The organism is Mycobacterium sp. AZCC_0083, assembly GCF_014202335.1.
GTDB lineage: Bacteria > Actinomycetota > Actinomycetes > Mycobacteriales > Mycobacteriaceae > Mycobacterium.
In genome coordinates this window covers 113,848-227,274 of the sequence record NZ_JACHGP010000012.1, presented here as the reverse complement: position 1 = coordinate 227,274, position 113,427 = coordinate 113,848, and the positions used below count along the sequence as shown (strand labels likewise).

General features: G+C 66.8%; 112 protein-coding genes and 1 pseudogene (2 of these 113 cut by a window edge). 71 read left to right on the top strand and 42 right to left on the bottom strand.

Features of this window, described 5'->3' with window-relative positions; genetic code table 11:
• From HNP02_RS28440 to HNP02_RS28400, 9 genes are all read left to right on the top strand, one after another.
• Positions 1–318: the 3' portion of a lipase family protein gene (locus HNP02_RS28440; protein ID WP_184443962.1), read on the top strand. 957 nt of this gene lie to the left of the window's left edge; only the last 318 of its 1,275 coding nucleotides appear in the window; the start codon falls outside the window, past its left edge; its stop codon occupies positions 316–318.
• 28 nt (positions 319–346) lie between these two features.
• Positions 347–1,579: a lipase family protein gene (locus HNP02_RS28435; protein WP_309241724.1), complete on the top strand. Its 1,233-nt coding sequence runs from the start codon at positions 347–349 to the stop codon at positions 1,577–1,579.
• Positions 1,566–2,468, top strand: coding sequence for a sialate O-acetylesterase (locus HNP02_RS28430; protein WP_184443961.1), 903 nt, complete (start codon positions 1,566–1,568; stop codon positions 2,466–2,468). The genes HNP02_RS28435 and HNP02_RS28430 overlap by 14 nt, the downstream gene beginning before the upstream one ends.
• Positions 2,469–3,782: a lipase family protein gene (locus tag HNP02_RS28425; protein WP_184443960.1), complete on the top strand. Its 1,314-nt coding sequence runs from the start codon at positions 2,469–2,471 to the stop codon at positions 3,780–3,782.
• Positions 3,779–5,047 (top strand): acyltransferase, encoded by a 1,269-nt coding sequence (locus HNP02_RS28420; protein WP_184443959.1) that lies wholly within the window; start codon positions 3,779–3,781, stop codon positions 5,045–5,047. The genes HNP02_RS28425 and HNP02_RS28420 overlap by 4 nt, the downstream gene beginning before the upstream one ends.
• On the top strand, positions 5,047–6,285 hold the full coding sequence (locus HNP02_RS28415; RefSeq protein WP_184443958.1) for an alpha/beta fold hydrolase: 1,239 nt from the start codon (positions 5,047–5,049) through the stop codon (positions 6,283–6,285). Before HNP02_RS28420 ends, HNP02_RS28415 begins: the two co-directional genes overlap by 1 nt.
• 318 nt (positions 6,286–6,603) lie before the next feature.
• Positions 6,604–8,094 carry a sugar transferase gene (locus HNP02_RS28410; RefSeq protein ID WP_309241723.1) on the top strand — a complete coding sequence of 497 codons (1,491 nt, stop codon included), beginning with the start codon at positions 6,604–6,606 and terminating at the stop codon, positions 8,092–8,094.
• A gap of 237 nt (positions 8,095–8,331) precedes the next feature.
• The gene (locus HNP02_RS28405; protein ID WP_184443957.1) at positions 8,332–9,165 is read left to right on the top strand and encodes a biotin--[acetyl-CoA-carboxylase] ligase; all 834 of its coding nucleotides are present in this window, start codon (positions 8,332–8,334) and stop codon (positions 9,163–9,165) included.
• Between the two features lie 9 nt (positions 9,166–9,174).
• Complete coding sequence (locus HNP02_RS28400; RefSeq protein WP_184443956.1) at positions 9,175–9,693, top strand: PH domain-containing protein; 519 nt, start codon at positions 9,175–9,177, stop codon at positions 9,691–9,693.
• On the opposite strand, the gene HNP02_RS28395 is transcribed toward HNP02_RS28400, so the two are convergent.
• Positions 9,648–10,289 (bottom strand): GtrA family protein, encoded by a 642-nt coding sequence (locus HNP02_RS28395; protein ID WP_184443955.1) that lies wholly within the window; start codon positions 10,287–10,289, stop codon positions 9,648–9,650. The two genes, HNP02_RS28400 and HNP02_RS28395, sit on opposite strands and share 46 nt — an antisense overlap.
• 106 nt (positions 10,290–10,395) lie before the next feature.
• Here HNP02_RS28395 and HNP02_RS28390 point away from each other — a divergent pair, with 106 nt between their 5' ends.
• Genes HNP02_RS28390 through HNP02_RS28380 form a run of 3 tightly spaced genes read left to right on the top strand, consistent with a single transcriptional unit; the run spans position 10,396 to position 13,296 of the window.
• The gene (locus HNP02_RS28390; RefSeq protein ID WP_184444009.1) at positions 10,396–11,583 is read left to right on the top strand and encodes a 5-(carboxyamino)imidazole ribonucleotide synthase; all 1,188 of its coding nucleotides are present in this window, start codon (positions 10,396–10,398) and stop codon (positions 11,581–11,583) included.
• Positions 11,573–12,112, top strand: a complete 540-nt coding sequence (gene purE, locus HNP02_RS28385; RefSeq protein WP_184443954.1) for a 5-(carboxyamino)imidazole ribonucleotide mutase — start codon at positions 11,573–11,575, stop codon at positions 12,110–12,112. Before HNP02_RS28390 ends, purE begins: the two co-directional genes overlap by 11 nt.
• Before the next feature lie 14 nt (positions 12,113–12,126).
• Positions 12,127–13,296, top strand: a complete 1,170-nt coding sequence (locus HNP02_RS28380; RefSeq protein WP_184443953.1) for an acyl-CoA dehydrogenase — start codon at positions 12,127–12,129, stop codon at positions 13,294–13,296.
• 6 nt (positions 13,297–13,302) lie between these two features.
• Here HNP02_RS28380 and HNP02_RS28375 read toward each other — a convergent pair whose 3' ends face one another.
• Together HNP02_RS28375 and HNP02_RS28370 are read right to left on the bottom strand one after the other, a co-directional pair.
• Positions 13,303–14,052 (bottom strand): TIGR03089 family protein, encoded by a 750-nt coding sequence (locus HNP02_RS28375; RefSeq protein ID WP_309241721.1) that lies wholly within the window; start codon positions 14,050–14,052, stop codon positions 13,303–13,305.
• Entirely contained in the window at positions 14,040–15,518 is a 1,479-nt protein-coding gene (locus tag HNP02_RS28370; RefSeq protein WP_184443952.1) for an LCP family protein, read from the bottom strand. The genes HNP02_RS28375 and HNP02_RS28370 overlap by 13 nt, the downstream gene beginning before the upstream one ends.
• 67 nt (positions 15,519–15,585) lie before the next feature.
• Between HNP02_RS28370 and rfbD the strand changes: the two genes are divergently transcribed.
• The 4 genes from rfbD to HNP02_RS28350 all read left to right on the top strand — a co-directional run bounded on the left by rfbD (position 15,586) and on the right by HNP02_RS28350 (position 19,603).
• Positions 15,586–16,452: a dTDP-4-dehydrorhamnose reductase gene (rfbD, locus tag HNP02_RS28365; RefSeq protein WP_184443951.1), complete on the top strand. Its 867-nt coding sequence runs from the start codon at positions 15,586–15,588 to the stop codon at positions 16,450–16,452.
• A gap of 78 nt (positions 16,453–16,530) precedes the next feature.
• A complete protein-coding gene (locus HNP02_RS28360; RefSeq protein ID WP_184443950.1) occupies positions 16,531–17,571 on the top strand; it encodes a cellulase family glycosylhydrolase in 1,041 nt (346 codons plus the stop codon).
• A 22-nt stretch (positions 17,572–17,593) separates the two neighbouring features.
• Complete coding sequence (locus tag HNP02_RS28355) at positions 17,594–18,481, top strand: glycosyltransferase family 2 protein (RefSeq protein WP_184443949.1); 888 nt, start codon at positions 17,594–17,596, stop codon at positions 18,479–18,481.
• Positions 18,482–18,526: 45 nt separating this feature from the next.
• Positions 18,527–19,603: a sugar phosphate nucleotidyltransferase gene (locus HNP02_RS28350; protein WP_184444007.1), complete on the top strand. Its 1,077-nt coding sequence runs from the start codon at positions 18,527–18,529 to the stop codon at positions 19,601–19,603.
• Here the strand turns inward: HNP02_RS28350 and HNP02_RS28345 are convergent.
• Genes HNP02_RS28345 through cofD form a run of 3 tightly spaced genes read right to left on the bottom strand, consistent with a single transcriptional unit; the run spans position 19,585 to position 22,477 of the window.
• On the bottom strand, positions 19,585–20,127 hold the full coding sequence (locus HNP02_RS28345) for an NUDIX hydrolase (protein WP_184443948.1): 543 nt from the start codon (positions 20,125–20,127) through the stop codon (positions 19,585–19,587). The genes HNP02_RS28350 and HNP02_RS28345 overlap by 19 nt on opposite strands.
• Complete coding sequence (locus HNP02_RS28340) at positions 20,124–21,467, bottom strand: coenzyme F420-0:L-glutamate ligase (RefSeq protein WP_184443947.1); 1,344 nt, start codon at positions 21,465–21,467, stop codon at positions 20,124–20,126. Before HNP02_RS28340 ends, HNP02_RS28345 begins: the two co-directional genes overlap by 4 nt.
• Entirely contained in the window at positions 21,464–22,477 is a 1,014-nt protein-coding gene (cofD, locus tag HNP02_RS28335; RefSeq protein WP_184443946.1) for a 2-phospho-L-lactate transferase, read from the bottom strand. The genes HNP02_RS28340 and cofD overlap by 4 nt, the downstream gene beginning before the upstream one ends.
• 417 nt (positions 22,478–22,894) lie before the next feature.
• On the opposite strand from cofD, the gene HNP02_RS28330 reads away from it, so the two are divergent.
• Positions 22,895–23,164: a WhiB family transcriptional regulator gene (locus HNP02_RS28330; protein ID WP_255507048.1), complete on the top strand. Its 270-nt coding sequence runs from the start codon at positions 22,895–22,897 to the stop codon at positions 23,162–23,164.
• A gap of 21 nt (positions 23,165–23,185) precedes the next feature.
• On the opposite strand, the gene HNP02_RS28325 is transcribed toward HNP02_RS28330, so the two are convergent.
• Complete coding sequence (locus HNP02_RS28325; RefSeq protein ID WP_184444006.1) at positions 23,186–23,608, bottom strand: metallopeptidase family protein; 423 nt, start codon at positions 23,606–23,608, stop codon at positions 23,186–23,188.
• Between the two features lie 120 nt (positions 23,609–23,728).
• Here HNP02_RS28325 and HNP02_RS28320 point away from each other — a divergent pair, with 120 nt between their 5' ends.
• The 5 genes from HNP02_RS28320 to HNP02_RS28300 all read left to right on the top strand — a co-directional run bounded on the left by HNP02_RS28320 (position 23,729) and on the right by HNP02_RS28300 (position 28,922).
• Positions 23,729–24,148: a DUF3499 domain-containing protein gene (locus HNP02_RS28320; protein WP_184443944.1), complete on the top strand. Its 420-nt coding sequence runs from the start codon at positions 23,729–23,731 to the stop codon at positions 24,146–24,148.
• 138 nt (positions 24,149–24,286) lie between these two features.
• The gene (locus HNP02_RS28315) at positions 24,287–25,684 is read left to right on the top strand and encodes a phosphomannomutase/phosphoglucomutase (protein ID WP_184443943.1); all 1,398 of its coding nucleotides are present in this window, start codon (positions 24,287–24,289) and stop codon (positions 25,682–25,684) included.
• On the top strand, positions 25,681–26,763 hold the full coding sequence (locus HNP02_RS28310) for a TobH protein (protein ID WP_184443942.1): 1,083 nt from the start codon (positions 25,681–25,683) through the stop codon (positions 26,761–26,763). The genes HNP02_RS28315 and HNP02_RS28310 overlap by 4 nt, the downstream gene beginning before the upstream one ends.
• A 3-nt stretch (positions 26,764–26,766) precedes the next feature.
• Positions 26,767–27,993, top strand: a complete 1,227-nt coding sequence (gene manA, locus HNP02_RS28305; protein WP_184443941.1) for a mannose-6-phosphate isomerase, class I — start codon at positions 26,767–26,769, stop codon at positions 27,991–27,993.
• 8 nt (positions 27,994–28,001) lie between these two features.
• Positions 28,002–28,922: a cation diffusion facilitator family transporter gene (locus tag HNP02_RS28300; RefSeq protein ID WP_184443940.1), complete on the top strand. Its 921-nt coding sequence runs from the start codon at positions 28,002–28,004 to the stop codon at positions 28,920–28,922.
• Here HNP02_RS28300 and HNP02_RS28295 read toward each other — a convergent pair.
• Positions 28,879–30,258: an NAD(P)/FAD-dependent oxidoreductase gene (locus HNP02_RS28295; RefSeq protein WP_184443939.1), complete on the bottom strand. Its 1,380-nt coding sequence runs from the start codon at positions 30,256–30,258 to the stop codon at positions 28,879–28,881. The genes HNP02_RS28300 and HNP02_RS28295 overlap by 44 nt on opposite strands.
• 163 nt (positions 30,259–30,421) lie before the next feature.
• Between HNP02_RS28295 and HNP02_RS28290 the strand changes: the two genes are divergently transcribed.
• From HNP02_RS28290 to HNP02_RS28265, 6 genes are all read left to right on the top strand, one after another.
• Positions 30,422–31,651 (top strand): alkane 1-monooxygenase, encoded by a 1,230-nt coding sequence (locus HNP02_RS28290; RefSeq protein ID WP_184443938.1) that lies wholly within the window; start codon positions 30,422–30,424, stop codon positions 31,649–31,651.
• Positions 31,648–31,821, top strand: coding sequence for a rubredoxin (locus HNP02_RS28285; RefSeq protein WP_184443937.1), 174 nt, complete (start codon positions 31,648–31,650; stop codon positions 31,819–31,821). The genes HNP02_RS28290 and HNP02_RS28285 overlap by 4 nt, the downstream gene beginning before the upstream one ends.
• A complete protein-coding gene (locus HNP02_RS28280; RefSeq protein WP_184443936.1) occupies positions 31,818–32,003 on the top strand; it encodes a rubredoxin in 186 nt (61 codons plus the stop codon). The genes HNP02_RS28285 and HNP02_RS28280 overlap by 4 nt, the downstream gene beginning before the upstream one ends.
• A 17-nt stretch (positions 32,004–32,020) precedes the next feature.
• On the top strand, positions 32,021–32,668 hold the full coding sequence (locus tag HNP02_RS28275) for a TetR family transcriptional regulator (RefSeq protein ID WP_184443935.1): 648 nt from the start codon (positions 32,021–32,023) through the stop codon (positions 32,666–32,668).
• Positions 32,669–32,776: 108 nt separating this feature from the next.
• Positions 32,777–34,237 (top strand): adenosylhomocysteinase, encoded by a 1,461-nt coding sequence (ahcY, locus tag HNP02_RS28270; protein WP_184443934.1) that lies wholly within the window; start codon positions 32,777–32,779, stop codon positions 34,235–34,237.
• A 256-nt stretch (positions 34,238–34,493) separates the two neighbouring features.
• Positions 34,494–35,531 (top strand): tetratricopeptide repeat protein, encoded by a 1,038-nt coding sequence (locus HNP02_RS28265; protein WP_184443933.1) that lies wholly within the window; start codon positions 34,494–34,496, stop codon positions 35,529–35,531.
• Positions 35,532–35,996: 465 nt separating this feature from the next.
• On the opposite strand, the gene HNP02_RS28260 is transcribed toward HNP02_RS28265, so the two are convergent.
• Entirely contained in the window at positions 35,997–36,566 is a 570-nt protein-coding gene (locus tag HNP02_RS28260) for a hypothetical protein (protein ID WP_184443932.1), read from the bottom strand.
• 72 nt (positions 36,567–36,638) lie between these two features.
• Positions 36,639–36,932, bottom strand: coding sequence for a hypothetical protein (locus tag HNP02_RS28255; protein WP_184443931.1), 294 nt, complete (start codon positions 36,930–36,932; stop codon positions 36,639–36,641).
• Between the two features lie 252 nt (positions 36,933–37,184).
• On the opposite strand from HNP02_RS28255, the gene HNP02_RS28250 reads away from it, so the two are divergent.
• A complete protein-coding gene (locus tag HNP02_RS28250) occupies positions 37,185–37,568 on the top strand; it encodes a hypothetical protein (protein ID WP_184443930.1) in 384 nt (127 codons plus the stop codon).
• Positions 37,569–37,706: 138 nt separating this feature from the next.
• Here the strand turns inward: HNP02_RS28250 and HNP02_RS28245 are convergent, their stop codons facing one another.
• The 5 genes from HNP02_RS28245 to HNP02_RS28225 are packed head-to-tail and all read right to left on the bottom strand — an operon-like array spanning position 37,707 to position 43,211.
• Positions 37,707–38,792 (bottom strand): hypothetical protein, encoded by a 1,086-nt coding sequence (locus HNP02_RS28245; RefSeq protein WP_184443929.1) that lies wholly within the window; start codon positions 38,790–38,792, stop codon positions 37,707–37,709.
• A gap of 28 nt (positions 38,793–38,820) precedes the next feature.
• Entirely contained in the window at positions 38,821–39,150 is a 330-nt protein-coding gene (locus HNP02_RS28240; RefSeq protein WP_184443928.1) for a hypothetical protein, read from the bottom strand.
• A gap of 1 nt (position 39,151) precedes the next feature.
• Entirely contained in the window at positions 39,152–42,172 is a 3,021-nt protein-coding gene (locus HNP02_RS28235; RefSeq protein WP_184443927.1) for a PE domain-containing protein, read from the bottom strand.
• Complete coding sequence (locus tag HNP02_RS28230; RefSeq protein ID WP_184443926.1) at positions 42,160–42,450, bottom strand: WXG100 family type VII secretion target; 291 nt, start codon at positions 42,448–42,450, stop codon at positions 42,160–42,162. The genes HNP02_RS28235 and HNP02_RS28230 overlap by 13 nt, the downstream gene beginning before the upstream one ends.
• On the bottom strand, positions 42,447–43,211 hold the full coding sequence (locus tag HNP02_RS28225) for a WXG100 family type VII secretion target (protein ID WP_184443925.1): 765 nt from the start codon (positions 43,209–43,211) through the stop codon (positions 42,447–42,449). Before HNP02_RS28225 ends, HNP02_RS28230 begins: the two co-directional genes overlap by 4 nt.
• A gap of 88 nt (positions 43,212–43,299) precedes the next feature.
• On the opposite strand from HNP02_RS28225, the gene HNP02_RS28220 reads away from it, so the two are divergent.
• The 4 genes from HNP02_RS28220 (at position 43,300) to lpqB (ending at position 48,088) form a co-directional block, all read left to right on the top strand.
• Complete coding sequence (locus HNP02_RS28220; protein WP_184443924.1) at positions 43,300–43,929, top strand: dTMP kinase; 630 nt, start codon at positions 43,300–43,302, stop codon at positions 43,927–43,929.
• A gap of 63 nt (positions 43,930–43,992) precedes the next feature.
• Positions 43,993–44,679, top strand: coding sequence for a two-component system response regulator MtrA (mtrA, locus tag HNP02_RS28215; RefSeq protein ID WP_184443923.1), 687 nt, complete (start codon positions 43,993–43,995; stop codon positions 44,677–44,679).
• Positions 44,676–46,325: an MtrAB system histidine kinase MtrB gene (gene mtrB / locus HNP02_RS28210; RefSeq protein WP_184443922.1), complete on the top strand. Its 1,650-nt coding sequence runs from the start codon at positions 44,676–44,678 to the stop codon at positions 46,323–46,325. The genes mtrA and mtrB overlap by 4 nt, the downstream gene beginning before the upstream one ends.
• Positions 46,326–46,333: 8 nt before the next feature.
• On the top strand, positions 46,334–48,088 hold the full coding sequence (gene lpqB, locus HNP02_RS28205) for an MtrAB system accessory lipoprotein LpqB (protein WP_221318134.1): 1,755 nt from the start codon (positions 46,334–46,336) through the stop codon (positions 48,086–48,088).
• On the opposite strand, the gene HNP02_RS28200 is transcribed toward lpqB, so the two are convergent.
• On the bottom strand, positions 48,077–48,265 hold the full coding sequence (locus tag HNP02_RS28200; protein WP_184443920.1) for a hypothetical protein: 189 nt from the start codon (positions 48,263–48,265) through the stop codon (positions 48,077–48,079). The genes lpqB and HNP02_RS28200 overlap by 12 nt on opposite strands.
• A 237-nt stretch (positions 48,266–48,502) precedes the next feature.
• On the opposite strand from HNP02_RS28200, the gene HNP02_RS28195 reads away from it, so the two are divergent.
• The 3 genes from HNP02_RS28195 (at position 48,503) to HNP02_RS28185 (ending at position 51,297) form a co-directional block, all read left to right on the top strand.
• Positions 48,503–49,162, top strand: coding sequence for a TetR/AcrR family transcriptional regulator (locus tag HNP02_RS28195; protein ID WP_184443919.1), 660 nt, complete (start codon positions 48,503–48,505; stop codon positions 49,160–49,162).
• A 278-nt stretch (positions 49,163–49,440) separates the two neighbouring features.
• Positions 49,441–50,115, top strand: coding sequence for an acyltransferase (locus tag HNP02_RS28190; RefSeq protein WP_184443918.1), 675 nt, complete (start codon positions 49,441–49,443; stop codon positions 50,113–50,115).
• Positions 50,116–50,136: 21 nt separating this feature from the next.
• On the top strand, positions 50,137–51,297 hold the full coding sequence (locus HNP02_RS28185; RefSeq protein ID WP_309241720.1) for a hypothetical protein: 1,161 nt from the start codon (positions 50,137–50,139) through the stop codon (positions 51,295–51,297).
• Positions 51,298–51,303: 6 nt separating this feature from the next.
• Here the strand turns inward: HNP02_RS28185 and HNP02_RS28180 are convergent, their stop codons facing one another.
• Complete coding sequence (locus HNP02_RS28180) at positions 51,304–52,767, bottom strand: O-antigen ligase domain-containing protein (protein WP_375373716.1); 1,464 nt, start codon at positions 52,765–52,767, stop codon at positions 51,304–51,306.
• Between the two features lie 440 nt (positions 52,768–53,207).
• On the opposite strand from HNP02_RS28180, the gene HNP02_RS28175 reads away from it, so the two are divergent.
• On the top strand, positions 53,208–53,750 hold the full coding sequence (locus HNP02_RS28175) for a YdcF family protein (protein WP_309241719.1): 543 nt from the start codon (positions 53,208–53,210) through the stop codon (positions 53,748–53,750).
• Positions 53,751–53,762: 12 nt separating this feature from the next.
• Here HNP02_RS28175 and HNP02_RS28170 read toward each other — a convergent pair whose 3' ends face one another.
• Positions 53,763–54,503, bottom strand: coding sequence for a class I SAM-dependent methyltransferase (locus HNP02_RS28170; protein ID WP_309241718.1), 741 nt, complete (start codon positions 54,501–54,503; stop codon positions 53,763–53,765).
• 303 nt (positions 54,504–54,806) lie between these two features.
• Between HNP02_RS28170 and HNP02_RS28165 the strand changes: the two genes are divergently transcribed.
• The 3 genes from HNP02_RS28165 to secA all read left to right on the top strand — a co-directional run bounded on the left by HNP02_RS28165 (position 54,807) and on the right by secA (position 59,367).
• Positions 54,807–55,430 (top strand): ComF family protein, encoded by a 624-nt coding sequence (locus tag HNP02_RS28165; RefSeq protein WP_184444003.1) that lies wholly within the window; start codon positions 54,807–54,809, stop codon positions 55,428–55,430.
• Positions 55,431–55,779: 349 nt separating this feature from the next.
• The gene (gene hpf, locus HNP02_RS28160) at positions 55,780–56,418 is read left to right on the top strand and encodes a ribosome hibernation-promoting factor, HPF/YfiA family (protein WP_184444002.1); all 639 of its coding nucleotides are present in this window, start codon (positions 55,780–55,782) and stop codon (positions 56,416–56,418) included.
• Between the two features lie 120 nt (positions 56,419–56,538).
• Positions 56,539–59,367, top strand: coding sequence for a preprotein translocase subunit SecA (secA, locus tag HNP02_RS28155; RefSeq protein ID WP_184443915.1), 2,829 nt, complete (start codon positions 56,539–56,541; stop codon positions 59,365–59,367).
• Positions 59,368–59,403: 36 nt separating this feature from the next.
• Here secA and HNP02_RS28150 read toward each other — a convergent pair whose 3' ends face one another.
• Positions 59,404–59,937 carry an Rv3235 family protein gene (locus tag HNP02_RS28150; protein WP_309241717.1) on the bottom strand — a complete coding sequence of 178 codons (534 nt, stop codon included), beginning with the start codon at positions 59,935–59,937 and terminating at the stop codon, positions 59,404–59,406.
• Positions 59,938–60,108: 171 nt separating this feature from the next.
• On the opposite strand from HNP02_RS28150, the gene HNP02_RS28145 reads away from it, so the two are divergent.
• From HNP02_RS28145 to HNP02_RS28125, 5 genes are all read left to right on the top strand, one after another.
• Positions 60,109–61,518 (top strand): wax ester/triacylglycerol synthase family O-acyltransferase, encoded by a 1,410-nt coding sequence (locus HNP02_RS28145; RefSeq protein ID WP_184443914.1) that lies wholly within the window; start codon positions 60,109–60,111, stop codon positions 61,516–61,518.
• A 50-nt stretch (positions 61,519–61,568) separates the two neighbouring features.
• Entirely contained in the window at positions 61,569–62,423 is an 855-nt protein-coding gene (ppk2, locus tag HNP02_RS28140) for a polyphosphate kinase 2 (RefSeq protein WP_184443913.1), read from the top strand.
• Between the two features lie 15 nt (positions 62,424–62,438).
• Positions 62,439–62,939, top strand: a complete 501-nt coding sequence (locus tag HNP02_RS28135) for a DUF6912 family protein (protein WP_184444000.1) — start codon at positions 62,439–62,441, stop codon at positions 62,937–62,939.
• 102 nt (positions 62,940–63,041) lie between these two features.
• Positions 63,042–64,217 carry a ferredoxin reductase gene (locus HNP02_RS28130; RefSeq protein WP_184443912.1) on the top strand — a complete coding sequence of 392 codons (1,176 nt, stop codon included), beginning with the start codon at positions 63,042–63,044 and terminating at the stop codon, positions 64,215–64,217.
• Between the two features lie 69 nt (positions 64,218–64,286).
• Positions 64,287–65,552, top strand: coding sequence for a fatty acid desaturase (locus HNP02_RS28125; protein WP_184443911.1), 1,266 nt, complete (start codon positions 64,287–64,289; stop codon positions 65,550–65,552).
• Positions 65,553–65,561: 9 nt separating this feature from the next.
• Here HNP02_RS28125 and rsgA read toward each other — a convergent pair whose 3' ends face one another.
• Both rsgA and aroA read right to left on the bottom strand, forming a co-directional pair.
• On the bottom strand, positions 65,562–66,551 hold the full coding sequence (gene rsgA, locus HNP02_RS28120; protein WP_184443910.1) for a ribosome small subunit-dependent GTPase A: 990 nt from the start codon (positions 66,549–66,551) through the stop codon (positions 65,562–65,564).
• Complete coding sequence (aroA, locus tag HNP02_RS28115; protein ID WP_184443999.1) at positions 66,548–67,846, bottom strand: 3-phosphoshikimate 1-carboxyvinyltransferase; 1,299 nt, start codon at positions 67,844–67,846, stop codon at positions 66,548–66,550. The genes rsgA and aroA overlap by 4 nt, the downstream gene beginning before the upstream one ends.
• 45 nt (positions 67,847–67,891) lie before the next feature.
• Between aroA and HNP02_RS28110 the strand changes: the two genes are divergently transcribed.
• Complete coding sequence (locus tag HNP02_RS28110) at positions 67,892–68,674, top strand: SOS response-associated peptidase (RefSeq protein ID WP_184443909.1); 783 nt, start codon at positions 67,892–67,894, stop codon at positions 68,672–68,674.
• Here the strand turns inward: HNP02_RS28110 and HNP02_RS28105 are convergent.
• Together HNP02_RS28105 and HNP02_RS28100 are read right to left on the bottom strand one after the other, a co-directional pair.
• Positions 68,671–69,516: an NAD(P)-dependent oxidoreductase gene (locus tag HNP02_RS28105; RefSeq protein WP_184443908.1), complete on the bottom strand. Its 846-nt coding sequence runs from the start codon at positions 69,514–69,516 to the stop codon at positions 68,671–68,673. The two genes, HNP02_RS28110 and HNP02_RS28105, sit on opposite strands and share 4 nt — an antisense overlap.
• Positions 69,517–69,537: 21 nt before the next feature.
• The gene (locus tag HNP02_RS28100) at positions 69,538–70,029 is read right to left on the bottom strand and encodes an aminoacyl-tRNA deacylase (protein WP_184443907.1); all 492 of its coding nucleotides are present in this window, start codon (positions 70,027–70,029) and stop codon (positions 69,538–69,540) included.
• Positions 70,030–70,248: 219 nt separating this feature from the next.
• Here HNP02_RS28100 and HNP02_RS28095 point away from each other — a divergent pair, with 219 nt between their 5' ends.
• Together HNP02_RS28095 and rsrA are read left to right on the top strand one after the other, a co-directional pair.
• A complete protein-coding gene (locus HNP02_RS28095; protein ID WP_184443906.1) occupies positions 70,249–70,887 on the top strand; it encodes a sigma-70 family RNA polymerase sigma factor in 639 nt (212 codons plus the stop codon).
• Positions 70,884–71,195: a mycothiol system anti-sigma-R factor gene (gene rsrA, locus HNP02_RS28090; RefSeq protein ID WP_184443905.1), complete on the top strand. Its 312-nt coding sequence runs from the start codon at positions 70,884–70,886 to the stop codon at positions 71,193–71,195. Before HNP02_RS28095 ends, rsrA begins: the two co-directional genes overlap by 4 nt.
• A 7-nt stretch (positions 71,196–71,202) precedes the next feature.
• Here rsrA and HNP02_RS44140 read toward each other — a convergent pair whose 3' ends face one another.
• Positions 71,203–71,295: a 50S ribosomal protein bL37 gene (locus tag HNP02_RS44140; protein WP_369299093.1), complete on the bottom strand. Its 93-nt coding sequence runs from the start codon at positions 71,293–71,295 to the stop codon at positions 71,203–71,205.
• 160 nt (positions 71,296–71,455) lie between these two features.
• On the opposite strand from HNP02_RS44140, the gene HNP02_RS28085 reads away from it, so the two are divergent.
• Complete coding sequence (locus HNP02_RS28085) at positions 71,456–71,671, top strand: biotin/lipoyl-binding carrier protein (protein ID WP_149374188.1); 216 nt, start codon at positions 71,456–71,458, stop codon at positions 71,669–71,671.
• A 28-nt stretch (positions 71,672–71,699) separates the two neighbouring features.
• Positions 71,700–73,199, top strand: coding sequence for a sensor histidine kinase (locus tag HNP02_RS28080; protein ID WP_184443904.1), 1,500 nt, complete (start codon positions 71,700–71,702; stop codon positions 73,197–73,199).
• Positions 73,200–73,275: 76 nt separating this feature from the next.
• Here HNP02_RS28080 and HNP02_RS28075 read toward each other — a convergent pair whose 3' ends face one another.
• Together HNP02_RS28075 and HNP02_RS28070 are read right to left on the bottom strand one after the other, a co-directional pair.
• Positions 73,276–73,530, bottom strand: coding sequence for a WhiB family transcriptional regulator (locus HNP02_RS28075; RefSeq protein ID WP_149374186.1), 255 nt, complete (start codon positions 73,528–73,530; stop codon positions 73,276–73,278).
• A gap of 247 nt (positions 73,531–73,777) precedes the next feature.
• Positions 73,778–74,740 carry a diacylglycerol kinase family protein gene (locus HNP02_RS28070; RefSeq protein ID WP_184443903.1) on the bottom strand — a complete coding sequence of 321 codons (963 nt, stop codon included), beginning with the start codon at positions 74,738–74,740 and terminating at the stop codon, positions 73,778–73,780.
• A 52-nt stretch (positions 74,741–74,792) separates the two neighbouring features.
• Here HNP02_RS28070 and HNP02_RS28065 point away from each other — a divergent pair, with 52 nt between their 5' ends.
• Entirely contained in the window at positions 74,793–75,221 is a 429-nt protein-coding gene (locus HNP02_RS28065) for a hypothetical protein (protein ID WP_184443902.1), read from the top strand.
• On the opposite strand, the gene HNP02_RS28060 is transcribed toward HNP02_RS28065, so the two are convergent.
• From HNP02_RS28060 to HNP02_RS28050, 3 genes are read right to left on the bottom strand one after another with little or no spacing between them, the layout of a single operon-like run.
• Positions 75,176–75,655 carry a GNAT family N-acetyltransferase gene (locus tag HNP02_RS28060; protein WP_184443901.1) on the bottom strand — a complete coding sequence of 160 codons (480 nt, stop codon included), beginning with the start codon at positions 75,653–75,655 and terminating at the stop codon, positions 75,176–75,178. The two genes, HNP02_RS28065 and HNP02_RS28060, sit on opposite strands and share 46 nt — an antisense overlap.
• The gene (locus tag HNP02_RS28055; protein ID WP_184443900.1) at positions 75,652–76,746 is read right to left on the bottom strand and encodes an isochorismate synthase MenF; all 1,095 of its coding nucleotides are present in this window, start codon (positions 76,744–76,746) and stop codon (positions 75,652–75,654) included. The genes HNP02_RS28060 and HNP02_RS28055 overlap by 4 nt, the downstream gene beginning before the upstream one ends.
• Positions 76,743–77,387 carry an acid phosphatase gene (locus tag HNP02_RS28050; protein ID WP_309241716.1) on the bottom strand — a complete coding sequence of 215 codons (645 nt, stop codon included), beginning with the start codon at positions 77,385–77,387 and terminating at the stop codon, positions 76,743–76,745. Before HNP02_RS28050 ends, HNP02_RS28055 begins: the two co-directional genes overlap by 4 nt.
• A 111-nt stretch (positions 77,388–77,498) precedes the next feature.
• Between HNP02_RS28050 and HNP02_RS28045 the strand changes: the two genes are divergently transcribed.
• The gene (locus tag HNP02_RS28045) at positions 77,499–78,293 is read left to right on the top strand and encodes a ParA family protein (protein WP_184443899.1); all 795 of its coding nucleotides are present in this window, start codon (positions 77,499–77,501) and stop codon (positions 78,291–78,293) included.
• Here the strand turns inward: HNP02_RS28045 and HNP02_RS28040 are convergent, their stop codons facing one another.
• The gene (locus HNP02_RS28040; protein ID WP_184443898.1) at positions 78,294–79,508 is read right to left on the bottom strand and encodes a hypothetical protein; all 1,215 of its coding nucleotides are present in this window, start codon (positions 79,506–79,508) and stop codon (positions 78,294–78,296) included.
• Between the two features lie 19 nt (positions 79,509–79,527).
• Positions 79,528–81,087 carry a DEAD/DEAH box helicase gene (locus HNP02_RS28035; RefSeq protein ID WP_184443897.1) on the bottom strand — a complete coding sequence of 520 codons (1,560 nt, stop codon included), beginning with the start codon at positions 81,085–81,087 and terminating at the stop codon, positions 79,528–79,530.
• 232 nt (positions 81,088–81,319) lie between these two features.
• Here HNP02_RS28035 and HNP02_RS28030 point away from each other — a divergent pair, with 232 nt between their 5' ends.
• Complete coding sequence (locus HNP02_RS28030) at positions 81,320–82,012, top strand: ferritin-like fold-containing protein (protein WP_184443896.1); 693 nt, start codon at positions 81,320–81,322, stop codon at positions 82,010–82,012.
• A 39-nt stretch (positions 82,013–82,051) separates the two neighbouring features.
• On the opposite strand, the gene HNP02_RS28025 is transcribed toward HNP02_RS28030, so the two are convergent.
• Positions 82,052–82,885 (bottom strand): hypothetical protein, encoded by an 834-nt coding sequence (locus HNP02_RS28025; RefSeq protein WP_184443895.1) that lies wholly within the window; start codon positions 82,883–82,885, stop codon positions 82,052–82,054.
• A 259-nt stretch (positions 82,886–83,144) separates the two neighbouring features.
• Between HNP02_RS28025 and HNP02_RS28020 the strand changes: the two genes are divergently transcribed.
• Positions 83,145–83,393 carry a DUF3107 domain-containing protein gene (locus HNP02_RS28020; RefSeq protein WP_184443894.1) on the top strand — a complete coding sequence of 83 codons (249 nt, stop codon included), beginning with the start codon at positions 83,145–83,147 and terminating at the stop codon, positions 83,391–83,393.
• Positions 83,394–83,396: 3 nt separating this feature from the next.
• On the opposite strand, the gene HNP02_RS28015 is transcribed toward HNP02_RS28020, so the two are convergent.
• Positions 83,397–84,077, bottom strand: coding sequence for a TetR/AcrR family transcriptional regulator (locus HNP02_RS28015; RefSeq protein ID WP_184443893.1), 681 nt, complete (start codon positions 84,075–84,077; stop codon positions 83,397–83,399).
• 252 nt (positions 84,078–84,329) lie between these two features.
• Between HNP02_RS28015 and HNP02_RS28010 the strand changes: the two genes are divergently transcribed.
• From HNP02_RS28010 to HNP02_RS28000, 3 genes are all read left to right on the top strand, one after another.
• Positions 84,330–85,337, top strand: a complete 1,008-nt coding sequence (locus tag HNP02_RS28010; protein ID WP_184443997.1) for a DUF3152 domain-containing protein — start codon at positions 84,330–84,332, stop codon at positions 85,335–85,337.
• Between the two features lie 100 nt (positions 85,338–85,437).
• A complete protein-coding gene (gene moeZ / locus HNP02_RS28005; protein ID WP_184443892.1) occupies positions 85,438–86,613 on the top strand; it encodes an adenylyltransferase/sulfurtransferase MoeZ in 1,176 nt (391 codons plus the stop codon).
• A 37-nt stretch (positions 86,614–86,650) separates the two neighbouring features.
• Positions 86,651–87,505: a TIGR02569 family protein gene (locus tag HNP02_RS28000; protein WP_184443891.1), complete on the top strand. Its 855-nt coding sequence runs from the start codon at positions 86,651–86,653 to the stop codon at positions 87,503–87,505.
• Positions 87,506–87,511: 6 nt separating this feature from the next.
• Here HNP02_RS28000 and HNP02_RS27995 read toward each other — a convergent pair whose 3' ends face one another.
• Positions 87,512–87,808, bottom strand: a complete 297-nt coding sequence (locus HNP02_RS27995; protein ID WP_184443890.1) for an MGMT family protein — start codon at positions 87,806–87,808, stop codon at positions 87,512–87,514.
• 1 nt (position 87,809) lies between these two features.
• Positions 87,810–88,601, bottom strand: a complete 792-nt coding sequence (locus HNP02_RS27990; RefSeq protein WP_309241715.1) for an alpha/beta hydrolase — start codon at positions 88,599–88,601, stop codon at positions 87,810–87,812.
• A 64-nt stretch (positions 88,602–88,665) separates the two neighbouring features.
• Here HNP02_RS27990 and HNP02_RS27985 point away from each other — a divergent pair, with 64 nt between their 5' ends.
• Both HNP02_RS27985 and HNP02_RS27980 read left to right on the top strand, forming a co-directional pair.
• Complete coding sequence (locus HNP02_RS27985) at positions 88,666–91,815, top strand: ATP-dependent DNA helicase (RefSeq protein WP_184443888.1); 3,150 nt, start codon at positions 88,666–88,668, stop codon at positions 91,813–91,815.
• Entirely contained in the window at positions 91,812–95,126 is a 3,315-nt protein-coding gene (locus tag HNP02_RS27980; RefSeq protein WP_184443887.1) for an ATP-dependent DNA helicase, read from the top strand. Before HNP02_RS27985 ends, HNP02_RS27980 begins: the two co-directional genes overlap by 4 nt.
• On the opposite strand, the gene HNP02_RS27975 is transcribed toward HNP02_RS27980, so the two are convergent.
• A complete protein-coding gene (locus HNP02_RS27975; RefSeq protein ID WP_184443886.1) occupies positions 95,123–95,524 on the bottom strand; it encodes a hypothetical protein in 402 nt (133 codons plus the stop codon). The genes HNP02_RS27980 and HNP02_RS27975 overlap by 4 nt on opposite strands.
• A 45-nt stretch (positions 95,525–95,569) precedes the next feature.
• Between HNP02_RS27975 and HNP02_RS27970 the strand changes: the two genes are divergently transcribed.
• Complete coding sequence (locus HNP02_RS27970) at positions 95,570–96,649, top strand: TrkA family potassium uptake protein (protein ID WP_184443885.1); 1,080 nt, start codon at positions 95,570–95,572, stop codon at positions 96,647–96,649.
• Positions 96,650–96,692: 43 nt separating this feature from the next.
• Positions 96,693–97,619 (top strand): NAD(+) diphosphatase, encoded by a 927-nt coding sequence (nudC, locus tag HNP02_RS27965; protein WP_184443884.1) that lies wholly within the window; start codon positions 96,693–96,695, stop codon positions 97,617–97,619.
• 69 nt (positions 97,620–97,688) lie between these two features.
• On the opposite strand, the pseudogene HNP02_RS27960 reads toward nudC, so the two are convergent.
• From HNP02_RS27960 to HNP02_RS43825, 4 genes and pseudogenes are all read right to left on the bottom strand, one after another.
• A pseudogene (locus HNP02_RS27960) lies at positions 97,689–98,306 on the bottom strand (adenylate/guanylate cyclase domain-containing protein); the annotation flags it as partial.
• A gap of 244 nt (positions 98,307–98,550) precedes the next feature.
• A complete protein-coding gene (locus HNP02_RS27955) occupies positions 98,551–99,834 on the bottom strand; it encodes a sensor histidine kinase (protein WP_255507015.1) in 1,284 nt (427 codons plus the stop codon).
• A complete protein-coding gene (locus HNP02_RS27950; protein WP_184443996.1) occupies positions 99,831–100,241 on the bottom strand; it encodes a response regulator transcription factor in 411 nt (136 codons plus the stop codon). The genes HNP02_RS27955 and HNP02_RS27950 overlap by 4 nt, the downstream gene beginning before the upstream one ends.
• 40 nt (positions 100,242–100,281) lie before the next feature.
• Positions 100,282–100,953, bottom strand: coding sequence for a response regulator transcription factor (locus HNP02_RS43825; protein WP_184443881.1), 672 nt, complete (start codon positions 100,951–100,953; stop codon positions 100,282–100,284).
• Positions 100,954–101,389: 436 nt separating this feature from the next.
• Here HNP02_RS43825 and HNP02_RS27940 point away from each other — a divergent pair, with 436 nt between their 5' ends.
• Genes HNP02_RS27940 through HNP02_RS27905 form a run of 8 tightly spaced genes read left to right on the top strand, consistent with a single transcriptional unit; the run spans position 101,390 to position 109,014 of the window.
• On the top strand, positions 101,390–102,289 hold the full coding sequence (locus HNP02_RS27940) for an ABC transporter permease (protein WP_184443880.1): 900 nt from the start codon (positions 101,390–101,392) through the stop codon (positions 102,287–102,289).
• Complete coding sequence (locus tag HNP02_RS27935; protein ID WP_184443879.1) at positions 102,286–103,017, top strand: ABC transporter ATP-binding protein; 732 nt, start codon at positions 102,286–102,288, stop codon at positions 103,015–103,017. The genes HNP02_RS27940 and HNP02_RS27935 overlap by 4 nt, the downstream gene beginning before the upstream one ends.
• A gap of 37 nt (positions 103,018–103,054) precedes the next feature.
• Complete coding sequence (locus HNP02_RS27930; protein WP_184443878.1) at positions 103,055–104,107, top strand: ABC transporter substrate-binding protein; 1,053 nt, start codon at positions 103,055–103,057, stop codon at positions 104,105–104,107.
• Positions 104,108–104,138: 31 nt separating this feature from the next.
• The gene (locus HNP02_RS27925) at positions 104,139–105,485 is read left to right on the top strand and encodes an LLM class flavin-dependent oxidoreductase (protein ID WP_184443877.1); all 1,347 of its coding nucleotides are present in this window, start codon (positions 104,139–104,141) and stop codon (positions 105,483–105,485) included.
• Complete coding sequence (locus tag HNP02_RS27920) at positions 105,482–106,267, top strand: ABC transporter ATP-binding protein (RefSeq protein ID WP_309241714.1); 786 nt, start codon at positions 105,482–105,484, stop codon at positions 106,265–106,267. The genes HNP02_RS27925 and HNP02_RS27920 overlap by 4 nt, the downstream gene beginning before the upstream one ends.
• Entirely contained in the window at positions 106,264–107,073 is an 810-nt protein-coding gene (locus HNP02_RS27915) for an ABC transporter permease (RefSeq protein WP_184443876.1), read from the top strand. The genes HNP02_RS27920 and HNP02_RS27915 overlap by 4 nt, the downstream gene beginning before the upstream one ends.
• A gap of 13 nt (positions 107,074–107,086) precedes the next feature.
• A complete protein-coding gene (locus HNP02_RS27910; RefSeq protein ID WP_309241713.1) occupies positions 107,087–108,685 on the top strand; it encodes an FAD-binding protein in 1,599 nt (532 codons plus the stop codon).
• Positions 108,682–109,014 (top strand): ferredoxin family protein, encoded by a 333-nt coding sequence (locus tag HNP02_RS27905; RefSeq protein WP_184443875.1) that lies wholly within the window; start codon positions 108,682–108,684, stop codon positions 109,012–109,014. The genes HNP02_RS27910 and HNP02_RS27905 overlap by 4 nt, the downstream gene beginning before the upstream one ends.
• An 18-nt stretch (positions 109,015–109,032) precedes the next feature.
• Here HNP02_RS27905 and HNP02_RS27900 read toward each other — a convergent pair whose 3' ends face one another.
• Complete coding sequence (locus HNP02_RS27900; protein WP_184443874.1) at positions 109,033–109,287, bottom strand: mycoredoxin; 255 nt, start codon at positions 109,285–109,287, stop codon at positions 109,033–109,035.
• Between the two features lie 119 nt (positions 109,288–109,406).
• Between HNP02_RS27900 and HNP02_RS27895 the strand changes: the two genes are divergently transcribed.
• Complete coding sequence (locus HNP02_RS27895) at positions 109,407–111,512, top strand: ATP-dependent DNA helicase UvrD2 (RefSeq protein WP_255507013.1); 2,106 nt, start codon at positions 109,407–109,409, stop codon at positions 111,510–111,512.
• Positions 111,513–111,997: 485 nt separating this feature from the next.
• Positions 111,998–112,273 carry a WhiB family transcriptional regulator gene (locus HNP02_RS27890; protein ID WP_184443873.1) on the top strand — a complete coding sequence of 92 codons (276 nt, stop codon included), beginning with the start codon at positions 111,998–112,000 and terminating at the stop codon, positions 112,271–112,273.
• Positions 112,274–112,299: 26 nt separating this feature from the next.
• On the opposite strand, the gene HNP02_RS27885 is transcribed toward HNP02_RS27890, so the two are convergent.
• On the bottom strand, positions 112,300–113,427 hold the 3' portion of the coding sequence (locus HNP02_RS27885) for an AarF/ABC1/UbiB kinase family protein (RefSeq protein ID WP_184443992.1). Its footprint extends 213 nt past the window's final position; only the last 1,128 of its 1,341 coding nucleotides appear in the window; its start codon lies beyond the right edge, outside the window — the gene reads right to left on this strand; the stop codon is at positions 112,300–112,302.

Below are 113,427 nucleotides of genomic sequence, written 5' to 3'. Positions count from 1 at the left end.
GACCGCTTGCGCGACTATCTGGCGGACATGAGCCTGCCGAAGGGGCGGACGTCGGCGCCGATGCTGATCCTGTTCGGCGAGCTCGACAAGGTGGTGGCACCGCAGTGGACCGAGGCCGCCATCGCTCGAGCGTGCTCGATGGGCGACGTCATCGAGGCGTATTCGGTGCCGGGCCGGGGGCACGACGACATCGACGGATCCGTCGCACTCGGGTGGATCAAGCAGCGGTTCGCCGGTGGTATCGATGCGCACAACTCGTGCGACGTCCCCGATGGGCCCGTGCTGACGCTGAGTCCCAAGCCCTGGTATCAGGAATGAGGGCGGAACCCAACGGGTCTGGTGGCGGGTGACACGCCGCAGGGTCCTCCTGATCGCAGTCCCGGTGCTGATCGTCGTCGTTGTCCTCGTTGTGGTTTCGTTGACGGTCGGTCGCCCGGCTCTGGAACGGCTGGTATCGGGTTCTCGATCCGATTCCAGCGAGCCGAAACCGATTGAATCCGCGGATCTGAGCGGAACGGGGCCTGGCTCGCTGGTGAGCGCCGTCACCATGGAAGCCCTGTCGCGCACCAACTTCGGGCGATCCGTCCGCTCGGCCCGGGTACTCTACCGCTCGACGTCGGGAGATGACGGTGCGCCGACGGTGGTCTCCGGCACCGTGTTCACACCGGTAGGGGACCCGCCGTCAGGTGGATGGCCGGTGGTCTCCTACGGGCACGGCACCACCGGCTGGCAGGAGGACTGCGGCCCGTCGCTGTCTGCGTCGTTGTTGGGCCAGGACCTCGTCGTCGACGGTTTCACCAAGCGCGGCTATGCAGTGGCGATGGCCGATTACCAGGGTTTGGGCTCTCCGGGCATACATCCCTACAGCGACGCGCGCACAGCAGGTTTCAACATGATCGACGCGGTCAGGGCGCTGCGGGCCACGTTCCCCGGCGTTTCGGAACGCTGGGCTGCGCTCGGCGGGTCCCAGGGTGGCGGAGCGGCATGGTCGGCCGACGAGCAAGCCTCGACCTACGCACCCGAACTCAACCTGGTTGGCGCCGTGGGTCTGTCACCGGCCGCGGACGTGAAGGGACTGGTGGACAAGGCCGTTTCGGGAACGCTGACCGATGATCAAGGTCCGGTGCTCCAGGCGATCCTGTTCTCGCTTGCGCGACTGCATCAGGACTTCAACCTCGATGACTACCGGCACGGTGCGGCAAAACAGTACTGGGACGTGTTGGCCTCATGCAGCGGACCCGACGTGCACGCGCGCACGGCGGCGGGGAAGGCACTGGGTCCTCGGGACTTGGCGCCGAGCTCTCAGGAGGCGGCGGACCGACTCCGGAGTTTTCTGGCCAAATGGGCGCTGCCACAACGCAAGCTGTCCGCACCGTTGTACGTCGCCTTCGGCGCACGGGACACCTACATCGACCCGGCATGGACCATCGCCGCGATCAAGCGCGCCTGCACGCTCGGCGGAAACGTGTCGTGGAGCGAAGACCCCAAGGCCGGCCACGGGGACATCGACTGGGCGGGCGCGCTCGACTGGCTCAACGATCGATTCGAGGGCAGGCCGGCGGTCAATGAATGCTCGTAGAAATCCCGATGGCGACGGGCCGCTCTGGCGGCAGTTGATCGTCGAAGCCAAGTGCATCGTCAAGCGTCGAATCGCGAAGCCGGGCATCCCGGTGGACGCGCCCGACCAGCCCTACCTCGTGGTGCCGATTCTCGGGCAGTCCAACGCGTTCGGGATGGGGCTCGGGCTGGACCCCACCGGGCTCGACCGCGAGCACCCGTTGGTCCACCAGTGGGCCATGTGCGGGCCGTCGAAGGGGACCGTGGTCCTTGGCGTGGATCCACTGCTGCACGAAATTCCCTGTAAGAGAGTCGGATTCGGTCCCGCATTCGCCAAGCGGCTGGCCGATGCGACGGGCAGGGCGGTGCTGCTCATCCCCGGCGCCCGCGGCGACACGTCCTTCACCCCGAAGAACGGTTACACCTGGGACGGGAACGACCGCTCGACGAGGGTGAACCTCTACCGGCGAGGGGTCGCCGCGATCGACGCCGCGCTCGCTCGCTACCCGGGCAGCCACGTCGCAGCCATCCTGTGGCACCAGGGCGAGACCGACGTACCGCTGATGTCGCCAAGCGCCTACCAGGACAAGCTCGACTCCCTGATCGACGACCTGCGCGCACGGTACGGCGCCGACGTTCCGTTCGTCCTCGGCCAGATGGTGCCCGAGGAGATGGAGCTCAGCGGAAAGCCATACGCCGGAATCGACGCGGTGCACCAGGACACTCCGAATCGGCGCCACCGCACCGCATTCGCGCCAGGGCCGCGGTCGTCGTTCAACAGTGACGTCGATCGGCACTACAGCGGCGCGGGCCTACGGGAGCTGGCCGAACGGATGTGGTCGGCATACAGCGCGATGTGTCCCGACGAGCTCGACGGATACCGGTCCGACGGCCAACGAAGGGGACGGTAGATGCGCGGTCGCGTGCTGCTCGCATGCCTGCTGTCGGCGGTCTTGATCGCAACCGGCTGCACCCGGCATGGCCCCGCTGAAGCATCCCAACCTCCTGCGGCAGCGGGAGTGTCGCTGCCCGGCGAGTACGGCGGCCAGGAGCCCGGCTCGCTGATCTCGGCCAACAGCATGCCGACGCTCGATCGGCGGCTCAACGTGGCGACGTCGGTTGCGGCGCGCATCACCTATCTGTCGACGTCTGGCATCGACGGCAGCCAACAAGAGGTGTCGGGAACGGTCTTTGCGCCCAAGGGTGACCCTCCAGACGGCGGCTGGCCGATCATCGCCTACGGGCACCCGACCACCGGCATCGGTTCGGAGTGCGCACCGTCGCTTGACCCGATGCTCCTCGGGCTTTCGACGACGGTCACGGGATTGGTCAAGGCGGGCTTCGTGGTCGCGGTATCCGACTACCAGGGATTGGGACTGGACCGTACCTATCACCCCTACCTCGATGCCACGACCGAGGGCCACAACCTGATCGACTCGGTGCGGGCTGCGCGCAAGCTGATCCCAGGCACATCCGACCGTTGGGCAGCCTTTGGTGGCTCCGAAGGCGGTCAGGCGGCGTGGGCCGCCAACGAGCTGGCAGCCGAATATGGCGGGGGCCTCAACCTGGTCGGGTCGGCGAGCTACTCCGCACCGCTGGCGATCGACGGTTTCGCCGATGCCGCCGTCGACGGAACCCTCACGTCAGAGCAAAGACTTGCCCTGTTGCAGATATTGACGTCACTGGCAAAGGAGTCTGCAGACTTCAGGCTCGATGACTACCGCAGGGGTGTCGCGAGCGCCAAACAGGAAGCGCTGCTCGCGTGCAAGGGTCCTGAAATTACCGAACGTGAAGATTTAGCGAATCAGGTGTCGGCTGATGACATGCGGCCGATAGATCAACAAGCTGCGGATTCTCTCCGAACTCGCTTCCAGGAGATGTCCCTACCCCGCCTTCCAGCAACGGCCCCGATGTTGATCGTCTATGGTGGACAGGACCAAATCGTCCCGCCGACTTGGACAGATCGAGCGTTGGACGCGGCCTGTAGGAAGGGCGACATCATTCAAATCGAGCTGCAACCAGACAAGGGACATGCCGACGTCGACGGCGGAACAGCGTTTCCGTGGGTCAATGATCGGTTTGCCGGAGTACCACCCCGCAACGATTGTCCGGAGTTCATCGGGCCGCCAGAACCCCCAGTGGCGCCCGAGGCGACCGACGGAACGCAGTCGTCAGACACGACCGACTCCGCCGCGGCGCCTGCGCCGTCCGAGGCGTCTGAGTGACGGCTAATGTCGAGCCCCGAACGGTCGTTGCAGCCGTCGGGGTGTCGACGAGACCGCGGATCATCGGGCTCGACGGGGCGCGCGGTCTGTCCTGCCTTGGCGTGGCGGTCATGCACATCTGCTGCCACTACTCGCCGAACACGGCCTCGACCTACCGGACCAACCTGTTCGGGACCGGCCTGATCTTCTTCTACGTCCTGAGCGGCTTCCTGTTGTTCCTGCCCTACGTGCGGAACCTGGTGGCTGATCGCGAGTCCGCCAAATTGCCAAGCACGAAGAACTTCGCGATCCACCGGTTCGCGCGGATCATGCCGGGCTATCTGGCCATCTTCCTACTGTGCAACTACGTCTTCAGCGTGGCGTACGTCCAGAACGCGGCGATACAACCTCCGCGAACCGAAGACGGCACGGGGACCATCACCAACATCTGGCAACTGCTTGCCAACCTGACGCTGGTGCAGTCCTACGTGCCGCAGTACTTCCAGACCGGCCTGAATCCGTCCTGGTCGTTGACCCTGGAGCTCGCGTTCTACGCGTCGTTGCCCGTGCTCGGCGCGCTACTGTTCATGCTCCGCAAACGAACGCCGCTGCGGCCCTTTGGCATTGCGCTCGTCGCCCCTGCCTTGATGTTGGTCATCGGCTTCGTCGGCAAGATGATGTTGCCCTTGCTGATCGCGCACTTCGGTGTCACCGATCCGCTGATGGTCGAGTGGGGACCCAACTGGGTCGCAGTCTTCCTGCGCAGCTTCATCGCCAGCGCGGACAACTTCGCGTTCGGAATGTTGGCGGCGGTCGTCGTGGTCGCGATCGAGCGGCGCGTGCTGCGCGAGTCGGTCAGCCGCCGGGTGCGGATGGTGTCCGCCGTCGCGGCGCTTCCGGTGGCACTTCTGTGCGCCGTTCTGCTCGCCTCCGGGGGAGTGATGGCGCTGTTCGGTGTCAGTGCGGTGGCGCTGCTGGCGGGACTGGCGATACTCGTGATCGTGGTACCGCTGATGCGGGGCGAGACGTCGGCCATCGCAAACCTGTTGGAAATGGCGCCGTTTCGATTCATCGGCAAGATCTCGCTGTCTGCATACCTATGGCATTTCCCGGTGATGCTGCTGCTCGGTCGCGCCGGGCTGATGGCGAGTGACACACTTGGTGGGATGGTGTGGAACGTGGCGCTGGGTCTCACCGCGGCGGTGCTGATCTCCGTGGTCACCTACTACGCCGTGGAACGGCCCGCGGTGAACTGGGCCAAGAGATACCGGTACGGGACGGCTTGATGGGCAAGACGCTGCGCAGGGTCGCGTTGACGCTGACCACCGCGCTCGGCGTCGTCCTGGTAGTGGCATCGCTTCCCGTGTCGTGGAACCTGGCCACCGGTCTACTCGGATCGATTACCCGATCCGCGTCGCAACCCGTTCCGATCCAAGCCGCAGATCTCACCGGCACCGGGCCGGGATCGCTAGTCAGCGCGATGACGATGCCGGGCCTTGCGGCGAGCTCCGTGGGCCTTCACATGCAGTCGGCGCGGGTGGTCTACCGGTCCACGTCCGGTGACAGCGGTGCGTCCACGGTGGTCTCGGGCAGTGTCTTCGTGCCGCTGGGGGCGCCGCCCGCCGGGGGTTGGCCGGTCGTCGCCTTCGGGCACGGCACCACCGGTATCGACGAGGAATGCGCACCGTCGCACTCTGATTCGCTGATGGGCATGGCTGGCGTGCTGGCCGGGCTGACCGCCAAGGGGTTCGCCGCGGTCATGCCGGACTACGAAGGTCTCGGTGCGCCAGGCGTGCACCCGTACACCGACGCGCGGACCGCGGGCCTGAACATGATCGACGCGGTCCGTGCGCTGCGGTCCACCTTCAAGAACGTCTCGACGCGGTGGGCGGCGATCGGGCACTCGCAAGGTGGTGCCGCCGCATGGGCGGCCGACGAACGCGCCCACCAATATGCGCCAGAGCTCGACCTCGTCGGCGCGGTCGCGCTTTCGCCCGCCGCCGACGTCTCCAAGCTCGTCGACAAGGCGCAAGCGAGCACGCTGACGTCTGACCAGGTGCTGGCGTTCGTGTTGGTAGTCGAATCGCTCGCGCGTCGGTTCCCCGATCTGAACCGCGACGACTACCGCCACGGGCTGGCACGGCAGTCCTGGGATGCGCTCACCGCGTGTGCGGGGCCACTGGTGGCTCGGCGGGCCGAAGTGGCCGTCGGCCTCAAGCCGGCAGACGTTGCGCCGAGCTCGCCGGCCGTCGCGACGCGGATGCGCCAGATACTTCAACGATGGGCGCTACCCCAGCAGGCTCTTTCGGCCCCGCTGTTCGTGGTGTACGGAACCAACGACACCCTCATCGACCCGCAGTGGACCACTGACGCCATCGCACGGGCGTGTTCGCTGGGTGGCTCGATCGCCTGGGACTTGCAGCCGGGCAAGGGGCACGGCGACATCGACTTCGCGCCCGCGTTGGCGTGGATCGTGGACCGCTTCGCCGGCACGCCTTCGACGAACGAGTGCCCGTCCCAATAGGCCTCCGAACGGCCATCGGGTGGCGAAGATCACCCGCTGCAGACCTTGCTCACAGTGCTGCGATGTTGCTGTGGACGACGGCACTCGGCCGTACCGCTGGCCGTTCCGCGACGCTACCGTTCCTCGCCGCCGCAACGAGACCTGTTAGCCGCCTGCCAATTTAGCCGCCTCGCGAAAGCCGCCAAGCAGGGCGAATCATCGTGACCTGCGTATTTCCTGAATGTGTGGCGTCGGCTGGCAAACAGTGTCATAGTGTTACCGAACACGGGGGCAAACCAAATCGCGCAAGCTGCCAGCAAACAGGAGGTGTGGCGATCAGTGTCGGTAACGGAACAGGTTTTCGCTCCCGCCCGGACGCCCCTTAGGGCGGTCAACCCCTCGGACGGCCCACGGTGGCAGCGCCGCTACGTACGCGCCCTGATTCTCACCGATGTCATCGTCGTCGGGGGCGCCATGGCCTGCGCTCAGATGATCAAGCTTGGTCGCCCGATCACGGCGCTCGATCCGGCCTCGATCTACTTCTCGGTCCTCTCGGTCTTCGTGGCCGCGATCTGGTTGGCGCTTCTCGCGGCGTACCGCACCCGCTCGCCGCGCATCGTCGGCGCGGGCGTCGAGGAGTATCGCCGCGTGGTGGCCGCGACGCTCGCCACCATCGGCGTCGTCGCGGTCGCACTGATGATCTTCCGGCCGGAGTACGCCCGCGGTTATCTCGCCGTCGCGTTCCCGCTCGGGCTGGCCGGCCTCGTCGTCGGCCGCAACATCTGCCGGGGGTACCTGGCCAGGCAGCGCCGTCGCGGACACTGCGTGGTGACGGTGCTCGCCGTCGGTGATGCACGGGCCGTCCGCAGCCTGGTTCAGTCGCTGACCCGCGGTTGGGGATACGGATACTCCGTCATCGGCGTGTGCCTGACCGGCCGCAGTTCGGGCGGAACCATCGACATCCCAGGTGTCGGCACGCTGCCGGTACTTGGCGACGAGGGCAAGGTCCACGACGCGATCCTCAAGACAAACGCCGACACCGTCGCGCTGACCACCACCGATCACCTCGGCCCAGAAGGTGTCAGGGAATTGTCGTGGGACTTGCACACGCTGGGCGTTGACCTGGTGGTCACGCCCGGTGTCGTCGACGTCGCAGGCCCACGGCTGACCATGCGCCCTGTCGCCGGACTCCCGCTGATCCACGTGGAGAAGCCGCAGTACAGCGGCACCAAGAAGGTGCAGAAGCTCGCGTTCGACTACTTCGTGTCGGTGTCGGTGCTCCTCGGCGCGCTGCCGGTGATGATCGCCGCTGCCATCGCCATCAAGCTGACCAGCAGAGGTCCGGTGTTCTACCGCTCGGAGCGCATCGGTCTCGAGGGCACGCCGTTCCAGATGGTCAAGTTCCGCACCATGGTGGACGGCGCCGACAAGCAGGTCGCGAGCCTTGCCAACACCAACGAGAGCGTCGGCGGGGTGCTCTTCAAGATCAAGGACGACCCGCGCATCACCGGCATCGGCCACCTGCTGCGGAAGTACAGCATCGACGAGCTGCCCCAGTTCTTCAACGTGCTGAGACGCGACATGAGCGTCGTCGGCCCGCGGCCGCCGTTGCGCCGCGAGGTGGACACCTACAACGACCAGGTTCGCCGTCGGCTGCTGGTGCTGCCGGGCATCACCGGGCTGTGGCAGGTGAGCGGCCGCTCCGACCTGTCGTGGGAGGACTCGGTCCGCCTTGACCTGTCATACGTCGAGAACTGGTCGATCACCAACGACGTGCTGATCGCGGTGAAGACCATTCGCACGGTCGCGACGGGCAACGGCGCGTACTGAGAGCGGGGCCCGGCACATCGGCCCAGCAACCATCGACACGCGACCCGTCCAGGTCAAGGGCAACACGTTACTCGGAGCCACCCGCAAAATGTGAAGATGCGTCATTTTTCGGTGACGCGCCAATTCCACGACTGTTCAAGATCGCCATGGTGCGGCTAGCGTATCCGTCCGCGACGTTGCTCTCCTGCCGAGACCGGCCCTTCGTGATCGGAAACACACCGCAATAGGCTGACCGCCATGACTACCGACGACTGGCGCAACGCCCTGGACGCGACTGCACTTCGCGACGGTCTGGTCCGCTCACCGTGGCAGCGGATCGACGTGGTTGCCGAGACCGGTTCCACCAATGTCGACCTGATCGCCCGGGCGGCGGCAGGGGAGGACATCGAGGGCGTGGTACTCGTCGCCGAAAATCAGACGGCGGGCCGCGGTCGCAACGGCCGCAGCTGGTCGGCGGTACCCGGCGCGCAGATCTCGATGTCGGTCGGGGTGAGCGCCGACGGCATCCCCACCACGGCGTGGGGGTGGATACCGCTGGTTGCCGGCTTGGCGGTGCTCGACGCCGTCGGCCCGGTGTCGGGCGTGGAGGCCGGCCTCAAGTGGCCCAACGACGTGTTGGCCCGCCCGCCCGCGCAGGGCAAGCTGGCAGGCATCCTCGTCGAGGTGGCGGCGCCCGCACCCGCCGTCGTGATCGGCATCGGGCTCAACGTGTCGCTGGTCGCCGATGAACTGCCCGATCCCGGCGCCACGTCGCTGGCGATGCTTGGCGGGCGTCCCACCGACCGCCGTGACCTGATCGTCGCCCTCCTGGAGGGCCTGGAGCGGCGCATCGCGGGTCTGCGGGCTGCGCAGGGGGCTGACGCCGCGCTGATCGCCGAGTACACCTCGCGCAGCCTCACCATCGGCGCGCGGGTCCGCGCCACGATGCCCGGTGATCGAGAGATCGTCGGCGACGCCAAGAACATCGACGAACAGGGCCGGCTGTGCATCGACACGGGCGCCGAGACCGTCGTCGTATCGGCGGGAGACATCGTGCATCTTCGGCCCTTGGGTGACGCCGACTCTGGGTAGAGTCGCACCGTGGGGTACCCGGATAACGTGCTGGCCGCCGACGAGCGCGTCGTGCTGCACCGGCATCCGCACTGGAAGCGGTTGATCGGACCCGTCCTCGTCCTGCTGCTGGCGACGGCACTCGCGGCGTTCGGCGCCGCGGTGGTCAACCACATGACGTGGGATCACACGGCCAAGAACATCGTGATGATCGTCATCGGGGTGGTCTGGCTGGTGGTCGTCGGGTGGCTGGTGGTGTGGCCGTTCCTGAACTGGCGCACAACACATTTCGTCATCACCGACCGCCGCGTGATGTTCCGGCACGGCCTGCTCACCCGGTCGGGCATCGACATCCCGCTTGCGCGGATCAACAGCGTGGAGTTCCGGCACGGTTTGATCGACAGGATGGTGCGCACGGGCACGCTGATCATCGAGTCGGCGAGCCAGGACCCTCTAGAGTTCCACGACATTCCGCGCGTCGAGCAGGTGCACTCCCTGCTCTATCACGAAGTCTTCGACACCCTCGGCTCGGAGGAGTCGCCAAGCTGAGCCGTCCTGCGGGCTCGCCTGCCAATGTGGCCGTCCTCGTACTGATCCTCGATCGCTTCCGCGATGCCGCCGGCGGTCATCGACGCCTCGACGACCTTGTCGGGATGGCGGGCGAACTCGTCGGGGAAGACCCAGCGGCGGAACGCCCAGAACCGGAACGCCATCTGCAGCAGGTTGCCGATGACGTACGCCGAGATGAAGTCGGCGATGTTCTCCATGGTCAGCGAGACGTCGGGGACGCGAAACTGCAACACGTAGCTGGAGAAGTACAGCGGGGCCATGCTCAGAAGCACGCCGACGCCGCTGACGCCGAAGAACAGCAGTGCCTCGTGGTGCCGTTCCCGGCCGCCGCGGTCCCGGAAGCTCCATTCCCGATTCAGGATGTAGGACGCGATGACCGCGACGATGCCGGAGATGATCTTGGCGGTGACCGGCTTGGGCTCGAGGATCGTCAGCTTCAGCGTGTAGAAGATCGCCGAGTCGATGATGAACGTCGTGCCGCCGACGATCGCAAACTTGATGAGCTCGTGATGCCGTTCGGCGTAGGGCCGCATTACGCGGGGTAGCCGCGCAATGGTGGCATCGGTAAAAGACACAAGAGGGCAGTCTACGGAAATCTCACACCCGACGTGTACCCGCGCAGGTCGCAGCCGGTTCCTGGCGTGACAACATAGCACCGTGAGCGCACCCCCAGTAGTGGTCATGATCGGCGGCGGCCAGCTGGCCAGGATGACCCACCAGGCCGCAATCGCGCTCGGTCAGACCCTGCGGGTGCTCGCGGCGAGCCCCGACGATCCCGCCGCGCAGGTGACCCCCGACGTGGTGCTCGGGGCCCACACCGACATCGACGCGCTGCGCAAGGCGGCCGCGGGGGTGGACGCGCTGACCTTCGACCACGAGCACGTGCCGACCGACCTGCTCGACGAGCTGGTCGCCGACGGCGTCAACGTGGCCCCGCCGCCACAGGCGCTCATCCACGCCCAGGACAAGCTGGTGATGCGACGGCGGCTGGAGGAGCTTGGCGCGCCGGTGCCGCGGTTCGCGGAGGTGACGACGGTCGATGACGTCGACGAGTTCGCCGCGCGCATCGGTGGGCCGATCGTGGTGAAGACGATCCGGGGCGGGTACGACGGCCGCGGTGTCACGCTGGCCCGCGACGCCGCCGAGGCACGCGAGGCCGCCGGCCGATATCTCGCGGACGGCGTTGCGGTTCTCGTCGAGGAACGCGTCGACATGCGCCGTGAGCTGTCCGCGTTGGTGGCGCGGTCGCCGTTCGGGCAGGGCGCGGCGTGGCCGGTGGTCGAAACCGTGCAGCGCGACGGCATCTGCGTCGAGGTCATTGCTCCCGCCCCCAAGCTGAACTCGGAACTGGGCGGCGCCGCAGAGGCACTGGCGCTTCGACTGGCCAACGAACTCGGGGTGGTCGGGGTGCTGGCCGTCGAACTGTTCGAGACGGTCGACGGTGGGCTGCTCGTCAACGAGTTGGCGATGCGCCCGCACAACTCCGGCCACTGGAGCATGGACGGCGCAAGGACCAGTCAGTTCGAACAACACCTGCGTGCGGTGCTGGACTATCCGCTCGGGGACACCCGGCCGATTGCCCCGGTGACGGTGATGGCCAACGTGCTTGGCGCGCCGGTCGCGCCCGCGATCGGCATGGACGAGCGTCTGCACCATCTGTTCGCGCGGATCCCCGATGCCAAGGTGCACCTGTACGGCAAGGCCGAACGGGCGGGGCGCAAGATCGGGCACGTAAACGTGCTCGGTGCGGCCGACGGTTCGCCTTCCGACGACGAATACGTCGCGTACGTCCGGGAGCGGGCGACGCGGGCCGCGCACTACTTGTCACATGGCGAGTGGACGGATGGATGGGACGGACATGCCAAGTAGTAGCCCTCGGGTCGGCGTCATCATGGGCAGTGACAGCGACTGGTCGGTGATGGAGGACGCGGTGACCGCGCTGGCCGAGTTCGAGGTGCCGTTCGAAGTGGGAGTGGTGTCGGCGCACCGCACACCCGGCCGGATGCTCGACTACGCGCGCAGCGCCGCGGGCCGTGGCATCGAGGTCGTCATCGCGGGCGCAGGCGGAGCCGCGCACCTGCCAGGCATGGTCGCCGCCGCGACGCCGCTGCCGGTGATCGGCGTTCCGGTGCCACTGGCGCGGCTCGACGGCCTGGATTCGCTGCTGTCGATCGTGCAGATGCCTGCCGGGGTCCCGGTCGCCACGGTGTCGATCGGCGGTGCCCGCAATGCGGGCCTGCTGGCCGTGCGCATCCTCGGTTCGTCGGATCCCGCGCTGCGCGCGCGCATGGAGCGGTTTCAGACCGACCTTGAGGAAGTGGTGCTGCAAAAGGACGCAGCGCTGCGGGATCGGCTGATGGGCCGAGATTCTGCACAAGGTAAAGTTACCGGCGAGTAGCAAGGAGACTTTTCATGGCTGACCGACTGGGTAATCCCGCGTTCGACGTGTTCCGGCTTGCCGATGAACACAACGAGCTGCGCACGGTTTTACGGGACCTGTGTGAGAAGGAAATCGCGCCGTACGCAGCGGATGTCGATGAGAAGGCCCGCTACACCACTGAAGCTCTAGCGGCGCTCTCCGCCAGTGGTTTCTCGGCGATTCACATTCCCGAGGAGTACGGCGGACAGGGCGGCGACTCGATCGCTGCGTGCATCGTGATCGAAGAGGTCGCGCGGGTGTGTGCGTCGTCGTCGTTGATCCCGATCTGCAACAAGCTCGGCACCATGGGCATGTTGATGCGCGGTTCCGAAGAGCTCAAGAAGCAGGTGCTGCCCTCCATCGGAGCGGGGGAGGCGACGGCTTCGTATGCGTTGTCGGAGCGGGAGGCGGGCAGCGACGCGGCGGCGATGCGGACTCGCGCCAAGGCCGACGGCGACGACTGGATTCTCAACGGATCGAAGTGCTGGATCTCCAACGGCGGCCACTCCACCTGGTACACGGTGATGGCGGTGACCGACCCCGACAAGGGCGCCAACGGCATCTCGGCGTTCGTGGTGCACAAGGACGACGAGGGCTTCTCGGTCGGGCCGAAGGAACGCAAGCTCGGCATCAAGGGCTCGCCGACCACGGAGTTGTACTTCGAGGAATGCCGCATTCCAGGAGACCGCATCATCGGCGACCCTGGCACCGGGTTCAAGACCGCATTGGCGACGCTGGATCACACCCGCCCGACGATCGGTGCGCAGGCCGTCGGCATTGCCCAGGGGGCGCTCGAGGCTGCGATCGCCTACAGCAAGGAACGCAAGCAGTTCAAGAAGGCGATCAGCGACTTCCAGTCGATCCAGTTCATGCTCGCCGACATGGCGATGAAGATCGAGGCCGCGCGCCTGATGGTCTACAGTGCCGCGGCGCGGGCCGAGCGTGGCGAGCCGAATCTGGGGTTCATCTCCTCTGCGGCAAAGTGTTTCGCTTCCGATGTCGCGATGGAGGTCACCACCGACGCGGTCCAGATCTTCGGCGGCTACGGCTACACCGTGGACTTCCCGGTCGAGCGGTTCATGCGCGACGCGAAGATCACCCAGATCTACGAGGGCACCAATCAGATTCAGCGCGTGGTGATGTCACGCGCTCTGCTGAAGTGAGCGCACCTAACCGCGGGTGACCTTCTCGGTTGTTCGGCGCCGCTCCTGGGCGTCCTGGTCGGGGTTGGTCACCTGTACGAGTGACGCGCCCGCGGCGAACACTGCGAGCAGATGGTCGACCATGGCCTCTGCGGTATCCCATCCGGCGGTCGACAAGACCCGGTCGGTCGAAGTCAAACCCATTGCCGCGCCAGCTGTTTCGGCCGCCGCAAGGACTTCGGCCGGCGATTGCTCGGCCAGAGCGGGGCCTGGCTGAGGCGCTGGGGAGATCTGGTCACCGTGCACCCGCACCGATGTGGCGTAGTCGGTGATGCCGAACGGCAGGTCGGCGATCGGCTTGCCGAACGGGTCCAACGACAGGGCGACCACCTCGCCGCCGGGTACGACGGCGGCGTCGGCCTCGTCCAGCCGGTCCGCGGTGCAGCAGGCGATGTCACAATCCCCTTGCCCGAGTACGACTTCCGCACCGATGTACCAAACCCCGAGCAGGACACCCGCCGTCTGCCAGTGCGCGGGAAGCAGGATTGCCACCCTGCTGCCGGGGCCTGCGCCGAGCTCGTCGCGCAGCAGGTTCGCCGACTTGGCCGCCCAGTTGTGCAGTGTTGCGGTGGACAGCTCGATGCGTTCGCCGGTCGCGTCGTCGTAGTAGGTGATGCGGGGCCCGGCCGGGTTGATGCGCAGCAGCGGATCGAGCACGGAGGCGCTGAGAGTGCTTCCGGGCGAGCGAAGCGACGGGGGGGTGCTCAGTTCACGCACTCCGGATCGTTGGAACCCGCGGTGATGATCGGCGACGGTGGAGGCGGGGCGTCGGTGGAGGCGTCGGCCGCAACGGGGTCGGCGGTCTGGGTGTTGCCCGCCGACGAATCCTCGGAGCCGAGGCCGGAGCCGGGCCCGGTGTAGTCCGAGGAGAGCACGACCTTCACCGACCCAGGAGCCACCGATGCGTCCTCGACGACCGGAAGACTGCCAAGCTCCTTCGCGACGGCCTCGGCGCCGAGATCATCGGACTTGGCGGCCCGGACCTGGCTGCGCGAGACGTGCTCGGTGTCGTTGTTGCCGATCGCACCGGCGGTGAAACCCTTGCCGGTCAACACCTCCGAGACCGAGGCGGCGAGCCCGCCGATGTCGGTGTCGTTGACCACGTCGGCGGTGGTCTTGCTCGGCGAATAGGCGAGCTGCTCGGTCTTGCCCGCGTCCTGGTCCTGCAACAGGCCTGACACCCAGGTCTGGACCTGGCTCGGATCCACTCGCACCACGCTCTGCATGCCGTCGTCGCTCCAGCCGTCCTCCTGAAGGACCGGAATCGTGGCGAATGCGACGTTGCCTCCGGCCAGCTTCTGCAGCTGTGTGATGAAGTCCATGATGTCCCAGCCGTCGGAGATCACCACCGAGCGCTGCACGGCGTCCTGCAATCGGTTGAGCGTCGCCGGACTGGACAGCGTCTTGCCCGAGATGACCTGGTGGGCGAGCGACGCCATCACTACCTGCTGGCGCACCACCCGGTCGAGGTCGCCCCGCGGAAGGTCGTGGCGCTGCCGGACGAAGCTCAAGGCCTGCGGGCCGTCCAGCTTCTGCCAGCCGGCCGGGAAGTCGGCACCCGAAAGTGGTTCGTAGACGGCATCTTTCAGGCAGACGTCGACGCCGCCGAGGGCATCGGTGATGAGGGCGAAGCCGAGCAGGCCGATCTCCGCGTAGTGGTCGACGGTGACCCCGGTCAGCTTGGCGACCGTCGCGATCAGCGCCTCGCGGGCCGCCGCCGTCGCTTGCGGCTCGGCCTTCGCGGGATCCATGCCTTCCTGTTCGACGAGCTCCTTCATCCTGTCCAGCTTGACCTCGCCGAAGACGCCGTTGATCTTCATCTTGCCAAGCCCTGGCGCATCGACGTAGGAGTCGCGAGGGATGGAGATTGCGGTGGCCGACTTCCCGTTGTTCGGGATGCGCACCAGGATGATCGTGTCGGTGTTGGTCGACACGTCGTCGCCTGCGCGCAACATGGCCAGTTCGTCGGCGGACAGCGGGTTGCCGTGCGCGTCGGTCCGGCTGTCCAGCCCGACCAGCAGGATGTCGATGGCACCGTCCTCGCCGCCACCCCCGAGGGATGCGGCGCTGATGTGGTTGATACCGGACTCGAACGAGCGGATCTTTCCCCACGCGACGCCTGTGCCGACGACGACCACCAGTGCCGCGATCACGGCAATGGCGCGGGTGAGGCGACCTGGCATCAGCCCAGGCTACTTGCGACGAGGCCACAGACCGGGTAGCTGGAGTCGGCGTGCCAGACTCGGGGGCATGTCGCAGAGGATCGTCATCATCGGGGCCGGAGGTCTCGTCGGTACCGTCTTGGCAGCTCAGGCCACCCAACGCGGGCACGAGGTGCTGGCGTTGACGTCGGCGCAGTGCGATGTCACCGACGCAACGGCCATTGAGCGTCACGTCGACGCGGATGACGCGGTGATCAACTGTGCCGCGTACACCAAGGTCGACGAGGCCGAGCGCGACGAGGAGAGGGCGTTCGCCGTCAACGCGACGGGAGCGGAGAACGTGGCGCACGCGTGCGCCCGCGCAGGCGCAGGCCTAGTGCACGTCTCCACCGACTACGTGTTCAGTGGCGACTTCGGTGGCGCCGAACGCCGCCCCTACGAGATCGACGACCAGACCGGTCCACTGAGCGTCTACGGACGGAGCAAGTTGGCAGGTGAGTTCGCCGTGCTGGCCGCCATGCCAGACGCACACGTGGTGCGCACGGCGTGGATCTTCTCTGGAGGCGACGGCGGTGACTTCGTCGCGACCATGCGCCGGCTGGCCGCCGGTGACGGGACGGTGGACGTCGTGGCCGACCAGATCGGATCGCCGACCTACGTTGGCGATCTGGTCGGCGCGCTGCTCGAGGCGGCAGCAGGGACGATCAGCGAACCCGTGCTGCACGCGGCGAACGACGGCGAGACCAGTCGCTTCGAGCAGGCTCGGGCGGTGTTCGAATTCGTCGGGGCCGACCCGGCCAGGGTGCGTCCCGTCGACACGGGCCGCCATCCCCGGCCTGCGTCCCGACCGCAGTACTCGGCGCTGTCCGGCGCCAGGTCCGCGGACGCCGGTCTGACGCCCCTGCGGCCGTGGCGTGATGCGCTGGAATCGGCGCTGGCGAGCGTTCCGGGGTGACGTTTGGAGGCTGATCCTGCCGGGTGGCAGTCGTTGCTGCAGGGCGGCTCTGCGTGGTGGTGCGGTAGTTTTCTGGGCATGGCGAAACGGGCGGGGCGTTATTTTGCGCGGGCAGTGGCGGCGTCGCTGGCGATCGTCGTCGGCCTTGCCGTGCCCGCCCCGGCCCAAGCGGCGCTGCTGTTCCCGGCGGCAGGGTACGGCTTTGGTGACGGCGCCCAGATGACGTGGCTCGGCGCCGACGACGTCAATCGCGAGCTCGACGCCGTAGCCAAGACCAGCGCTACGTGGCTCCGGGTGCTCATCCCGTGGACCCAGATCGAGACGGCAAAGGGTCAGTACGACTGGCGCCAGACGGACGTCGTGATCAACGCGGCGGCGGCGCGCAACTTGAGGGTGCTCGGCGTCATCGCCTACTCGCCGACCTGGGCGCGTCCGGCGGGCACCTCCTTCAGCGCCCCGCCGGACAACGCGTCCGACTACGCCGGCTTCTCCACCGCAGTGGTGAGTCGGTACGGGTCGCGAGTGTCCAACTGGCAGCTCTGGAACGAGCCGAACCTTCCACTTTTCTTCGGGGGCACGCCCCGCAACGCCCCGCGGTACACCGACTTGGTCAAGGCCGCCTATCCGGCGATCAAGGCCGCGCAGCCAGGCAGCACCGTGGTGCTCGCCGGTTTCAGCCGACTGCCGGGAGAGGAGTCCCCGCCTGCGTTCCTCACCCAGATGTACGCCTTGGGCGCCAAGGGCAACTTCGACGCCGCTGCGGCTCACCCCTACGTCTTTCCCACTGGGTTCGCCGCCAACCCGGAGAACGGCTGGTCGGACGTCCCTGCGCTGCACGACGTCATGGCCGCCAACGGCGACGGTGGCAAGAAGATCTGGATGACCGAGTTGGGCGCGCCGACGAGCGAAGACTCCGACGGAGTCAGCCAGGAGGAGCAGGCCAAGCAGATCACCGACGTGCTGGCGGCCGCGGCGGCCACCGGCTACAGCGGTCCTGCGTTCATCTACAGCATCCGCGACACCGACACGGCCAATCGCGGGGACAGGGAGTCCAACGTCGGCGCCCTCCTCACATCGGACTGGCAGCCCAAGTACAGCGCCGGGGTGTTTGCGCGCTGAACGCCATGAAACCCTCTACGCCGTGAGCGACGAACTGGTCGTAGTGACCGTGACGTACTCGCCGGGGCGCCATCTCGACCGGTTCCTGGCCACGCTGTCGCACGCAACCGAGCGCCCAGTCACCGTCGTGATGGCGGACAACGGTTCGACCGACGGTGCCCCCGAGGAAGCCTTGGAGCGCCATCCCAACGCCCGACTGCTGCGCACCGGGGGCAACCTCGGCTACGGCGCCGCCGTCAACCGCGCCGTCGCGGACTACCTGGCCGATCCCGCGACCGATTCCGAGTTCTTCATCGTCGCCAACCCCGACGTGCTGTGGGGCCCGCGCAGCATCGACGCCCTGTTGGAGGCGGCAGCCCGGTGGCCACGGGCCGGGGCGCTCGGCCCGTTGATTCGCGACCCCGACGGTTCGGTGTACCCATCGGCGCGCCACCAGCCCAGCCTGATCCGCGGTGGCATGCACGCGGTGGTCGGACTGGTTTGGAAATCCAACCCCTGGACCGCCGCGTACCGCCAGGAGCGCGTCGAGCCCAGCGAACGCCCCGTCGGCTGGCTGTCCGGATCTTGTCTGTTGCTACGTCGGGCCGCCTTCGATGAGGTCCGGGGCTTCGATGAGCGGTATTTCATGTACATGGAGGACGTGGACCTGGGAGACCGCCTCCACGAGGCCGGTTGGCTGAACGTGTACGTGCCGACGGCGGAGATTTTGCACGACAAGGGCCATTCCACTGGTCGCGATCCGGCCCGCAACTTGGCGGCGCATCACGCCAGCACCTACACTTTCCTCGCTGATCGACATCGCGGGCGGTGGCAAGCGCCGCTGCGATGGGCCTTCAAGTCCGCTCTCGCCGCGCGCTCGCGGCTGGTTGTGGGTAAAGCTAGGCGTAATGCGGCGAAAGGAGAGCGATGAGCGCTCGCGCGAATTGCAGAGGAGGCCGCTGACGTGGCGACCCCAGTGGATCCCGCGCACGTCGACGCGGTCGTGTTGGTCGGCGGGCAAGGCACACGCCTGCGTCCGCTGACGTTGTCGGCACCCAAGCCGATGCTGCCGACGGCAGGTCTTCCGTTCCTGACTCACATGCTGTCGCGGATCGCCGACGCTGGCATTCGGCACGTCGTGCTCGGCACGTCGTACAAGGCCGGTGTCTTCGAGGCGGAGTTCGGGGACGGCTCGAAGCTCGGTCTGGAGATCGAGTACGTCGTCGAGGACGAGCCACTCGGCACGGGCGGCGGCATCGCCAACGTGGCATCGAAGCTGCGGTACGACACCGCGATGGTGTTCAACGGCGACGTGCTCTCCGGCTGCGACTTGAGGGCGCTACTCGCGAGCCACTCCGAACGCGAGGCCGACCTCACCCTGCATTTGGTCCGAGTCGGCGACCCGCGGGCATTCGGTTGTGTGCCAACCGATTCCGACGGTGGGGTCCTGGCGTTCCTTGAGAAGACCCAGGATCCGCCCAGTGATCAGATCAACGCTGGCTGTTACGTCTTCCAGCGCGACGTCATCGAGCGGATCCCGAAGGGCCGCGCCGTGTCGGTCGAGCGCGAGGTGTTCCCGTCGCTGCTCTCCGACGGCTTGAAGGTGTGCGGTTACGTCGACGCCACCTACTGGCGCGACATGGGCACGCCGGACGACTTCGTGCGTGGCTCGGCCGATCTCGTCCGCGGCATCGCGCCGTCGCCCGCATTGAAGGGGCACCGCGGCGAGGAGTTGGTGCACGAAGGCGCAGCGGTCGCACCGGGTGCGCTACTGATAGGCGGAACGGTCGTCGGCCGCGGCGCGGAGATCGGGCCTGGCGTGCGACTGGACGGTGCGGTGATCTTCGACGGTGCGCGCATCGAGGCCGGGTCGGTCATCGAACGCTCCATCATCGGCTTCGGGGCCCGCATCGGCCCGCGGGCACTGATCCGCGACGGCGTCATCGGCGACGGCGCGCACATCGGTGCGCGGTGTGAGCTTCTGCGTGGCGCCCGGGTGTGGCCAGGGGTGCACATCCCCGACGGAGGCATCCGCTACTCGACGGACGTCTGAGCGGCCCGCACCAACTGCCGAACGCCGTAGTCGGCACCGTCCGGCAAGCCGTCGAGCGGCCACCACCGCAGATCCAGTGATTCGTCGCTGCAGGTGATCTGAGCACCCTCGGGAGCGTGCGCGACGAACTGGACGTCGAGGTGGCGGGTCGGCACGCCCAAGGAACACGTGACGGGGTGCACGTGCAACGCGACGGGCGTGGCGGTGACGGTCAGCCCGTCGATTCCCGATTCCTCGGTTGCCTCGCGCAGTGCCGCGGCCGCGATGTCGGCGTCGGTGTCCTCGCAGTGCCCGCCGAGCTGCACCCAGCGGCCCAGTCGCGGGTGCAGGGTGAGCAGTGTCTGAGTGCCGGTGTGGTCGAGCACCAGCGCCGACGCGGTGATGTGACCAGGCACGCATGCCCGCTGGCACGCATCGGGGCGGCCGAGGACGAAGCTCAGCACCGCGTTGCGCAACGAGTCCTGCGCGGGATCGGCTGGTTCCCAGCCGGTGAGCGTGGCGACGACCGACTCGTGCAGGGTCATCGCTCTATCAGGAGGCCGGCCGTCGGGACGGGATCACGGGGGCCGGTCACCTCGGCGGGATGGCCGATCGCGATGGCGCCCAGCGGTTCCCAATCGGGCGGAAGATCGAGTTCGGTGCGCACCAGATCCTGAGCGAAGATCGTCGAGCCGATCCAGCAGCTGCCGACGTCCCGAACCGCAAGTGCCACCAGCAGCGCCTGCACCGCAGCGCCGACCGCGACGGTGAACATCGTCTTCTCGGCGGCGGTCCTCGCGGCGTCGGGGTAGGCGTGCGCCCCGTCGGGCACCATCACGGGGATGACGAGTTCCGGTGCGTCGTACAGGATCTGGCCGCGATTGAGGCGACGTTCGACGGAGTCGGCTTGACGTCCGTCACCGGTCAGGTCGGCGCGCCACTGCTCCTTCATGCCGTCCAGCAGTCGGATGCGAGTGGCGTGGTCGCGGATCCAGACGAAACGCACGGGCCGGGTGTGGTGCGGTGCCGGCGCCGTCAGCGCCTCGCTCACGGCGTCTTCGATGGCGGCGGCGTCGACGGGTTCGGAGCTGAACTGCCGGACCGATCGCCGCGTCAACTGCGCTTGGCGTCTGCCAAGTTCCAATGCTTCTTCGGTGCCCAGCCAGAAGAGGTCCTCCTCGCCGGCACGAACCAGCGTGCGCCCGTTGGAGCCGTCGTCGTGCGGCCGCAGCCCGCGCACGACGGCGACCGGGACGCCGGTGAGTTTGCCCTTCACCAGATCGGCCGCGCCGGCGATCTCATCGGCGACGGCCACTTCGGTCACCAATAGTTCGTTGCCGTGCGGATCGTGGGCTCCCGCGTAACCGTGAAGGACTGCCAGGCCCGCGGCACCGATGGCGGCGTCCGTCTGGCCGTTGCGCCACGCCCGCCCCATCGTGTCGGTGATCACCACGCCGACGGTGATGCCGAGGAGTTCCAGCAGCCGACTGCGAAGTGCGCGTGCGCTGCCGTCGGGATCGACGGGCAGCAGGGCCAATTCGGCGGCGTCGACGTTCGAGCCGTCCACTCCCGCCGCGGCCTGGATCAGGCCGATGGCGTTCTCCGTGATCAGCGTGCGGCCCTTGCGTGCCAGGACGCGCACCGCCTCGTCGTCGATCAGCCTGCGGCGCAGGGCGTCCCTCTCCTCGGGATCGGTAGGGGCCGCGACGATGCGGCCCTCGCTCTTGGAGAGCACCTTGCTGGTGACCACCAGGACGTCGTCGTCGCGCAGCCATGGTGCCGCGGCTACGATCGCCGCCGCCACGTCGTCACCCGGGCGGAACTCGGGCAGCCCTGGCACGGGCAGGATCTCGACGGCGCCGCCGGAGCCATGATCGGTGCTCACGCCGGGATACCCACCAGTTCCAGTCCGCTCCGCACCATTTCGGCGGTGGCCTTCGGATCGGTCATCAACAGCGGAATCGATCGCACCTCGACGCCCTCGACGGTCGCCTCGTCACCTTCGTCGATCAGCCAGCCATCGAGGATGCCGACGCCCGAGCGGGCCCCGAAGTGGGCGCCGACGGCTTGCGACGTAGTCTCGACGCCGATTGTCGACAGGCACTCATCGGCCATCCCGCGCAACGCCTTTCCTGCCACGATGGGGGAGTAACCGACCACGGGCGCGGTCGTCGAGCGCAACGCGCCCCGAATGCCGGGAACCGCGAGGATGGTGCCGATGCTCACCACCGGGTTCGACGGCGCCAGCAGCACGACGTCAGCGTCGGCGATCGCCTCGGTGACGCCGGGCCCCGCGGCCGCCGTGTCGGCGCCAATGAAAGCGAAGCCATGCGTGGGGATCTGGGCGCGATAGCGCACCCACCACTCCTGGAAGTGGATCGCTCGCTGAGCGTCCGGCTGGCCACCGGAATCCGACACTCCGCCCGATACGACGACATGCGTCTCGCTGCGATCGTCGGTGACGGGCAACAGGCGCGCGCCGGGCTGCCATCTCTTGCACAGGGCTTCGGTCACCTGCGAGAGCGGGTAGCCCGCCCGTAGCATCTGGGTGCGGACCAAGTGCGTCGCCAGATCCCGGTCGCCGAGGCCGAACCAGTCGGGCTGCACGCCGTAGGCCGCGAGTTCTTCCTTCGCGTGCCAGGTTTCGTTGGCGTGGCCCCAACCCCGTTCGGGGTCAATCCCTCCACCTAAGGTGTACATACAGGTATCGAGGTCGGGGCAGATCCGGACGCCGTGCATCCAGGCGTCGTCGCCCACGTTCACGATCGCGGTGAGTTCGTGGTCGCCCGCCGCGCCGGTGCCCGAGCCCGCGAATTGCCCGAGGCCCAGCAACTGTTGGACTCCAAGCAAGAACTTTGCGCCGCCGACACCGCCGACCAAAACCGAGACCTTCACAGCGACCGAGAGTAGGCCCTTGCGCCGCCGCGGGGGCGTCCGCGGGGGCCGTTTGACGACACGCCGGGTAACCGACGCGCCGAATTTCGGTAACGGGATGGTATGAAATTCGGTCCTAGCGCTTGACCCGTGCAGCTAACCCGTGTCTAATCACATCAGTGTCATTCCCGGTTGGACGGCCGGTTCCGGTGTCGCAGACCGAGATTCGATCACCTGTTCGAATGAAGGTGTTGTACATCGCAACATTGGGGCTCCACTAGGGATCTACGAAACCAGATGAGGAGGCGGAAGATGTCTTATGAGCGCGTTGATTTCGATCGTGTCATCCACTTCGACAGTCGGATGCTCGGCTCAGTAGGCAGTACCCCGCACACCAATACTGGACCGGCACAGAGCGCGGCGACGGGGCGACCTCAACTGAGCGTGGTACCCGAGCAGATCGAACTCGAGCCGGCAACCGACGACGAAGACGAGCAGTGGCAGGAACGCGCGCTGTGCGCGCAGACCGACCCCGAGGCGTTCTTCCCCGAGAAGGGCGGCTCGACGCGTGAGGCCAAGCGCATCTGCTTGGGCTGCGACGTGAAGGACAGGTGCCTGGATTACGCCTTGGCGCACGACGAGCGCTTCGGCATCTGGGGAGGCCTCTCCGAGCGTGAACGCCGTCGCCTCAAGCGCGGCATCATCTGAGCTGACCGACCGCGTCGGAGTTCAGTCGTCGTCGATCGTCGGGTCGATGACGGAGGGTTCGACGCCCAAATAGGTGGCCACCTGGGCCACCAGCACTTCATGCAGCAGGTCCGCGAGCTCGGCGGTGTCCTTCGCCCGTCGCTCGATTGGCTTGCGGAACAACATAATTCGTGCGCGTGTGGCATTGCCCCGCACATCCACCCCTGCCGGGATCAGTCGGGCCAGCGCGATGGGCCCGTCGGCGATCACCTCAGGCGGCCACTGCACGCTGTCGGGATCCTTCGGTGCGATCCTCGGAATCTCGTCGACCGCGACGTCGAGCGTCGAGAGACGGTCCTGCCACCGCCGCTCAATGGGCTCGTAGGCTTCGAGGACCGCCATGTCGAACAGTTCGGCCCTGCTGCGCCATCCCGGCACGGTGGGTGGGAGCAGCGGACCGCGCATGTCCCGGCCACGGCGTGATCTCGGGTCGGCCATCGGCAGATCGTAACGGTTGGAGATCGGCCGACGTCCGGCTGCGCGTGTCGTGCTCGCGCGACGTCGCCAGCAGATAGCCTCGCTTGCGTGAACGTTCCCCGTCGCTGCTGCCGGCCCGGGTGCCCGCACTACGCCGTGGCGACGCTGACCTTCGTGTACCGAGACTCGACGGCGGTCGTCGGGCCGCTGGCCACCGTGTCGGAACCGCACTCGTGGGATCTGTGCGTCAAGCACGCCGGCCGGATCACCGCCCCGCGCGGCTGGGAGCTGGTGCGGCACGCAGGCCCACTTCCCTCGCACAGCGAGGATGACGATCTGGTGGCTTTGGCCGATGCGGTCCGTGAGGGACGCGACGGCGTTTCGGCCATGGGCGGCGTAGTCGCCGGGTTCACCGACCCATCGACGGGCGTGCACGGCGGCGCGTTGATGGCGCCGGCCGCCCCCCGCTCTGAGCACAACGGTCGGCGGCGCGGACATTTGCGCGTTCTGCCCGATCCCGGTGACTAGACACCTACCGTTTCACCTACCGTTTCGGGGCTCGGCCGGACTTTGCGGTGGCGCCGCGGTGCGAGCCTCGGCGTGAGAATTCGCGAGCCGATAGGCTGGCGCCACGACCATTTCCGGCTAGGGGATCCAAGGAGATTTATGTCTCGGCCCGCTGCGGCTGTCAACCGCGTCATCAAGGCGTATGACGTGCGGGGTCTGGTCGGTGAAGAGATCGACGAGGCCTTCGTCTCCGACGTCGGTGGCGCATTCGCGCGGCTGGTGCGCGACGAAGGGTCGCCCGGCGCCACGCAGGTCGTGATCGGCTACGACATGCGGTCCAGCTCGCCCTCACTTGCCGACGCGTTCGCCGAGGGCGTCGTGGCACAGGGCCTCGACGTCATCCGGATCGGCCTGGCGTCAACCGATCAGCTCTACTTCGCCTCAGGCCTTATGGACTGTCCCGGCGCCATGTTCACCGCAAGCCACAACCCAGCCGCCTACAACGGCATCAAGCTGTGCCGTGCCGGTGCCAAGCCGGTGGGCAAGGAGAGCGGTCTCGCCACCATCAGCGGTGAGGTGATCGACGGCGTCCCCACGCACGACGGACCGGTCGGCGTGATCCGTGATCGAGACGTGCTTGACGACTACGGGCAGTTCCTACGATCGCTCGTCGACGTGTCCGGCGGCAGGCCGCTGCGGGTGGCCGTCGACGCGGGCAACGGCATGGCCGGCCACACCACCCCTGGAGTCCTTGATCCCATCCCTGGGATCACGTTGCTGCCGTTGTTCTTCGAACTCGACGGCACGTTCCCGAACCACGAGGCCAACCCGCTGGACCCGGCGAACCTGGTCGATCTGCAGGCCCACGTGCTGGACACCGGCGCCGACATCGGACTGGCCTTCGACGGCGACGCCGACCGCTGCTTCGTCGTCGACGAACTCGGTCGACCCATCTCGCCGTCGGCGGTGACCGCACTGGTGGCGGGCCGAGAACTCAGCCGTGAGATCGGCGCGACCGTCATTCACAATCTGATCACCTCGCGGGCGGTGCCGGAGCTGATCGTCGAACGGGGCGGCACGGCCGTGCGCGCCCGCGTCGGTCACTCCTACATCAAGGGCCTGATGGCCGAGACCGGCGCGATCTTCGGCGGCGAGCACTCGGCGCATTACTACTTCCGCGACTTCTGGGGTGCCGACTCCGGCATGCTGGCCGCGCTGCACGTCCTGGCGGCGCTCGGCGAGCAGGATCGGCCGCTATCGCAGATCATGGCCGACTACCAACGGTACGAGGCCTCCGGCGAGATCAACTTCACCGTCGCCGACGCGCCGACTTGCGTGGACTCGGTGCTGAAGTCGTTTGGCAGCCGCATCCACTCCATCGACCATCTCGACGGCGTGACCGTCGATCTCGGCGACGGAACGTGGTTCAACCTGCGCACGTCCAACACCGAGCCGTTGCTGCGCCTGAACGTCGAGGCGCGCTCCACCGACGGCGTCAACGAGGTCGTCGAGCACGTCGCCGAGCTGATCGCCACGCACACCGGGGCTGCCACGTGAGCGCGGACCCCCGCGCACAATCGGCGACCGTCGACCTCGACGACGCCGAGGGTTTGCTCGCTGCCGATCGCGAGGGCCTGCTGCGGGCGGCGTCGATGGCGGGTGCCCAGGTTCGCGCGATGGCCGCCGCGCTGGACGAAGGCGTTCTCGAGCCGCTGCGGTCAGACCTGCCGCCGCGCACCGTGATCTGGGTGGCCAATCGCGGCGCGGCCGAGGCGGCCGGACTGATGCTGGCTGCCGCCCTCGGTGGGTCGACGGCGGCGCCGATCGTCGTTGCACCAGAGGTGCCGCCCTGGATCGGCGCGCTGGATGTTCTGGTCGTGTCCGGAGACGATCCCGTCGATCCGGTGCTGGTGTCGGCCGCGGCGACGGGGACGCGGCGGGGCGCGCGCGTGGTCGTGGTGGCCCCGCACGAGGGTCCCCTTCAAGAAGTCGCCGCCGGGCGCGCGGTGGTGCTCGAACCGCGCCTGAGGGTGCCCGACGACTTCGGGCTCGCCCGCTACTTCTCCGCGGGCCTGGCCATCCTGAGCGTGGTGGATCCAGGGATGCAGATCGACATCGCCGGTCTGGCCGACGAACTGGACGCCGAGGCGCTGCGCAACAGCGCTGGCCGCGAGCTGTTCACCAACCCCGCCAAGACGCTCGCAGACCGCATGTCCGGGCGCGACGTCGTGCTGGCCGGCGACAAACCGGCGACGTTGGCGCTCGCCAGGCATGCTGGGGCGGTGCTGCTGCGGGTTGGCCACAAACCCGTGGCGGCCGTCGGGCTCGCCGACCTCGTGGTCGCCCTGCACGGCGGAATCGCCAGGACCGCAACCTATTACGAGACGTCGATCTTCCACGACGAGGAACTCGACGGTCCACTGCCCGCGGCGATTCGTTCCGTCGTCCTCGCAGCGGACGACGAACGTCCTGCGATCGCGGCGAGGTTGGCGGGCTACGACGGCCTCGACGTGGTCAGCGCCAAGGACGTCCCCGACGTCGCGACTCCGGAGGGCGGCCGCCTCGAGCAGCAGTTGGCGACGTTGGCGGTGCGGTTGGACATGACAGCGGTTTACCTGCGACTGGTTCGAGGTTAACGAGTGGACCTGCTACACGGTGCGGTGCGGACCTACGCATGGGGGTCGCGCACTGCGATTGCCGAATTCACTGGACGACCAAGTCCGACAGCGCATCCCGAAGCGGAGCTGTGGTTCGGTGCCCACCCAGGCGGTCCGGCTCGGCTCGAGACGGACAGCGGTGAGCAATCGCTGCTCGACGTCATCAAGGCTGATCCCGAGGGGCAGTTGGGCGCGGCCACCAGGGAGCGCTTCGGCGACGCATTGCCCTTCCTGGCCAAGGTGCTGGCAGCCGACGAACCGCTCTCGCTGCAGGCGCATCCGAGCGCGGAGCAGGCGCTCGAGGGCTTCACCCGCGAGGACCGTCTCAAGATCCCGGTGACGGCGCCGACGCGCAACTACCGCGACCGCAGCCACAAACCCGAGCTCATCGTGGCGCTCGGCCCGTTCGAGGCCCTTGCCGGATTCCGGCCGGCAGCACGCAGCGTCGAGTTGATGCGCGCGCTGGCCGTGTCCGACCTCGACTCGTTCATCGACCTGCTGTCCGGACAGTCCGAGGCCGACGGACTGCGGGCGCTGTTCACCACCTGGATCACCGCACCCCAGCCCGACCTCGACGTGCTGGTGCCCGCCGTGCTCGACGGTGCGGTGAACTACCTCCGTTCGGGCGAAACGCGATTCGCAGCCGAAGCCAAGACCGTGCTGGAGCTCGGTGAGCGCTATCCAGGCGATGCGGGCGTACTCGCCGCCTTGCTGCTCAACCGCATCACCTTGAAGCCCGGCGAGGGCATCTACCTGCCCGCCGGAAATCTGCACGCCTACCTGCACGGGGTTGGCTTCGAGGTAATGGCCAACTCCGACAACGTATTGCGTGGCGGGTTGACGCCCAAGCACGTCGACGTGCCCGAGTTGCTGCGGGTGCTGGACTTCACCCCGACGGATGAGTCCCACATTCGCCCCGAGGCCGTCGGAGACGGAATCGAACTCGTCTACCGCACGCCTGCACCGGAGTTCGCGGTATCGGTACTGCATCTGGATAGCGACCACTTGGGCCACGAGGTCGACGCGCCCGCGCGCCACGACGGACCGCAGATCCTGCTGTGCACCGAGGGCGCCGTGACGGTGCACGCCAAGTCCAGCGTGTTGCGGATCGAGAAGGGTGCGGCCGCCTGGGTTGCGGCCGACGACGGGCCCATCCGGCTCGTCGCCGAACAGCCGACGAAGCTGTTCCGCGCCACGGTGGGTATCTAGGGGGCACGATGTCGACGGCCGGCAGTACCAGGGCAATCATTGCCGCACTGCTGGCGAACGCCGGCATCGCCGTCGCGAAGTTCGTCGGCTTCATCATCACGGGCAGTTCCTCGATGTTGGCCGAGTCGGTGCACTCCGTTGCCGACACCTCCAACCAGGGCCTGTTGCTGTTCGGGCAGCGGCAAGCGCGAAAGGAGGCAGACGACCTGCATCCGTTCGGCTACGGCCGCAGCCGGTACTTCTACTCGTTCGTCGTGGCGCTGGTGCTGTTCACGCTCGGTTCGGTGTTCGCGCTCTACGAGGGCTACCACAAGATCAGCCACCCGGAGGAGTTGACGTCACCAGTGGTGGCGATGGCCATCCTGCTGGTCGCAATCTGCTTGGAGTCCTACAGCTTTCGCACCGCAGCGGTGGAGTCACGACCGCTCAAGGGGTCGGCCAGCTGGTGGCACTTCATCCGGACGTCGCGCAATCCCGAGTTACCGGTGGTGCTGCTGGAGGATACCGGCGCGTTGATCGGGCTGGCGCTCGCGCTGGGCGGCGTTGGGCTGTCGATGCTGACCGGCGACCCGGTGTGGGACGGCATCGGCACCATGGCGATCGGTGTTCTGCTCGGCATCATCGCCGTCATCCTGATGATCGAGATGCACAGCCTGCTCATCGGTGAAGGCGCAACCAGCCAGGAGGACAAGGCGATTCGAGCGGCGCTGGAGCAGACCCCGAACGTCGACCGCCTGATTCACATCCGCACGCAGTACCTCGGACCCGACGAGCTGTTGGTTGGCGCAAAGATCGCACTGGCTGCCGACACCGATCTGGCCACGGTCGCCGCCACCATCGACGCCGCCGAGTCGGCCGTGCGTGCCGCGGTACCCGCGGCGCGGGTCATCTACTTGGAACCCGATCTCGATCGCGCCTTGACCGGCTAGCAGCGCGCTTCTCGGTCCACCAGAGTCGCGCGTTGTGCCGGATGGTGCGCCCGATCAACCGTCCCGACGGAACCATCCAGAGGCTGTCCAGCAGGCTGAAGCGACGTAGAAACCATTCGGCGAGAACGGGATCGGTCTCTGCGGCCCCGAGGAACTGGTCGAAGAGGTCACCGACGGGCCGGAACCACCACCGAGCCTCACCCGTGGCGTTGTGCAGGCTCAGGTCGCCGATGGCGGTCATCATCCACACCGGCCAGGTGGTCTTCGCCGTCGCCTGCGCCAGCCTGCCCGCAATGTCGGGATCGCCGGATCGAAGCACCTCGCCGAGGTTGCCCGCCTGGATCGACGACATCGTCATGCCCTGTCCGAACGTCGGGTTGAAGCTCACCACGGCGTCGCCGAACGGGATGATGCCGGTCGGGAAGCGGTTCATCTTGTCGTAGCGTCGCCATCGACTGGTCGGGTACTTGTGGAACGCCACGTCCCCGATCGGTTCGCCCTTGCGCACCGCCGCGCTGATGTGGGCGGGCAGGATCTGTTCCGCCAGCGCGCACATCTGCGGGAAGTTCTGCGGTGGTTCGACTTTCGCGGTGCCGTACGTCGTCAGGCCCCAGTTGCCGTCCTCGTAGAACAGCATGCCGAGGCCGAGCGGCTGGTCGTGGCAGGCTCCTGCGACGATCACCTTCTCCTCGATCAGGCCGTCGGGGATGCGGATCTGATGGGTGGCGTAACCGATGCCGACCTCGACGGTGTCCTCGGTCGGCCTGTCGAATCCCCACTGCTCCAACCACACTGGCAGGCGGGTGCCACGTCCGGTCGCGTCGACGACCAGATCGGCTTCGATCGCATTCGTGTCGTCTGCATCGAGCAGCACGCCCGTCACGCGTTCCTCGGCCGGGTCGTACTGGGGTTGGGCGATGCCGCGCCGCACCAACTCGACGTTCGGGAGTGCCAACGCGCGGCGCCTGATCTGCCATTCCAGGTGCGGCCGACTCGGCACGTAGGCGGTGAACTCGTCACGCAGCGTGGCCTGGGTGCCAAGGACGTGGCCTGCCGCGCCGAAGTGGATGCAGTCGGGCCGGTTCTCCAGGACGGGCACCCCCGCGGCCACCATGTCGTCGAGCAGACCGGGAAACAACCCCTCGAACTCGGCGGCGCCGCGCGCCATCAACAGGTGGACGTGCTTGCCCTGTGGCACCGCGGGCCGGTTGGCCGGCTGGTCGGGAAGGTCGTCGCGTTCGAAGACCGTCACCTTGGCGTAGTGGTCCGACAGCACGCGAGCCGCGCACATGCCCGCGATGCTCGCGCCGATGACGACAGCGTGTTCCCGCACCATCGGCTGGACGCTACCGGGCGGCCTTCGCCGCACGCCCACTTCTGCAGGAGGGTCATGAAACCGTCCTATTTTACAAAAGGTGGATCTGTGTATAGACAGCGGACAAAACAGTCGCTATCGTCAAACGGGACAGTGACGCAGCTCTCGTAGGAGGTGGCCAGAGATGGCATCAGATCTTTCGGAGGTATCGGGGTCCGTGGCCCCGGTCGACCAATGGCGCGACAAGAAGCGGTACCTGTGGCTGATGGGCCTGATCGCGCCGACGGCGCTGTTCGTGGTGCTGCCGCTGGTGTGGGCGTTCAACCAGTGGGGCTGGCACGCCGCCGCGCAGGTGCCGTTCTGGATCGGCCCGATCCTGCTCTATGTGCTGCTGCCCGTCCTGGACCTGCGGTTCGGTCCCGACGGCCAGAACCCGCCCGATGAGGTGATGGAGCGGCTGGAGAACGACGAGTACTACCGGTACTGCACCTACATCTACATCCCGTTCCAGTACGCGAGCGTGATCTTCGGCGCCTACCTGTTCACGGCGTCGGATCTGAGCTGGCTGGGCTTCGACGGGGGCCTGAACTGGGTCGCCAAGATCGGTCTTGCGCTGTCGGTGGGCATGCTCGGCGGGGTGGGCATCAACACCGCGCACGAGATGGGCCACAAGAAGGACGAGCTGGAACGCTGGCTGGCCAAGATCACCCTGGCCCAGACCCTGTACGGCCACTTCTACATCGAGCACAACCGCGGCCACCACGTGCGCGTTGCCACCCCGGAGGATCCCGCGTCGGCCCGCTTCGGCGAAACGTTCTGGGAATTCCTGCCGCGCAGCGTCTGGGGCAGCCTGAAGTCGTCGTGGGAACTCGAGGCAGCGCGGCTGCGCAGGCTCGACAAGAGTCCGTGGCACTGGTCCAACGACGTGCTCAACGCGTGGGCGATGTCGGCGGTGCTGTACGGCGCGCTCATCGCGATCTTCGGCGTCGCGCTGATCCCGTACGTGGTGATCTCGGCCGTCTTCGGGTTCACGCTCCTGGAGACCGTCAACTACCTCGAGCACTACGGACTTCTCCGGCAGAAGACCCCCAGCGGACGCTACGAGCGATGCGCGCCCGAACACAGCTGGAACTCCGACCACATCGTGACCAACCTGTTCCTCTACCACCTGCAGCGGCACAGCGATCACCACGCCAACCCGACGCGTCGCTACCAGACGCTGCGGAGCATGGACACCGCGCCGTGCCTGCCCAGCGGGTATGCGTCGATGATCGGGCTCACCTACTTCCCGCCGCTGTGGCGCAAGGTGATGGACCACCGCGTCGTCGCGCACTACGAGGGCGACATCACGCGGGTCAACATCCACCCAAGGATGCGCGACAAAGTGCTCGCCAAGTATGGAGTGCAAGCATGAGCGCCTTCAAGTGCCCCGGCTGTGACTATGTCTACGACGAGGCGAAGGGTGCACCACGCGAAGGATTTCCGGCAGGGACCAAGTGGGACGACGTGCCCGACGACTGGTGCTGCCCTGACTGTGCAGTACGCGAGAAGATCGACTTCGACGAGATGGGAGTGAAGAAATGAGTGAGGCATACAAGCTGTTCGTGTGCGTGCAATGTGGATTCGAGTACGACGAGGAGAAGGGATGGCCCGAGGACGGCATTGCACCCGGCACCCGTTGGGACGACATCCCGGAAGGCTGGAGCTGCCCGGACTGCGGCGCGGCCAAGTCGGACTTCGAGATGGTCGAGGTTGCCCGGCCGTGACGATTAGTGTCGCCCGTATGCCGGAGCCAATCAGAGGCGCCCCGACCGGGGGCGGGTCGGCGCAACGGGTCCCGTTCGCCGAGGCGTCGCGGGTCCTGCTGCGTCACTCGATCCTCGATGGCATGCGGGACATGCTGGTGACCCGGGACTGGTCGTCGATCACGCTGTCGGACGTCGCAAGGGCGGCAGGCATCAGCAGGCAGACCATCTACAACGAGTTCGGATCGCGCCAGGGCCTCGCCGAGGGGTACGCGCTGCGATTGGCCGACCGGCTGGTCGACGCCGTCGCCGAGGCCATCGAGGGCAACGTCGGCAACATCTACCAGGCCTTCCTGGACGGGTTCCGCGCCTTCTTCGTGGAGTCGGCGTCCGATCCGCTCGTCATCTCGCTGCTGACCGGCGGTGCCAAGCCCGACCTGCTGCAGATCATCACCACGGACAGTGCGCCGATCATCTCCAGGTGCTCGCAGCGCCTGACGACGACGCTGACGTCGAGCTGGGTGCGCGCCAGCGAAGAGGACGCCGGAGTGCTGGCCAGGGCCATCGTGCGGCTGGCGATGAGTTATGTCTCCATGCCGCCAGAAGCCGACCACGACGTAGCCCGAGATCTGGCCCGATTGATGACGCCGTTCGCCGAACGCTACGGTGTTGTGGATACCCCCTAGCTGTCAGAGCGCCTGAGCGCCTGTCCCGCGAGCCCGCAGGCTGAGGGTGTCGCCGGCGCAAACCTGTGCGCTCACGGGCAACAAATTACGAATGAATAGGGGCTCTACATGACTGAGCTGAAGGCGGATGTCCGCAACGGCATCGACTTCAAGGTTGCGGATCTGTCGCTGGCCGAGTTCGGCCGCAAGGAGATCCGGCTGGCCGAGCACGAGATGCCAGGTCTGATGACGCTGCGTCGCGAGTACGCCGACGTGCTGCCGCTCAAGGGCGCGCGCGTCTCCGGGTCGCTGCACATGACCATCCAGACCGCGGTGCTCATCGAGACGCTCGTTTCACTCGGTGCCGAGGTGCGCTGGGCGTCGTGCAACATCTTCTCCACCCAGGACCACGCCGCCGCCGCGACGGTCGTCGGCCCGCACGGCACAGTCGAGGAGCCCAAGGGCGTCCCGGTGTTCGCGTGGAAGGGCGAAAGCCTCGAGGACTACTGGTGGGCCGCCGAGCAGATGCTCACCTGGCCGGGTGAGCCGGCGAACATGATCCTCGACGATGGCGGTGACGCCACCATGCTGGTGTTGCGTGGCGCGCAGTACGAGAAGGCCGGCGTCGTGCCTCCCACCGAGGACGACGACTCCGACGAGTGGAAGGTGTTCCTGGCGCTGGTCCGGGCGCGCTTCGAGACCGACAAGACCAAGTGGACCAAGATCGCCGAGTCCGTCCAGGGCGTCACCGAAGAGACCACCACCGGTGTGCTGCGGCTCTACCAGTTCGCCGCTGCCGGCGAGCTGGCGTTCCCCGCGATCAACGTCAACGACTCGGTGACCAAGAGCAAGTTCGACAACAAGTACGGCACCCGGCACTCGCTGATCGACGGCATCAACCGCGGCACCGATGTCCTGATCGGCGGCAAGGCCGCTCTGGTCTGCGGCTACGGCGACGTCGGCAAGGGCTGCGCCGAGGCGCTCAAGGCGCAGGGTGCGCGTGTCGCGGTGACCGAGATCGATCCGATCAACGCGCTGCAGGCGCTGATGGACGGTTTCGAGGTCAAGACGGTCGAGCAGGCCATCGGCTGGGCCGACATCGTCATCACCGCGACCGGCAACCAGGGCATCATCACCCTCGAGCACATGAAGGCGATGAAGCACCAGGCGATCCTGGGCAACATCGGGCACTTCGACGACGAGATCGAGATGGCGCGTTTGGAGAAGGATCCCAAGATTCGTCGGATCAACATCAAGCCGCAGGTCGACGAATTCGTCTTCGAGGACGGACATTCCATCATCGTGTTGTCCGAGGGGCGTCTGCTGAACCTCGGCAACGCGACCGGGCACCCGTCGTTCGTGATGAGCAACAGCTTCTCCAACCAGGTGATCGCGCAGATCGAGCTGTGGACCAAGAACGACGAGTACGACAACGAGGTCTACCGCCTGGCCAAGCACCTCGACGAGAAGGTCGCCAAGATCCACGTCGAGGCCCTCGGTGGATCGCTGACGCGGCTCACCAAGGAGCAGGCCGAGTACATCAACGTCGACGTCGACGGCCCGTACAAGCCCGAGCACTACCGCTACTGAGGACCACCCAGCACCGCATCGAGACTGCGGGCAGATCGCCACAACGCCGAAAGGTGCGATCTGTCCGCAGTTTCGGCGTTTGCGGTGAGCTGCTCACAACGGAGCGAGGCGGTGGGGCTCCCTGGATAATTACGCACGATTCGTGCCCGGTACCCGTGTTGGCCCGGTTTAGGATCGAACCGGGGGAGTTCGAGATGGAGAGGCCGATTCGGGAAATGTCGGACGATCGAGATCAACACCGACGCACGCAGTATCGATGATCGCGGCGTTCGACGATATCGACGCGGTCGTCCGCGCCGCTGAAAGCTACATGGCAGCAGGCGATTTCCGGGGTGCCGAGTCAGTCGTCGGGACGGCGCTGGGCGCCCACCCGAACCACCCGCGTCTGCTGACGGTCTACGCCCGCGTGAAGCTGGGGCAGTCCGACTATGTGGCGGCCGCGAGCAGCGCGCACGCGGCGCTCTCGGTTGCGCCGGAGGACGAGTACGCGATGCGCGTTTACAGTCATGCGCTCGAACTGCAGGGCCGGATTCCCGAAGCGCTCACGATGGCGTGGCAGACGGCAACGGCGCATCCTCAGAGTAATTTGGCCCACCACACCTACGCGCGCATGCTTTCTGACGCGGGCCGCCCGGTCGAGGCGATGACGGCCATCAACGAGGCGCTTCGGCTGAACCCAAACGACGCCGATGCCTTTAACCTCCGGGGCGACATCCGGGTCGCCCTCGGTGAGGTCGATGCGGCCGAGGCCGATTATCGGCATGCGCTGCAGCTGAATCCCATGGACGCCAGCGTCGTTCACAACCTGGCGACGCTCGAGTACCAGCGCCGCAGGCGATGGAGCGCAGTCCGCGGCTTCGTCGTTGCCGAACGGCTCGACCCGAGGTTCGGCGATGTGGTGCGTCGGAACGTCGGGGTGGTGCTCACCGGCGTGCTGCGGCGCTCGGCGTGGCTGGTGTTGATCGTGACGATCGCGGTGGTCGCGACGTACAACATGCGTGACGACGGAGCGACGGTCATCCCGCGGGTGGTCGCCGGTGTGGGGGCGGTACTGCTGGTGGCGATGTCGATCCCGGTGCTGCGCAATGTGCCAGGTCCGATGCTCACATCCGTTCTGCGGCAACGACAGATCCTCGCCGTCAGGATCCTGCAGTTGCTCGCCGCCGTGGTGTTGGGTGCGCTGACGGCCGTCGCCGGGGCGTTGACGGTGCCGGGGGTGGCGGCGTCGTTCCTGCTGCTCTCGGTACCCGTCGTCGCGATGGTCGGCGCGATTACCGGCGAGCGGCTGTGGTGATCTGCAGCGACGACCGCTGCCTGGTCCACCCGCCGTAGTTAGCGGTGCGGTGGTGTGAATCGCTCAGAGGAGTGAATCGGTGCGGGCGGCTCGCCCAGTGCCTGGGTGATTCGCTCGATAACTGCCTGCTTCAACTGCCCGCTGTTCTCTGGCAATCCCGGTACCCAGCCTGTTTCAGCAAGCAGCACAACTGGATTGGTGAGTTCTGCGACAGCTACCGAACCAGCCGGTATTAGGAGTGTTCCTGGGAGATTGCAACTTCCAACTCGTCAGGGTGACGCGACAGCGGTGCGATGGATCGGCCCCTGATCGTGACTAATGCTGCAACGCGTTCCGCCGTGAAGTTCTCGCTGGCGATTCGCGGATCGGTTGATGTGGAAAGAACAGCCGAGGCGGCGAACGACCCATTTGGCGGAGGGCCGGACATGCCGCGGTATGTGATTCCCGGCGCGGTGCGCGATTGCGTCAGCCACGGTGTCCGGCATCTCGCTCCTTCTTCGCTTCGATCGCAGTCAGTGTCGCGTTCGCGGCACGTCGCACGAACTCATCATCAGTTGCTTCGCCATGCACCCCCCACTGCCAGCTTCCAACGTAGGTTTTCGTGGTGTTCTCCAGGCCGGGAAACCCGACTTGAAGGCCGGCCACAGCCGGTAGTGCTGGCGCGGCTTCCGGCATTCCGCGCACGATCTGGATCACGATCTCTGCGGTATCACCGACGTATCGCGCGTTTTGGTCCCCACCCGTCCCGACGAGGTAGCCGTCCGGAGGTCCGTCACCACGCATGCTCCGGTTGGCCGCCACCCATATCGTTTCCAGGCCACCGTCGATGACCAACCCGTCGGGGTAAGCAACCACCGCGTGACGCAGTTCCGACAGACCCGTGCCGAGCAACAGCAGGCCGTCGTAGGGGTAACTCCTCAAACTTTGGATCGGTTCGCAACCGCCGACCGCCCATTTGCGGGCGTAGGGAACCGACAGTCCTTGTCCTTTGCGCATCCGAGCGCGGAGCACATCGGCGATGTCAGAAGGGAGCACTAGTTCGTCCCATCGGCGACATCTGCGCTAGAAATGCCGGCGCCTGTTCCGTGGTTTCCATTTCCGGGCGGATCAGCGCCAGTTCCAGCCGACGCATCGGCCGATCTCGCGGAGTGCATCCACCGTCAGACCGGGATGCAGTGTGCGAAACCGCGCCATGATGTCGTTCACGCCCTGCACCAACGTCATGTCGCCCCACTCGATCGGCATGGCATTCGCCTCCCGCACGAGCGCGACAACCTCGGCGGCCACTTGTGCACCAGGCCCAGGTCCGTAGATGTCAAGGAGCCGCTGTTCGTCTACATGGGGCATGGCGGTATGACCGATCGCCTCGACGACCGCCCTACTGAGTTCAGAATCGTCCACGCCGAAGCCCCGTCATCACTCGAGAATATCGCGCGCTCGACGAGGGCTCTGCGCCAATTTGAGGCCATGTTGGAGGTTCCAGGCTGGACGCCCAAATCGATTCTGCGACAACGGCAAATACTCAACATCAGAACTCTGCGGCTCTTCGCAGGAGTGGTGTTGGTGCGCAGACTACTTGCTCTCACCCGATAGGATCCTGAAGCAACAGGCTGGCCATGGCTGAGGCGATACCGACCCGGGGGCTGCAATCCAATGAAGACGATCACCATCGCTTTCGACATTGATGGAACGCTTCGTGACAACACCATCACCGATTCTTACGTCGCGAATGAGCGAATCCGAACGCTGTTGATCACCCTGTCGAGTATGAAGAACACCCGCATCATGGTCTGGTCAGGTGGTGGCGAAGGCTATGCGCGCAAGGTGGTCAACGCTCTGGGCATCGAGAAGTACGTGGATGAGTACGGCGACAAGGGCTATGGCGGGTACGACGTGGATGGGCACCCCATCTTCCATACCGATCTGAAGCCGGACATCGCGTTCGACGACATCGAGGAATTCAGCCTCGGCACCCTGAATCTCGTTGTGCAAGAGAAGGGATTCACGCCGGGCTACGTGCCACCCGAGAGCCGGTGACACGGACTTGGCGTTCGGCGCATTTGGCCGGGGAGAAGGTGGCGCGGCAGCCTCCACAATCGGCAGCCGCGAATCGGCCCAGCGGTCAGAGTCGTACGTCAGGCTTTGTCGATCGTCGGTGCATTCGCACGATCCATGCTATTCCGATGCGGCGAAGTCGAATAGCACGTCCGTCGTTACTCCTTGATGCTGTAGTTCGTCGATGAGAATCCGATTACTCGAGTGGGTCGGTGGGTAGTGGCCGCTGTGGTCGGTGAGCCCCAACAAGTGCCCATCGCGAACACGGAGCTCGCCTGCGGCCGCTACTGGGCCGCCTCCCGACAGCGTGGAATGGTGGATTCGCGAGACTACCCGTCGCAGGGACACATAGAAGTTGCCGTGCGGGTCCAAGATGAACAGAGCGAGCTCGGCATTCGGACGCCACGATGCCGTTGCCATCCGGGTGTCCAACCGGCCTCCATCAATTGTTCTGAATCGTCCCTCTTCGTCGATCACAGCGCGATGCCGTGCTAGCTGATCAGGTGACCACCGTTCGACGCCAGACGCTTGAGATGTTAGGTCTGGCATGAGGCTTCGTTGTTGGGACCGCAGCGGATGCTTCGCGAGGCCCGGTCGGTCGCTAGGCGGAGCGAACAATGTCAGATCAGTTTGGTCCAGTGCGGTAACGCGGTGAATCTCTTCGACGACGCGTGATGTTCCAAAATTGCCGCCGGCGAACACCACGATTCCTGAGTCGCTGAGGTTGAGCGGTGCCGACAATCCTATGGCTATTCCGGAATCCAAATGGAGAAGTAGTCTACGTTGGTGCGTTCCCGGGGCTTCGCCGAACTCGAATCCGAGGCGCTGACTGACTTCGAGCTGTCGCAACTCGATTCTGCCGATGGGCTGGGTAACTCCCACCAGTTGATCCCAGTCGCCCAATTTCAGTTCAACTATAGGTGGCGGTGGCCAGGGATTAATTTTGCGCAGTTCTGCGGCTAGCGCGTATAAAAACAATCGAAAGTCGTTTTCGGCATGCGGGGTTGGGATTGTGCGGACGGATCCGCCTTGAGCAAGTGCGGCCTCAATAGCCTCAAGATAGGCTTCCGGACCGCTCTCGAGGCATCGATGCGCAACGATCGCTCGAGACATTTCGAATGCCGCTCGACCATCCAGAATCGAGACGTACTGCAAACAATAGAGTATCTGGCTGACTGTGCCGCGCCACCACATCGTGATGGTCACCGCCTTCCTACTGGCAAAGGTTTGGTCTTCAGCGCCCGGTGTCAGGTTTAGGCGGCCATGGTTGGCGCCTCCGCAAATTCTCGGCTATCAATGCTAGGAATCTGCGCATGTCATCTTCGGAGTGTCGAAGTTCGTCCATGCCATGCGGGGGCTCTGCCCATTCATCAGTCATGATGAGAGTGTTGGTGACAAGTGCACCCTGAATCGCATCCAGAAAAAATTTGGGCCCCTGACCAAAAGAGCGATATTCGATGATGGCATCGGCAGTGATCGCGGCATTGGCCTCATCGAGGTCCTTTTTGAATAGCATCCCGTACAGGATCATATTTATCCCGCCTCGCCACGCTTCTGTGGTCATCTCATGTTCCTTCCGGTGCGATCCATTCGACGTTAATCGAATGAATATCTATTCCCTGCCTAGCAAGTTCATCAAGAATATTCTGGGTATTGGTACGGCCTGGCATATAGTGGCCGGAATTTCCCGTTACTTCGACGAGTCGTCCATTGACTACGGATAGTTCTCCGGCGCCGGTCACGGGATTTCCACTTGAAAGAGTTGAATGATGAAGTCGGCCGCGTTCTTGTTCAAGAGATGCGTAGATGTTCCCATGCGGGTCCATGATGAATATGGCCCGACCACCATCTGGCGTCCAGTGCGATGTCGCGCCAGTGGTATCGAAGAGAGTGCCGTCGGTATCGCGCATGTGTCCGTGTTCGTCAACGACGACACGGTGCTGTTCGAGTTTTTCCGGGGACCAGCGCTCGACACTCTGTCCAGGGAACGGATTGTGTGGATGGTTGGGGTCGGTTTCATGTGCAAAACGGGCAGGCATGTGCTTCTCCGGAAGGGGATTGTCCCGATGCAGGGGCGGATGGGACTCTGCGAAATCCGCTGGCGCCCCTGAATCCGGGGATCCTGGTGCGCTCTGAGACGGCGAATCGACAGGCGCCTCATGTGTCGTGGGTGCCTGCGGTTCGTTTGGTCCGTGGCTCGCCGGTCGCGGAGTGGACGGCTCTGGTCCGTGACCTCTTGGTTCGCCCGGCGCGCCGTGGGCGGCTTTCATGGGTGGGTCGACCAGTGCCGATGGCGTGTTTCCCGCACCCGGTCCGGCGCTGGCAGGCGTCTGCGTGCGCGGACTCTCCGGTGAACCACCTTGCGGCGCCTTGGATTCGGGCGTACGTGCTGAGGGCTCTGGGGTCTGTGCCCTAGCCGGGCCACCATCCGACGGACTGTGAACTGGGCCAGGGGCGTGCGGCGCCATCGGCATACCGCCTCCGGCCATCGGGGCGGGCGCCGTTGCTGCCGGCTCATGAGGCCGGGCGTCGGCGTCACCCGGTGCGTGCGATGGTTCGCGCGGCTGGCCGCCATCCGTAGACGGTCGTTCGTGCGCGCCGGGAGATTCGGCAGCAGGCGTGTGAGCAGGCTGCTGGTCGGCCGGCGCGTGCGGCCCTTCGTCGGGTCGTCCGGCGTAGCCCTCGGAAGCCGGCTGATGACTCTCGTTCGGCGCGTAGTTCCCGTCACCCCGTGCCTCGGTGATGCCATTCCCAGGCGACGAGTGATCGACAGGAGACGGCCCGGGTTCCGATGGCGATTGGCCGGTGTCGTGAGGGCTTGCAGGACTTGGTGATTCGGGTGCGTGCTGGGTTGCAGGTGCGGGCGCATCGCCAGCGGAAGGCGTCGGGCTGGGGGCCGACGGCTCCGAAACACGCGGCGGCTCACCAGCACCCGACGACGGCGACTGCGGAGCGGGCCCGTCGACACGACCCGGCCCGGAGTCGGGCGGACCGACGGGCCGTCCACCCGGAGGATCCGGCGGACCCCCGCCGGGTGGCCCGCCGGAGCCGCCGAGGCCCTGCGGGGTGTGCGGTGCCTCGGGGGCGTGCGGAGTAGAAGGGTTGACGAGCGAGTCGGGGACTCGCGGTGGCGTGAACTCCGGAACCCCTGGGTGGCCCGGCCCGGCCCCTGGCAGGTTGTCCAAGCTGGGAAGGGATTTGCCGCCGCCCAAACCGGGCAGATCCGAGATTCGGGGGAGGCGTCCCTCCTCGAGCAGCTTGCTGCCGTACCTCAGGCCCTTCGCAATCGAGCCCGTCTTGGTCGCCGCGCCGCCGGGGACGAAGAGCGAGCCGATGTTGAACGCGGCCTCGCCGACGCCCCTGCCTGGGTGGTCACCGGTCAACTGGTCGTAGGCGATGAATTGCTTGCCCATGTTCAGCAGCACGTCGTCCAACTTCGTTGGATCTTCAGCCACCGACATGGCCATCTCGGCCATGCCCTTCCAAGTGTCGGCATCGGCCAGCAACACCAGACCCGACACGGTGCCAATCAGGCCATTGACCACACCGAGCTGGAAGTCGGTGTAGACGATGACGGCATCGGCGAGGGTGTTTCCCAGTTCATCGCCGAACGCGGCGATCAGAACCGGCCGTGCCCACTTCTGGAAGTCATCCAGCAACTCACCGAGGGCCTTGGTGAGGTCAGAGAGTAGCCCGACGACTCCCTTGACTTCGTTCTGGAAGTTCTCCAGGACCGTGCCGACGTCGTTGGCGACTTGGCGCAGGATGTCGTCACCCTCGCCGGTAAGGATCCCCGTTACCGTGTCCCATAGACCGTCGAGGGAAATCCGGTCCAAGAGGCGGCGGATGGCGTCTTGGGCCTTCTGTACTCCGTTGGCGAAATCGTCGGTGTTGGTCGCGATGGTCGTCGCATGTTCCGACAGCGACGGCAAGTACTCACCGATCTCCCCGAGACACTCCTGGATTTTTCGCTGCTCGGGGATGTGCTGTTGTGACAGCGCGGTTTTCAATGCCGGTATGTCGTCGTTGAACGCAGACAACCCGGTGGCGAAGTTCTTCCATTGGGCTGCGGTGAGACGCATCAAAGACGGATTGCCCGTGGGCCACGTCATGACCGCGCCCGCAAATGGCCCGATGCCCGGGAACGCGTTGAGCAACCCTTGGATCAGACCCCACTTGGCCGGCGGGGGAACGATCGCCCCGCTCGGCCCCGTGGGTGCGTCCACGGCCTTCGTCTCACTGGGCTCAGGACCGACGGAGCCCTTGGGTCCGCCTCCGCCGATGGTCGACGCGGCGTCGGCGTTCTTGTAGTTGTAGCCCGTCGCCTCCAAGCAGCGGCCGGTGCCCTTGAAGCGATTGGCCGCCTCGGCCAGTGTGTTGGCGAACGCCTGCGCCTCGTCCCCGTAGGTCAACCCGAAGTGGGCCCCAGCTGGATCCCAGCCCGAAGCGATTCCACTGCCCAACGCCGCGCCGAGGGCACCGGACAGCGCGTCAAGCTGCGCGCCGATCGAACTCATCTTCTGGCCCGCCCGCAGCAGAACCTCGGGATCGACCTCGATCCGGCCATCCGCGGTTACTGCCCCCACATCTCCCCGTTCTTCTTGACCGCGTCCGTGTAGTTCTTCTCCGCTGCCTGCGCGATCTTCTTCAACTGGTCGAGTGACGTCTTCATCTGCTCGGCGCCCGTATCCCACTGCTGCTGCGCCTGCGCCTGTTGGTCTGACGCGTCCCCGTGCCACGTCGCCCGCAATGTGGCCATGGCGTGGTCAACGTCGGAGAGGACCTCCGTGACGTCCTTTTCGAACTTCTGCATGCGATCGATGGCCGCCAGCATTTGAGCGAAATCGACCACCAGTTCACTCATCGCGTCCTCTTGATTGCCTGGTCGCTCGGCGGTGGTGTCGTTTCACCGCGATCGACCGGCGCGGTTCCTACCGACTGTTCACCGGAAGGTGCTGCGGCCCCGTCCCGTTCGCCGTCACGCTTCTCGGACTCGTCGCGATGTTCCTCGGAGCCCTCGCGCTTCTCGTCCTTCTCGGCTTCGTCACCCTTGTCTGGGTGCGCCTGCCCGGCCTGCTGAGCGAGCCCCATCGCCAGCTGCGCGGCCTGCTGGGCAAGCCCGGTCACCGCTTGCGCGGACTGCTGTGCCATCCCGGCGGCCGCTTGACCGAGCTGCGAAACCGACGACATCGCCTGTTGCCCGGCACCTGCGGACTGTCCGCCCGCGCTCCCGCCGCCGGTACCGCTGCCCAACCCCATGTCGGGAGCGCCCTGGCCACCCGAAGCGACGCTGCCACCACTGCCCGTCGCCCCGCCCGAACTCTGAACCGTCGAGCCGAGTGCGTCGGCGCCCGCCTCGTCGGTCTTGGCGTACTCCTTGCCTGCGAACGTCAACAGCTCCGACATCCGCTGCAAGGCCTGAACGACCTGGTCTGCGCCCTTGTGCCAGCCCTCCCACGCCGGGCCGTAGGCCGACGCGGCCCCGCCCTTCCATCCGGAGCCCAGCAACTGCGTGGTCTCGTCGTCGACGCTCGCCAACCCGTCCTTCAGACGTTGTGCGGCGCCCTCCAGACGGGCGGATGCGGAGTGCAACTCCGATACGACGACTTCAACCGACTGTCCCACCGGACAGACCTCCAGCCACTAGACGGACAGCTCACAAAAGCCTATCGGCGCTCGAGGGGGGCTGGACGCACCAGTTACGCTGCGGCTCGTGCTCATTGCGATCGAGGGCGTCGACGGCGCGGGCAAGCACACCTTGACGCAGGGTCTGCGCTCGGCGTTCGAATCCGCGGGCAAGTCGGTCGCCACCCTTGCCTTCCCCCGGTACGGCGCCTCGGTGCACGCGGACCTGGCCGCCGAGGCGTTGCACGGCGGCCACGGCGACCTGTCGTCGTCGGTGTACGCCATGGCAGTGCTGTTCGCGTTGGACCGCGCCGGTGCGCACGCCGAGATCGCGAGCCGCAGCGCCGACCACGACGTCGTCATCCTCGACCGCTACGTCGCGTCCAACGCCGCCTACAGCGCCGCAAGGCTGCATCAGAGCGTCGACGGCGAGGTCGTGGCGTGGGTGCGCGAGCTGGAGTTCGACCGCCTTGGCAACCCCGCCCCGGACTGGCAGGTGCTGCTGGCGGTGCCGACCGAACTCGCCGCGCAACGTGCGCAGCGTCGCGCCGAGGCCGACGCCGAGCGGGCGCGCGACGCCTACGAACGCGACGACGGTCTCCAGCGCCGCACCAACGAGGCGTACGCCGCTTTGGCCGCTGCGCAGTGGGGTGGACGCTGGGTGGTGGCCGGGCCGGACGTCGACGCGGCCGATCTCGCGTCGACGCTGGCCCCCTGAACTGGGCACAGCGGGCAAAACACCCGGTGTGGTATCCCGGGTTTATCGCGATTCGGTGACACCATGGACACCATGAGGCAAAGGATCCTAGTCGTCGATGACGACCCATCGCTCGCCGAGATGCTGACGATCGTGCTGCGTGGGGAAGGTTTCGACACCGCAGTCATCGGTGACGGCACCCAGGCCCTGACCGCGGTCCGCGAACTGCGGCCCGACCTGGTGCTGTTGGATCTGATGTTGCCCGGCATGAATGGCATCGACGTCTGCCGCGTGCTGCGCGCCGACTCGGGTGTGCCCATCGTCATGCTGACCGCCAAGACGGACACCGTTGACGTCGTGTTGGGTCTGGAATCGGGCGCCGACGACTACGTCATGAAGCCGTTCAAGCAGAAGGAGCTCATCGCGCGGGTGCGGGCACGACTGCGTCGCAACGACGACGGCCCCGCCGAGATGCTCTCGATCGCCGACATCGACATCGACGTGCCCGCCCACAAGGTCACCCGGATGGACGAGCAGATCTCGCTGACGCCGCTGGAGTTCGACCTCTTGGTGGCGTTGGCGCGCAAACCGCGGCAGGTGTTTACTCGGGATGTGCTGCTCGAACAGGTCTGGGGATACCGACACCCAGCCGACACCCGTTTGGTGAATGTGCACGTCCAGCGGCTGCGGGCCAAGGTTGAGAAGGATCCGGAGAACCCGCAGGTGGTGCTCACCGTTCGAGGAGTGGGATACAAGGCCGGACCTCCGTGATCTGGAGCTCGAGACGGCGCATCCGCAGCCGCTCAGCGCCGATGTTGCGCGGGCTCGGAGCGTTGGGTCGAGCGCTGGGCTTCGCATGGCGTCGATCACTGCAACTGCGCGTCGTGACGTTGACCCTCGGGCTGTCCATGGCCGTGATCCTCGTCCTGGGCTTCGTGCTGACGAGTCAGATCACCGACCGCACGCTCGAGGTCAAGGTCCGTGCGGCGACCGAGGAGATCGAGCGTGCCCGCAACACGGTGAGCGGGATCGTCGGCGGTGAGGAGACCCGCTCGCTGGACAGCAGTCTGCAGTTGGCCCGCAACACCCTGATCGACCGCAAGGCGGATTCCGGTGCCGGGCTGGCAGGCGCATTCGACGCCGTGCTGGTGGTACCTGGCGACGGCCCGCGGGCCGCGACCGCGGCGGGCCCCGTCGACCAGGTGCCCAACACCTTGCGGGACTTCGTCAAGGCCGGGCAGGTCAGTTACCAGTACGCGACGGTGCGGACCGACGGCTTCTCCGGGCCCGCGCTGATCGTCGGCAGCCCGACGTCGTCGTCGGTGACCAACCTCGAGCTGTACCTGATCTTCCCGTTGCACAACGAGCAGAGCACCATCGCGCTGATGCGCGGCACCATCCTCACCGGCGGTTTGGTGTTGCTCGGCCTGCTGGCCGCCATCGCCCTGTTGGTGGCACGCCAGATCGTGCTCCCGGTGCGGTCGGCGTCGCGGATCGCCGAACGGTTCGCCGAAGGCCACCTCACCGAGCGGATGCCGGTGCGCGGCGAGGACGACATGGCGCGCCTTGCGGTGTCGTTCAACGACATGGCCGAGAGCTTGTCGCGGCAGATCACCCAACTCGAGGAGTTCGGAAATCTGCAGCGCCGCTTCACTTCCGACGTCAGCCACGAGCTGCGCACCCCATTGACGACGGTCCGGATGGCCGCCGACCTGATCTATGACCACAGCGAGGACCTCGAGCCTGCACTGCGGCGGTCCACCGAGTTGATGGTCAGCGAACTGGACCGGTTCGAGACGCTGCTCAACGACCTGCTGGAGATCTCCCGCCACGACGCAGGCGTCGCCGAATTGTCGGTCGAGTCGGAGGATCTGCGGACCGTGGTGGAGAGTGCACTCGACAACGTCGGTCATCTCGCGAACGACGCCGCAGTGGACTTGATCGTCGACATGCCTGCGACGGAGGTGATCGCCGAGGTCGATCAGCGTCGGGTGGAACGGATTCTGCGCAACCTCATCGCCAACGCCATCGACCACGCCGAGGGCAAACCGGTGCGGATCCGGATGGTGGCCGACGAGGACACCGTCGCGGTCACGGTGCGCGACTACGGCGTCGGTCTGCGTCCCGGTGAAGAGAAGCTCGTCTTCAGCCGGTTCTGGCGGTCCGACCCGTCGCGCGTGCGGCGCTCCGGCGGCACCGGTCTCGGCCTGGCGATCAGCATCGAGGACGCCCGGCTGCACCAGGGTCGGCTGGAGGCTTGGGGTGAGCCGGGCAAGGGCGCGTCCTTCCGGCTCACCCTTCCGCTGGTGCGTGGCCACAAGGTGACGACCAGTCCGTTGCCCCTCAAGCCCATTGGGCCGGACCGGCCGCCGCGCCGCGCGCCGCAGAATCGTGAACCGGCGGGGGATCGGGCGTGAGACGCGTCCTGGCGGTGGTGTCGCTGCTGCTGTTGGTCTTCACCGTGGCGGGGTGTGCCGGCGTGCCGAGTTCGTCGGCACCGCAGGCCATCGGCACCGTGGACCGGCCTGCTCCGCCCAGCCTGCCAACTCCGACACCTGCCATGGATCCCGACGTGCTGCTGCGCGAATTCCTCAAGGCCACGGCCGATCCCGCAAACCGGCACCTCGCCGCGCGGCAGTTCCTCACCGAATCGGCGTCGAGTTCCTGGGACGACGCGGGCAGCGCGCTGCTGATCGACCGCGTGGTGTTCGTGGAAACACGTGGTCCGCAGCGGGTTTCGGTGAACATGCGGGCCGACATCCTGGGCTCGCTTTCCGACATGGGCGTGTTCGAGACGGGTGAGGGAGCCTTGCCCGATCCCGGTTCGATCGAGCTCGTCAAGACCGCAGGCGGGTGGCGCATCGACCGGCTGCCCAACGGGGTCTTCCTCGACTGGCAACAGTTCCAGCAGACCTACAAGCGCAACACCCTGTACTTCGTCGACCCCACCGGCAAGACCGTCGTGCCCGACCCGCGCTACGTCGCAGTCTCCGATCCCGACCTGCTGGCCACCGAACTGACCACCAAACTGGTCTCGGGCCCTCGCCCCGAGATGGACAAGACGGTCCGCAACCTCCTCGGCCCGCCGCTGCGCCTGCGCGGTCCGGTCACGCGATCCGACGGGGGAAAGACCGGAGTGGGCCGCGGATACGGCGGCGCCCGCATCGACCTGGAGAACCTGTCGACCACCGACCCGCACAGCAGGCAATTGCTTGCCGCCCAAATCATCTGGACCCTGTCGCGGGCGGGCATCAACGGCCCGTACGTGATCAACGCCGACGGCGCCGCGCTCGACGACCGGTTCGCCGAGGGGTGGAGCACCTCCGACGTGGCAGCCACCGACCCGGGCGCCGACCCGGGCGCCGCAGCCGGATTGCACGCCCTGGTGGGTGGATCGATGGTGTCGATGGACGGCCAGAAGGCGCCGCGCCTGCCCGGTTCGTTCGGGCAGATCCCCAACCAGACCGCGGCGGCGTTGTCGCGCAGCGGTCAGGAGGCGGCGTCGGTGGTGACGCTGCGGCCCGGCGCGCCCGACATGGCGTCGTCGCTGTGGGTCGGCCCGGTGAGCGGCGATGCGTCGCAGGCACTGGACGGGCGCACGTTGTCGCGGCCCACCTGGTCGCTCGACGACGCGATCTGGGTCGTCGTCGACGGCAACAACGTGGTGCGGGTCATCCAAGAGGCGGCGTCCGGGCAGCCCGCGCGAATTCCCATCGACGCCACCGCCGTATCGACGCGTTTCCCAGGGCCGGTCAACGAACTTCAGCTGTCGCGGGACGGGACACGCGCCGCGATGGTGATCGAGGGCCAGGTCGTCTTGGCCGGTGTGGAGCAGACGCAGGGCGGGCAGTATGCACTGACCTATCCGCGGCGCCTTGGCTTCGGGCTTGGCGACACCGCGGTGTCGTTGTCCTGGCGCACCGGCGACGACATCGTGGTCAGCAGAACCGATCCCCAGCATCCGGTGTCCTACGTCAACCTCGACGGCGTCAACTCCGATGGCCCGAGCCGCAACCTGCTGGCTCCGGTGACGGCAGTGGCCGCCAACCCGTCGACGGTGTACGTCGCCGATCAGCGTGGTGTGCTTCAGCTTTCGGGGTCGGCGGCCGAGGACGACCCGGCGTGGGCAGAGGTCCGGCCCCTGATGAATCCCGGCACGGTGCCGGTGCTATCGGGCTGAGACGCCTCGTACTCGCCCGATGATTGCCTCGGCGTCGCTGACTGTGTTGCCACTCCAGGCGATGTGCAGGTCGGGCCGGACCAGCACCAGCCGGTTCTGGTAGAGCGAGCGACAGTGCGGGTCTTCGACGATGAAGTGATGTAGCGGCATGCCGACGTGTGCTGCCTCGTCGATCAAACGTTTGGGCTTCGGGGTGCCTGCCCGCGTCGACCAGCGGCAGCCGCGACGTCTGGGACACCGATCGTGACTGACGAAAGCCGGTGTAACGACACTGTGAAACTCCTAGGCAGGCACTGAGTTTGGGAGTGGAACGGCATCGTCGAACTGCATGGACGGGGGCGTTCGGCAAGTCTACGTCAAATAATGGATAATTGACAATATAAATATGGTGAACCGTTGTGGAAGAATCGCGTGATGGCGAAGACCCAGGCGAAGGAGCGGCCGCGCGGACGCCCCAAGGCCGCCGACAGCCTGTCCGTCGACGTGATCCTCGCCGTCGCGCTCAAGCAGTTCGCGACCCTGGGCTATGACGGGGCGTCGCTACGGACCATCAACCGCGAACTCGGAGTCAGTCACAACCTGATCTATCAGCGATTCGGCACCAAGGAAGACTTGTGGCGGGCCGCAGTCGATTATGGGTTCGGTGGCCTGGTCAACGAACTGCACGCCGTGTTCGACCCCACCATCAGCGAACCTCTCGAGCAGTTGCGCCTGTCGATCCGGCAGTTCCTCATCTACTCCGCCGCCCACCCCGAGCTCCTCTCGCTGATGAACAATGAAGGTCACCAGGACACCGAGCGGCTGCGGTACATCTACGAGACCTATGTCGAGCCGTCGCAGCGCCCGATCGTTCGGCTGCTGAACCACCTCGCCGAGGACGGCACGATCCGGCCGATCTCCCATCGTGCCTTCTTCTTCCTGGTGACCCATGGGGGCGCCGCGCCGTTCAGCCTCACGTCACTGGGGACGCTGCTGGATGCCGCGCCCTCGAACGACCCGGCTGCCATCGAGCAGCAGGCCGACCTCGTGTCGACTGTGATCATCGAAGGGCTGCGTCTCGCTCCCGCGCCGTAGCTGAAACGCGCAAACGTCTCGACACCGACTGCGGGTGTTCTTGCGCCGATCGGAAGCGGTTTGCCAGCGCAGGGGCCAGAAGCGCGTCAATCGCCGCGTTACCGGCGGCGAGGCCCATCTGGTTAGCGACTAGAACGACGTTGCCACATCGGACCGGCAGCTCAGCGTGGTGGGCGGCACGGCCAGGTCAGAGCAATCCTCGACTCGCGACCACCGGGTGGTTGCATGACGTCAATTACCGCTATGGTTTATCCGGATCGACGAGAGGAACGAGACACGTGTACCCCGAACCCGCCGCCGCTGATCCCGCTGACGTCGCGAGGAAGCTCGCGGCCGCCCCGGATCTCAAGATGCCGAATCTGGAATACGTGCTGGATTCCGACAACCGGGTAGTGGAGATGAAGCTGGAGGGGATGACGTTCCTCCGCCAGCTGCGCAACTACCTCGGAATGGTCGCGTTCAACACGGTCGTCACCTACATTCCATCGCACACGATCCGGCAAGGGTTCCTGCGTTTTCTCGGAGCCACGATCGGCAAGGGCTCGACGATCTTTCGCGGTACCACGGTCTTCGATGCGGAGTTCCTGACGATCGGACGAGACACCACCATTGGTTTCCGGTGTTTCCTGGACTCGCGTGCCGGGCTCTGGATCGGCGACAACGTCACGATCGCCAGCGACACCCACATGCTCGGCGGTGGCCACGACATCAACCACCCGGACTTCACGATCATCCCGAATCCGACGGTCATCGAGGACTACGTCTGGATCGCCAGTCGCGCGATGATCCTGCCTTCGTTCATCCACCGCGGTGCGGTGGTGGCTGCGCAGTCATTGGTGAACAAGGACGTCGGTGAACTCGAAGTAGTGGGCGGCGTGCCTGCAAAGGTCATCGCGAAGCGGAACCCCGACGCTCTGCAGTACAGCGCCCACTACCGACCGCTCTTCTTCTGATGTGGGACCGATAGCCGAATAGTGTCCGAATCGACCGCGTCGAAAGGCGCACCGACCAACAACGTCAAGACGCTGATGGCCGTGCTGTGGATGTACGGCGGCCGCGGCGTCGGCATGCTGTGGACGCTGGCGCTCGTTGCGCGTCTCGGAGTCGCCAACTACGGCCTGTACGGCATGGGCTTCGCGCTGTCGGCGGTGGTCGGCCCTCCGCTGGACAACTCGTTCCAGATCCGCGCGATGCGCGAGTCCGAAGAGCGCTTCCTCGCCGAGCGCACCACGCGATACCTGCTCGGTGCGGCGTTGTCGGCAACCGGCGTCGCCCTCACCGGGGTGCACTACATCGCCTGGTTCGGGCTGGTCGTCGCCGGCGGTGAAATGGCTTGCAACGCATGGCTGAGCCAGTCCGTGCGCGACGGCCATCCCCAGCTCTACTGGCGCGTCGGCACGATCCGGCAGACGGTCAGCGTCGCCCTCGCATGCGCGTACATGTTCGGCACGGCCCATCCAACGCTGACCATCGCGACCATGCTCTATTGCTCGCAATACGTGGTGATCTTCGCGATCGGCGCCGTGCGAATCTTCGGGCACCGCCCCGGAATACCCGGGTCGCCAAAACTGATCGCAGCACTCACCGGCGAAATGCTCGGCATGTGCCTCTACCTTCAGGGCGACGTCCTGCTCCTGGGATTTCTCACCAACCACACCACCGTCGGCTACTACACGCTCACCGTCACCGTCACCGTTGGACTCGCCGCGGTCGGCCAGGCATTCGGGATGACCTACCACGAACCGCTGCGGGCCAGCGGCGGTGATCTGTCCACTGGCCCACCGCTGCGCAGCACGCTGCTCATCGGTGGCGGCACCGGCCTGCTGGTGCTCATCACCGGAATCGTGCTGCTGATCTCGCCCGCGCCAACCGAACTCGCCGTCGCCATGCTGCTGATGGCCGTGTTCTGCGCCATGCGCACGATCAGTTCGATTCTGCAGGTGATCCTCTACGCGCAGCGGCGTGACGTGGTCCGGCTGGTCGCCAACCTTGGGCTGGTGCCGGTCAAGCTAGGCCTGGTCGCCGCGTTGGCCGTCTTCGGCGCCGTCGGCGCTGCGATTGCCACCGTCATCACCGACGCGATACTCCTGACCATCTATGCGACGGCGATCTACCGCCGAAAGGCCAAGGCGTAACTCTCGTTAGTGCAACGCGTACCGGTACGCGGGGCCGGACGCCATCTGGCCGGTATCCGCCAGCACGGGCTGTAGCGGATCGGGCTTTTCACGTGATCGATCCACGTAGACCAGGAAGGTCAACAGGATCCCGAACGCCGCCGTCATCTGGGGGATGTCCACGACGGGGTGGTCGAGTTGCAGTGCCACGACACAGAATCCGATGAAGACGCCACCGTATAGAGCAGCTGGCAGGGAATCGGAACGCAACGCCCGATAACTCATGATGCAGCCGATGACCAGCACCGCGACGAAGATCAAGCCGGCAATCATCCCTGCGCGATAGGCGGCGATCAATGGGGCATTGGAGACGAAGTTCAAGTTGAAGGCAAAGCTACCGTCGACGAATTCCCTTCGGCCCCAGCCGAGCCCGAAGAGCCAGTGGCCCGACATGTTGTGCGGCCATGCGGCCAACGATGCCCAGCGATCCAGGGCCCCCTGGTCCTGGCTGCCGAAGGAGGTAAGGATGCGGGTGCGGATGGCGGGCACCAGTAGCGCGCACACGCTGCCGAAGGCGATCGTTCCCAGTATGGCCAGGCGATGGCGAGAACGCATGGCGTGGAAGAGCAGTACGAGGACGACGCCCGCCAGCACGCTGAAGATCGCCGCTCGGCTCAGCGTCAGGACGATGGCGACGGAGACGATGGCCGTCACGGCGATCCGCATCCGGCCCTTGAGCAGGACGATTCCCATCACCAGCGCGGGCACCAATCCGATTCCAGCCATGTTCGGGTCGACCCATGTTCCACCGAGTCGGGTGAACCTGCTCTGCCCCTCATCGGTGAACACGAACCGGGCAGTGGCCTCACGGTCGTAGTCGAAGATGGCGAGAATCTTGATGAACCTGTGCTGCGGGTCCGCCAGCACGATCGCGATGCCGAAGAGTGCGTTGAGCGTCGCGGCATAGACGTAGATGCGCCCGAAACGTGCCAGATTCTCTCGAGACAGGCGCAGCAACGCGATCATCACCAGCGTCGCGATGATCCACCTGACGAACACCGTCACGTCGACGATGCTGCCGCCAGTGAAGACCAGTGACAGCGCCGACGCGAGGATCAGCAACACCACGGCCTTTTCCAGCGGATGAAGGGGCCGCCGCTCGGACGGCTGAGCGATCGCCTGGCCGCCCGCGTGCACGACCGCGGCGAGCACCATCCCCGCAGCGAACGGCAAATACAGCGGGACGTGCACGCCGGGGAAGTATCCGAACGGCAGCGCTCCCAGTACGAAGGCCAAACCCCAGAACAGCCACAGGGGATGGCGCAGGCCGATGTAGAAGCTGACGATCAGCGCGAGCACCCCCGCCAGGGCGAGCTTCGCGATCAGCCCACCCGCGACTGCCAGAACTGCGACGACGGGGCAAAGCACGACGATAGCGATGCCAGCAACCTTCTCGGCCCGCGAGCTCATACCAAGTGTCACGGCTTCCATCCTCGCATTGACTTCGCTGAATGCAATAATCGGCGCGACTGCGGCGTGGTGCCGTCGCTACGACTGCCAGCTATTGTATTTGGTAGCGCTGAGGACCGCGCGAGCGAACGATGTTCCGTCGCTCGCCGCAGCAGCATCTGAGCTTACTTCGACAGTTCTGACGGGTCGTGCTGGTGGCGATCGCGATGGACGCCGCGATTTGGAGGCGCCGATTTGGGAGGGCAGGGCGCCGTGGGTCCGCACCGTAAACGCGCTGGCGCGCAACCCCGCACCGCGCTCGGTGCCAGTCCGCACTCCTCGGTCGATGACGAATCAGACCGGCATGACGAACCGGCAGGCAGCGGGAGCTGATGCGGGGGACTAGGGTCGAAACATTGAACTCACGCGCGCCGACGAGCTGGCGGAGTAAGCGGCTGGCTAACGTTCGTCAGGCGATCCTGGTGGCAGTCGCGGTGGTCGTTGCGCTCATGCTGCTGATCGGGATCAGTGGGTATTTCGTGTTCACCAATGCGTCGGCGGACCCGTTGCAGCGGGCGGACGCCGTCGTGGTGCTCGGTGGCGAACACGACGGGCGGGAGGAATACGGGATCAGCTTGGCCCGCTATGGGTGGGCGCCAACGGTGGTGTTGTCCAACCCCTACGGCGCCTCGGACCCCGTCATGCAGCGGGTGTGCACCGAGGCGACCGGCGGCATCGAGGTTCTGTGTGAACGCCCGCTGTCGTTGACGACCCGCGGTGAGGCGGAGATGATGCACCGTCTTGCCACCGAGCGATCCTGGCGCAAGATCATCGTCGTGTCGTGGAAGTACCACATCCCACGTGCCAGATTGGTTTTCCGGCAGTGCTTTTCGCCTGATCCCAGCAATGTGGTGATGGAGGCGGTCCCGCGCAAGTACGACTTCTCAGCGGCGCATTGGGAGTTCGTCTACGCCTACCAGTACTTCGCTCTGGCGAAGGCGTTCGCCCAAGGTGACTGCGACTGACGCTGGCCGCGCTTAGGCCGGCTTGCGCAGGATGACCGTCGCGAAGCTGGTGAGTGGGCGCACCGGATGCTCGAGCAGGAAGTTGGTCTTGGCGCGCTCCAACGAATTCAGTAGCGGAATCCGTTGGTAGTAAAGGTGTCCGAAGGCTGCGTCCCACCGCTCGACTTCGAATCCCGCGCTCTCGTAGCGCTTGATGGCCCGCCGGGTGGGGCCGGTGCACCAACGGTAGTACGCAGGAAACTTCTGGTGCTTCGGGTCTTCGAGCCGACCGGGCTGGACCTTGCGGAGTATCGACCGAGTCAGATCCTCGGGGACGAGCCGGTTGATCACGAAGGGCAGGGTGTAGAGCGTCGGGAAGAAGTGCACCGACAATCCTCCTGGCCGGAGGAGTTTGAAGCAGTTCTCGTGAAAGACGCGAGCGTTGGGTAGGTGCTCGCACAGCATCTTCGAGAACACCAGGTCGTAGGAGCCCTCTTCACCCGGGATCGGCTGGCAGAGATCGGCCACGCGCGTCTCTACGTCACCGTCGGCCTTCGCGAGCTCGTCGGCCGAGATGTCGAGGACGACGCGGTGCTGAATGAAACCCCACTTGTCCGCATCACCAACGATCGGATTGGCACCGCCTCCGAGCTCTGCCACGGTGGTAGCACCTTCACGCTTCGCTAGGTCCAGCACCAGCTGGTCATAGGCCTGCCAAAGCTCATCCAAACCCGTGTAGGAGATCTTGGCTTCGCTCCCGGTGTCCACACTCACGTCCACTCTCCAAGTTGTAGGCTGCAGCAAAGCATACATCGACGATGCCACTGCGGCAGATCGGTAGCCGGAAGCGGCGCGATGTCGTCGAATCGGCACGTGAAAGATCGAATTCAGCGGGAAATGGGGAGGGCTCTGAGCACCCTCTTGGTTGCGCACAGGAGCTGTTCAGCCGAAACCCGCTAGCTCGCCCGGCGAATACGGGCCAATCGACTCGAGGCGGTCGGCGTTCACTAGCTGGCAAACAAGGTGGCCAGGCGGTCCCAGCTATCTGTCAGACCGCGACGACACACTGCGGGGGTGCTGCTCGACCTCGTGCTGCCCGTGGAGTGCGGCGGCTGCGGTGCGCCGTCGACCCGCTGGTGCGACTCCTGCGCAGGTGCGCTGACCGTCAGGGCCGACGAACCGATCCTGGTGACGCCGCGGCTCGACCCCGGCGTCCCCGTCTTCTCCCTTGGCCGCTACGCCGGTGTCCGCCGCGAGGCGATCGTCGCCGTCAAGGAACGTGGCCGCACCGACCTCGTCGCCCCGCTGTCCGCGGCACTGCACGTCGGGCTGACCCATCTGCTGGCGTGGGGCATCGTCGACGAACCACTGACGCTGGTGCCCGCCCCCACTCGCCGGTCGGCCGCCCGGCGCCGCGGCGGAGACCCGGTCACCCGGATGGCGTTGGCCGCAGGATCGCCTGGCACGACGGTCTCGCAGGCGCTGCGGATGCGGGCGTTCACCCGCGACTCGGTTGGCCTCTCGGCAAGCGACCGACAGCACAACATCGCAGGGCGGATCGTGCTGCGAAAGCCGGTCGGGGGCGACGTGCTGTTGGTCGACGACGTCGTCACCACCGGTGCTACCGCGGATGAGTCGGTGAGGGTCCTGCAAACTGCCGGCGCCAGGGTCACGGCCGTGCTGACCGTCGCGCACGCCTGAGGGCGCACCGTCGACGGGTGTGGCAATTACTGCGAGGTCAAACCAACGTGAAGACTTCAAAACAGGTGTGCGAATTTAGTGGCACTGGTAGGTGAACACGGACTACCGTCGGGGCCTACCACCCGTGAGTGCCTCACGGCGGCGCCGGCGACAAGCGGCGCCACTACGCCTGACAGCGGTAGGAGGTGAGTTTTCGACACCTTGCGCCGATGGTCGGCGGGATTCAGGCCCCTTCGGCGCGTTTCCATGAAAAGCCAAGCAAGCACTTTGCGTGCTTGAAAGAGGCAAGCCGAAGAGAAACGAGTTGCCAAGTATGTCAACCCAATCCGTGGACACCGACCATTCGACGATGGTCGCGGTCGATGACGAACCCGTAGTCGCGCTTCGCGCCGAGGTCGTCGTCAAGGGCCGAAACGTCGAGATCCCCGATCACTTCCGCACATACGTCTCCGAAAAGCTGTCGCGCCTCGAGCGCTTCGATCGCACCATCTACCTCTTCGACGTCGAGCTCGATCACGAGAAGAACCGGCGTCAACGCAAGAACTGCCAACACGTCGAGGTCACTGCCCGCGGACGGGGTCCAGTCGTCCGCGGCGAAGCCTGCGCCGACAGTTTCTACGCCGCGCTTGAGTCGGCGGTCTGCAAACTCGAGAACCGGCTCCGTCGTAGCAAGGACCGTCGCAAGATCCACTACGGCGACAAGACGCCGGTATCACTGGCCGAGGCCACCGCCGTCGCCCTCCCACCTCAGGCTCCAGCACGCGAACAGGTCGCGACGGTCGCCGACGGTTTGGCCGACGATCACGAACCAGGCCGGATCGTGCGCACCAAGGAGCACGAGGCCAAGCCGATGACCGTCGACGACGCCCTGTACGAGATGGAACTGGTGGGACACGACTTCTTCCTGTTCCACGACAAGCAGAGCGACAAGCCGACCGTCGTGTACCGACGCCACGCCTACGACTACGGCTTGATTCGGCTGGCCTAGTTCCGGCGGGGCTCGTCCGGGCCGACCATCCGGCCTGCTTACGCAGGCCGGTTAGGTCGGTCACCTACCATGGAACTTTGACAATCCACGAGTTCCATCGAGCCCACAGGGGAAGTTAGCGTGCTGTCGAAGTTGCTCCGTCTCGGTGAAGGCCGCATGGTCAAGCGCCTCAAGAGGATCGCGGACCATGTGAACGGCCTGTCCGACGACATCGAGAAGCTGTCCGACGCCGAGCTGCGCGCCAAGACCGACGAGTTCAAGAAGCGTTACGAAGCCGGCGAAAGCCTCGACGACCTGCTGCCCGAGGCGTTCGCCGTGGCCCGCGAAGCGGCCTGGCGGGTGCTCGACCAGCGGCCGTTCGACGTGCAGTTGATGGGCGGCGCCGCCCTGCACTTCGGCAACGTCGCCGAGATGAAGACCGGCGAGGGCAAGACGCTGACCTGCGTTCTGCCCGCGTATCTCAACGCGCTCTCCGGCAAGGGCGTGCACGTCATCACCGTCAACGACTACCTGGCCAAACGCGATAGCGAGTGGATGGGCCGCGTGCACCGGTTCCTCGGTCTCGACGTCGGCGTCATCCTGGCGCAGATGACCCCCGACGAGCGTCGCGCCGCCTACGCCGCCGACATCACCTACGGCACCAACAACGAGTTCGGCTTCGACTACCTGCGCGACAACATGGCGCATTCGGTCGAGGACATGGTGCAGCGCGGACACAACTACGGAATCGTCGACGAGGTCGACTCCATCCTGATCGACGAGGCCCGCACCCCGCTGATCATCTCCGGCCCCGCCGACGGTGCGTCCAACTGGTACGTGGAGTTCGCGCGGATCGCCCCGCTGATGGAGAAGGACGTCCACTACGAGGTGGATCTGCGCAAGCGCACCATCGGCGTGCTCGAGGTCGGCGTCGAATTCGTCGAGGACCAGCTCGGCATCGAGAACCTCTACGAGGCCGCGAACTCGCCGCTGGTCAGTTACCTCAACAACGCGGTCAAGGTCAAGGAACTGTTCCAGCGCGACAAGGACTACATCGTCCGCGACGGCGAGGTCCTGATCGTCGACGAGTTCACCGGCCGCGTGCTGATCGGCCGCCGCTACAACGAGGGCATGCACCAGGCCATCGAGGCCAAGGAGCACGTCGAGATCAAGGCAGAGAACCAGACGCTGGCCACGATCACGTTGCAGAACTACTTCCGCCTCTACGACAAGCTCGCAGGCATGACGGGTACCGCCCAGACCGAGGCCGCTGAGCTGCACGAGATCTACGGCCTCGGCGTGGTGTCGATCCCGACCAACCGGGAGATGATCCGCACCGATCAGTCCGACCTCATCTACAAGACCGAAGAGGCCAAGTACATCGCTGTCGTCGACGACGTCGTCGAGCGCTACGAGAAGGGCCAACCGGTCCTGATCGGCACCACCAGCGTGGAGCGCTCGGAGTACCTGTCGAAGCAGTTCACCAAGCGGCGGGTTCCGCACAACGTGCTGAACGCGAAGTTCCACGAGCAGGAGGCCAACATCGTCGCCGAGGCAGGGCGACGCGGTGCCATCACGGTCGCCACCAACATGGCGGGACGTGGCACCGACATCGTGCTCGGCGGCAACGTCGACTTCCTCGCAGACAAGCGGCTGCGCGACCGCGGCCTGGATCCCGTCGAGACGCCGGAGGACTACGAGGCCGCGTGGGACGAGGTGCTCCCACAGGTGAAGGCGGAGGTGGAGGACGAGGCCGAGGAGGTCCGCGAGGCCGGTGGCCTGTACGTGCTCGGCACCGAGCGCCACGAATCGCGACGCATCGACAACCAGTTGCGCGGCCGCTCCGGGCGCCAGGGTGATCCCGGCGAGTCGCGGTTCTACCTGTCGCTCGGCGACGAGTTGATGCGGCGCTTCAACGGCGCCACGCTGGAGTCGCTGCTCACCCGGCTGAACCTGCCCGACGACGTGCCCATCGAGGCCAACATGGTCACCCGCGCCATCAAGAGCGCGCAGACACAGGTCGAGCAGCAGAACTTCGAGGTCCGCAAGAACGTCCTCAAGTACGACGAGGTGATGAACCAGCAGCGCAAGGTCATCTACGCCGAGCGCCGCCTGGTCCTCGAGGGCGAGGACGTCCAGGAGCAGGCCCACCAGATGCTGGTCGACGTGATCACTGCCTACGTCAACGGCGCCACCGCGGAGGGTTACTCCGAGGACTGGGACCTGGAGGTGCTGTGGAATGCGCTCAAGCTGCTGTACCCGGTGGGTATCGACCATCACGATCTGATCGACTCGGGCGCCGTCGGCGAGCCAGGTGAGCTGACGCGCGACGAACTGCTCACCGCGCTGCTCGAGGACGCCGAACGCGCCTACGCCGTTCGCGAGGCAGAGCTGACCGAGATCGGCGGTGAGACTGCGATGCGTCAACTCGAGCGCAGCGTGCTGCTGACCACGGTGGACCGGAAGTGGCGCGAGCACCTATACGAGATGGACTACCTCAAGGAGGGCATCGGGCTGCGGGCCATGGCGCAGCGCGATCCGCTGGTCGAGTACCAGCGCGAGGGCTACGACATGTTCATCGGCATGCTGGACGGCTTGAAGGAAGAGTCGGTCGGGCTGTTGTTCAACGCGCAGGTGCAGGCCACGCCCGCGGCCACGGTGGCTCCCACCGCTGCGCCGCCGAACCTCGCCCAGTTCGCGGCGGACGCCGCGGCCAAGGCGCAGGAAGCCACCGCGCCCGCCAAGGGCGCCGTCGCCACCGAGGAACGCCCGAAGGAGCCGCCACCGGCGTTGCGCGTCAAGGGAATCGTGGACGACGCCGCGCCGCCACTGACCTACACGGGTCCGTCGGAGGACGGATCCGCAGAGGTGCAGCGCCAGGGCGGCAGGCACGCCGCCGCCTCGGCGAACGGCGGTACGCGACGGGAGCGACGCGAGGCCGCGCGCAAGCAGGCTCGCGGACGCGACTGACGCCAGGCTTGCGGGCGCGACTGATGTCGTTGTCGCTCAGCCGATCTGCAATGCCGTGACCAGCCAGCGGCCCCCGACGATCTCGATGCGGCCTGCGATGGCCCTGACCCGGCGGCCCCTGGTGTAGGTGCCGAACACCTCGGCTGCCGTCGCCTCGCCGTCGGCGCTGCCCGCGGTGCGCAGCCGTACCCGGCGAAGCACGGCCGCACCGTCGGTTGGGGTGGTCCGCGTCATGGCCACCACGGCGTCGATCAGCGTTGGCGCCAGCAGTGGCCGCAGTTGGGCGATGGGCCTTCGCCGATCGGCCACTTCTAGGACGCGGCGCAGTGCGGTATCGGCGAAGATGGCCGCAGCCCTGGGTGGTACTGCGTCGTGGGCTGGGGCGACGGGGACCGCGCGCAACCGCCGCGTGGTGTGCGTGTGCAGCGCGGCTGGCGTGGGCGGTGAGCAGGCCAAGGCCATGCCGACCAGCGGTGGTTCGTAATCGATGATCGGCGATGTGAACGAAGCGCCAGGGGCGAGCGAAGCGACGGGGGATGAAGCAGCGGTGGGAATGCGTGATGCGGTCACGGTCGGTCTCCAGCAGTCGGTGTGAACACGGCGGCATCTGCTGGAGAGTGCAGACCCTTCGATGATCGCACGGGGTGAGGACACTCTCGTGCACCTCTCATGCGGGGAACCGGTTGCGACGGTTACCGTGACGGGGTTCGAAATTTGGAGCGAGGGGAGGGTGGCGCCGACATGGTGACGAGGTTGTCGGCGTCCGACGCGTCCTTCTACCACCTGGAGAACTCGTCGACCCCGATGTACGTGGGCACGCTGTCGATCCTGCGCAAGCCACGCAGCGGGTTGAGCTACGAGACGTTGTTGGCCACCGTGGAGCGACGGCTGCCCCAGATCCCGCGCTATCGCCAGAAGGTTCGCGAGGTATCGCTGGGCCTGGCGCGGCCGGTGTGGGTCGACGACCCCGACTTCGACATCACCTATCACATCCGGCGCTCCGCGCTGCCGTCACCGGGTAGTGATGCGCAGCTGCACGATCTCGTCGCGCGACTCGGATCGCGGCAGCTCGACAAGTCCCGCCCTCTGTGGGAGATGTATCTGGTCGAGGGCCTGACGAAGAATCGCATCGCGATCTACACCAAGACGCATCAGGCACTCGTGAACGGCATGACGGCCTTGGAGGTCGGGCACGTCATCGCCGACCGCACCCAGAAGGCGCCGGAGTTCGGCGAGGACATCTGGATTCCCGCGCGTGAGCCAAGCGATGCACGGCTGGTGTGGGGCGCCGTCGGTGAATGGATCGCCAGACCCACCGCCCAGCTCGCGGCCGTCCGGTCCGCGGTCACTGAGGTGGCCACCAACTCGGGGCAGCTGCTCGAGATCGGGCGCAGGGTCGCTGACGTGGCTCGTACGGTTGCGCGCGGCACCGCGCCGAGCAGCCCGCTCAACAGCACCGTCTCGCGCAACCGGCGGTTCACCGTCGCTTGCCATCGGCTGGAGGACTACCGCCAGCTGCGTGCCCGTTACGACTGCGACGTGAACGACGTCGTGCTCGCCGTGGTGGCAGGGGCGTTGCGCAACTGGCTGATGTCGCGTGGTGAACCGGTGACGTCGACGTCGACGGTCCGGGCGATGGTGCCGATGTCGGTGTACCCCGATGCCGAGCTCGACGTGGTCGGGCCGGGTCAGGCGATCAGCGAGGTGTCGCCGTTCCTGGTCGACCTGCCCGTCGGCGAGGGCAATGCGGTGGTGCGGCTGTCGCAGATCGCGCACGCCACCGAATCGCATTCGACCGCGGCCATCCTGGTCGACGCCAGAACCATCGTCACCCTATCCGGGTTCGCCCCACCGACGTTGCACGCCATGGGGATTCGCGTCGCGACCGGTTTCTCGGCCCGACAGTTCAACCTGCTGATCACCAATGTTCCTGGCGCGCAGAAGCAGATGTACATCGCAGGCACCAAGCTGCTGGAGACCTACGCGGTGCCTCCGCTTCTGCACAACCAGGTGATGGCGATCGGCGTGACGTCCTACAACGGCATGCTCTACTTCGGCGTGAACGCCGACCGCGATGCGATGAGCGACGTCGACATGATGCCCATCCTGCTGCGCGAAACACTCGACGAATTGCTGGAGGCGGCGCGCTGATCGGCCCTGCTCATCGGGTGAAGACAGCCGATCAGCACTACGATCCGGTGATGGGAAGCTCGAAGGCTGCCGGCAAGACCGGCAAGCCGAAATCGGCGAAGTCGAAGATCTCCAACGAAATCTACGAGGCCGAGTTATTCCGTCTGCAAACGGAATTCGTGAAGCTGCAGGAGTGGGTGCGGGAGTCCGGCGCAAGGATCGTAGTGGTCTTCGAGGGCCGTGACGCGGCAGGCAAGGGCGGAACGATCAAACGCATCACCGAGTACTTGAGTCCGCGCATCGCGCGAATCGCGGCGTTACCCGCCCCGAATGACCGAGAACGCGGACAGTGGTATTACCAACGTTACATCGCGCAACTGCCCGCCAAGGGCGAGATCGTCCTGTTCGACAGGTCCTGGTACAACCGCGGCGGCGTCGAGAAGGTGATGGGATTCTGTACCGCGCAAGAGCATTCGTTGTTCCTGCGTCAGACGCCGATCTTCGAGCAGATGCTTCTGGAGGACGGGGTCCTGCTCCGCAAGTACTGGTTCTCCGTGTCGGACGACGAGCAGTTGCGTCGGTTCAAGTCGCGGCGCAACGATCCGGTCCGGCAGTGGAAGCTCAGCCCGATGGATCTGGAGTCGGTGTACCGGTGGGAGGACTACTCGAGAGCCAAGGACCAGATGATGGTCCATACCGACACCCCCCAGAGTCCCTGGTATGTAGTCGAGTCCGACGTCAAGAAACATGCGCGACTGAACATGATGTCGCACCTACTGTCGACCATCGACTACGTCGACGTCGGGCATCCGAAGGTCGAATTGCCCGAGCGGCCGGTGCTGAGTGGGAGTTACCAGCGGCCCTCGCGCGAACTGTCGACCTACGTGGATGACCATGTCGCCACGTTGATCGGCGATCGCGAGTAGTGCCGCTACAGTCGCCTGGTGCGTGTCTACATCCCGGCGACCCTGACCATGTTGCAGACGCTCGTCGCCGACGGATCGATACATGCGCGCAGCGGGACGGCGTTCGCGGTGACCCCCACGCTGCGGGAGTCGTACTTCGAGGGTGACGACGACGAGCTCGCCGAGGTGGCATTGCGCGAGGCGGCGTTGGCGTCGCTGCGACTGCTGGCCGCTGAAGGGGATTCCGGATTGCCGCCACGGCGGGCGGTTCTCGTTGCGGAGGTGGATGGCGCGACCCTGCGGCCCGATCTCGACGACGCCGTGGTGCGTCTCGATGGTCCGGTCGGAATCGCCGACGTGATCGCCGCCTACCTCGACAACGCGGCGGCCGAGCCTGCCGTGCTGGAGGCGATCGAAGTCATCGATTCGGCCGATCTGGGAGACGAGGACGCCGAGTTCACCGTGGGGGACGCCCAGGATCACGATCTCGCCTGGTATGCCAGCCAGGAGCTGCCGTTTCTACTCGATCTGCTCTAGATGGCTGGATACGAGGACGTAGGTTACGGTACCGTAGGTTAGATCGACTTAGGCCCCAGACTCCGGCCTCGGAATATCGCGACATTGTGATCAGGAGCCTCCATGGCCAAGAACAGCATCAAGATCGCCGCGAACGTCGCCGATACCGTCCGGCCCGCGCTTGCGGGCGCTGATCGGCACCCCGGCTGGCACGCGTTGCGTTCGATCGTGGCACGCGTCACCACGCCGCTGCTTCCCGATGACTACCTGAAGCTCGCCAACCCGCTGTGGTCGGCCCGCGAATTGCGCGGCCGGGTGCTGGAGGTGCGCCGCGAGACCGAGGATTCGGCCACGCTGGTGATCAAGCCGGGGTGGGGCTTCTCCTTCGACTACGAACCGGGTCAGTACGTCGGCATCGGGGTGCTGATGGACGGCCGATGGCGGTGGCGGTCGTACTCGCTGACGTCCACCCCCGTGACCGGCGCCGCCCCGGCGACGACCTCGGGTCGCTCGGCCAAGACCATCACGATCACCGTGAAGGCGATGCCCGAGGGCTTCCTGTCCAGCCACCTCGTCGGCGGCCTTTCGCCGGGCACCGTCGTGCGGCTGGCCGCTCCACAGGGCAACTTCGTCATGCCGGATCCGGCGCCGGCGTCGGTGCTGTTCCTCACGGCGGGCTCGGGCATCACGCCGGTCATGTCGATGCTGCGCACGCTGGCCCGAAGAAAACAAATCGGCGGCCCCGCTCATATCGTGCACGTGCACTCGGCGCCAACGGCATCCGACGTGATGTTTGGCGAGGAGCTGGCTCAGCTGGCGGACGCGCACGACGATTACCAGGTGCGGCTGCGCGCCACGCGGACCGAGGGCCGACTCGATCTGTCCCGGCTCGACGACGAAGTGCCGGATTGGCGCGAGCGCCAGACCTGGGCGTGCGGTCCGGAGGGCATGCTCAACGCGGCCGAGAAGACGTGGTCGGAGGCGGGCATCGCCGAGCGACTGCACCTGGAGAGGTTCGCGCAGTCGCGGGCCGCGGTACACGGCCAGGGCGGGACGGTTGAGTTCGCGCGCAGCGGGAAGACGGTGACAGTCGACGCCGCGACGCCCCTCATGGACGCGGGTGAGAGCGTCGGTGTCCGGATGCCGTTCGGTTGTCGGATGGGCATCTGTCAGTCATGCGTCGTAGCGTTGGTCGACGGGCACGTCCGCGACCTCCGCAGCGGCGCCGAACACGAACCGGGCAGTCGCATCCAGACCTGCGTTTCCGCAGCGTCTGGCGACTGTGTACTGGACGTCTAACCTTTACTGGCTGGTAACCTACGCTGACGTAGGTTACGCTAGCGTAGGTAACGAAAGGAGGCTGAAACGATGGCAATTACCGACGTTCCGGCATTCACGCACCTGACCGATGCAGACATCGAGAATCTCGGTGTCGAGCTCGATGCGATCCGCCAAGACATCGAAGACGCCCGCGGTGACAGCGATGCGCGTTACATCCGTCGCACCATCGCCACGCAACGAGCCCTCGAGGTGGCAGGCCGCCTGATGCTGGCCGCCAGCTCGCGCAGATCGGCGTGGTGGGCAGGCACCGCCACACTGGGCGTCTCCAAGATCATCGAGAACATGGAGATCGGCCACAACGTCATGCACGGCCAGTGGGATTGGATGAACGATCCCGAGATTCACTCCTCGACGTGGGAGTGGGACATGAGCGGCGCGTCCAAGCACTGGCGGTTCACCCACAACTTCATGCACCACAAGTACACCAACATCCTCGGGATGGACGACGACGTCGGCTACGGCGTCATCCGGGTTACCCGGGATCAGCGGTGGAAGCCGTTCAATCTCTATGGCAACCTGCTGTTCAACACGCTGCTTGCGATCGGCTTCGAATGGGGAGTCGGGTTGCAGCACTTGGAACTTGGCAAGATCTCCAAGGGCCGCGACGACCGGGCAGCCACCTTGGTGCGGGTGAAGGAATTCGGCATCAAGGCCGGACACCAGCTGGCCAAGGACTACGTGGTGTGGCCTGCGGTGACCTCGCTGTCACCCGGCGCCACCTTCACGTCGACGATGAAGGCCAACGCCGTGGCCAACGTGATCCGCAACGTCTGGGCGAACGCGGTGATCTTCTGCGGCCACTTCCCCGACGGTGCGGACAAGTTCACCAAGACCGACATGGTCGGCGAGACCAAGGGTCAGTGGTATCTGCGGCAGATGCTTGGCAGCGCCAACTTCGAAGGCGGCTGGCTGCTGCGGTTCATGAGCGGCAACCTGTGCCACCAGATCGAGCACCACCTCTACCCGGATCTGCCGAGCAATCGGCTGCACGAGATCGCGGTTCGGGTCAAGGAGGTCTGCGAGAAGTACGACCTGCCGTACACGACGGGCAATTTCGCGGTCCAGTACGGCAAGACGTGGCGCACCATCGCCAAGCTGTCGCTGCCGGACAAGTTTCTGCACGACACCCGCGACGACGCTCCGGAGACTCGCAGCGAGCGGATGTTCGAGGAGCTCGGACCGAGCTACGGCACAACGGATCCCGAGACCGGTCGCCGTCGCGGACTGAACTCCGCGGTCGCAACGGTGCGGGCATGGCGTCGTGACAAGCGCGCCGCGAAGAGCGCGGCCTAGGCTCGCAGTTCAGCGCACCTCACCCTCGGCCATTGCCGCCAACAGCCGTCGGGCGGCAGCCACGCGGTCGGCGGCATGCCCGGTCAGCGAGTCCAGCGCACACTCCGGGTCGGCGGGCGGGCCGAGATGGCCGCACCCGCGCGGGCAGTCCTGAATGGCCTCGGCGAGATCGGAGAAGGCCAGCATCACGTCGTCGGGCGCGATGTGGGCCAGACCGAACGACCGCACGCCGGGGGTGTCGATGATCCACCCCGATTCCGGTAAGGGCAGCGCGACCGACTGCGACGACGTGTGCTTGCCCTTGCCGACGCCCGACACCACACCGGTCGCCCGATGCGCCAGCGGCAGAATGCGATTCACCAGGGTCGACTTCCCGACACCGGAGTGGCCGAGCAGCACCGTCGTCTTTCCGGTGAGCAGGTCGGTGATGACGTTCAACGGGGCGTCGCGCCCGGCAGTCACCACGGTCAGGTCAAGACCGGCGAACTGGGCTGCGAACGGCTCTGGCGGCGCCAGGTCGGTCTTCGTCAGGCACAGGACCGGCGTCAGTCCACCCGCGTAGGCGGCGATCAACGCCCGCTCGACGAACCCGGTGCGCGGTGGGGGATCGGCCAGTGCGACGACGATCAACAACTGGTCGGCATTGGCGACCACCACCCGTTCGGCCGGATCGGTGTCATCGGCGGTGCGGCGCAACACAGTTCGGCGTTCGCCGCGCCGCACGATGCGGGCCAGGGTGTCCTGCAGCCCGGACAGGTCGCCGACGACGTCCACGTCATCGCCGACGACGATCGGGGTCCTGCCGAGTTCCCGGGCCCGCATCGCGGTGATCACCCGGTCCGGGTCAGCGCCAAGGGCACAGCCCCACCGGCCGCGGTCGACGGTGACGACCATCGCCTGCTCGGCGTCAGCGTAGTCGGGTCGAGTCTTGGTCCGCGGCCGCGAGCCCTTGCCCGGGCGCACCCGGACATCGGACTCGTCGTAGTCGTACGGTGTCAAGGGATTTCGGGCGCCTGCCCGGCCACCATGTCCGTCCACATACCCGGAAAGTCGGGCAGCGTCTTCGCGGTGGTGGCGATGTCCTCGACCGCGACACCGACCACGCGCAGCCCGATGATGGCACCGGCCGTCGCCATCCGATGGTCGGCATACGACTGCCAGATGCCGCCGTGCAGCGGCCCCGCCGTGATCACCAGCCCGTCCTCGGACTCCTCGCACCGACCGCCAAGCCGGTTGATCTCGGCGGTCAGCGCGGCCAGCCGGTCGGTCTCGTGGCCCCGCAGATGGGCGATGCCACTCAACCTGGACACCGACCCTGGTTCGGCAAGTGCAGCGATGGCCGCGACGGATGGTGCCAGCTCACCGACGGCGTGCAGGTCGGCGTCGAAGCCGCCGAAGCTCTCGGGTCCGGACACCTCGAGGTACGAATCCGTTTGCCGCACAACGGCACCGATCTTCTCGAGCAACGCGATGATGACATCGGCCGGCTGCACGCTGACCCGCGGCCAGCCCGGCACCCGCACCACGCCACCGGTGACGATCGCCGCGGCGAGGAACGGCACGGAGTTGGACAGATCGGGCTCGATCGCCCAGTGCCGCGCCGCAACCGGGCCCGGCGGGACGTGCCACCGGTTGGCCTCGGTGTCGTCGACGTCGACGCCCGCGTCGCGCAGCATCGACACCGTCATCGCGACGTGCGGTGCCGAAGGCACCGACTCGCCGGTGTGGATCACCGTCAGCCCTGCGGCGAACGTGGCGCCGGACAGCAGCAGCCCTGACACGAACTGCGACGAGGCGGAGGCGTCGATCTCGACGGTGCCGCCCGCCACCGGCCCGCCGCCATGCACGCGGAACGGCAGCCCGCCGCCGTCGAGCGCAACGCCGATGGCGCGCAAGGCATCGAGCAGGGGCGCGATGGGCCGGGACCGAGCCTGCTCGTCGCCGTCGAACGTGACGACGTCGGTTCCCAGCGCGGCGACCGGCGGCACGAAGCGCAGCACCGTGCCCGCCAGCCCACAGTCGATGGTCGCGCCAGGCGCGGGGCCGATCGCGCCGCTGACCGACAGTTCGGTACCGGGGCCGTCGAGGACGACGCCCAGCGTCTGCAGGGCTCCGATCATGAGGTCGGTATCACGGCTGCGCAACGCGCCGCCGACGGTCGAGCTGCCCTGCGGAGTCGCCAACGCGGCCAGCACCAACGCCCGGTTGGTCTGCGACTTCGAGCCGGGCACGGTCACGGTCGCACGCACGGGGTTCGCGGCCAGCGGCGCCGGCCAGGTGTCCAAGGGATCCATCGCGGTCCATCCTGCCTTGTCGGCGATGTCTGCAACCATGGAGGCATGTGTGGGCGATTCGCGGTGACGACTGATCCGGCGTTGCTTGCCGAGAAGATCAAGGCGATCGACGAGGCAACCAATGCGGCGAAGGACCCGCCAACGGCCAATTACAACGTCGCACCCACCACCACCATCAGCGCCGTGGTCAAGCGGCACGCGGAGCCCGACGACGAGTCGACGCGCCGGGTGCGGCTGATGCGCTGGGGACTGCTCCCGCCGTGGGTCAAGACCGGCGAGGACGGCGGACCGGATACCAAGGGCCCGCTGCTGATCAACGCCCGTTCCGAGAAGCTGACCAGCTCACCAGCGTTCCGCAGCTCCGCCAAGGGCAAGCGGTGCCTGGTCCCGATGGACGGTTGGTACGAGTGGCGGCCGAATGGCGAACTGGCGTCCGGTAAGAAGGCCGCGAAGACGCCGTTCTACATGTACGGCGGCGATGGCGAACTGCTGTTCATGGCCGGTTTGTGGTCCACGTGGCGGCCCGCAAGGGACTCAGGTGCTGCGTCCGATTTCCCGCCGCTGCTGAGTTGCACCATCATCACCACCGACGCGGCGGGTCCGCTGGCCGAGATTCACGACCGGATGCCGCTGACCATCAGCGAACGCGACTGGGACCGTTGGCTGGATCCGGACGCGCCGGTCGACGAGGGCCTGCTGCGCGGCCACGGTGACCTGGACCGGATCGAGATCCGGGAGGTCTCGCGGCTGGTCAACAGCGTCCGCAACAACGGCCCAGAACTCATCGAACCCGCGGAGCCGGAAGCCGAGCAGGCGACGCTGCTCTAGGTGCCGTACCCGGGTGGGTTCGGGGTGTCCACCCACAGGTCGACGCCAAGCTCCGAACCGGGCACGCAGTCGTAGACCGACAGATCGGTGACCCCGTTCGCCAGCAGCACGTCCTCGCACAACAGGGTCTGGCCGGTGTACTCGCGGGACGGCTTGTTGAGGATCGCGTAGGCGGCGTCGGCGTACACGGAGGGTTTGCGTGCGCGACCCATCGCCTCGTCACCACCGAGCAGGTTCTGCACCGCGGCGGTCGCGACCAGGGTCCGTGGCCACAGCGTGTTCGACGCGATGCCCTCGGCACGCATTTCCTCGGCAATGCCCAGCGCGCACAACGTCATGCCGAACTTGGCCATCATGTAGGCCGTCGGCTTCAACCACTCCGATTCCAGCCTGAGCGGTGGCGACAGGGTGAGGATGTGCGGGTTCTCGCGGCCCACCATGTGCGGGATGCAGGCCTGCGAGACGGCGTAGGTGCCGCGTACCTGGATCCCGTTCATCAGGTCGAAGCGTTTGAGCGGCACTTCGGTGATCGAGCCGAGGTTGATCGCCGAGGCGTTGTTGACGCAGATGTCGATGCCGCCGAACTGCGCGACGGCCTGCGCGACGGCGCTCGCCACCGACTCGCCGTCGCGGATGTCGCCGACGATCGGCAAGGCCTGTCCGCCGGCCTCCTCGATCTCCTTGGCCGCGGTGTAGACGGTGCCCTCGAGCTTGGGGTGCGGCTCGGCCGTCTTGGCCACCAGGGCGATGTTTGCGCCGTCGGCAGCAGCCTTCTTGGCGATGGCAAGTCCGATGCCACGGCTGGCACCGGAGATGAACATGGTCTTCCCGGAGAGCGACATGGGCTTACCCTATGCGGCGCTCTATACCGCGCAAATGTCGGCGGTGACGGCGTTGGTGAGGCGGACGAGATCCCGTGGTGCGAGCGATACGTCCCAGCCCCGCTTGCCTGCGCTGCACAGCACTCGGTCCCAGGTCAGTGCGGATGCGTCGACCACCGTCGGCAACGGCTTGCGCTGCCCGAGCGGCGAGATGCCACCGATGACGTAGCCGGTCGAGCGCTCTGCTGCGGCCCGTTCGGCCATGGCCGCCTTCGCCACACCGAGTGCGGCGGCCGTGGCCTTCAGTGACAACTTGAACGGCACCGGGAGCACTGCCACCGCGAGGCCACCTGGCACCGAGACCACGAGCGTCTTGAAGACCTGTTCCGGTTCGACTCCGGCGGTGACGGCGAGTTCGTCGGCGGCCTCCGCGCCGAAGGACTCTGCCCGCGGATCGTGGTGGAACCGCAACACCTCGTGCGGCACCCCCGCCGCGAGGAGCGCGGCGATGGCCGGAGTCGCTGCGCTCGCCACCGGATCACCCTAGTGCGACGGCCGGTGGGAACGCGGATGGGAACAAGGTGGCACTGGGATGCCGTTATGCGAGGCAGTCAGCACGGCCAGGCGTACTTGTCTGTGCCTACCTCTACGATTGGAAGGGAGACCGTGGTGCAAACGGCTTGCCTGGAACGTCCGGTGGACATGCCGGACCCATTCGCTGGGGCCGCTACAGAGGGGACGGTGCTGACTCATATGACAGACGTCGACGGGTCGATATCCACGGCGCCGGAAGAGACGGACGCCGAACTGACCGCGCGCTTCGAGCGTGACGCGATTCCGCTGCTCGACCAGCTCTACGGTGGCGCCCTGCGGATGACCCGCAACCCGGCAGATGCCGAGGACCTGCTGCAGGAAACCATGGTCAAGGCATACGCTGGTTTTCGGTCGTTCCGCGAGGGCACCAACCTCAAGGCATGGCTGTACCGCATCCTGACCAACACCTACATCAACAGCTATCGCAAGAAGCAACGTCAGCCGGCGGAGTATCCGACCGAGGAGATCACCGACTGGCAGCTCGCGGCGAATGCCGAGCATTCGTCGACTGGATTGCGATCAGCCGAGGTCGAGGCCATGGAAGCACTGCCCGACACCGAGATCAAGGCGGCGCTGCAGGCGCTGCCGGAGGAATTCAGGATGGCGGTGTACTACGCCGACGTCGAAGGATTCCCGTACAAGGAGATCGCAGAGATCATGGATACCCCGATCGGGACGGTCATGTCCCGGCTGCATCGCGGCCGCAAGCAGCTGCGTGGACTACTGACCGACGTTGCACGGGATCGAGGGTTCCTGCGAGGTCAGCAGCTCGACGCACCTGAGGAGGTTTCTTCATGAGCGACGACTTCTCGCGCCACGCGGATCACGACTTTCGTCCGCCGGTCGGTCCAGTAGATCCCGACCATCCCGAGTGCGCCGCGGTGATCGCGGAGGTATGGACGCTGCTCGACGCCGAATGCACCACCGAGACGCGCGACAAGCTGCGTCATCATCTCGAAGAATGCCCGTCGTGCCTCCGCCAGTACGGCGTCGAGGAGCGGGTGAAGCGGCTGATCGCCACCAAGTGCAGCGGAGACAAGGTGCCGGACGCACTTCGTCAGCGGCTACGCATTCAGATCAGCCGCACCACGATCATCCGCGGCTAGCGCACTGCTACTTGACTGCCTTTGAACCGCAGTTGGGGCGCTTGCCGTGGTTCGCCTTGCTGTGCTTGCGGTCGCGCTTCTTACGGCCACGCTTGGCCATGATGATCCTCCAGTAGTTCAGTGTGCTTGTCCCCAGTGTCTCATGACCCGGGTGTGCAGTTACAAACGCGATCTCGTGGTTCGATGGACGCGCAACGGTGCGCAGGCATTTGCATGGTCGCCCGAACCCCGGCGACTGGAGAAAGACGAGCGGAGTGAAGATGGCCGAGGACGTTCGCGCGGAGATCGTGGCCAGTGTGCTGGAGGTCGTGGTGAGCGAGGGCGATCAGATCGGCGCGGGTGACACCGTCGTCCTGCTGGAGTCGATGAAGATGGAGATTCCGGTGCTGGCCGAGGCGGCGGGCACGGTCACCGAAGTCAAGGTGGCCGTCGGTGACGTCATTCAGGCAGGCGACCTCATCGCCGTAATCAGCTAGAGCGCGCGACACACCCTGGAAATCTCCGATGTCCACCCTCGGTGACCTGCTCGCCGAGCACACCGTCCTGCCAGGCAACGCCGTCGATCACCTACATGCGGTGGTGGGCGAGTGGCAGTTGCTCGCCGATCTGTCCTTCGCCGACTATCTGATGTGGGTCCGCCGCGATGACGGCCATCTGGCGTGCGTCGCCCAGGTCCGGCCCAATACCGCGCCGACCGTACTGCTGGCCGATGCGGTCGGCACCCTCAACACCGGCGATGACATGCCCGTAGTGACCGCTGCATTCGAGTCCGGCCACATCGGCCGGGAAAGCGATGCGGGGCAAGAAGATTCGCACGACGGCGTCTGGCTCAACGTCGAGGCCGTCCCCGTCCGTCACGCCGATCAGGTGGTCGCGGTGCTGACCCACCAGACGGCGCTGGCCGACCGGCGCGAGACCAGCCCGTTGGAGCGGGCCTATCGGGACTGCGCCCGCGGCCTGCTGCGCATGCTGTCCGAGGGCACGTTCCCCAACGTGGGGGATCTGGCGATGTCGCGGTCCAGCCCGCGGGTTGGTGACGGCTTCATTCGCCTCGACGTCGACGGTGGGGTCGTGTACGCCAGCCCGAACGCGATCTCGGCCTATCACCGCATGGGTCTTGCCGCCGAACTCGAGGGCCACAACCTGGTCACGGTGACGCGCCCCCTCATCTCGGACCCGTTCGAGGCGCAGGAACTCGCTACCCATGTCCGTGACTCGCTGGCAGGCGGATCCAGCATGCGGATGGAGGTCGACGCGGGCGGTGCCGCCGTCCTGCTGCGGACGCTGCCGCTGGTGGCAGACGGGGTCGCCACCGGCGCTGCGGTGCTGATCCGCGACGTCACTGAGGTGAAACGGCGCGACCGCGCTCTGCTGTCCAAGGATGCGACGATCCGCGAGATTCACCACAGGGTGAAGAACAACCTGCAGACGGTGGCCGCGCTGCTGAGGCTGCAGGCCCGGCGCACCAACAATCCCGAGGGCCGCGAGGCGCTGATCGAATCGGTGCGGCGGGTGCATTCCATCGCGATGGTGCACGACGTGCTCTCGATGTCGGTGGACGAGGACGTCAACCTCGACGAGGTGGTCGATCGGATCCTGCCGATCATGAACGACGTTGCGTCGGTGGACACCCCGATCCGGATCGTGCGCGAGGGTGATCTTGGCGTGCTTGACGCGGACCGTGCCACGGCCCTGGTCATGGTGGTCACGGAGTTGGTGCAGAACGCGATCGAACACGCCTACGACGCGTCGACCACACAGGGCTGTGTGACGATCCGCTCGGAGCGGTCCGCGCGCTGGCTCGACGTCGTGGTCAACGATGACGGTCGCGGCCTTCCCGAGGGGTTCAGCCTTGAGAAGTCGGACCGGTTGGGATTGCAGATCGTGCGGACGCTGGTGGCGGCGGAGTTGGACGGCTCACTGGGCATGCACGAAGCGTCGAACGGAGGGACCGAGGTCGTCCTGCGGGTGCCCATCGGCAGACGCACTAGGCTGCCGCAATAGCGCCCGATACGCCTTCTGCGCGCAGAACTATGGCCCCGGTATTCACCGGGGCCATAGATCGAAAATCGCGTGAGAGCTAGACGCTGGTACGCGTCTTCGTGCGCGCGTTGCGCCGCTTGAGTGCGCGTCGTTCGTCTTCGCTCATGCCGCCCCATACGCCGGCGTCCTGGCCGGACTCCAGTGCCCAGCTCAGGCACTCCGTCGTCACCGGGCAGCGGTTGCAGACAATCTTTGCGTCAGCAATCTGGGCGAGCGCCGGGCCACTGTTTCCTACCGGGAAGAACAGTTCCGGATCCTCGTCACGACAGACCGCTTTATGCCGCCAATCCATAGCTTCCAACTCCTTATCGTGTGCGCAGCAAGACGCACGAGCTTTTCTTCGGCTGTTAACGCGTGCACGTCAAATGTTTCTGCACTGTTGCAAACGATGCTTCCACAGGCTGAACAGATGTCAATAGAGGCGCGTTAACACGTGTGCAACGTCACTGCGGGACTGCGTTACCAGAACCCTCATTCGTTTGTACTACACTTAACTCACTTGCGCCCTGAATTAAACCCTGTGAGTGTGAAATTCCAGGTCAAAGGGTTTTCGCGGGTGGTGCCACGACGCCAAGAGCATTCGGAACCGACGTGAACGTCATGGTTTCACGCAAGCCTGCGTAATCTCCATCGATCTGGCAAGCCACCTCTGTGTCACTGGTCACCCGGATCCACGCGAGGTCGTCGTCGCGGATCAGATGCTTGGCCTCGATCTGCGGCTTGCGAGACAACATCCGTCGCACCAGCCCCAGATTCGCCCAGACGTTCATGCTGGTGACCGCGAAGACGCCCACACCCGTCTCGAAGGTCGTCTCGGGATTGGTCCACACGGGTCGGGTGTTGGCGTAGGTCCAGGGGCTGGAGTTCGAGACGAACGCGAAGTGCACGCCGGAAACCGGTTCGCGGCCGGGAAGGTGCAGCGTCAGCGACGGCTCCTTGCGGGCGGCCGCCAGGTTCTCCCGGATCGCGACCCGGATGTAGCGCCAGGCCGTGACCTTGCGGCCCTTGTCCCGCTGGGCTTCGACGGCGGCGACTACGGCACCGTCGACGCCCATACCCGCGGTGAAGACGGCCCAACGCTCACCGCAGTCCATCAACCCGATGCGGCGCCACGCCCCACCGCGGCGGTGCTCGTCGAGCAGGTCGACGAGTTGGTTGGTCGCGACGGTGGGGTCGGGGCTGATGCCAAGTGCGCGGGCGAAGACGTTGGCCGAACCGCCGGGTACCACCCCGACAGCGGGCCCGTTCAGCGCGGGCCTGCCCTGGCCGCAGTCGCCGAGGATGCCGTTGACCACTTCGTTCACCGTGCCGTCACCGCCGTGCACGATCACCGCGTCGATCCCGTCGCGCGCCGCGTCGCTGCCGATCTCGATGGCGTGGCCGCGATGGTTGGTGTGCACGACCGTCAGGTCGAGCCGGCTCTCCAGCGCGTGCGCGAGCAGGTCGCGTCCGGCCGGGGTGGTCGATGTAGCGTTCGGATTCACGATCAGCACGGCACGCACGGGAACCAAGCCTATCCAAGGCCGCCCAACCGGAACGCTTACGCTGGCCGTCGTGATCGTTCCCGCACCGGCGACCGTGCGCCAGGCGGGTGTCGTGGTGGCACTCGAGGGTGCCGCGCTGGTCGTCGTGGCCGTGGTCCTCGTGGTGCGTGCCATCGGCGGGGCCCACGAGAAGGCGATCAGCGGGTACGGCACCGCTGCCTGGTACTCGGTCATGGGTGCCGGTGTGATTGCCGCCGGATGGGCACTGTGGACCGGCAGGCGATGGGGCCGCGGCGTCGCGGTGTTCGCGCAGCTCCTCCTGCTGCCGGTGGCCTGGTACATCGCCGTCGGCTCGCAGCGATGGGCCTATGGCGTCCCGCTGGCACTAGTCGCCGTTGGTGTACTGGTTCTGTCGTTCAGTCCCTCGGCACTGCAGTGGGCGTCGGCGACGGCTCAGGACCCCGCCAGTGCGGACAACTCTGGGCCCGACACCCGGTAGGTGATCCACTCGTTCTGCTGGCGGCCGCCGACCGAGTCGTACAGCGCGATGGCATCGACGTTCCAGTCCAGTACCGCCCACGACAGCCGGGTGTAATCGCCTGCCACGCACTCCTTGGCCAGCGTGGCCAGTAGTGATCGAGCCAGGCCGTGCCTGCGGAACTGCGGACGCACGAACAGGTCCTCCAGATAGATCCCCGCAACGCCGTCCCAGGTGGAGAAACTCTTGAACCACAGTGCGCAGGCCGCGGGCTCACCGTCGACCTCGGCGATGTGCGCGTACGCCGTCGGCTGATCCGCGAAGAGCGCAGTGCGCATCTTGGATTCGGTCACGGTGCACTGATCCGCGGCGTTCTCGAACTCCGCAAGCTCGTGCACCATGGCCGTCAGCACGGCCTCGTCGCCGGGTTGAACGCGGCGGATCTGGATAGTCATGATCGAACTCCCAACGCAGACATGATGGTTTTGAACTTCGTGGTGGTCTCGGCGACTTCGTCGTCGGGATCGGATTCTGCGACGATGCCGCCGCCCGACCGCGCCTCGGCCGTCTGCCGGTCGGCGGACAGTTGCGCGCAGCGGATGGCCACCACCCAGCGGCCGTCGCCTGCCGCGTCGCACCACCCGACCGCCCCCGCGTAGAACCCGCGGTCGCCCTCCAGCTCGTTGATCAGTTCGGCTGCCGCCAATGCCGGCACCCCGCCAACGGCTGGTGTCGGGTGCAGTGCGATCGCGAGATCCAGTGCAGTGGTTGATGACTCACGTAGCCGCCCGGTGATGGGTGTGTTCAGGTGCCACACCGCCGACGTGCTACTGAGCTCCGGTGTCTGCGCGATCGACAAGTCGACGCACAGCGGTTCGAGCGCCTTGCGCATCTCGTCGACGACCAGTTGGTGTTCGTGCAGGTTCTTGGCCGACTCCGCCAGCGCGACACCGCTGGCCCGGTCAGCGGCGGGATCGGCCGAACGGGGTGCGGATCCCGCGAACGGTCGGCACGTCACCACCTCGCCGCGCCGGGCCACCAGCAGTTCGGGACTTGCACCGATCAGCGCCATGCCCGCGTACTCCGCACCTGCCGGCGTCAGATCGGCGAAATAGGCGTTGGCAGTGGTGTCTTCGGCGAGGCGGGCGAGGATCGTCGTCACGTCCAGCGGGCCGTCGGCGACTAGTCGCAGCGCTCGCGCCAGCACTACCTTGTGCAGGCCGGAACCCGGATCGTTCAGCCGGGCGATGGCCTCGGCGATGCGGGCACGGTGCACGTCGGGAGCCGGGAGCGTCTCGGCAATCCGCACCGCAGGCAGGTCGCACCGCGGCCAATCGGGTAGCGCGTCGAGAAGCCGTACCGCCTGCGGGCGCATCAGCGCGGTCGGGCGCGTCATGTCGAAGGGCAAGGCGCCCAACACGATCGGCACGTCACCGGAGGCGAGCGCCGCCCGCGCGTCGTCGAGTCGCGGATAGGCGGTGTGTACGCCATTGGCCACCAGCACCCCGGCGCGGCCGGTCATCACGAAGGACGGTTCGGCCGTCACGGCGGGAGGCACGGGTTGACGTGGCCGGTCAGGCCGAGCGCGGTGATCTGCCGAACGCCGTGTTCGAAGCCGCACACCGCGATCGATGCGGCCGCCATCGACACCCGGATCCCTTCCAGGATCGGCAGTTCCATCCAGCGGGTCATCACCGAACGCGAGAAGTGGCCGTGCCCGACGAACAGCACGTCGCGCGACTCCATGTGTGACAGCGCAAGGTCGACGGCGCGGTCGGCACGTTCGGTGATCGCGGCAACGCTCTCGCCGCCGGGACATCCGTACTTCCACACCGTCCAGTCCGGCACCGTCTCGCGGATCTCCGGCGTCGTCAGGCCCTCGTAGTCGCCGTAGTCCCACTCGGCCAGCAGAGGCGTCACTTCGTCGACGGTCAGGCCAGCGAGTTCCGCGGTCACCAGCGCGCGATGTCGTGGGCTGCTCACCACCAGCGGATCGCGCAGCTGCAGGTCGGCAAGCGCCTCGGCGGCGAGGGTGGCCTGTTCGCGCCCGGTCTCGGTGAGTTCGAGGTCGGTGCGGCCGGTGTGCCTGCCGCTCTTGGACCAGTCGGTCTCGCCGTGGCGCAGCAGCAGGAGGCGGTGCCGTTCTACGCCTGATTCTCTTCGCGCAAGCGGCTCATCGATGCTCACAGTGGCCGATTCTGCCGCACGCCGGAGCCGATGCTCCGCGCGCGTGCTTGGATGAACACGTTGCGCGGGGCGAGCGAAGCGACGGGAAATTTGCGGCGCGAGGGGAGTTTCATGACGCGGGTACTAGCGGTCGCCAATCAAAAGGGTGGGGTCGCCAAGACGACGACCGTGGCGTCGTTGGGTGCGGCGATGGCGGAGAAGGGGCGACGAGTGCTGCTCGTCGATCTCGACCCGCAAGGGTGTTTGACCTTCTCGCTCGGCGCTGATCCCGACAAGCTGACGGTGTCGATCCACGAGGTGCTGCTCGGTGACGTGGAACCGAGTGTCGCGCTGGTGCCGACGGTTGAGGGCATGACGCTGCTGCCCGCCAACATCGACTTGGCGGGGGCCGAGGCGATGCTCCTGATGCGGGCGGGCCGCGAGTACGCGCTCAAGCGCGCGCTGGCCAAGGTCTCGTCGGACTTCGACGTCGTGATCATCGACTGCCCGCCATCGCTGGGGGTCCTGACGCTGAACGGTCTGACGGCTGCCGACGACGTGATCGTGCCGTTGCAGTGCGAGACGCTGGCGCACCGCGGCGTCGGCCAGTTCCTCAGGACGGTCACCGACGTCCAGCAGATCACCAACGCCGACCTTCAGTTGCTCGGCGCGCTGCCGACGCTCTACGACTCGCGCACCACGCACAGCCGCGATGTGCTGCTAGACGTCGCGGACCGCTACGGCCTAGTGGTCTTGGGGCCACCGATCCCGCGCACCGTGCGGTTCGCCGAGGCGAGCGCATCGGGATCGTCGGTCTTGGCGGGACGAAAGAACAAGGGCGCCAATGCCTATCGTGCGCTGGCCAACGACCTGCTCAAGCACTGGAAGTCGGGCAAGGCCCTTGCGAGTTTCAGCCCAGAGGTGTAGCTAGGCGCCCAACGCCACCAGCGTGGGGCCACGCTGCTCGAGCAGCGTGCTCCCGGCGACCGCTGGCACGACGGGGCCGGGGCTGGGCGGTCGGCTCAGCTGAATGTGGCTCTGACCGGCGCCGGCCTGGGGATTGAACACGTCGTATCCCGTCGTGACGGGCACCAGAAGCTTGCCTGCGAACATCGCCGCGGGGCCCACCGGTGCCTGTCCGCCGACGGGGCTGACGGTGTAGCGGTAGTGCAGTGCGTTGGCATCGAAGACCATGACGCTGTCACCCGTCCACCAGGTGATCAGGTCGCCTGCGCGCGACATGGTGGCGTCGGGCGCCGCAGGCTTGGACAGCAGCGTGCTGGCGATGGTCGTGCCGTTCTCGTCGATGACGTTCACGGTGGGTTTGGGCGTCGGAAGGTACACGGCGGTGGTGGTGTCGGATACGGCGATCACCTGGGCATCGGAGTCGGCGGCCACGCCAGGCAGCGAGACGTGCTTCGCCAGTGGCTGATCCTCCTCCTTGTCCGGTCGCAGTAGGGTGAGCCGGTCGTCGGGCTGCTGGGGACACGATTCGATCACCGATACCGCCGACGGGCTCGCAGCGGCCGACACCAGGCGGCACAGCGGCTGCGCGGGGACGTCGGGCTTGATCCGCGCGTCCAGTGCGCCCCAGCTGTTCATCCTGACCATGTCGGAGCGCCACTGCTCGAGCCGGCTGTCACCGGCTGACAGCACGGTGGTGCCGTCCGTGGATAGCCTGACCTTGGGGTCGGCATAGGCGGTGCGGGTCGGGCCGCGCTTGCCGGTCTTGCCGTCGATGGTGCTGACCTGACCGCACCCGCGGGCGTCGGGGTAGACGGCGACGGCGTCCTGATACACCGACGTCACGCCGCACAGGTCGATGTCGCGCGCGTAACTCCAGAGCACCGCGCCGGTCACGGGGTCTCGCCCGTCGACCTGCCGGCCGTCTCCGGTCACCACTGCGCCGCCAGCGATCACCGGCTCGGTCGTCGCGGGGCTGGCCGCCGTCCACAGTTCTCGCAGTGTGCTTGGCACGTCGCGAGCGGACTTCAGCGCGGGGACCGGCGTCGTCGCAGGACGGCTGATCGTCGCCCGCGCGTCGCTGGTCCACCAGATCAGGCCCGCGGTGACGGCGCAGACGGCGGCGATCGCCAGTGCGGCCAGGAGGTCACCCCTGGTGCGGCGTTCCGGTTTGACCATCGAGCGGTGGTGACCTCGCCTAGCCGGCCGACGGGGCGGCGGTGCTGGGACGGCGACGCCTGCGCCTGCGGCGCGCGGGGCCGGTGCCGTCGGCGGGTGCGGTTTCGTCGTTGGAGGCGGCCGGGGTCTGCTCGGAGTTCTCCACGTGGCCCGTTCCGGAACTGGCACCGCGAGTGCGCTGCCGGGTGCGGTCACGATTGCGCGCGGGTCGATCGCCGTCGCGGGCCTCGCGCTTCGGCCGGTCCTTGCTCCCGTTGCTGCGCGCCGCGGCGCCGATCGACCCGGTGACGTCGGTCGGGATGTCCAGCTCGGTGTAGAGGGTTGGTGAGTTGGAGTAGGTCTCGGCGGGGTCGGGGATGCCGAGGCCAAGTGCCTTGTCGATCAGCGTCCAGCGGGGGAGCTCGTCCCAGTCGACGAGCGTGACGGCGATCCCGGTCTTGCCCGCGCGACCGGTGCGGCCGATGCGGTGCACGTAGGCCTGCTCGTCCTCGGGAATCTGGTAGTTGATCACGTGGGTGATGTCGTCGATGTCGATGCCGCGGGCGGCGACGTCGGTGGCGACCAGCACGTCGATGTCACCGGTGCGGAAGGACTTGAGTGCCTTCTCCCTGGCGCCCTGGCCGAGATCGCCGTGCACGGCGCCGACCTTGAAGCCACGTTCGGCGAGCTCGTCGGAGACCTTCTGCGCGGTCCGCTTGGTGCGGGTGAAGATCATCGTCGCGCCGCGGTCACGGGCCTGCAGAACACGTGTCACCATTTCCACCTTGTCCAGCGCATGTGCGCGGTAGGCGTACTGCTTGGTGGTGTCGTGCGTGGCCGACGAGTGCGGCGCCTCGGCGCGGATGTGCGTCGGCTGCTGCATGAAGGTGCGGGCCAGCGTGATGATGGGGTCGGGCATCGTCGCCGAGAACAGCATCGCCTGCCGCTCGTCGGGGATCTGCCGCAGAATCCGCTCGATGTCGGGCAGGAAGCCCAGGTCGAGCATCTCGTCGGCCTCGTCGAGCACCAGCACCGACAGACCGCCGAGCTGCAGGTGGCCCTGCTGGGCCAGGTCGAGGAGCCTGCCGGGGGTGCCGACGACGACGTCGACGCCCTTCTGGAGGGCTTCGATCTGCGGCTCGTAGGGCCTGCCGCCGTAGATGGAGGTCACCGACAATTTGCGGTCGGCATGGCCCTCGACGTCCGCCCTCAAATACTTGGCTGCATTGGCCAGGTCGTCGTAGACCTGGAGGCACAGCTCACGGGTGGGTACGACCACCAGCGCGCGCGGCATGCCGTTGAGGGGCCGAGCGGTGTCGGTCACGATCCGGTGCAGCAAGGGCACACCGAATGCCAGGGTTTTTCCCATGCCCGTGCGGGCCTGGCCGATCAGATCGTCGCCGGCGAGCGCCAGCGGCAGGGTCAGTTCCTGAATGGCGAACGTGTGCTCGATGCCGCCTTCGGCGAGTGCGCGGACGATCTCCTCGCGCACGCCGAGATCGGCGAAGGACGTCGTGGTTTCAGTGGTCGGTTCTGCAGCGGATTCCGAATCCGATTCCGATACGGATTCTGAAAGTGGTTCTGAATTAGGTGAAGTCATGCGTTGGCGACGTACCTTTCTGGGTCAGTCCTCGTAAGTCCTCGCGGATGTTCACGCGCGCACGAGTCTGACGAAAAGCACCGGGCCCTGGCCTTCGAGGAGGCGAGCCAACTGCGTGCACGCACATTTCTTCGGTCGCGGCCAGACACTTCGGACGGCCACATCCCATTACATGATAGCTGGCCGGTTTTCCAGGGCCGTCGTCGCGCTGGTCGGCGTCTACAGTTGGGCCATGACTTCGACCCCGCCCGATCAGACGGTGAACCCCGTGACCCCGGGCGTGTCGATCGATCACCCCGGTGTGACGGAGTTGTTTGCGCTGCTGGCATACGGCGAGGTGGCGGCGTTCTACCGGCTCACCGACGAGGCGCGGATGGCGCCGAATTTGGCAGGCCGGATCAACATGGCCAGCATGGCCGCGGCCGAGATGTACCACTACGAGATGTTGCGGGACGCGCTGGACCAGCGGGGTGTCGACGTAGTGCCCGCCATGACCAGGTATGCGTCCGCGCTGGAGAACTACCACCGCCTGACCACCCCGAGCACGTGGCTGGAGGCGCTGGTCAAGACGTACGTCGGTGACGCGCTGGCCGCCGACTTCTACCTCGAGATCGCCGACGCGCTGCCTGCGGAGGCGGCCAGTGTGGTGCGGGCGGTGCTGTCCGAGACCGGGCACTCCCAGTTCGTCGTCGCCGAGGTGAAGGCTGCGGTCACGGCGAGCGACAAGCAGCGCCACCGCCTGGCCCTGTGGTCGCGGCGCCTGCTTGGCGAGGCCATCACTCAGGCGCAGTTCGTGCTCGCAGACCACGACGAACTCGTCGACCTCGTCATGTCGAGCAGCCACGGCCTCGTCAGGCTCACCGAGTTCTTCGACCGGTTGCAGCGCACGCACAATGCACGCATGCGGGAACTCGGCCTCGCGTAAGCGATTTCGCTACCGGGGGCGAGCGAAGCGACGGGGGATCTACTTGGTGCAGGTGGTGATCATCGTGTTGGTGGCCTGCGCCGCGATCGTCGCGCCCCCTGCATCGGTGATCGAGCAGTCCAGCTGACCCATGAGGCTCGTCGCAGTCACCGAGGTGAGGTTGACGCCGGGGTCCAGCACCACGGTCTTCGTCCACGGCAGAGCCACGTTGAGCTCGGTCTGCAGGGCGCCCTGCTGGTCGGTGTAGATCACGGTGATCATGTCGATCAGCTGGCGGGTGCCCGTCACCTGATAGGTGATCGTGCGCGGGTCCGGCGCGGCGACGGCCGGTGCGGTCGGTGTGGGTGCCGCGCTCGCCGTCGGTTCGGGTGCGACGGTGGTGACCGTTTCCGGGGTCAACGGCCCTGGGGGCGGCACGGGTACCCGTGACGTCGCCACGGGCGGTGCGGCCGAGGTCGTCGGCGCCTGACTGGTGGCGGCGGGCGGGCTGACGGTCTTCGACACCGAGCCGCTGTCACCTCCGCCGAGGATGACCACGGTGCAGATCACCGCGACGAGCAGGATGACGCCTGCGACGCCCGCGACCCAGACCCAGCGGCGATCGATCGGGTCGGCGTAGTCGTCGTAGTCCTCGTAGTCCTCGTCATCGTCGAGATCGTCGGACTCGTCGACGTCGTCGAGGACCACCGTCTCGGTCGAACCCGTGCGGTCGGCGCGCGAGGTGTAGCGCCGTGAGCTGCCGTATGAGCCGCCGCCGTACGAGTAGTATTCGCCGTAGCGAGAGTGGCCCGGGTGCTGCTCTGCGGAGTCGTCGGTACGACGCGTCCCAGAAGGTGTCGAATACGTTGAATGCGGAGGATACTGCCTGCTCATCACACTTTCCCGGATCGCTTGGTGGTTGTTCGCGAGGTGAACGTGATCGATGCTATCGGGGCAAAAGTGACGGGTGAGGTTCACGCGCGGCGTGCCAGGTCACGGTCCGGCCTCGTTCGCGTGACGCCTTCCGTGACGTTGCGACGCCCCCAATACGTTTCAACGGTGTTCGCGGAACGCGAAGCGGCCGCGGCGTCACGGGCCCCCGCCGTCCACTAGCCTTCTCGAGGTAGAACACGACCAACGGAAAGGGTCCAGCGTGGAGGTCAAGATCGGTATTACCGACAGCCCGCGCGAGCTGGTCTTCAGCAGCGCGCAGACACACGATGAGGTGCAGAAGTTGGTTACCGACGCGCTGGGCACGGACTCGGGCGTGCTGAGCCTCACCGACGAGAAGGGCAGGCTCTTCCTGGTGCAGGCCAAGAAGATCGCCTACGTCGAGATCGGTGCTTCCGACGGCCGTCGGGTCGGGTTCGGCATCCTGGCGGAGTCCGGCAAGAAGGGCTGAACGCTAGCCGCGGGTGAGCGGCACGTGTGACAGTCCGCCCCAGGCGAACTGCACCGTGCCCTCGACCGCGGCGTCCTTGGAGATCGGCCGATCGCTGTTCAGCCAGTACCGCGCGCAGTCCACGCTGACCGCGACGAGGCCGACCGCGATCATCCTGGCGCGATGCGCTTCGAGTCCCGAGTCGCGGCTGATCAGGTCGAACACCGCGTCGGTACAGGATTCGGTGGCCACCTTCACCTGCGCCGACACCTGCGGTTCGGTGACGTAGTCGTTCTCGAAGATCAAGCGGTAGCCCTGGCCGTCGTGCTCGATGAAGTCGAAGAACGCCTGGACCGCGGCGCGTAGCCGCTGGCGGTTGTCGGTGGTGGTGCGCAGTGCCTGCCGCACGCCGGACACCAGGTTCTCGACGTGGCGCTGCAGCACCGCAAGGTACAACTCGAGCTTGGACGAGAAGTGTTGGTATAGAACGGGTTTACTGACGCCCGCCCGGTCGGCGATCTCGTCCATGCCGGCCGCGTGGTAGCCGCGTTCGACGAAGACCTCGCTGGCAGCGATGAGCAGCTGCCCGCGACGTTCGTCGCGGGGCAGTCGGTTGCCACGCCGGTTGCCGGATGACCGGCCCGTCGAGCCGTCACCGGCCGCCGGTTGCGCGCGTCTCCTTCCGGCGTTGGCGAGCTCGCTCATTCAGTCCTCAATCTGGATCGGTGCTGCGTGCCGGGCAGGGGATTTCGGCACCGGCCGACCATCCGAACGACATTACTACCGATAGTTGGGGGAGGTCGTGATCTGGCGGCCGTGTGCCGTTGGGTGGCGCGCCGGAACCGCCCCGGCGGCGCACTGTGCCATTCTGGTCCGGTGACCTACGACCCGGGGAGTCACTGGGGCGAGCGAAGCGACGGGAAAAGTAGGGACTGGGGCGAGCGAAGCGACGGGAAGATGAGCGGCGGTCGCGTACCCGTGCTGCACAACGAGTGGCGGGAGCCGCTTCGCGCGCAGCGCGACCCGGTCGCAGACGACTCGGGACGGACGCGGTCCAATCGCGACGACCGTCAGCAGTGGCGCAAGCAGACCTGGCTGGGTCGCTTCGTGTCGACCTACGGCTGGCGCGCCTATGCCCTGCCGGTGCTGATCGCCATCACCGCGGTCGTCGTCTATCAAACGATCACCGGCATCGGCACGACGGCACCGGTCAAGGACGCAGGACCGGTTCAGGGGCCGCCGACGATCGACCCGGCCAGCACCGCGATCATCGGTGCGCCGCCCAAGGGCATGACCCAGTTCGACGCCAACCTGCCGACCGGCATCTTGCCCGACGGCGGGCCCTTCACCGAGGCGGGCGCCAAGACGTGGCACATCGTGCCCGGCACGTCCCCGAAGGTCGGCGAGGGCACGACGAAGTCGTTCACCTACACCGTCGAGGTGGAGGACGGCGTCGACACCACGGCGTTCGGCGGCGACGACGCGTTCGCGCGGATGGTCAGTGAGACCCTGGCCAATCCCAAGAGCTGGACCCACAACCCGCAGTTCGCGTTCACCAGGATCGACAGCGGGGCGCCGGACTTCCGGGTGTCGCTGACCTCGCCGATAACCCTGCGCGAAGGCTGCGGCTACGACATTCCGATCGAGACGTCCTGCTACAACCCGGCCTACGGGCCCGACGTGCAGCCCCGGGTGTTCTTCAACGAGGCGCGCTGGGTGCGCGGCGCCGTGCCGTTCCAGGGCGACATCGGCTCCTACCGGCAGTACCAGATCAACCACGAAATTGGCCACGCCATCGGCTACCAGCGTCACGAACCATGCGGCGAGAATGGCGCGCTGGCGCCGGTGATGATGCAGCAGACCTTCTCCATCAGCAACGATGACGACGCGAAGTTCGATCCGCAGTCGGTCCAGGCCGACGGCAAGTCATGCCGGTTCAACCCCTGGCCGTACCCCATCGCCTGACGGGGTCCCGCTGGGAAGGTTCACACTGGGATTGTCGTTGAATGTCTGTGCCTGGTGTGATTGACGTGGACCCCGGGATTTCGAGTCGAGGAGCCTGACTGTGTCGCCGTTACCACCGCTGGTCGAGCCAGCTGCTCAACTGACGCGCGAAGAGGTTGCGCGCTACAGCCGCCACCTGATCATCCCCGACCTCGGGGTGGACGGGCAGAAGCGGCTCAAGAACGCTCGCGTGCTGGTGATCGGCGCAGGCGGGCTGGGTTCGCCGACCCTGCTGTACCTGGCCGCCGCTGGCGTTGGCACCATCGGCATCGTCGACTTCGACGTCGTCGACGAATCCAACCTGCAGCGCCAGATCATTCACGGTCAGTCCGACATCGGACGGTCCAAGGCGCAGAGCGCCAGGGATTCGGTCCTGGAGATCAACCCGCTGGTCGAGGTGCGGCTGCACGAGGTCCGGCTGGACGAGTCGAACGCCGTCGAGCTGTTCGAGCAGTACGACCTGATCCTCGACGGCACCGACAACTTCGCGACCCGCTACCTGGTCAACGACGCCGCGGTGCTGGCGGGCAAGCCCTACGTGTGGGGCTCGATCTACCGGTTCGAGGGTCAGGTGTCGGTGTTCTGGGAGGACGCCCCCGACGGTCTTGGCCTGAACTATCGCGACCTGTACCCCGAGCCACCACCGCCGGGGATGGTGCCGTCATGCGCCGAGGGCGGCGTGCTTGGCATCCTGTGTGCGTCGATCGCGTCGGTGATGGGCACCGAGGCCATCAAGCTGATCACCGGCATCGGCGATCCGCTGCTTGGCCGGTTGATGGTCTACGACGCGCTCGACATGACCTACCGCACGATCAAGATTCGCAAGGACCCCGCGACGCCGAAGATCACCGAGCTGATCGACTACGAGGCGTTCTGCGGTGTGGTGTCCGAGGCCGCCGCCGAGGCCGCGGCCGACTCGACGATCACTCCGCGCGAACTTCGTGAGCTGTTGGACTCCGGCAAGCCGTTGGCGCTGATCGACGTCCGCGAGCCCGTCGAATGGGACATCAACCACATCAAGGGCGCCGAGCTGATCCCGAAGTCCGCATTCGAGACCGGTGAGGCGTTGGCCAAGTTGAAGGTCGATCGCACCCCGGTGTTCTACTGCAAGACGGGTGTGCGGTCGGCCGAGGTGCTGGCCATCGTGAAGAACGCCGGCTTCGCCGATGCGAAGCACGTGCAGGGCGGGATCGTGGCGTGGGGCAAGCAACTCGAACCCGACATGGTGATGTACTGACGGCGGGTTGGCCCGAGCACAGCTTAGTCTGACCTGTGTGACTGCCGACCAGCCGCCTGATCACGTGCTGGCTGCGTTCGGCCTCACCGGGCTTCGGCCCGCGCCCCTCGGTTCGAATTGGGAGGGCGGCTGGCGCTGCGGCGAAGTCGTGCTGTCCATGGTGGCCGACCACGCGCGCGCCGCATGGTCGGCCAAGGTCCGCGAGACGCTCTTCGTCGATGGTGTGCGGCTGGCCCGCCCCGTGCGCTCCACCGACGGCCGCTACGTGGTCGCCGGTTGGCGCGCCGACACATTCGTCACCGGCACGCCCGAGCCGAGACACGACGAGGTCGTGTCGGCCGCCGTGCGGCTGCACGAGGCGACCGCGCGCCTGGAACGCCCGCGCTTCCTGACGCAGCCGCCGTCCGTGCCGTGGTCCGACGTCGACGTGTTCGTCGCCGCCGACCGTGCGGCGTGGGAGGACCGTCCACTGCATGCGCTGCCGCCCGGTGCGCAGGTGGCGCCCGGTTCGTCCGACGGGCAGCGGTCGATCGAGCTGATCAATCAGCTTGCCTCGCTGCGCAGGCCGACGCGCGGCCCAAGCCAGTTGGTGCACGGCGACCTGTACGGCACCGTGCTGTTCGCGGGCACCACCGCGCCGGGCATCACCGACATCACGCCGTACTGGCGCCCCGCGTCGTGGGCGGCCGGGGTGGTGGTCGTCGACGCGCTCGCCTGGGGTGAGGCCGACGACGGGCTTGTCGAGCGGTGGACGTCCCTGCCAGAGTGGCCGCAGATGCTGTTGCGCGCGTTGATGTTCCGGCTGGCCGTCCATGCACTGCACCCGCGGTCGACGGCGGCGGCGTTCCCCGGCCTCGCGCGCACGGCCGCTCTGGTTCGACTGGTGCTCTGACCGCCCTCAGAACTCGTGGCGCACCTCGACCAGGCGCACCCGGCCGTCGATGGCCAGCACCCCTTCGGCGCGAAGCAGTTCCAGTTGCCGGGTCGCAATGTGGGCGGCGGGCCTGCCCGACGCGCCGAGCACCCGGTGCCACGGCAGGTCCGAGGAGTCGGTGCGCATGATCCACCCGACGATCCGCGCACTGGAAAGTCCTGCCGCGTCAGCGATGTCGCCGTAGGTGGCCACCCGGCCGGCAGGTATCGACGCGACGAGGGCACGCACGTTCTCGACCTGCTCGTCGGTAACGGGTGCCATGTCAGCCCGCGTGCCCGCGGATCACTTCGGCGGTCTCCGCAGGCCTGGACTGGGCCACCATGTGATCGCAGTCGAAGTCGAGCAGAGTGAAGTCAGAACCGAGCCGTGCGTCGAGCGCCGAGACGATCTCTTCGGAGACGTACGGCGGATCGGTTCTGGTGGCGCGGATCAACGAGGTGGGCGTGCCCTCGCGCGGTAACGCGAATGGTCGGGCGAGCTCGCTCCAGTAGGACATCATCGCCGGGATGCCGATCCGCCAGCCGACGCGTCCGTTAGGCAGCGCGACCAGGTGCTCGTCGAGTTCGGCGTCGACGTCGGCCGCGGGGACGTCGGCCCAAGAGCCAGAGACCTTCTCGTTGCGAGCCTCGTCACGGTCGGTGTAGTCCGGCGACTCCATCATCGAGTCGGCGATCTCGTGCATCCAGGCGCCGTCCAGGCCAACCGCGGGATCGAGCAGCACCAGCGCCGCGACCAGATCGGGCCGGGTCGCCGCGAGAGCCAGCGCGATCGCGCCGCCGAACGAATGTCCGACCACCGTCACCGGGCCCGCCGAATCGGCGTCCAGCACCGTTGCCAGCGCGGCCACGTTGGCGTCGATGGTCCACGGTGCGGCCCATGACGACCGGCCGTGGCCGAGCAGGTCCGGCGCGGCGATCGAGTACTCGGGCAGGTGCCGGTTGGCCAGTGGCTCCCACCGTCGGCCGTGTCCGGTCAGCCCATGGATGGCCAGGATCTGGGTCGGCCCGGCTGGGCCGTAGCGGTAGGTGTTCAGCGCGTCGGTATGGGAGGCCACGGCATCGATGCTGCCAGCAGGCGCGTCGGGCTGATTTGTCGGACCCCCGTGGTGTCCTGTCGTCATGCCCGCTTCGCACGTCGACCTGTCGCCCGCCGCGCTGACCGAGCCTGGTCTGCACGGCACCGTGCGCCTGCTCGGCGGTCCTGGAACGGGCAAGTCGCAGCTGTTGACCCGGATCGCTGCTGGCCGAATCGCCGCGGGCTGCGATCCCGAATCCGTTCTGCTGCTGACCGGTTCGGCAAGGCTGGGCATGCAGGCAAGGGCGGCGGTCACGTCGGCGCTTCTGGGCGACGCCACGTCTGGGCCGGTGGCCGTGCGCGAGCCGCTGGTCAGGACGGTGCACTCGTACGCCTTCGCGGTGCTCGGTCAGGCGGCTCGACGCAACGGGGATCCGCCGCCGCGGCTGATCACCAGCGCCGAGCAGGACGGCATCATCCGCGAGCTGCTGGCCGGTGACTTCGAGGACGGTGACGATGCGTCGGTCCGCTGGCCGGCACAGTTGCGGCCGGCACTCCTGACCGTCGGGTTCGCCACCGAACTGCGCGACCTGCTGGCACGCTGCGCTGAACGTGGAGTCGATCCGCTTGAGCTGCAACGCATCGGGCGGAGGGCCCAGCGCCCCGAGTGGGTGGCCGCAGGGCGGTTCGCCCAGGTCTACGAGCAGGTGATGCTGCTCCGCTCGGCGGTCGGCATGGCGGCGCCGCAAGCGACCGTGCCCGCACTCGGGGCTGCCGAACTCGTCGGTGCCGCGTTGGACGCATTCGCCATGGACCAGGAGCTGCTGGCCGCCGAGCGGGCACGCATTCAGCTGCTGCTGGTCGACGATGCTCAACACCTCGATCCGCAGGCCGCCCGGCTGGTCCGGGTGCTGGCCGCAGGCGCGGAGCTCAGCGTCATCGCAGGGGATCCCAACCAGGCCGTATTCGGTTACCGCGGCGCCGATCCCGAACTGTTGCGCGACGACGCGGCGCCTGCCGTCGTCTTGACGGAGTCGCACCGCTGCGCACCCGCCGTGGCGCGCGCGGTGACCGGCATCGCGCGACGGCTCTCCGGTGCGGACGCGGCCCGCGAAATCACCGGTGACGATTCACGGGACGGTTCGGTTCGCGTGCGGATCGCGGCGTCGCCGCACGCCGAGTCGGCGCTGGTCGCGGATGCGCTGCGCCGCGCACACCTGATCGACGGCGTGCCGTGGTCGGAGATGGCCGTCATCGTGCGGTCGGTGCCGCGCGCAGGAACGTCGCTGGCCCGCGCATTGGCCGCTTCGGGGGTGCCGGTGGATCAGCCCTCGACGACCGCCCTGGCAGAACACCCGGCCGTGGCCGCGTTGTTGACGGTGCTGGACGCCACCATCCACGGCCTCGACGGTGCCCGGGCGACGTCGCTGGTGACCGGGCCGATGGGACGCGTCGACCCGGTGTCGTTGCGGCAGTTGCGTCGCGCGCTGCGCAGGGCAGACGGAAGCCAGCCGCCGCGCGAGTTCGCCGACCTGCTCGTCGGATTGCTCGAGGGCATCCCAGGAGGACTGCCCGACCTGCCCGATCAACTTGCCCGGCCGTTGCGCGGGGTCGCGACGGTGCTCGACGCGGCCGGTCGTGGCGAAGCGCGCCAACGGGATCCCCGGGTCACGCTGTGGCAGGCGTGGCACCAGAGCGGCCTGCAACGCCGCTGGCTGACCGCGATCGAACGTGGTGGGTCGGGCGGTGTGCAGGCGGGCCGCGACCTCGATGCGGTGACCGCGCTATTCGACGTCGCCGAGCAATACGTGACGCGTACCGCGGGTGCGTCGTTGACGGGGTTGGTGGATCACGTGCGCGCGATGGCGCTGCCCGTGATCGGCAGGGATGACCGCCGGGCGGGGGAGTCCGTCGCGGTGCTGAGCGCGCATGCCGCGCTTGGTCGTGAATGGGAGGTCGTGGTGATCGCCGGGCTGCAGGAGGGGTTGTGGCCCAACACCGTTCCACGCGGCGGCATCCTCGCGACGCAACATCTGGTCGACGTGCTCGACGGCGTCGCCGATCCGATGACCCGGTCGGTGTCGACCAGGGCGCCGCTGCTTGCCGAGGAGCGCAGGCTGCTCGTCGCGGCGTTGGGACGGGCCCGCTCGCACGTCGTCGTCACGGCGGTCGACGGTGACGAGGGCGACGAGTCGGCGATGCCGTCCCCGTTCTGCGCCGAGCTCGCGGCCCTGGCCACCGGCAGCGACGCCGAGACCGATCCCGTCCCGGTCCATGCGCCACGGGTGTTGGCGCCCGCCGCGCTGGTGGGACGGTTGCGTGCGGTGGTGTGCGCCCCTGCCGAGGCGGTCGACGAGGCGTCGCGTGCCTGTGCAGCAGCACAATTGGCACGCTTGGCGGTGGCAGGCGTGCCCGGTGCCGACCCGGAGCAGTGGTACGGCACGACGCCGTTGTCCACCGACGACCCGTTGTGGTCGGGCGAGGGCCACGTCGTGACGCTGTCGCCGTCGCGGCTGCAGACGCTGACCGACTGCCCACTGCGCTGGCTGCTGGAGCGCCATGGCGGAGCCGACGGACGCGACGTCCGTTCGGCGCTGGGGTCGCTGATCCATGCGCTGGTCGCCGACCCCACCATGGGCGAGGAGCAGATGATCGCCGAGCTCGAACGGCATTGGGCGGAGCTGCCGTTCGACTCGCAGTGGCACTCCGACAATGAGTTGCAGCGCCACCGCACGATGCTGTCGACGTTCGCGCAGTGGCGGGCCGGGACGCGCAGGGAGTTCACCGAGGTCGGTACCGAGATCGACGTGGACGGCATCGTGGAGCCTGCCGAAGGCTTGCGGCCGGGGGTGCGGGTGCGCGGCCGGGTCGACCGGTTGGAGCGCGACGCCGAGGGCCGGCTGGTCGTCGTCGACGTCAAGACCGGCAAGACCCCGGTCACCAAGGATGACGCCCAACGGCACGCCCAGTTGGCGGCTTATCAGCTGGCCATCACCGAAGGTCTTCTGCCGCACGGTGATCAGGCCGGCGGGGGCCGCCTGGTGTATCTCGGCAAGGTCGGTTCGACCGGGGCATGCGAACGTGACCAGGACCCGATGACCGCCGAGGGTCGGGAAGCCCTGCGGGAGTCCGTGCGCGACGCCGCCGCCGCCACGCAGGGGCCCGAGTTCGTGGCACGCATCAACGACGGGTGTGCGCACTGCCCGGTGCGGGCGATCTGCCCGGCACAGGCCGCGATCGGGGGACGAGCATGACCGCCCGTTACGGTCCGGTCGAACTCGCCGATGCGCTCGGCATCTTCGCGCCGACCGAGGAACAGGCCGCGGTCATCGAGGCGCCGCCGGGGCCACTGGTGGTGATCGCGGGGGCGGGGGCGGGCAAGACCGAGACGATGGCCGCGCGGGTGGTGTGGCTGGTGGCCAACGGCCACGCCCGTCCGAGCGAGGTGCTCGGGCTGACCTTCACCCGCAAGGCGTCGGGCCAACTGCTGCGCCGGGTCAGGACCCGGCTGGCGCGGCTCGCCGGTGCGGGCCTCATTCCCGGGGGCCAGGGCGACGCCGCCGACGAACAGGCGACGGTGGCGACCTATCACGCCTTCGCGGGCACCCTGCTGCGCGAGCACGGTCTGCTGCTGCCGGTGGAGCCGTCGGCCCGGCTGATCAGCGAGACCGAGCTGTGGCAGCTGGCGTATCGCGTGGTGTGCGAGCACCCGGGCCCGCTGGACACCGAGAAGTCGCCTGCCGCGGTGACCGCGATGGTGTTGCGCCTGGCCGGGCAGCTCGCCGAACACCTCGTCGACACCGGTCAGGTCCGCGACACCCACCTCGAACTCGAGCGGTTGGTGCACACCCTGCCTGCCGGGCCGCGGCAACGCGACGGCGGGCCGAACCAGTCGCTGCTCAAGATGCTGGCCACCCAGACCGAGCGTGCCGAACTGGTCCCGTTGGTCGACGCGCTGCACGCCAGGATGCGGGCCGAGAACGTCATGGACTTCGGCATGCAGATGTCCGCGGCGGCCCGCCTGGCTGCCGCCTTCCCGCAGGTGGGTGCGGAGCTGCGGGCGCGTTACCGGGTGGTGCTGCTCGACGAGTACCAGGACACCGGCCACGCCCAGCGGATCGCCTTGTCGTCGCTGTTCGGCGGGGGAGTCGATGACGACCTTGCGTTGACCGCCGTCGGCGACCCCATTCAGTCGATCTACGGTTGGCGGGGCGCATCGGCGACGAATCTGCCGCGGTTCACCACGGACTTCTGCCATGCGGATGGCACGCCTGCGCCGACCCTGGAACTGCGCACCAGCTGGCGCAACCCGCCCCGCGCGCTGCGGCTGGCCAACGCGGTGTCGACAGAGGCACGCCGCCGGTCGGTGGCAGTGCGTGAACTGCTGCCCCGCCCCGACGCTCAACCCGGCACCATCCGGTGCGCGCTGCTGGCCGACGTGGCACGCGAAAGAATCTGGGTAGCAGACGAATTGGCCAGGATCTACCACGGTGCCCGTGATGCCGGGGCGGCGGTGCCCACGGCAGCGGTGCTGGTGCGCCGCAACGCCGACGCCGCGCCGATCGCCGACGCACTGACTGCGCGCGGTGTGCCCGTCGAGGTCGTCGGGCTGTCCGGCCTGCTGGCCATCTCGGAGGTCGCCGACGTGGTGGCGATGTTGCGGCTGGCCGCCGACCCCACCGCGGGGGCCGCCGCGATGCGGGTGCTGACCGGGCCGCGCTGGCGGCTCGGCGCGGCCGACGTCACCGCGCTGTGGCGGCGTGCCGTGGAACTCGACGCCTCCGGGCGGGCCGCCGACCGCGCGTCCGCCGCCGAGATCGTGGCCGCCGCGGGGCCGGATGCAGACTCCGCGTGCCTGGCCGATGCGATTGGGCACCCGGGACCGACGGACCGGTACTCGCAAGAGGGGCACCGTCGCATCGTGGCGCTGGGCCGCGAGCTGACGCTGCTGCGCGCTCAGCTGCACCATCCGCTGCCCGACGTCGTCGCCGAGGTGCGGCGCATGCTCGGCGTCGACGCAGAAGTGCGTGCGGCGCGGATGGTTTCGGCAGGGTGGAGCGGCACGGAGCACCTCGACGCCTTCACCGACGTGGTGGCCGACTTCGCCGCCCGGCCAGGGGCTTCGGTGTCCGGTCTGCTGAGCTACCTCGATGCCGCGATGGACGTGGAGAACGGCCTGGCGCCCGCCGAGCTCAGCGTCGCGCACGATCGGGTGCAGATCCTGACGGTGCACGCGGCGAAGGGACTGGAATGGCAGGTCGTCGCCGTGCCGCACCTGAGCGCTCGGGTGTTCCCGTCGACCGCGTCGCCACGGACCTGGTTGTCGGACCCGGCCGACCTGCCGCCGCTGCTGCGCGGTGACCGCGCGACGGTATCGGAACACGGCGTGCCGGTTCTCGACACCAGTGATGTCAACGACCGCAAGGCGTTGTCGGACAAGATCACCGAACACAAGCGTCGCCTCGACCAACGCCGCGTCGACGAGGAGCGCCGCCTGCTGTACGTGGCGCTCACCCGTGCCGAGGACACGCTGCTGCTGACGGGCCACCACTGGGGTGCCACCGAGCTCAAGCCGAGGGGACCATCGGATTTCCTCGTCGAGATCCGTGACGTGATCGAGCAGTCGGCGGCCGAGGGCGATCCCTGCGGTGTCGTCGACGAGTGGGCGCCCGCCCCTGCCGATGGCGACCGGAATCCGCTGCAGGAATCGGTGACCGAGCGGTCGTGGCCGGCCGATCCGGCGGCCGCGGCCAGGGTCGACCTGGATCGGGGTGCCGAGCTGGTGGCGTCGGTGATCGGTGATCGGGGCGAGCGAAGCGACGGGGGAAAGGATCGGGGCGAGCGAAGCGACCGGGGAAAGGACGGCGCCCCCGATACCGCCGATTCAGGCGACGTGGATGGTTGGGCGGCTGACGTCGACGCCCTGCTGGCCGAACGCGAGCGTGCGGTGCAACGCCTGCCCGTCGCGCTGCCCGCTCAGCTATCGGTGAGTGCGTTGGTGGACATCGGTCGCGATCCCGGGGGTGCGGCTCAGCGGCTGCAACGCAGGATGCCCGCCCGTCCCGACCCCCACGCGTCGCTGGGCACGGCGTTCCACGCCTGGGTGCAGCGCTTCTATCACGCCGAGCGGTTGTTCGACCTCGATGACCTGCCAGGGGCGGTCGACGGTGATTTCGGTCGCGCAGAGGACGACGACCTTGCCGAGTTGCAGGCCGCGTTCGCGCTGTCACGGTGGGCGACCCGCACACCGGTCGACGTGGAGACGCCGTTCGACATGGTGCTGGGCGACACCGTGGTGCGCGGCCGCATCGACGCCGTTTTCGCTGACGACGACGGCGGCGTCACCGTCGTCGACTGGAAGACCGGTGAAGCGCCCGATACGCCCGAGGCGTTGCGGCAGAATGCAATTCAGCTCGCCGTGTACCGGCTGGCGTGGGCCGCGATGCGACGTGTTCCGGTGTCGTCGGTGCGGGCGGCCTTCCACTACGTGCGCAGCGGTGTCACGGTCGCGCCCGACGAGCTGCCGGGCGCCGGTGAACTGGCCGCGCTGTTGGACGCCGCCTAACGAGGCGCGTTGCGGCGGATCTTGAGCGCCGAGGTGATCATCGGCACCTGCAGCGGCAACCGGGCGAGCGAACCGATACGGAGGGGCCAGCCCTTGCCCCACCACAGCCGGACCTGGTTGACGTTCGCCGGGAAGACGCCGATGAACAGCGCGACGGCCGCCAGGGCACCGATCCGCCGGGTGCGGGGGACCAGTAGCAGCGCGCCGGTCGCCGCCTCCGCGACACCCGAGGCCAAGGTGTACAACCGCGCATTGCCTGGCAATTCGGCGGGAACGATCGAGTCGAACGGCTTCGGCGCCGCGAAGTGCAGAACGCCCATGCCGACCAACATGACGCCCATCCGTTGGGCGGGGACCTGGCTGGGCGGACTGTCGACTGATGGGGTGACGGAGGTCATGGTTACATTGTGCTGTGCTGCGCCTCCGGCGGATGATGGGCCCTCGTGGGCAGGGGTAGGTTGCGTCGGCAGCTCGAGGCCATCGATCAGAACCTGACCTCCCGGCCGGACGCCGACCTGGTCGGCATCCTGAACATCCCCAAGCCGTTCGTCAGCCCGACCCGCAGGATTCTGATGCGCGTCGTGTACGCGCTGGCAGCGCTGTTCCTGGCGGTCTTCATCGTGTACTTGGACCGCGGCGGCTACCGCGACGTCCAGGACAACGAGTTGTCGTTCCTGGACTGCCTGTACTACGCAACCGTGTCGTTGTCGACGACCGGCTATGGCGACATCACCCCGTTCACCCCGTCGGCGAGGCTGATCAACGTCCTGGTGGTCACGCCGCTGCGCATCGCGTTCCTGATCGTGTTGATCGGTACCACGGTCGAGACGCTGACCACCCAGTCGCGCCAGGCGTTCGACATTCAGCGTTGGAGGAAGTCCGTGCGCAATCACACCGTCGTCGTCGGCTACGGCACCAAGGGCAGGACGGCGGTCGCCGCGATGATCGGTGACGACGTCGCGGCAGGCCAGATCGTCGTCGTCGACGAGAACCCCGCCGCGCTCGAGCGGGCCAAGAGCGCCGGGCTGGTGACGGTCCGCGGCAATGCCACCGACTCGGAGGTGCTGCGGCTGGCCAGCGCGCAGCACGCCAAGTCGATCATCGTCGCGACCAACCGCGACGACACCGCCGTGCTGGTCACCCTCACCGCACGCGAACTCGCGCCCAACGCCAAGATCATCGCTGCGGTCAGGGAGGCCGAGAACCAGCACCTGCTGCGGCAGTCCGGTGCCGACACCACCGTCGTCACCTCCGAGACCGCGGGACGGCTGCTCGGCATCGCCACCCAGACCCCGTCCGTCGTCGAGGTGATGGAGGACCTGCTCACGCCCGATGCGGGTTTCGCGATTGCCGAGCGCCCGGTCGAGACGACCGAGGTCGGCGGATCGCCAAGGCACCTGGCCGACATCGTGCTCGGCGTGGTCCGCAACGGCAAGCTGCTGCGCGTGGACCAACCCGAGGTGGATGCGGTGGAACTGGGCGACCGGGTGCTGTACATCCGCAGCGCGAACGCCGACCGGTAGTACCGGTGGGTAGAGGCGCAGCCACGCGGGGAATAGTGGTGCCGTGACCGACTTTCAGCTCCGCAACGTCCCTCTGCTGTCGCGGGTGGGCGCCGATCGCGCGGACGTACTGCGTACCGACGTCGATGCCGCCGTTGCGGGCTGGGCGGACGCGTTGGTGCTTCGGGTCGACCACCGCAACCAGGTGCTGATCTCCGGCGGCAAGGTGGTGCTCGGCGCCGCGTCGAAGCTGTCCAAGACTCCTGCGGACAACGCGGTGTTCCTCGGCAGGCTCGAGGACGGCAGGCACGTGTGGGGGATACGTAGCGCGCTGGAGGGCCCAGAGGATCCGCACGCCGAATCCGAGGTGCTCGACCTGCGCAGGGCCGGTGCCATCTTCGACGACGTCAGCGCACAACTGGTGGCGACGGCCACCGCACTGCTGAATTGGCATGACGGCGCGCGGTTTAGCGCAGCCGACGGCTCCCCGACACGGGCGGTCAAGGCCGGATGGTCGCGCGTCAACCCCACCAACGGTCACGAGGAGTTCCCGCGGATCGACCCGGCGATCATCTGCCTGGTGCACGACGGGCACGACCGCTGCGTGCTGGCCCGCCAGACGGTGTGGCCGGAGCGGCTCTTCTCGCTGCTCGCCGGATTCGTGGAGGCGGGCGAGTCGTTCGAGGCGTGTGTGGCGCGCGAGATCAACGAAGAGGTCGGACTGACCGTGTCCGACGTCCGCTATCTGGGCAGTCAACCGTGGCCGTTCCCGCGCTCGCTGATGGTGGGCTTCCATGCCATCGCCGACCCCGAGCAGGAGTTCGCGTTCAACGACGGCGAGATCGCCGAGGCGGATTGGTTCACCAGGGACCAGGTGCGCGCTGCCCTCGAGGACGGCGACTGGAGCAGCGATTCGCCGTCGCGGCTGCTGCTGCCCGGCTCGATCTCGATTGCCAGGGAGATCATCGAGTCATGGGCGGCGCTGGACTAGAGCCAGGACCTCTGTCGGGGGAGTCTCTCAATCTGGACCTGCATGCGCTGCAGTCAGGGCTGACCTCCAGAGTCGCCGGACTTGGGCGAGCTCGTTGACGCGGCCGACGAAGATGGTGCGTCGTCCGGGCTGCTGGTGGCAGAATTTGGTTCGGCGGGTTCGCAGCGGCGGGAAATGGTTGTGCAGGTCGGGATGGCATAGCTGAGCCGGCCGCTCGGGGCGGGATAGGTCGCGAAGCACGCAGCAGCCGAGATCGGTCAACCACGCTTTCTCAGGCAGTAACTCGCGAACGACATCACTTGTCGTGCCGGACAGTAGGGTTTGGCCTCCGTGCCCGAGCTCGCGCAATCGCGCTGCGCGGTTGATCGTTGGCCCCATGTACTTGCCCTCATCGCGCAACTGAACTTCGCCGGTATGCAAACCGATCCGCAGGCGGATGGGTGCCAGAGCAGCCCGTTGTAGGGCCAACGCACACGCCACCGCATCGCCAGCGCGGGTGAACGCCACCACGAAGCTGTCTCCCTCACCTTGCTCGATCGGGCACACGCCGTTGTTGACGTGGACGAGTTCGGCGAGCCTGCGATCCAGTGTGGCCAACGCAGCCGCCATCTCGTCAGGCTGGGTTTCCCACAGCCGGGTGGAACCCTCGATGTCGGCCAGCAGCAGCGTCACGGTCCCCGTCGGCAACGTCTGGTCCGCGGTACGATCGTGAAAGTTGTTCGGCGACGGATTGTGTCGTGGCGGCGGGCTCTGTCCTTCTAGCTCTGATGCCGGCGACGGTGGGCGGATGATTAGCGACATGCGATCCCCCGATTTCGAAAAGCCCTGCAAAGGACTGATTTTCGATGACGAGATCCATTTTGTTGCGTCGAGACACGCGTGGCCACCGTGTGTGCAACACGATTGGCAGTGGTGTGTACACCCCCGAGGATCAGACCGAGGTGTCAACGGCGGCGGTGATGCGGGTGCCGCGTCCGGGCGCCGTGTCGATCACGAGGGCGCCACCGATCGCTGAAAGGCGGTCGGTCATATTGATCAGCCCATGGCCGATCGTCGCGGGATCGAATCCTCGGCCGGTGTCGCTGATCGCGAGGTTGAGCATCTGGTCGTTGGCGTGTGCCGTGACCGTGACCGCGGTATCGGGTCCGCCGTGTTTGGCGGCATTCTGCAGCGCCTCGCTGCAGCAGTAATACAGAGCTGCTTCGGTCGAAGTGGGATAACGGCCCAGGCCCTGTAGGTCGAGGTGCACAGGGACCGCCGCGCGCGCGGCCAGCGTCGGCAAGGCCTCGGAAAGCCCGCCACTGACCAGCAGCGGGGGATAGATACCGTGGGCGAGCCTCCGAATCTCGACGATAGATGCCTCTACCAGGTCGGATGCCTCCATCAGCAGTGCCTGATATCGGTCGTGCTCGGCGTTGCGGGCGAGTCCAATGAGCACCGACAACGCGACGAGGTGTTGCTGGGCGCCGTCGTGCAGATCACGTTCGAGGCGGCGCCGTTCTTCGTCGGCAGCGGTGGTCAACCGGGTGCGGGAGGCCCCCAGTTCGGCGGCGCGGTCGGCGAGCTGTCCTTCAGACGTCCTCAGCGCCGCGGCGTTGTTCCATACGATCACCAAGAGGTGAAAAGCATTGAACGGCACGCCCACAACGATGACGAGGGTCTCGAGCCAGCGAGGCCCGTGTTGGACCACGTCTGGAATCGGCAGGAAGCGCGTCAGCAAAGCCATCGCTAGCACGCAGACCGCGGTGATAACAGTGAAGGCCAGCCCCCGTTGCCAGCGAATGTAGGGCTCCGCGAAGACAACTGGGACAATGGCAACCAGCGCCATCACGGCCAGGAAGTTGGGGTTTACAACCGTCACGAGGACAGCGCTAATCCAGTTCGTGATGCAGACCAAGCTGATCGACTGCGAATATCTACCGAGCCGAGCCAGACGCAGCCCGATCGCCAACGCAACACATTGTGGGGCGCCGACCGCAGCGAACAGCAGCACATAGGGCGTTCGGTACCAGAACACGTACTCCAGCAGTGGCAGTACGACGCCGGCGCTCGCCCACAGAGCGAAATGCCCGCTGAGGAACAGCTCATAACGCTCGGCCCTGAAGCGGTTGATCAGGTCGTGGCCCAGCAACGACGACGAGCGCACCGCCGCGGTCAGCAGCACTTGCGGTGCGCGCCAGCTGGGCATCGCTGCGCCGGCCGGCGGCGGCTTCATCTCGCTGCTCGCCATATCCGACTCAGCAGATCGGGGCTCAGACGTTCCTTGTGCAAGTATGCGGCGGCACCGCAGTCCGCGGCAGCAGCAGAAATGTCCTCGAGGTCGTAAGTCGACATCAGCACAACCATCAAATCCGGTCGCGCAGCATGGATTTGCCGGGCCGCTTCGATCCCTCCCATTCCCGGCATGTGGATGTCCATCAACACGATGTCCGCGTCGCCGTCCCGAATGAGTTCGACCGCTGATTCACCGGTCTCGCATTCGCCGGCCATCACGAAATCATCCATCGCATCGAGGGTGGCGGCGGTAGCCCGCCGGAAACCGGCCTGGTCGTCGACAACCCAGACCCGCACGCTCTCGTCCGCCACCGGGCCAGCGTGCCAGGCATGTTTGCCGCGCACCATGGTGTACACACCACCATTTGCAGCCGATCAATCGACACGATCAAGCCGATCCGTGGTTGTCGAGGAACATCAGCACAGCTTTGACTCGCCGATCAACAGCGTCGTCAACGGTCAACTCGAGTTTGGCGAAGATCGAATTGATGTGCTTTTCCACCGCCCGCTGAGACAACACCAGCCGCTGCGCAACCGTTCGATTGCTGAAGCCGGTTGCCAGTTCGCTGAGCACCTCGCGTTCCCTGGGGGTCAACCGGCTCAGAGTCGCGACGGAACGAGGTTGAGCGAGCAGCGCCTCAACTACCAGAGGATCGAGCACCGTCCCACCGCTCGCCACCTGGCGAACGGCCTCGGCGAGCTCGTCGAAATGCGATATCCGTTCCTTCAAGAGATATCCCCGGCCCGCCGTACCGCCCTCCAACAGCCCCGCGGCGTAGCTCGGCTCGGCGTAGTTCGACAACACGATCACGCCGACGGCCGGATGCGCCGTCCGCATCCACCGTGCCAGTCGAATCCCTTCATCGGTCGACGTGGGTGGCATGCGAACGTCGGTGACCAGAATCGTCGGTCGATGCTGTTCCACGAGCTCGACCGCTGAGTCGTAGTCCTCGGCGACACCGACGACGGTTACGTCGGGGTTGGTCGACAACGCCCGGCTGACGCTATCCCGCACCAGCAGGGAATCCTCTGCAATGACGATCGATATTCGATCACCCACGTTGCCGCCGTCCCTCCCCGATCGATCGTGATCACCAATCACGATCGCTGCCGGAAGCCGTCAGTGTCGAGTTTTCGAATTATCGCCCATCGACCCAACTCCGACAGCGCGACGTCCGGTTGGACAGCGATCACCTGGACAGTAGGGGACGGCCCTCCGATTCGCGGGCCAATCGGGTCGAGTAGCGGTAGTCGCCGGCGACGTCCTCAGCGGCGCAAAAAGAATCCCGCCGATTTGATGGCTGCTCAAGCGACGGCGTTTGCGGCATGGTGACCAGGACATCAAGACCACGCGAATCGCAGGGCGGCAACGGGTTGCCATCCGCGGCGCGCCCGGCCGGAGGCACGCCCGTGTTCACACCACCCGCCCCCAAGGCACGCCCATCGACGCGAACACGATCCATGCCACCAGTGGCACCGGTCGGGAAGCGCGCGGCATGACCAACGTCATCGTCGCCCCGAAGCCGGGGGCCCCGTCCGGAATTGCGCCCGCAGCACCCGCGCCGTCGCGGCCTCGCGACGTCTTCCTGCCCGGCAGTGTCCGGCGCCAGACCGTCCTCGGGACGTTGCGCCGCAGGCTTCGCTGGCCGCTGGGCATCTACACGACGCCGGTCGTGCTCCTCATCGTGTGGGAGATCCTCGCCAAGACCGGCGTCTTGAAGCCCACGTATGCACCGGCCCCGAGCGACATCGTCAGCACGACGATAACCCTCTGGAAGGACGGAGTCCTGGGTCCTGATCTGGCGATCTCGTTGCAGCGGGCGGGGATTGGCCTGCTGCTCGGGTTGAGTGTCGGCATCGTGACCGGCGTGCTCGGCGGATTCCTTCGCAGTGGTGAGTACCTGTTCAACGGCCTCGCGCAGATCCTGAACACCATCCCGCTGCTCGCGGTGCTACCGCTGATGGTCGTGTGGTTCGGCATCGACGAGCTGACGAAGATTCTGCTGATCGCCTTCGGCGCAGGCGTGCCGATGTACCTGAACCTCTTCGCGGCGATCCGTGGTGTCGACCAGCGCCTGATCGAGATGGCCCGCACCACCGGTGCTGGCTCGTGGCGCGTGGTCACCCGGGTGCTGGTGCCAGGTGCACTTCCGGGTTTCCTGGTCGGTCTGCGCTTCTCGCTGGCCTACAGCATCCTTGGCCTGGTCGCGGCCGAGACCGTCAACGCCGATGCGGGGCTCGGCTTCCTCATTACGCAGGCTCAGACGTATCTACAGACCAACAAGGTCTTCGTGGGCTTGGTGATCTATTCGATCCTTGGTCTTGTCGCCGACCAGCTCGTCCGCAGCCTCGAGCGGGTGCTGTTGCGGTGGCGGCCCAGTTATGAGGCGACGTGAGCGGCGCCGTAGCGGCCGCACCCCGTCAGCAGACCGGTGTGCTCGTTGAACAGGTCGTCCGTACGTTCGGTGACCGGGTGGTGCTCGACCATCTCGATCTGACGATCGGAGACGAGGAACTCGTCGTCCTTCTTGGTCCGTCGGGCTGCGGAAAGAGCACCCTGCTGCGACTGCTTGCCGGGTTGGACAAACCGGATGGCGGCCGCATCGAGGTTCCTGCGAAGCGGGCAATCGTGTTCCAGGCCGACCGTCTGCTTCCCTGGCAGCGCGTTCTTCGCAACGTCACGTTGGGCCTGCGAGGCCCGGACGCCGATCAGCGGGCGCGTGAGGCGCTCGGCGAGGTCAATCTGGCCGGCCGCGAGAACGCTTGGCCCAAGCAGCTTTCGGGTGGCGAGGCCCAGCGCGTCGCGCTCGCCCGTGCGCTGGTCTCCGAACCAGAGCTGATCCTGCTCGACGAGCCGTTCGCATCGCTGGACGCGATCACCCGGGTGCGGATGCACGATCTGGTTCGCGAACTGCGCCGCAAGCATCACGCCTCCATGCTGCTCGTCACCCACGACGTCGATGAAGCGATCGCCCTTGCCGACCGCATCGTCGTCATGAGCAACGGGCGCATCGGCAACGCCCACCAGGTACAGCTGTCGGCCAGCGCCAGGGAGGCGAGCGTGGCCCGTGAGGAAATCCGGGCGGCCCTGCTGGCAGACCTCGGCCTGGCCAGCCAGCACTAAAACGTTTCGTATCACCCAGAAATACACAGGAGAACCCATGTCCCACAAGTCTTTCCGAATCGTCGGTGCAGCCGTCGTGCTCACGCTGGCCACCGCTCTTTCCGGCTGCGGCTCCTCGGCGACGGCCCCGCAATCCTCGCTGGGGCCGTTGAGCGGCTCAGCCGGCAGCGGCAGCCATCCGGAGTGGAGTCAGTACACGTTCACCATCGGCGACAACGGCGGTGACGGCAGCGAGGAGCTGGCGAAGGTCACGGGCGTGTTCGACGACGCGCCGTACAAGGTCAAGTTCGCCCGGTTCGACTACGGTCCACCTCTGGTGCAGGCCGCTGCCACCGGTGACATCGACCTCGGCTCGGTGGGCGACGTCCCGCCGATCACCGGGGCGGCAAAGCAGTTCGGCTTCAAGATCGTGGCCGTGCAGCGCGGCTCTGATCCCACCAAGGCCGCCGAGAACATCATCGTGCCAAAGGATTCACCGATCCAGACCCTGGCCGACCTCAAGGGCAAGCGGATCGCCATCCCACAGGGCAGCTCCGCCCACGGCCTGGCGCTGCTCGCGCTCAAGAGCGTGGGCCTCACGCCCAAGGACGTTCAGCTGGTCTACCTCAGCCCCGCGGCAGGCGGCACGGCGTTCAATACCGGCAAGGTGGACGCCTGGTCCATCTGGAACCCGCAGTCCGCGCTCGCGGTGAAGGACGGCGCCCGGATCGTCGCCAAGGGGCTCCCGCCGATCGACCAGGTCAACAACTACTACGTGGCGAGCGACAAGTCGCTGAACGACCCGGTCCGGCGCGCCGCCCTTGCCGACGTACTCACCCGCATCGGTCGCGAATTCAATTGGGCCCAGCAGAATCCCGATCAGTACGCCAAGGCCATCGCGAAGGAAACAGGTGTTCCCATCGAGGATGCCAGGACCACCGTGGACGCCTACCCGTTCAAGATCACCCAGTTCCTCCCCGAAGACCTCAAGGCCGAGCAGGCCCTCAGTGACGCCTTCTTCGAGGCTGGCGAGATCACGACGAAGGTCGACGTCAACACCATCTCCGACAACCTCCTTCCCGACGGCTTCGACAGCTCGAAGGCGCCCTAATGAGCGCTTGCGCGACGAAGAGAGCGTTCTGATGAGCGGACAGCGGGAGCTGCACCTCAATGCCTTCCTCATGGAGGCCGGCCACCACGAGGCGGCATGGCGGCTGCCGGAGAGCAACCCGCGTGCCGACTTCGACCTGGCGCACTGGATTGCGTTGGCGCAGTTGGCGGAGGCGGCCAAGTTCGACTCGCTGTTCCTCGCCGACGGGCCCGCGCTCACCGGCGACGGTGAGTTCCGTCCGCCGGGACAGCTCGAACCACTGACCCTGCTGACCGCTCTGGCGCAGCACACCAGCCGCATCGGGCTGATCGCAACCGTGTCGTCGACCTACAACGAGCCCTACAACCTGGCGCGCAGGCTCGCATCGGTCGATCACGTCAGCGGTGGCCGGGCCGGATGGAACATCGTGACGTCGGCGGGTGCCGACGAAGCCGCCAACTTCGGCCTCGACGATCGGCCCGACCACGCGGTGCGCTACGTACGCGCCAACGAGTTCCTCCACGTCGCCAAGGCGTTGTGGGACAGCTGGGAGAGCGAAGCCGTTCTTGCCGACAAGGTTTCGGGCCGCTACGCCGATCCGAAACGTCTGCACGCCATCGGGCACGCCGGCAGCCACTTCAAGGTAGCGGGAGCCCTCAACGTCGAACGGCCGCCCCAGGGATACCCGCTGCTGGTGCAAGCCGGATCCTCGGAGGACGGCAAGGACTTCGCGGCCCGACATGCCGAGGCCATCTTCACCGCCCACCAGACCTACGAGCGCGCCGCCGACTTCTACGGCGACATCAAGGCACGGACGAGGGCGGCGGGCCGCAACCCAGAGGCCGTGCTGGTGCTGCCCGGCATCGTGCCGTTCATCGGCTCGACGGAGGCCGAGGCCCAGGAGCTGGCGAAGACCTTCGACGACCTTCGAGTGCCGGAATACGGCCTGTGGCAACTGGCGAACATCTTCGAGACCGACACGTCGGCGTTCGACCTCGACGAGCCGTTGCCCGCCTCCATCCTGGCTCGGCCCAAACTGCAAGGCACGCAGAGCCGCTCGGACCTCATCATCGAGATGGCCCAGCGGGAGGATCTCACGGTCCGGGAGGTCCTTTCGCGCCTTGGCGGCGGTCGCGGGCACTTCACGTTCGTCGGCACTCCGGAGCAGATCGCCGACACGATCATCGCGTGGTTCGAGGGCGGCGCCGCCGACGGTTTCAACATCATGGCGCCTGCGCTGCCGTCGTCTCTCGAGACGTTCATCGAGCACGTGCTGCCCATCCTGCGGGGCAAGGGGCTGTTCCGCGAGGACTACCGCGGCACCACCCTGCGCGACCACTACGGCCTTCCGATCCCGGCGAATCAGTTCCAGACCGACGATGCACACTCTGCGGTGTGACACTTTCTGATCCTGGCGTGTCGGCCTCACCGGCCGGCAGCGCCAACGTTCCGCCTGCCCTGTCCATCAAGGGGCTCCGCAAGGTCTATGCCGACGGCTTCGTCGCGGTACCCGACCTCGATCTGCAACTCGACGACGGCGCATTCTTCGGTCTGCTCGGGCCCAACGGGGCAGGCAAGACCACCCTCATCGGTTCGGTGTGCAACATCGTCAAGCCGACATCGGGTGCGCTGACCGTCTTCGGGCACGACTATCGGACCAGGGAGGCCCGGCGACTCATCGGTCTTGCCGAGCAGGAGATCAACGTCGATCGCTTCCTGTCGGTCCGACAGCTCCTGATCTACCACGCCGGCTACCACGGCATCGGACGCAAGACCGCCGTGCGCCGCGCCGACGAGCTGCTCGCGCTGTTCCGCCTCGAGAGCAAGGCCGACGGCCGCGCCTACGAGCTGTCCGGTGGCATGCAACGCCGCCTCGTCATCGCACGCGCCCTGATGCATCAACCGCGCCTGTTGATCCTCGACGAACCGACGGCGGGCGTCGACGTCGAATTACGTGCCGAGATATGGGGATTCATCTCCAGGCTCAACGCCGCAGGCACGACGATCCTGCTGACCACGCACTACCTGGAGGAAGCCGAAGCGCTCTGCGACGAGATCGCGGTCATCCGGGCGGGCCGGATCATGGACCGAGGGTCGGCGGCATCCCTGCGTGACCGATACGAGGCACGTGACATCTCCGAGGTCTACGCGAGGGTCATCGCTGCGGAGGTCACCCCGTGAGCGGCGCAGAGGCTCAGACGATCAGGCCGTACGACGAGCCGTTCCGCTCGGAGCGTGCACCGTTCCTCTGGCTTGCCGAGCGGGAGGTGTTGCGGTTCTTGAACATCTGGCAGTACTCGATCGTCGGCCCCGTACTGTCGACCATCCTGTTCGTCATCGTCTTCGGATCGGTACTGGGCCGTCACGTCGACTCGACGGACGGCGTGCCCTACGGCCAGTTCATCCTCCCCGGCCTGCTCGCCCAGGCGATCGTGAACGTCGGATTCTTCAACGGGACGACGAGCCTGTTCGAAGCCCGCCGCGACAGGTACATCCACGACGTGTTCGCCAGTCCACTGCGATGGTGGGAGATCAACGCGGCCCTGGTGACCGGTGGCATCGCGCGTGGACTGATCGTGGGTGCCGGTGTCCTCGTGATCGGCATGCCGCTGACCCACGGTGGCGTGGCCCGGCCCTTCGTGTTCCTGTTTGGCACTCTCGGCGTGCTGGTGGTGGCGGCGCAGACGGGTGTGATCGCAGGCAGTCTGGCGAAGTCCCTCGACCACGTGTACTCGATGGAGTCGATCATCTTGCTGCCGCTCGGATTCCTCGGCGGCATCTTCTACTCCGTCCATCAGCTGCCACCCGTATGGGCGGTCGTCAGCCAGATCAACCCGGTCTTCTGGCTGGTGCAGGTCGTACGCATCGGCTTGCTGGGAAGCGGTGACACGAACGCCGTTTCGGCATTGGCCGTGGTGTGGGGGCTGGCGGCGGCGCTGTCGGTGTGGTCGGCGGTCATCTTCGGCAGGAACCACCTCAAGGTCTAGAACAAGGAGTGCTGTGACGAACGCTGAAGCCATCGAGACGCTGTCCACCGACGTGCTGGTGATCGGCGGCGGCCCTGCGGGCACGTGGGCCGCCATCAAGGCGGCGCAGGCCGGCGTCGACGTGGTGCTGGCCGACAAGGGGTACACCGGCGCCAGTGGCGCCACCGCCTCGGTCGGTACCGGGATCTGGTACGTCGACGACGTGCCAGAACAGCGTGAGGCGGCGATGGCCAGCCGCGAGGCCCTTGGCGGTCACCTCGCCGAGCGCGAGTGGATGACGCGCGTGCTCGACGAAACCCACGCCAGGATGCACGAACTCGGCGAGGTGCAGCGCTACCCGTTCCCGGTCGACATCAACGGCCAGCCGATCCGCAACGACCTCCAGGGCCCCGAGTACATGCGCAGGCAGCGCACCAGGGTGCAACGCCTCGGCGTTCGCATCCTCGACCACACCCCTGCACTGGAACTCCTCGTCGACGACGACGGGGTGGTGTCGGGTGCGGTGGCACTGGACCGCGCATCGGGCCGCACGGTGCGGATCGAGGCCGCGGCCGTGGTGCTGGCCGCCGGGGGCTGCGCGTTCCAGTCCAAGACCCTTGGCTGTGACGTCAACACCGGTGACGGCGCACTCATGGCGGTGGAGGCGGGCGCGGTGCTGTCGGGCATGGAGTTCTCGAGTGCGTATGCCATTGCGCCCAAGGGCACTTCGCTGACCAAGACCGCCTATTACTCGTGGGCGAGCTTCTACCGCGAGGACGGGACGGTGCTCGAGGGCGCGGCCAACTACGGTGGCCGGTCGGTGATCGCCAAGACGCTGCTGTCCGAGCCGGTCTTCGCACGGCTGGACCGCGCGACCGAAGCCGAGCAAGTCGCCATGCGTCGGGGCCAGCCGAACTTCTTCCTGGTGTTCGACCGGTTGGGCATCGACCCGTTCACCGACTTCTTCGAAATCACGCTTCTGGCGGAGGGAACCGTGCGTGGTACGGGCGGGGTGCGGATCGCCGACTACGCCTGCGGCACCGACGTTCCCGGACTCTACGCGGCGGGCGATACGGCGACCCGCGAGCTGATTTGCGGTGGTTTCACCGGCGGCGGCAGCCACAACGCGGCGTGGGCGGCGTCGTCGGGTAGTTGGGCGGGGCAGGGCGCTGCACGCTTCGCGACCCAGCGCGGACGTGTCGGCGCCGGACTGCGTTCTGTCGGAGGAGCAGGTATTCGTCCGACCGGCACGGTCGATCTCGGGCACCGCGACGTGGTCGCCGCGGTCCAACGGCAAGTGTTGCCCTACGAACTGAACTACCTGCGGCACGGTGACCGACTTACGCCGGCCCTGAACTCGTTGCACGACACGTGGTCTGAGGTGAGGTCGGGTCTCGGCGCGGACGGCGAGGACGTCTTCAGAGCACGGGAAGCAGCAGCGATGGTCGCTCACGGCCGATGGATGTACCACGCCGCGCTGGCCCGTACGGAGAGCCGCGGCATGCACAAGCGGGCCGACTACCCTGCGCAGGATCCTGAGCAGCGCCGCCGGCTGGTGACCGGGGGACTCGACGAGCTGTGGAGCCGACCGGAGTCGCCGAGCCCGGCGCTGGTCGGCGGGCACGCCGCGTGATCGAGATCGTCGCGTCGGACCGCTGCATCGCGTGCGACCGCTGCATCGACGTGTGCCCCACCAGGGTGTTCGATCGCGGTCCGGACGGAATCCCGGTGATCGCCAGGCATTCGAGCTGTCAGACTTGTTTTCAGTGCGAGGCGTACTGCCCGACCGACGCGCTGTTCGTCGCGCCACTGGCGACGCCCGCGGCCGCCGATTCCGGATTTCGCGACGCCGCGGGGCTGGCCACCGCCGGCGTGCTCGGGAGCTACCGGCGTGAACTGGGCTGGGGAAGCGGGCGCGCACTAGGCGCCCGCACCGCCGTTGGACCGGACTATCCGGATTGACGACGACGCAGCGCCCGGTTAGCGGCGTAGCTTGGCCTTGACCTCGCGGGCGCTCGGGTTGGTGAGCGTCGATCCGTCGGCGAACTTCACCGTCGGCACGGTCTGGTTCCCGCGGTTGACCGACATCACGAACTCGGCCGCCGACGGCTCGGCTTCGATGTCGATCTCGGTCCAGGTGATCCCCTCGGACTTCAGCCCGCGTTTCAGCTGGGCGCAGAAGCCACACCACGACGTGGTGTACATGGTCAACGTGGGCGATCCCGCAGCACTCATAAGACAGTCAACATAGTCGAACCTGCGTTCATGCCCAGACACGACCGTCGCGGACGCGAGGAGCAAGACAGCGGGTGCCCCGGCGGCAATTGTCGCCGGGCCCTGCCAAGATGGACGCCATGCCGCTCGAGGCTCCCGACGCCACACTCCTGAACGACCTCGACGACGAACAACGCGAGGCGGTGCAGGCGCCCCGTGGACCGGTCTGCGTACTGGCCGGCGCGGGCACCGGCAAGACCCGCACCATCACCCGACGCATCGCCTACCTGGTATCCGCCGGTCACGTCTCGCCAGGTCAGGTGCTGGCGGTGACGTTCACCTCGCGGGCGGCGGGGGAGATGCGGGCCCGGTTGCGGTCCCTCGACGCCGAATCCGGGGCGGGGGCCGCCGGGGTGCAGGCCGTGACGTTTCACGCCGCGGCACGCAGGCAGCTGCAGTACTTCTGGCCACGTCTGGTCGGCGACACGGGATGGGAGCTGCTCGACAGCAAGTTCGGCGTGGTGGCGCAGGCCGCCAACCGAGCCAAGATGTCGACCAGCACGGAGGACGTGCGTGACCTCGCAGGTGAGATCGAATGGGCGAAGTCGTCGTTGATCAGCCCCGAGACCTACCCTGCTGCGGTCGCCGAGGTGGGCCGCGACATTCCGTTCGACGCCGCAAGGATCGCCGCGGTGTACGCCGGATACGAGGAGCTCAAGGCCCGCCGCGACGGCACCACGCTACTGGACTTCGACGACCTGCTGCTGCACACGGCCGCGGCGATCGAGAACGACGTCGCCGTCGCGCAGGAGTTCCGGGACCGCTACCGGTGTTTCGTCATCGACGAGTACCAGGACGTCACGCCCCTGCAGCAGCGCGTGCTCGACGCCTGGCTCGGCGACCGCGACGACCTCACCGTCGTCGGTGACGCCAACCAGACCATCTACTCGTTCACCGGTGCCACCCCCGGCTACCTGCTGGACTTCTCCCGGCGGTTCCCGGAGGCGGCGGTGGTCCGGCTGGAACGCGACTACCGGTCAACGCCGCAGGTGGTGTCGCTGGCGAACCGGGTCATCGCAGGCGCCCGCGGCCGGATGGCCGGCAGCAGGCTGCACCTCATCGGCCAGCGTGACGCCGGGCCGGTGCCGACGTTCAGCGAGCATTCCGACGAGGTCGCCGAGGCCACCGCCGTCGCCAAATCCATCAAACGGCTCATCGACGCAGGCACCGCCCCATCGGAGATCGCGGTGCTCTACCGCATCAACGCCCAATCCGAGGTCTACGAAGAGGCGCTCACCGGGGCGGGCATCGCGTTTCAGGTGCGCGGCGGGGAGGGCTTCTTCAGCCGCCAGGAGATCCGGCAGGCACTGCTGGCTCTGCAACGCGCGGCCGAGCGTGGCGCAGCGGACGGGCAGGAATTGCCGCCGCTGGTCCGCGAACTGCTCGAGCCACTGGGTCTGACCGCCGAGTCGCCGACCGGTACCAAGGCCAGGGAGCGTTGGGAGGCCCTCGCCGCGTTGGTCGAACTGGTCGTCGAGGAGGTCGCCGCGCGGCCGGCACTGGACCTGCGCGCGCTGGTGGCCGAATTGCGCCAGCGAGCCGACGCACGCCACCCACCGGTGGTGCAGGGCGTCACGCTGGCCTCCCTGCACGCGGCCAAGGGACTGGAGTGGGACGCGGTGTTCCTGGTCGGCCTTGCCGACGGCACGCTACCCATCTCCCATGCGCTCACGCACGGCCCGGAGAGCGAACCGGTCGAAGAGGAACGTCGGCTGCTCTACGTCGGAATCACCAGGGCGCGAATCCATTTGGCGCTCAGCTGGGCGCTGGCGCGGGCGCCGGGCGGGCGGCAGGGTAGGCGGCCATCGCGTTTCCTCAACGGCATCGTCCCGCAGGCGAGCAACGACAGCACCCCCAACCGGCCCCGCAAGCAACGTGGGCCCACCCCGCGATGCCGGGTGTGCAACGGGGCACTGACCACACCCACCGCCGTCATGCTGCGCCGGTGTGAGACGTGCCCGTCGGACATCGACGAGGAATTGCTGGCCGAACTCAAGGAATGGCGGCTGCGCACAGCCAAGGAGATGAGCGTGCCCGCCTATGTCGTGTTCACCGACAACACCTTGATCGCGATCGCCGAGACGCTGCCTGGAGACGACGCCGCTCTGGTCGCGATCCCCGGCATCGGCGCACGCAAGCTGGAGCAGTTCGGACCCGACGTTCTCGAGCTGGTCCGCAACCGATAGCGAAACTGCCAAGAATCACAAAAATATTGCCAAACCCGCAGGTCAGAAAATCGCTTGTCAGTTTTGGGTGATAACGTCTAACCTCAGATACGCCCTGCGGGGCGTCCCAGCAGACAGAAAGGAGGGGCCAACATCATGGTGAATGTCAAAACGTTTTCAGGCGTAAACGTCGGCGTTGCCGGCATGTCGTGGACCCTCCGGGTCTCTGGGTCGGCCGCTGCCGCGGCGCATCCCGCTTCGGCATACGCCGTGAGCGGCGCGCAGGCGATTACGCCGCCCACGCGCCGCCGGCATGCCGCCGCCGCGACCGTCGCGTCCGTGAATCGAGGCACCACCTAGGTAAGCCCTCGAAGCCGAAAAGGCCACGGACCCGACATACCGGATCCGTGGCCATTGTTTTCGGAACTCCCGAAACCTGGTCTGAGGATCCATCAGAAGACAGATGGCCAAAGAAGAAGTAGTTACGACCAGGAAGCAGGAGAGACATGTCAGTCCGGACATGCCGCGGAAGGCTGACCGTACCGTGTCATGTCGGCGATCCAGACTTGTGGTTCGCCGAGAGCCCCACCGAACTGGAGCAAGCCAAGGCGCTGTGCGTAGAGTGCCCGATCCGGCGTGAGTGCCTGACGTTGGCACTGGAACGTCAAGAGCCTTGGGGAGTCTGGGGCGGCGAGATCATCGACCGCGGGAGCGTCGTGGCGCACAAGCGTCCACGTGGCCGCCCGCGCAAGAACCCGGCCGAGAACCCCGCTGCGGCGTAGCGGACGGGGCTGCCTGACGTAAGTCGTCAGGCAGCCTCGTCGGCGAACCCCGGAATCAGTTCTGTGGCAAGGGCTCTCGTTGGAATGTGCGCGTCGAGCTGGCAGGCGATCGCGACGTTCGACGCGATCACGCGCAACGGAATCGCCAGCTTCGCAGGCACATCCATCTGCCGCGCGGCCCTGATCTGGCCTGCGGCACGGTCGGGCTTCATGTTCATGGCGGTGATCCGCTGCAGCCACTTACGCGTGTAGTGGAACACCTCGACCTCGAGCGGTTCCACGTACTGCTTCATCATGTCGTCCATCTCGCGCTTGGACACCTGCTCACCCTTCTGGATGAACCCGATCTTCTGCATCGTCGTCAGCAGGTTGTCGTAGTCGTCCTTGAGCGCGTAGCGGGTCGCCAGACCGATCTCGATCGGAATTCCGTCGGGCAGCGGGGCAACCGCCCCGAAGTCGATGACGCCCATCTTCTCGTCAGGCAGCAGCATGAAGTTCCCGGGATGCGCGTCGCCGTGCATCACTCCGAGCCGCCGCGGTGCGTCGTAGGTCAGCTCGAACAAACGGCTCCCCATCAGGTCGCGCTGTTCGGGCGTGCCCTCGCGGATGATCACCGACATCGGGATGCCCTCGATCCATTCCTGGATGACGACCTTGGGCGCGCTGGCCACGATGTGAGGCACGACGAAACGCGGATGGCCTTCGTAGGCCTTGGCGAAGGCGCGCTGGTTGTCGGCCTCCAGCCGGTAGTCCAGTTCCATCTCGGTGCGTTCGATCAGCTCGTCGACCACGCCCTGGACATCGGCGCCGGGGGACAGCTGCCGAAGCACGCTGATCATCCGCTTCATGGTCTTCAGGTCGGCGCGCAGCGCCTCGTCGGCGCCGGGGTACTGGATCTTGACCGCGACCTCGCGGCCGTCCGACCACACGGCCTTGTGCACCTGGCCGATGCTGGCCGACGCCACGGGCGTGTCGTCGAACGAGGTGAACCGCTCCCGCCACTTGGTGCCCAGTTGCGCGTCGAGCACCCTGTGCACCTTCTCCGCAGGTAGCGGCGGCGCTTCCCGCTGCAGCTTGGTCAGCGCCTCGCGATAGGGCTTGCCGTACTGCTCGGGGATGGCGGCCTCCATGACCGACAACGCCTGGCCGACCTT

What these genes read in the sequence shown, in the direction of transcription:
- ahcY (WP_184443934.1), top strand. Translation starts at nt 32,777, where the DNA reads ATGACTGAGCTGAAGGCGGATGTCCGCAACGGCATCGACTTCAAGGTT.
- HNP02_RS28105 (WP_184443908.1), bottom strand. Translation starts at nt 69,516, where the DNA reads ATGTCGCTCTCCGGGAAGACCATGTTCATCTCCGGTGCCAGCCGTGGC.
- rsrA (WP_184443905.1), top strand. Translation starts at nt 70,884, where the DNA reads ATGAGCGACGACTTCTCGCGCCACGCGGATCACGACTTTCGTCCGCCG.
- HNP02_RS27940 (WP_184443880.1), top strand. Translation starts at nt 101,390, where the DNA reads ATGACCAACGTCATCGTCGCCCCGAAGCCGGGGGCCCCGTCCGGAATT.
- HNP02_RS28030 (WP_184443896.1), top strand. Translation starts at nt 81,320, where the DNA reads ATGACTTCGACCCCGCCCGATCAGACGGTGAACCCCGTGACCCCGGGC.
- HNP02_RS28380 (WP_184443953.1), top strand. Translation starts at nt 12,127, where the DNA reads ATGGCTGACCGACTGGGTAATCCCGCGTTCGACGTGTTCCGGCTTGCC.
- HNP02_RS27950 (WP_184443996.1), bottom strand. Translation starts at nt 100,241, where the DNA reads ATGGTGCGCGGCAAACATGCCTGGCACGCTGGCCCGGTGGCGGACGAG.
- HNP02_RS28040 (WP_184443898.1), bottom strand. Translation starts at nt 79,508, where the DNA reads ATGGTCAAACCGGAACGCCGCACCAGGGGTGACCTCCTGGCCGCACTG.
- HNP02_RS27985 (WP_184443888.1), top strand. Translation starts at nt 88,666, where the DNA reads ATGCCCGCTTCGCACGTCGACCTGTCGCCCGCCGCGCTGACCGAGCCT.
- purE (WP_184443954.1), top strand. Translation starts at nt 11,573, where the DNA reads ATGCCAAGTAGTAGCCCTCGGGTCGGCGTCATCATGGGCAGTGACAGC.
- HNP02_RS27890 (WP_184443873.1), top strand. Translation starts at nt 111,998, where the DNA reads ATGTCAGTCCGGACATGCCGCGGAAGGCTGACCGTACCGTGTCATGTC.
- HNP02_RS28430 (WP_184443961.1), top strand. Translation starts at nt 1,566, where the DNA reads ATGAATGCTCGTAGAAATCCCGATGGCGACGGGCCGCTCTGGCGGCAG.
- HNP02_RS28275 (WP_184443935.1), top strand. Translation starts at nt 32,021, where the DNA reads ATGCCGGAGCCAATCAGAGGCGCCCCGACCGGGGGCGGGTCGGCGCAA.
- HNP02_RS28095 (WP_184443906.1), top strand. Translation starts at nt 70,249, where the DNA reads ATGACAGACGTCGACGGGTCGATATCCACGGCGCCGGAAGAGACGGAC.
- rfbD (WP_184443951.1), top strand. Translation starts at nt 15,586, where the DNA reads ATGTCGCAGAGGATCGTCATCATCGGGGCCGGAGGTCTCGTCGGTACC.
- HNP02_RS28390 (WP_184444009.1), top strand. Translation starts at nt 10,396, where the DNA reads ATGATCGGCGGCGGCCAGCTGGCCAGGATGACCCACCAGGCCGCAATC.
- HNP02_RS28325 (WP_184444006.1), bottom strand. Translation starts at nt 23,608, where the DNA reads ATGCGCGGTCCGCTGCTCCCACCCACCGTGCCGGGATGGCGCAGCAGG.
- HNP02_RS27900 (WP_184443874.1), bottom strand. Translation starts at nt 109,287, where the DNA reads ATGAGTGCTGCGGGATCGCCCACGTTGACCATGTACACCACGTCGTGG.
- HNP02_RS28295 (WP_184443939.1), bottom strand. Translation starts at nt 30,258, where the DNA reads ATGGTGCGGGAACACGCTGTCGTCATCGGCGCGAGCATCGCGGGCATG.
- HNP02_RS28015 (WP_184443893.1), bottom strand. Translation starts at nt 84,077, where the DNA reads ATGAGCGAGCTCGCCAACGCCGGAAGGAGACGCGCGCAACCGGCGGCC.
- ppk2 (WP_184443913.1), top strand. Translation starts at nt 61,569, where the DNA reads ATGGGAAGCTCGAAGGCTGCCGGCAAGACCGGCAAGCCGAAATCGGCG.
- HNP02_RS28035 (WP_184443897.1), bottom strand. Translation starts at nt 81,087, where the DNA reads ATGACTTCACCTAATTCAGAACCACTTTCAGAATCCGTATCGGAATCG.
- HNP02_RS27895 (WP_255507013.1), top strand. Translation starts at nt 109,407, where the DNA reads ATGCCGCTCGAGGCTCCCGACGCCACACTCCTGAACGACCTCGACGAC.
- HNP02_RS28180 (WP_375373716.1), bottom strand. Translation starts at nt 52,767, where the DNA reads ATGGAAGCCGTGACACTTGGTATGAGCTCGCGGGCCGAGAAGGTTGCT.
- HNP02_RS28025 (WP_184443895.1), bottom strand. Translation starts at nt 82,885, where the DNA reads ATGAGCAGGCAGTATCCTCCGCATTCAACGTATTCGACACCTTCTGGG.
- HNP02_RS28010 (WP_184443997.1), top strand. Translation starts at nt 84,330, where the DNA reads ATGAGCGGCGGTCGCGTACCCGTGCTGCACAACGAGTGGCGGGAGCCG.
- HNP02_RS28280 (WP_184443936.1), top strand. Translation starts at nt 31,818, where the DNA reads ATGAGTGAGGCATACAAGCTGTTCGTGTGCGTGCAATGTGGATTCGAG.
- HNP02_RS28240 (WP_184443928.1), bottom strand. Translation starts at nt 39,150, where the DNA reads ATGACCACAGAAGCGTGGCGAGGCGGGATAAATATGATCCTGTACGGG.
- HNP02_RS28145 (WP_184443914.1), top strand. Translation starts at nt 60,109, where the DNA reads ATGGTGACGAGGTTGTCGGCGTCCGACGCGTCCTTCTACCACCTGGAG.
- HNP02_RS28130 (WP_184443912.1), top strand. Translation starts at nt 63,042, where the DNA reads ATGGCCAAGAACAGCATCAAGATCGCCGCGAACGTCGCCGATACCGTC.
- HNP02_RS28110 (WP_184443909.1), top strand. Translation starts at nt 67,892, where the DNA reads ATGTGTGGGCGATTCGCGGTGACGACTGATCCGGCGTTGCTTGCCGAG.
- HNP02_RS28290 (WP_184443938.1), top strand. Translation starts at nt 30,422, where the DNA reads ATGGCATCAGATCTTTCGGAGGTATCGGGGTCCGTGGCCCCGGTCGAC.
- HNP02_RS28060 (WP_184443901.1), bottom strand. Translation starts at nt 75,655, where the DNA reads ATGACTATCCAGATCCGCCGCGTTCAACCCGGCGACGAGGCCGTGCTG.
- HNP02_RS27995 (WP_184443890.1), bottom strand. Translation starts at nt 87,808, where the DNA reads ATGGCACCCGTTACCGACGAGCAGGTCGAGAACGTGCGTGCCCTCGTC.
- HNP02_RS28045 (WP_184443899.1), top strand. Translation starts at nt 77,499, where the DNA reads ATGACGCGGGTACTAGCGGTCGCCAATCAAAAGGGTGGGGTCGCCAAG.
- HNP02_RS28080 (WP_184443904.1), top strand. Translation starts at nt 71,700, where the DNA reads ATGTCCACCCTCGGTGACCTGCTCGCCGAGCACACCGTCCTGCCAGGC.
- HNP02_RS28300 (WP_184443940.1), top strand. Translation starts at nt 28,002, where the DNA reads ATGTCGACGGCCGGCAGTACCAGGGCAATCATTGCCGCACTGCTGGCG.
- HNP02_RS28125 (WP_184443911.1), top strand. Translation starts at nt 64,287, where the DNA reads ATGGCAATTACCGACGTTCCGGCATTCACGCACCTGACCGATGCAGAC.
- HNP02_RS28265 (WP_184443933.1), top strand. Translation starts at nt 34,494, where the DNA reads ATGATCGCGGCGTTCGACGATATCGACGCGGTCGTCCGCGCCGCTGAA.
- HNP02_RS28075 (WP_149374186.1), bottom strand. Translation starts at nt 73,530, where the DNA reads ATGGATTGGCGGCATAAAGCGGTCTGTCGTGACGAGGATCCGGAACTG.
- HNP02_RS27930 (WP_184443878.1), top strand. Translation starts at nt 103,055, where the DNA reads ATGTCCCACAAGTCTTTCCGAATCGTCGGTGCAGCCGTCGTGCTCACG.
- HNP02_RS28415 (WP_184443958.1), top strand. Translation starts at nt 5,047, where the DNA reads ATGGGCAAGACGCTGCGCAGGGTCGCGTTGACGCTGACCACCGCGCTC.
- HNP02_RS27925 (WP_184443877.1), top strand. Translation starts at nt 104,139, where the DNA reads ATGAGCGGACAGCGGGAGCTGCACCTCAATGCCTTCCTCATGGAGGCC.
- HNP02_RS28405 (WP_184443957.1), top strand. Translation starts at nt 8,332, where the DNA reads ATGACTACCGACGACTGGCGCAACGCCCTGGACGCGACTGCACTTCGC.
- aroA (WP_184443999.1), bottom strand. Translation starts at nt 67,846, where the DNA reads ATGGATCCCTTGGACACCTGGCCGGCGCCGCTGGCCGCGAACCCCGTG.
- HNP02_RS28345 (WP_184443948.1), bottom strand. Translation starts at nt 20,127, where the DNA reads ATGACCCTGCACGAGTCGGTCGTCGCCACGCTCACCGGCTGGGAACCA.
- hpf (WP_184444002.1), top strand. Translation starts at nt 55,780, where the DNA reads ATGGTCGCGGTCGATGACGAACCCGTAGTCGCGCTTCGCGCCGAGGTC.
- HNP02_RS28360 (WP_184443950.1), top strand. Translation starts at nt 16,531, where the DNA reads ATGGCGAAACGGGCGGGGCGTTATTTTGCGCGGGCAGTGGCGGCGTCG.
- HNP02_RS28425 (WP_184443960.1), top strand. Translation starts at nt 2,469, where the DNA reads ATGCGCGGTCGCGTGCTGCTCGCATGCCTGCTGTCGGCGGTCTTGATC.
- HNP02_RS27975 (WP_184443886.1), bottom strand. Translation starts at nt 95,524, where the DNA reads ATGACCTCCGTCACCCCATCAGTCGACAGTCCGCCCAGCCAGGTCCCC.
- HNP02_RS28315 (WP_184443943.1), top strand. Translation starts at nt 24,287, where the DNA reads ATGTCTCGGCCCGCTGCGGCTGTCAACCGCGTCATCAAGGCGTATGAC.
- HNP02_RS28285 (WP_184443937.1), top strand. Translation starts at nt 31,648, where the DNA reads ATGAGCGCCTTCAAGTGCCCCGGCTGTGACTATGTCTACGACGAGGCG.
- HNP02_RS28250 (WP_184443930.1), top strand. Translation starts at nt 37,185, where the DNA reads ATGAAGACGATCACCATCGCTTTCGACATTGATGGAACGCTTCGTGAC.
- HNP02_RS28370 (WP_184443952.1), bottom strand. Translation starts at nt 15,518, where the DNA reads ATGCCAGGTCGCCTCACCCGCGCCATTGCCGTGATCGCGGCACTGGTG.
- HNP02_RS44140 (WP_369299093.1), bottom strand. Translation starts at nt 71,295, where the DNA reads ATGGCCAAGCGTGGCCGTAAGAAGCGCGACCGCAAGCACAGCAAGGCG.
- HNP02_RS27955 (WP_255507015.1), bottom strand. Translation starts at nt 99,834, where the DNA reads ATGAAGCCGCCGCCGGCCGGCGCAGCGATGCCCAGCTGGCGCGCACCG.
- HNP02_RS28230 (WP_184443926.1), bottom strand. Translation starts at nt 42,450, where the DNA reads ATGAGTGAACTGGTGGTCGATTTCGCTCAAATGCTGGCGGCCATCGAT.
- HNP02_RS28085 (WP_149374188.1), top strand. Translation starts at nt 71,456, where the DNA reads ATGGCCGAGGACGTTCGCGCGGAGATCGTGGCCAGTGTGCTGGAGGTC.
- HNP02_RS28195 (WP_184443919.1), top strand. Translation starts at nt 48,503, where the DNA reads ATGGCGAAGACCCAGGCGAAGGAGCGGCCGCGCGGACGCCCCAAGGCC.
- mtrA (WP_184443923.1), top strand. Translation starts at nt 43,993, where the DNA reads ATGGACACCATGAGGCAAAGGATCCTAGTCGTCGATGACGACCCATCG.
- HNP02_RS27980 (WP_184443887.1), top strand. Translation starts at nt 91,812, where the DNA reads ATGACCGCCCGTTACGGTCCGGTCGAACTCGCCGATGCGCTCGGCATC.